Origin of the sequence: Streptomyces sp. NPDC014882, assembly GCF_043081325.1 — a bacterium.
GTDB lineage: Bacteria > Actinomycetota > Actinomycetes > Streptomycetales > Streptomycetaceae > Streptomyces.
In genome coordinates, this window is sequence record NZ_JBIBWL010000004.1 from 425,855 (window position 1) to 528,897 (window position 103,043).

Consider the following 103,043-nt stretch of genomic DNA (forward strand, 5'->3'; position numbering starts at 1 on the left):
CAAGGCGGAACAGGCCGCCGCCAAGGAAGAGGCGCAGAAGGAGAAGGCCGACGCCAAGGCCGAGCAGGCCGCCGCCAAGGAAGAGGCCGAGAAGGAGAAGGCCGAGGCCAAGCAGACGGCCGCCGAACAGCAGGCGTTCGCCCTCGCGCAGAACCAGAAGGCGCAGGACGAGGCGAAGAAGGAACGGGAACGGGCCGCGGCCCAGAACGAGGCCGACCGCGCCGAGGCCAAGGCCGAGCAGGAGGCCGCGAAGGCGGAGGCCGCCGCGGAGAAGGAAGCCGCGAAGCAGGAGCAGGCTCAGGAGAAGGCAGCCGCCAAGCAGGAGCAGGAGGCGGCGAAGCAGGAGCAGGCCCAGGAAAAGGCCGCGGCGAAGCAGGAGCAGGAGGCCGCGAAGGCGGAGGCCGCTGCCGAGAAGGAAGCCGCGAAGCAGGAGCAGGCCCAGGCGAAGGCCGCGGCGGAGCGCGAGCAGGAGGCGGCGAAGGCGGAGGCCGAGCAGGAGAAGGCCGCGGCGAAGCAGGAGCAGGAGACCGCGCAGGCCGAGGCGAAGCAGGAGCAGGAGGCCGCGAAGGCGGAGGCCGCTGCCGAGAAGGAAGCCGCCAAGCAGGAGCAGGCCCAGGCGAAGGCCGCGGCGGAGCGCGAGCAGGAGGCCGCGAAGGCGGAGGCCGCCGCGGAGAAGGAAGCCGCGAAGCAGGAGCAGGCCGACGCGCGGGCCGGGGCGGAGGCCCGGCAGGAGGAGGCCCGCCGCGAGGCCCTGCAGGAGAAGCAGCAGGCCAGGCTGGACGCCCAGAACGCCAAGGCGGACGCGCAGGCCGACTACGAGCAGCAGAAGGCCGAGGCCCGCGCCGAGCGCGAAGCCGCCCTCCAGAACGCCGACCGCCAGGAGGCGGCGGCGCGACAGGAGTACGAGCAGGAGAAGGCCGAGGCCCAGGAACAGCGGGACCAGGCGCGGCAGGACGCCGAGCAGGAACGGGCCCAGGCACGCCAGGAGTACGAGCGCGAGATCGCCGCCGGCACCGGTGAGGACGACGCCCGCGAGGAGTACGACCGGCGGATCGCGGAGATCGACGCCGCCGAACAGAAGGCCGTCGAACGGGCCGACGCCGCCGAGGCCGAAGCCAGGAAAGAGTACGACGAGGCGAAGGCCGACGCCCGGGCGGAACGGGACGAGGCGCGCACCGAGGCCGAGCAGGCGCGCAAGGACGCCAAGGCCGACTACGACCGCCGCATGGCCGAGATCCAGGCCGAGTACGACAGGATCGGCGCCGACGGCAAGGACATCGACGAGCAGATCCGGCAGCGTATCGCCGACCTCCCCGAGCCCCCCGACCTCTCCGCCTACAACGGGGGCGGCTCCACGGGCTCGGCGGGCTCCGCGTACTCCTCCGTGTTCAACGACAACCTCTACAACCAGGACGACCTCGCCTCGGCCCTCGGACGTCCGCAGGGCGGCGGCGCCCCGGCGGGCGTCTCCTCCGACGGCTCCGGCACGGGCGCGGGCTCGCCGGGGATGTATCCGCCGATGACGCGCGGCGCGGGCGGCGAGGCCGGCGGCAACTCCGGCGAGCGCACCAGGAACGTCATCGAACCCGCGGTCGGCCGCTCCGGCCGGACGGCCGCCGCCACGCGGACCGTCGACGACGAGGAGCACCGCGTCGTCCCCCGGTCCACGCAGACCAGCAGCAGCAGCCCCTTCATGCCGCCGATGGGACCCATGGGCGGGGCGGGGGAGGGCGGCAGGCCGCAGACGGAGAGCGGGGACCGGGAACGGACCACGTGGCTGGCCGAGGACGAGGACGTCTGGGGCACCGACGAGGGCGGCGCGCCGCAGGCCCTGGGACGTTGAGGGAAGGGAACCGGGATGAGTCAGCCGATGGAGGACCGCGTGGCCCAGGCGATGGCCCACCTCGAGGCGGCGGAGCAGGCCGCGGCCTCGGCACGCGCGGAGCTGGACGCGGCGTCCGTCACCGCGCGTTCGGCGGACCGGTCGGTCCGGGTGTCCGTCGGGGCGAAGGGGGAACTGACCAGCCTGGAGTTCCTCGACGGCAAGTACCGGACCATGGCCGCCGCCCAGCTCTCCGCGGCCGTGCTGGAGGCCGCGAACAAGGCGCGGGCCGAGATGGCCCGCCGGGTCGTCGCCACGCTCGACCCGCTCACCAGGATGACCGCGCGCGGCGCCGCCCCGCAACGGATGGGCGTCGACTGGGAGTCCCTCTTCGGATCGCTGCTCAGGGAGACCTCCGTGGCGGAGGGGTCCACGGCGATGAGCAGGCTCCGCGACGAGATCGTCGAGGACGACGAGGAACCCGCTGCCCCGCCCGGGGCGGCCCGCGGCACGGCCGGCGGACGACGGGAACGGAAGGAGGGCGCGTGATCATGGCCGGCAACTATTCCGCCGACATCCAGGCGATTCTGCAGGGTTCCCGGCACCTCGCCGACGCCGTGCGCTACGGCGACGAGATGCTGCCCCGGTTCGAGACCGGGAACGCCGCGTACACCGGCTGGTGGGGCGAGGAGGGCGGCGACGACGAGTTCGCCAACGCGGTCGGCGACCAGGTCCGCAAGGAACAGCAGCAGGTCGCGGACACGGTCCTGGCGATCACCAGCGGGTTCATGGCGCTGGTCGACGCGGTCGCCGCGGAGGCCGACCACGTGCAGCGGCCGCAGACCCAGGCCGTCGACGACATCGAGGCGCAGGGCTCGGAGAGCGAGAACAGGCGCTGAATGGCCATCATGTTCCCGCCCGGCCTGCGGGAGTTCATCGAGGTCTGGGTGGGCGCGAACGTCGCCACCGGCAACGAGGACCTGGGCTTCGACAGCCGTAACCCCTACAAGCGGCTGGCCGACGACGTCAGGGACCTGTCCGACGCGATGAAGGGGGCGATCTCCACCGCCGGGAACTCGCTCCCGCCGCGGATCGCCGGCGAGTTCGTCGCCGCGATGAAGCTCTTCGTCGACGACAACGGCCACAACCACCTGCAGAAGTTCTCCGACGAACTCCGGGACCTGGGCTCCCGGCAGGTGGACCGCTCCATCAAGCTGTCCGAGGCGAAGTACCAGATCCTCCTCGAGTTCATCCTGATGAACATCGAACTGGCCCTGATCGCCGCGCTGGCCGTCTTCACCGGCGGCACGTCGCTCACCGAGATCGCCATCCAGAAGGCGCGCACCGCGCTCACCATCCTGCTGCTCCTCCAGCGGCTGGGGCGCGCCGTGCCCACGCCGCTGTCGGTGCTGCTGGAGGCGATCCAGGAGGCGTTCGTCTCGTTCGCCTCACAGCTGATCTCCATGACCGCGCCGGACGACCCGGAGCGGCGGCGCGTCCGGTTCGACTGGAAGGACATCGGCCAGTCGGCGGTCGCCGGCGCGTTCGCGGGGCTCTTCGGGGGCATCTTCGGCCAGGTCGGCGGAAAGTTCATCAACAAGTACTTCAAGAACAACCACTTCTGGAAGGAAGCGTCCGAACTTCCCTTCACCTTCGTCAACGAGGGGCAGGCGGAGACCTTCGCGGAGGCCTTCACCGGCCTCGTCTTCCTGGGCACGTTCACCCTCAACCCCGGCACGTTCCTGAGCGCCGGCCTCAGCGGCCTCGTCTTCGAAGCGGCGTCGACCGGGGCGGAGTTCGGGGGGAAGTTCGCCTACGAGAAGTTCTTCCGGAACCTCGACTTCGGCCCCGACGGCGTCAACGACCTCCCGGGCGGCGGAAACCGGTACGGGAACGGCAACCGGTACGGGCACGGGAACGAGAGCACCGGCCGGTACGAGTACGAGGACCGGCACGACACCACGTACGACGGCGGAAACACCTACCGGGACATCCGCGACGACACGTACAACGCCCCGTACGTGGGCGGCAACACGTACCGCAACGCGTACGACGACACGTACGACGACACGTACGACGACTCCGCCTCCTCCGTCGGCGACACCGGCGACACCGCGTCGGTCTTCAGCGACACCAGCGACGTCTCGTCCGTCTCCTCGGTCCCCTCCGTCACCTCCAACTCCTCCGTATCGTCTGTCTCGTCCGTCTCGTCCCTCCCGGACTACGGCACGGTGTACGGCGCCGGCGCGTACGGGCTCCAGGGAGCGACGGGCGCGGACAAGCCGTCGTACTCCACCCCCTCCCCGAACGCACAGACGAACGCGTATACGAACGCGAACGCCTACCGGGGCTCCTTCCCGGACGACCCGGACGACCCGGACACCGATACCGTCTTCTCCGCCCTCACCCCGTCGGTGACCGCCGGCACCGGGACCGACCGGTCCGCCGACACGGGCAACGGCCTGCCGGTGGACAGGCCCGCCACCGTCGGCTCCGCCGTCCCGGGGCCGTCCCCGAGCCGGACGGGCGACGACTCCGTACCGGACGGGACCGGGCGGCAGCGGTCGGCGGACGACGACACGACCCGGTTCACCTCCGAGGGGCGGCAACAGCCGGACCCGCAGGCCCCCCTCGCCCCCCTCGCCCCACCCACCCCGTCGACCCCCGCTTCCCCGGGCCACGCCCCTCAGGCCCCCGCGTCCCCGGGCCACGCCTCGCCGAACGCCGCTCCGCAGCAACGGCCCCAGACCGCCCCCTCCGGTGACCCGGCGGTCGCCGTCGAGCCGTCGGACCCGGTCCCGGACCCGCTCGCCCCGGAAGAGAGCCGTACCCCCTCGCCCGGGGACTCCGAGCGGTCCGGTCCGTCCTCCGCGGTGCCGAAGGCCGAGACGGCCCGGCCCCCGTCGGACACCCCGTCGCCCTACCGGTCCGTGCGCACCGAGTCGGAGGAACTGCCGGCCGGCGCGGACAGTCCGGCGGATCCGGCCCCGGCCGTCTCCCGCGAGGTGCCGCACACCCGGCCCGGCGCCGTCGACGAGACGCCGCTCGGCTCGCGGGCGCCGGCCGAGATCCCGACCGGGAACCCCTCCGGACCCGGTTCCCCCGACTCGGTCGACATGATCATGGACTGGGAGGACGGCCGGGACGACTCCGGGTCCGAACCGGACCCCGTGCCGGACCTCGCACCGGACCCGGTCACCGAGGCGCTGTACGACCGGCTGCTGACGGACGTGTTCGGCCCCGCGATCGGGACGAACCCCCTCCACCCCGCCCTCCGCGACGCCCTGACGCACCTCGACCAGCTCCGGCAGGCCGATCCCGCCCTGCGGAACGCCCCGCTCGACCTGGACGACCTGACCCGCCGGGTGCTGCTCCTCGACCCCGCCCACCCGGTGACCGACGCGCAGCGCGGCGAGCTGTTCCGGGTGGCGCTGGACCCGGCGGTGGAGTCCGCGGGCAGCCTGGCCGCCCTGGCCGCCTTCCACCTGGAACTGCGCGGCGCACTGTCCGCCACCCATGCGCTGACCGCCGACGACGGCGGGGTCCTGGGCCGCAACTGGACGGACGCCGCGATCCCCGGCCTCGACCTCACCGAGGTGGGGAAGGCCGCCCGGCAGCCCGACGGCACCCTGGGCCGCGGCGACGTCCGGCCCGCACCCTGGCACCGGCCCGGGGAGCCGGGGCCGTACGTGGTGATGGCGGAGGGCGACCACGAGCGGATCGTCGTCCGCGGCTACGACGGCGCCCCGCGCCAGGTGCCCCTCGACGTGTTCGCCGAGCTGCTGGCCCGCGACCCCCGGCTCGCCGGGCTGCCCCCGGGCACCCCCGTGGTGCTGCTCGTCCCCGGCGCCGGTGCCCGCGGCCTGGACCTCCCGCGCCGGGCGGCGGACCGGGCCGGCAGGGACGTCTGGTCGGCCGACGGCACCGTGAAGGTGTCCCCGCAGCGGGACCCGTCGCAGCCCTACGTCGTCTCCCTGCTGTACGGGGAGGGGCTGCCGCGCGCCGACTGGATCCGCAGCACCCCCGGCCAGGTGCTCGACCCGGCGGAGTACGCGAACGCCCCGGCCTGGGAGCGCGAGGTGCGGTCGCACAGCGTCGTCACCGACGGGGGCGCCACCATCGGCAGGGGCGTCTTCGAGGACTCCGAGGCCCCGCGCCGGATCGCGGCGCTGCGGCTCGCGACGGAGTCGTCGGAGCTGTGGCACCACGACCCGGCCACCGGGGAGTCGGTCAAGGACGACGACCCCGTGCCGTTCGCCGGCAAGCCCGTGTACGTCTTCGGCGCCCACGCCCGGCCCGGCGCGACCCGGGTGCCGACCACGACGGACCCGAGGCACCACACCCGGCAGCGGGAGACCGGCGCCATGCTCAAGCGGCGCCCGAGCCTGGCGCGGCTCCCCGCGGACCACGCCGTGCTGATGGAGGCGTGCTCCAGCGCGAAGCCGCCGGGCGTGGTCCGCACCCGCCGGGGCATCGACGACACCTTCGTCCCCGACCCGCTGGCGGCCGTCAGCGAGAGCCAGCACGTCGCCAACGAGACCGGCCGCACCACGTACGGCGGCACCCACATGGTCAGCTTCGCGACGCTGCCGGACGGGACGTTCGTCCACCGCCTCTACACGGACTCCCGCGGGCGGCGCGGCCGGTGGGTGGAGCACCGGCCGGAACCCACCGGCGCCCTGCTCGACGACCGCGCCCGCGCGGCGGGCCTGCACACGGACCCCGAGCGGCCGGTCACGGACGCCACCCGCGAGCGGACGCTGCGGCTGGTCCGCGCGCTGCGGCTGGCCTTCGGCGCGGCGATCGAGGACGACGGCCGGTACGGCGATCTCCTCGCCGGCATCGGCGCACTGGAGACCCTGCGCGCGGCCGATCCGGTGCTGGGTGGCCTCGGCCCGTTCAGCATGGACCTGTTCGAGCGCGCGGCCCACGCCCGCCGGCCGGACGGCACCGGCCCCGACGCCTACCGGGACCTGCTCACCGACGCCGCCGACGCCGTACACCGCGGGCCGGGCACCGTGCTGTCCGACTTCGTCACCCTGCCCCACGTCACCGCCGCCGCGCGGCGGCTGGGCGCTCTCCCGGAGCAGGACCTCGACGCCGAGGCCGCCCGCGTCCTGCGGCTCGACGGCGGCCCGGCGGCCGTCGGGGGCCCCGAGCGGGCCCGGCTGTTCTGGGCGACGGTGAAGGCCCTGGAGTGGGAGAGCCGGACCCCCGACCCGGACACCCTCACCGGCCGGATCCTGCACCTGGAACAGCCGGATCCGTCCCGGCGCCCCGACCTGCTCGACCTGGTCGCCCGGGCGGCGGCCGTCGGCGTCGACGTGGACGACCCGACCGAACTGGGCGCCTTCCACCTGGAGACGCTCGGCGCCCTCTCGTCCGCGACCCAGCTGCGCGACGCGGGCGGCGCGCCGGTCGGCCGCCACTGGGCGCAGGCCCCGCCGCACGCGACCATGGCGACCGACCGCGTCGTCGTCGCCGCCCCGAAGCCGGGCGGTGGCTACCGGCCCGTGAGCCAGGAGCGACCGCCGTGGAGCGCGCCGGGCGGCCCCTCCGCCTACACGGTGTGGGCCGGGGGCGACCGGGACCACCTCCTCATGAACCTGCCCGGGGGCTTCCGCGCCCGGGTGCCGTACGAGGAGGTCGCCGAGCTGCTGGCGCGCGACCCGGTGCTGAACACCCGCCCCGCGGACGGCACGGACATCGTCCTGGCGGTCTCGAAGGCGGCCCCGTCCACCGGACCGGGCACCGCCCCGGACACCGACCCGCGCGCCGTCGTCAGCGCCGGGACCGGCCGCGCCGTATGGGCCTCGCGGGGCAACGTGGCCCTGGCCGCCACCGGGCCGTCCCGGCCGTACGTCCCCACCCTGCTCCCCACCGTGCCGGGCCGCCCGGCGGCCGCCGACTGGTCGGCCGTCCGGCCCGGCGACCCCACCGCGCCGGGCGCCCGTGTCCCGACCGGCGGCACCGGAGCGGACGACGTCACCTTCGCGGACCGCCACGGGAGCGACGCCCCGCCCGCCGCTCTCGCCGGCCTTCTCGATCCCGGACCGGTCGGGGGACTCGACACGCCGTTGCCGAGCCTGGACGGCCTGCCGGCCGGCTTCGACGCTCCGTTGCCGGACCACCGGGACGACGGCGCGGACGGGGACCGGGCGCAGGAGCCGGCCCCGGAGGAGGCCCGGTACCGTGAACTGCCGGCGGACGTCCACGGCCCCGGCATCCTGTCGGACCCCCGGTACCCCGCCCTCCGCGACGGCCTCGCGCGCCTGGACCGGCTCCGCCCGGTCGACCCCCTGTTCGGTCCCACCCCGCTCGACCTGGACCGGGTGGCCCGCACGGTACTGCTCCTGGACCACTCCGCTCCGGTGAGCGACGCGCAGCGCGGTGAGCTGCTCCGGGTGGCGACGGACCCGGCGGCGGAGTCGGCCGGCAGCCTCGCCGCCCTGACCGCGCTCCACCTCCGGCGCCAGGGCGTGCTGTCCCCCACCCACGCCATGACCACCGGCCTCGACGGGCGCCCCCGCGGCCGCGACTGGACCACCGCCCACGCCCCCGACCTGGATCTCACGAACACGGGAAGGACGGCACTCCGGTCCGACGGCACCCTGGAACGCGGCGAGGTGACCACCGCGCCCTGGCACCGCCCCGGCGAGCCGGAGCCGTACGTCGTGAGGGCGGACGGCGATCACGAGCACATCGTCGTCCGCGGCCACGACGGCGCCCCGCGCGAGGTGCCGCTCGACGTCTTCGCCGAGCTGCTGGCCCTCGACCCGGAGCTGGCCGGACTCCCCACGGACGTTCCCGTGGTGCTGCTCGTCCCCGGCGCCGGTGCCCGCGGTCTGGAGCTGCCGCGCCGGGCCGCGGACCGGGCCGGCAGGGACGTGTGGTCGGCCGACGGCGGCGTGGACGTGAACGCGCGGCAGGATCCCTCGCTCCCGCACGTCGTGTCCCTGCGCGGAGTCCGGGGCGGACCGCGGCCCCACTGGATCCGCAGCACTCCCGGCCAGGTGCCCGACCCCGCGCAGGCCGCGGACGCCCCGCTCTGGGAGCAGTGGACGCTGTCCCACACCATCGTCACGGACCGGGGACCGATCGGCAGGGGCGTCTTCCGGGACACCGAGCACGCACAGGTGCTCGAGGACGTCCGGCACGCGACGACGGCGACGGACCTCCACCACCACGACCGCGTCTCCGGGAAGTGGACCAAGGACGACCGGCCCGTACCCTTCGCCGGCAAACCCGTGTACGTCTTCGCCGCGCACGGCCTGCCGGGCGAGACCCGGGTGCCGACCCTGGCGAACCCGGACCACAGCACCCGGCAGGAGCGGACCGGCGGGATGCTCAAGCGGCGTCCGAGTCTGGCACGGCTCCCCGCGGACCACGCCGTCGTGATGGAGGCGTGCTTCAGCGCGGCACCGCCGGGCCTGATCCGCATGCGGCGGGGCGTGCACGACCTGTTCGCCCCCGACCCGCTGGGTGCCGTCAGCGAGAGCCAGCACGTCGCCAACGAGACCGGGCGCACCGTGTACGGCGGCACCCACGTGCTCGGCTTCGCCCGGCGGGACGGCAAGGTCGTCCACCAGATGGTCACGGACTCACGGGGGCGGCGCGGCCGGTGGGTGGAGCACCGGCCGGAACCCACGGGCGCCCTGCTCGACGACCGCGCCCGCGCGGCGGGCCTGCACACCGACCCGGTGGGGCCGGCTCCGGAGGCCGTCCGTGAGCGGACGCTGCGGCTGGTGCGCGCGCTGCGTCTGACGTTCGGAGCGGAGACCGAGGACGACAGCCGCTACGGCGAACTCCTGCGGGGCATCGGCGCCCTGGACGCCATGCGGCACGCCGACCCGGCGCTGCGCGACGTCGTGCCCTTCAGCCTGGACCTGTTCGAGCGCGCGGCCCGCGAGATCCGCGCGACGGAGCACGCCGACGTGGACGGCGAGCCGGGACCCGACGCCTACCGGGATCTGCTGGCCAGGGCCGCCGACGTCGTGACCCTGGATCCCGGTGCCGTGCTCACCGGCTTCGTGACCCTGCCGCACGTGACCAACGTGGCCGAAGGACTGGCCGGCCTTCCGGAGCAGGACGTGAACGACGAGGCCGCCCATGTCCTGGGGCTGGACCCGGACCGGGCGGTCATCGGGGAGCCCGAGCGGGCCCGGCTGTTCTGGGCGACGGTCAAGGCCCTGGAGTGGGAGAGCAGGACCCCCGACCCGGTCGCCCTCACCGGCAGGGTGCTGCACCTGGACCGGCCGGACCCGTCCCGGGTGCCCGAACTCCTCGACCTGGTGGCGCGGGCGGCGGCGGCCGGTGTGGACCTGGACGACCTGACCGAACTGGCCGCGTTCCACCTGGAGCTGCTGGGGGCCCTCTCCCCGGACACCCTGCTGTCCGACGACGAGGGGGCCCCGGCCGGACGCCGTTGGGTGCGGGGCTCGTCCGTCCCGAAGGTGGACGCCGACAGCGCCCTCGTCATGGCGGCGACACGGGACGGCGGCCACCGCCCCTTGTACCGGGCGAAGATGCCGTGGACCACCGGCACCACCGGGCCCACGCCGTACCTGGTGTGGGCCGAGACCGGGGCGACCCATCTGACCATGGACCTGCCCGGCGGATCGCGTGTCCGGGTGCCGTACGAGGAGGTCGCCGAGCTGCTGGCGCGGGATCCGGGACTGAACGCCCGCCCGCAGGACGCCGACATCGTCCTCGCCTCCTCGCCCACGACGCCCGTCGTCCAGCCGGCACCGGAGGCCAGGAGCGTCCTCGGCACCGGGACCGGGCGCGGCGTATGGACCTCACCGGGGGCGACGGGCCTGCTCGCACAGGACGACCCGGAGCGGCCGCACGTCCTCGCCCTGCTCCCCCTCGGGGACGGCGCGCGTCAACGGGACCGGGACTGGTCGGTCGTCCGGCCGGCCCCCCGGACCTCGACGAGCACACCGGGCACCACCCTCGCGGCCGGACCCGCGGACACGACCACGCCCGTTCCCGGCGTCACGCCGTCCACCGGCCCCGTCTCCACGACGGCGGCCGCCACGACCGTCACCACGACCACGGCACCGCCCCCACCCCCCCCGCCGTCTCCCGACGCCCCGCGCCTCGACCCCGCCATGGCGCCCCCGCCGAGGCGCCGCACCCCGGTCCGGTTCCCGGACGGCCGGCGGATGCCCGCGTACGTCGACGACCTCCCGTCGCTGCTGCCGTCCACCCTGACCGCCGCCGAGACCGAGCAACTCCTCGCCAGTCCGGGCACGTTCGGTCAGAGCACGGTCGTCCTGCGCGGCCTGGAAGAGACCCTGGACACCCTCGGCCGCGAACTGGAGCGCAGGCCGGACGCCCGGCCCGCGGACGGCGCGCGGCTGCTGGACGACGTCCGGCGGACGCTCCGGGACAAGCCGAAGACGCTGGCGGACGGCGAGGGACGCCCGTTCCCGTACGTCACCGCGGACGGGAAGAGACGCGTCCTGTGGGTCGGAGCACGTCACCACGGCAACTGGGCCCCGTTCGACGACGGGATCGGCGACTCGACGAAGATCGACAGCATGCACCGGGCGGCCGCGACCTTCGGGCTGACCAAGAACATGCAGGCCAACTCCCAGTACGGCCTCGGCGGGCCGATCGGCCCGGCGGGCACCGCGGCGTTCGGCGGCTTCGGCCGGCTCGCCCTGCGGTTCGGCTTCATCAACAAGGTCGGCTACACGCTGACCGACCAGCGCATGAACCAGATGGAGACCCGGACGCTGGACAAGTCGCGGGCGTTCCTGGACGACATCCACTACGAGTTCCGCGTCACCGACCCCGCCGGACGGGTCGTCACGGGCATCGACCCCGGGCCCGGCACCGCTCCCGGTCCCGGGACCGACCCGGCCGTGCCCGCCCGGTTCTCCTTCGGCGTCCGCAGGGGCCTCATGGTGCGCCTGCCCGACAGCGTGACGAAGATCCCCAAGCCGGGCCGGATCCCCCGGTCGATCACCCTGGACCGCGACTCCCAGTACCGCTTCGTCCGCATCGAGGGGTTCGGCCCCGTCGCGGCGATCCGCGACTGGGCGGCCCGGCAGATCGGAGTCCTCCCCGGCAGCTCCGCCTACACCGAGCTGGACGTCTTCTTCTCCGGCGACAGCTTCCAGCGGCACGGCGGCACGATGGCGCGCGGCCGCGTCACCACCCCGCCGCTGTTCGCCGACGACAAGAAGAAGTCACCGCTGGGCGTCTTCGTCGTGGAGGAGGTGATCCCGCGGACGGCGATCCTCGTCGGCGAGACCGACCAGGCCGAGATGCGGGACATCAACACCACGACCGTCCGCAGCGAACGGAGCCGGGCCGACGGCAGGAGCCTGCTGCTGCAGGCCGTCGCCGGACCCGCCTTCAACTTCTTCGACCCCGGCACGGCCCCCTTCGACCTGCGGCTCCAGTTCGGGCCGACCGCCCAGTACTCGTACGCCAGGACCTGGTCGGCCGGACTCGGCGGGGCCGGCACCCTCAAGTCGGCCGGACAGGTCAAGGGCCCGAAGACCGCGCTCTACCTGGTCGTGAAGTCGGTGCGGGTGCGGCGGGCCGGCGACAACGCGCCGCCGACGCGCTTCCTCACCTGGAGCCTGGACCGGATGACCAGCTCCGAGGCGCGGCGGCTCGCCGGATGGGACGACGGGACCGCACTCGCCCTGCGCAACGGCGCCGCCCCGCCGTTCGTGCCGCCCTACCTGACCGTGGACCGCCCGCGCACCCTGGGCATGCACCGGGTGAAGGAGTTCACCTTCGACGACGGCCTGCGCACCCGGGTCACCCCGGACGCGGCGGACGGCGTCGGCCGCACCCTGCTGGACGCGTTCGCCGACGGCGTGGTCGACGCCGTCTCGAACCTGAACCAGGACCTGGTGGTGCCCCTCGACCAGCTGCTGCCGCCGAACCCGCCGAAGGGCTGGCGCACCCGCTTCGACGACCTCCTCAGGCGCAAGCCCGACCAGGTGCTCCGGGCGGCCCGGAGCCTGCCCGTGCCGCCCCGGTGGACCGATCCCGTCAAGTACCGGATCGCGCTCCAGAACACCCTGCAGATCCTCGGTGTGCTGTCCCAGCAGAGCGTCACCGCGAACCTGGAGGCCCTCACCACGGTCGGCCTGCCGGTCAGGCTCAGGGACCCCGACTCCGTCGGGACGACCTACTACACCCTCCTCGTGCACGGGACGCTGACCGGGCGCCGCTACGAGGGCAAGGACGTCGACGAGGGAATGCGCTTCAGCGCCCAGGGCGTCGACCGGATCGACGGCCAGACGAGCGCGAAACGAGGCGTGGACCTGGGCTTCGAGGGCACGTTCTCGGGCCGCGACAACGACCGCGACGAGGCGGGCCTGACCCGGAACACGCTCGGGCTGACCCTGGGCGCACGCCAGGGCTGGCAGCGGGAGTCGGAGACCGGCTTCGGCTCGACGGTCACCAACGAGCCGATGTCGGTGACCAACAAGCCCACCCACCTGTACCGCTACGACCTCGCCCTCACCGCGAGCCTGAGCGGCCACTGGCGGCCCCGCGGCCTGATCCGCGGTCTCGGCCTCGGACTGCCGGGACTGCTGGTGCTGGACGAACCGGTCAACGTGCTCTTCGGCCGGACACCGCGGGGCCACCTGCGGGGCGGCGGCCCGATGACCGGACAGGTGCTCATCGGTGTCCCCGTACAGCACACGCCCGACGCGGACCCGCACGCGGACGGGGCGCTCAACCCGTACCTGTCCGACGAACCCGCACCCACGCCCATGACCACCGAGCGGGCCCTCGCCCTGGCGAAGGGCGACCTCGTCCTGCCCGCGGGCACCGACACGCGGCAGCCCGCCGGACGGCTCGCCGACCGCGGGACACCGCAGTTCAAGGAGTTCCGGCAGCACCCGTTCGTCATCGTGAACGTGGTGCTGTCACCCACGCTGACCGCGGAGGTGGACCGGGTCCTGCGGACGGCGTCGGGCAGCGCCTGGCAGCTGGTGAAGGAGGGCGCCCCCACCCGGGACGCCATCGTCCGCACCTTCACCCCCCAGTACCTGACGTCGAGCTTCGACCAGAGTTCGGGGCCGCTCGGCCTGGTGGGCAGCGGCCTGCTGGGCAAGGGGCCGTACGGCGAGCTGTGGGGGACCTTCCGGTACACCACGACGGTCGGGAACCTGCGCGCCCTCACCCCGCCGATGTCCATGGACACCGAGATGACGCTCGGCGGCGGCCGCCAGGCGGCCGGCAAGACCAGCACCGGCACCGCCTTCGTCTTCGGCGGCCAGCTGGTCTACTCCGTCGCCCGGAATCCGGGGCACGGACTCATGGGCGCGTACGGAGTCGTCGCCAACCCCGTCTCGAGGACCGGCACGCGGAGCCTCAGCGTCGTACGCACCGTCGTCGCGGACATGAACCGCAAGGGCTTCACCCACCAGGTGCTCGTGGCCGGCGACGTGCAGCACTGGTTCGCGCTGTTCTCCAGCCGGCTGGGCACCGGCCGCGTCGGAGCGGCCGCGGCGGGCAGCGCCCTCGTGCCGGGTTCCCTCGCCGGAGCCGCGGGGACCGCACTGACCAGCCCGGGCGGTCTGCTGGGGCATCTGCCGGAGAAGAGCGCCCACCGGATGGGGCTGATCGACGACGGGCTGGGCGACGTCCCCCGCTACACGAGCCAGGTCTGGACGCCGCAGCCCTGGATGCGCGGCGCCGCCTTCGGCACGTACGCGGTGAACGCGCTGGACCCCACGGACGTGCTGCTCGCGTTCGACAAGCGGATCGGGAGGCTGGGACTCGACGACGAGAGCCGCGAACGGATCCGGCAGCTGGTGACGGGCCGCGCCACCCGGGCGCTCAAGGGGGAGATGACGACCACCGGTCCGTCGACCCTGGTCAAGGCCGGCGGCTGGGGCTGGGACGGCATCCGGATCGGCAGCCGGCGGGTGCGGGCACGCGTCGAACTGATCCCCGGGACGCCCGTGTTCGACGGACTCGACCACAGCGCCGAACTGGAGGAGAACCGGCGGGCGATCGAGACCGCCCAGCAGAACTCCGAGTTCTCGGCCGGCGCGGACCTGGGCTTCCTGACCAGCCAGACGGTGTACACGGGCAGCCCCCAGGTCCCGGCCGCCGGACCCACGTACACCGAGGGCGGCTCCAACCGGAAGACGGTCGCGTCGAGCCACACGGTCACCACCGTCACCATCTACCGGGCCGCGTCCACCGAACCGCACGCGGAGGTCGTCACCCCGTACCGGATGCGCATCACCCTGGAGGCCGACGACACCCCCCACACCGGTGCGCCGGCCGACCCGGACCTGGAGGAGGCGGAGTCCACGGCCCTCGACCGCTTCCGGGGCCGGCTGAGGATCGTCGAGGAGGACGACGTCGGCGAGCTGCGCGAGCACGTGCCGCTCAGCCTGATGGAGCCGGCGCCGTCATCGACGGGGGCGGACGGGACCGGCACCTCCGGGGCCGGCCGGCGGCTGCCCGCGCCCGACCCGGCGGCCGACCCCGCCCTCGCCGGTCCGCCCCGCCCGGTGCCGCTCTCCGGGGTGGAGGAGAAGCTGACGGTCCGGGACGGGGACGGCGTCACGCGGTCGTTCACCTTCCCCGAGAACGGCATGCACCCGCGCGGGATCATCGGCATCGAGAACATCCGCACGGCCGGCGACCTCCTCCTCACGAAGGCGTACGACGTCGGCTTCTCCCTCCGGGCCCTGGAGGCCGAGGACGGTCCCGACGACGACGCCCTCACCGACCTCCTGCGCAGGACCAGGGAGACCGGGCTGACCCGCCTGGGCACCGGCTCGGCGCAGGCACTGGAGGACGGCACCAGTTCCACGGCGGTCACGGCGTTCTTCCCGCGCACCACCGAACCGGACGGCTACCAGGTGGCGGGGCTGACCGAGAAGTCCCTCGTGGGTACCGACACCGGACAGCTGTCACTGCGCTCGGCCCCGGACTTCAGCCGCGCGCTGCTGCTGACGGTCGCCGACGGCAAGAAACTGGAGGTGCTCAGACGGTACGGGGACAACGCCGGCACGTCGTCGTCCGTCGAGCACAGCCAGTCCTCGAGCCTCGGCGGCGCCTTCCTGTACGACTCTCCCAATAACGCGGGCCTCAACCAGATCGGCGCCTTCGGCCCCGGCCCCAACGACCTCGACGGCGACGTCATGCCGGTCGGGGACGACCACCTGACCTCCCGCAACCTCAAGCCCAAGACGGGCCGGTCCTTCCTGTTCGCCGTCCCGGCCACCTGGATCGGCGTCGGCGACGTGCACCGCGGCATCGTGGACTCCAGGCTCGCGAACCGGATCCGGGGCGGGACCCTCGCCAAGGCCCGGTCGGGTCCGCAGGCGATGGAGTCCGAGGCGTACGTCGTCACCTGGATCCGGGAGGACGTCGCCCGCGAGCTGCGGATCATCACCGACACGAACTTCCCCGAGCGCGTCTCGAAGGCGTGGGACGCGGTCGAGAGCGCGAGCAAGGCGTGGGTCGACGCGGACAAGGCCTACTGGAAGAAGCGGCGCGCCTCCGGCGGGCTGCGCGCGGACCTCGACGCCGCGCAGGCCTCCCTCGACAAGGCCGCCGGGACCGCCCGCGCGGCGGCACGCCCGGTCGACCTCGCCCGGACGGGCGTCGAGGACGCGGACAGGGCCCTGACGCGGGCCGAGGCCGACGCCCGCCGGGACCACGGCATCGCGGACGCGGACGTGGCCGCCGCGCAGGCCGAGGCCGACGCCCTCGCCGACGACGAGTACGCCCAGCCCGAGCACGACGGCTGGGCGGAGTTCCTGCGGGACGAGCAGGACGCCGCTCTGGCCCGCCTGGCCGACGCGGAAGAGGCCGCCGGGACCCTGCGGAAGGCGGCCGACCTGCGGCTGGAGACCGCGCGCACCGAGAAGGCGTTGGCCGACGGGCGACTCGACGCGGCCCTGCTGTCCGCGAGAGCGCCCGGCCGGGCCCTCGACGAGGCCACCGCCCGTCGGGACACGGCGCGCGACGCCCTCGACACCCGGCGCGCCGAGCTGGAGGCGCTCAGGGCCGCGGCGGAGAAGGCCGCGGCGGAGTACCACCGGGTGCGGGCCGGGACGGACCAGCTCACCCGCTGGCACCGGCTCGCGGCCACCGAGGAGGGCCGGAAGGAACTGGACGGTCTCGCCGAGCCGCCCGCGGTGACCTACCAGGCCCCGCCCAAGAAGCCCGTGGCCAAGCCCGCGGCCCCGCCCCGCTACACCAGGAGCGGTGAGGCACCGGACACCGTCCTCACCTCACCCACGGGCGAGACGTACACGCTCCACGACGTGCCGGAGGACGGCGACGCCTTCTTCCGCGCGCTCGCCGAGGGCCTCGAACGCGCCGCTCCGGGGCTGCCGGCCGCGCACGGCATCGACCTCACCGGCCCGCGGGCGATGTCCGAGATGCGCCGGAGGGTGGCCTCCTGGCTCACCGACCACGCCGACGAGGACCTGCTGGCCGTCGTCGCCCCCGACCACACCGACACCTTCAGCGCGGAGGAGATCGCCGCGGCGGGCCTGGACCTCGGAACGGACACCCCCGCACGCCGGGAGTTCGACGGCCTCGGCGGTCTGATCCCGCACGTCGCCGAGCTGTCCCCCGAGGTACGGGCCGAACTGGCGATCACCCAGCTCCTGCGCCGGGGCGACGCCCCGTCCGAGGCCGGCTGGAACCACGCCGCGTCCGACCTGCTCCCGCTGCTCGCCGCACGCACCTTCGGCGTGCGCGTCACGGTGGTCGGGAGCGACGGCGGCTTCCAGGACTTCGCTCCCGGGGACCCGACGGGCACCGGCAGCCTCCGGGAACTCGTCGGCCCGTCCCCCCACTCCGGCGCACACGTGGTCCTGAGCCTCGACGACCGCCACTACCGGCTGGCCCTCCCCACGACCGGTCCGCTGCCGAAGGACGGGGATCCCTCGTCGAAGGGCGCGGACTCCTCGTCGAAGGCCGCGGATCCGTTGCCGCCGGAGGAGGCGCTGGCCCCGGCGCCGAAGAGTGAGGGAGCCCTGGACGAGGGCACCGGTGCGCTGCCGAAGGACGGGGATCCCTCGTCGAAAGGTGCGGATCCCTCGTCGAAGGCCGCGGATCCGTTGCCGCCGGAGGAGCCGCTGCCCCCGGCGCCGAAGGCGAAGGCCGGGGAACCGGCGTCCCGGCCGTCGGACGTCCCGCCTCGGGGGGACGGGGAGAAGGGCTCCGGGACGGAGAGCGACAGCGGACGGGCGAGAGGCCGCCGGGTACCGGTGCCCGGCACGGGTGAGTGCCTCCTGTACTCCTTCATGGCCGGCGACCCCGTGCACATCCGCGGCCGTCTGGGCGGCCTCGCCGCCACCGACCGCGCCGCGTACGACCTGCTCGGGGACCCCGACGCCGTACGCGCCGAACTACGTCGGCAGGCCGGGTCCGGCACCACGGCCGGCCCCGCGCGCGCCGCGCTCCGCGCCATGCGCTCCTACGTGGAGGACTACGTGGGCCGCAGCGCGGGACGGCTGCATCCGCAGATCGTCGGCCAGTTCCGGCAGACGGTCGCCGACGAGTTCACCGCACGCGTCCGGGGAACGGACCGGGCCGGGATGCTCGCCCTCCTCGCCCGGCACGGCGTGCGGCACGTCCCCGTCCCCGAGGCCCTCGACCCCGCGGAACTGCTGAGGCGTTACGTCGACGCCCGCACCGCGTCGCGCCCCGCCGACCCGGGCGTCTCCCCCCGGGACGCCCGGGCCGTCGTGGCGGCGGAGGCCGAGGACCTGAGCCCGCGCCAGATGTTCGAGCACCTCGAGCGGCACGACCTGCTGCCGACGCCCGACGACCTCGACGACGAGGCACTGCGCCGGCTGCTCGCCACCGCCTACACGCAGAGCACCGCGCCGCTGGACGACGCGGAACTGTCCACGCTCCTGGACGCCGTCGTCCACTGGGAACGGCGTTGGGGGACGCCGGCGGGAGAGGTCTTCCTGCCCCTCCTCGCGCACGCGTTCGACCTGCGGGTCGACGTGGTGCGGTCGCTCCCGTCGGGCGCCCGGCGGGTCGGCGGCGCGGGACCCGACAACGCCACGCGGCAGACGGAGGTCTACTACAACGGCAGCGACCACTACGACGGCAGCGACGCCGGAGCCCGCGACCGGTTCGGCGACGCGGTCCTCCCGAAGCGGATCAAGGACGAGGAGCGCGACGAGGACGGCGACGTACGGCTCAACCCCCTGTGGGTGCCGTTGGACGAGGTCGATCCGGACCTGCTGATCACCGGCAACCGCGACGCGGTGTGGTTGTACACGGTCACCGATGACGGGCGGGTGGTCCTGGGCACGGAGGACCTGAGCGGGATCGTCACGCCGGAGCAGTTCGACGCGCTGCTGGCGGGGATGCGGGAGAAGGACCCCGACCTGACGGCGGAGTCGCTGCGCAAGACGCTGGACGGGCTGGGCCACACCGGCATCGCCGCCGGCTTCGCCGACGACGGCGGCCGTACGGCGGACCCCACGGCAGGTCCGACGGCAGGCCGGACGCTGCCGGGGCGCAGCCGGGTGTCCGGCGAGTTCCGCTGGAGCGCGAAGCTGCGTTCCTGGGTGGTGAACGACAAGTCGGGCCGCTACATGAGCGAGTCGGTCCGGCCGGGTCTGGACGCGGCGGAGGCCGCCGACTGGCTGACCAACGTGGCGGCCCTGTTCAGCGACCGGCTGGGTGTCGTCGTCCGGACCGACCAGGTGAAGACCGCCGCGTCCGTCCCCGCGCCCCCGCCCGCGCCGGAACCCGGCTCCGGGCCGTCGAGGACGCGGACGACGGCACTGGGACCCGACGAGCACGACCCGGCCCGTCCGGTACCCCGGCCGGAACCCGACGCCGAAGACGACCCGCTCGACGTGGAGGCAGACGCCGACGCCGACGCCGACGCCGACATCGACACCGACACCGATGCCGAGAGCGTGGCGGTGCCGGACGACGACGGGCCCGCCGGATCCGCCCCGGCGCTTTCCCCGTCCCCGTCCCCGTCCCCCTCCTCGTCCCCGGCCCCGTCCCGGGTCGCCTTCGAGCACCGCCACCGGGACGTCACCGACCCGGACCAGCGCCGTCGGCTCGCCGACCTGGCCGAGCGGATCGTGCTGTCCGGCCTGCGCGACCTCAGGGCCGGTCTCCGGCTTCCCGGGGTCATGGTCACCGGTTACAGCAACGGCCCGCGCTTCGCGCTGTCCGGTGGTGCCGTCGAGCACGCCGATACGGTCGGCCGGCAGCGGGCGGAGACCGTGCGGGACTTCCTCCTCGACGAGATCCGGCGTCAGCTGGAGCGCAACGAGCCGGCCGTGCGCGACATCGCGGAAGTGCGCGGCGGCACGGTCCGGGCCGAGGACTTCCCGGTCACCACGCGGAGCGGCGGCCGGGACATCGGCGCCGTCGGCCCGATCGACGGCGCCACCGGGCGTGCGGCACGGCGACAGGCGGTCATCACGATCGACCGTTCCCCCCTGTCGGAGGCAGCCGCCCGGCTGGCGGAACTGAGCCCGGAGGACTTCGGCCGGCCGGACTACTTCACCGGCCCGGACCGCCTCGCCAGGAACCTCCTGCACCTCGACGACAACCCCGGGGACGACCCCGACTCGGACGACGACTCCGACTCGGACAGCGACTCCGACTCCGGCAGCGATTCGGACACCCGCAGCGAGTCGGAATCCGGCTCGGACGGCGGGTCCGCGGCCTCCGCTCCCGCACCGGTGCGCTTCGACGTCGACGACCTCTCGCACCGCGTGCGCCGGCTGTACGAGCTGGCGGACGCGGCGATGGCGGCCGGCCGGGCGACCAGCCGGGCGTCGCTGACCGCCTACCACCTGGGCAGGCAGGGCCTGTTGTCCGACGCCACCCGCCTGACCGCGCCGGACGGCACCCCGCTGGGCCGGAACTGGACGGGCCGGCCCACCCGGGAGGTGGACGTCTCCTCGTACGACGTGGTGGACGGCGACGACCGCGCCCCCCGGCCGTCGCCGTGGGCGCGCCGGCCCGACGCCCCCCTCCCGTACGTGGTCGGAACGAAGGACGGCGACCACACCAAGGTCGGACTGACCCTGCCGGACCGCAGCAGAAGGTGGCGGCTCTCGCCGGAGGAGTTCGCCGAACTGCTGGCGCAGGACCAGGAACTGACGGGCCGTGAGGAAGCCGCCGAGGTGGTGCTCGTCTCGCCGAACGCCGGCGCCATGGGACTGGACCTGCCGCGCAGGGCCTCGGCCCGGACCGGCAGGACGCTGTGGGCGCACAGCGGCGAGGTCGCCCTGAAGCCGCACCCCGACACCGGCCGGCACCGCGTCGAGGTGACCGACGACCGGAACGTCGGCGACGAGTCGATGGGCGAGTCCGCGGGCGAGCTGATGGGCGAGCCGGTCGGCGAGTGGATCGCCAGCGGACCCGACGACCTGGGACCGGACGGGGAAGGGCCGGAACCCGGGGAAGGCGTCCTGCGCACGATCGACGGGAGGACCCTTCGGGACGCGGACGTCAAGTCGGTCACCCTCACCGACGAGGGCCGGCCCGTCGGCCGTGCGGTGGTCGACGGCGCCGACCTGCTCCGGCGTGAGCCGTGGCTCCAGGACCTGACCCGGTCGACGGAGTGGTCCGTTTACGACCCGGTCACCGGTGAGCCGATCGGGAACCCCCGGCCGGTGCCGTGGAAGGGCCGCGACCCCTACTTCTTCGTGGTCCACGGCCTGCCGGGGCAGACCCTCATGGTCGAGCGCATGTTCCAGAACAACGTCCCGGTCCGGGGTACGGAAACCGGCGGCTACCTCCGGCGGCGCCCCAGCGTGTCCCGGTTGGACCGTGACACCCCCCTCGTGTTCCTGTCCTGCTGGGGGAGCGGACCGGAGGGGCACACCGCCGCCGCCCTGAAGCGGAGCCGCCCCTTCGTCCCCGACCCGCTCGCCGTCACGTCGGCGGCCCAGGACGTCTCCAACTCGACACGGCGCGACGTCTACGCCCCGGACAGGGAGCACTGGAGCCGCTACGCGCACGGGAAGCTGTACGACCACGGCATCCCCACCACCCCGGCGAACGACCCGGTGGACATGGTGAGGCTGCGCCCCGAACCGACCCCGGACGCACTCGACGACCTCGCCGCGCGGGCCGGCCTGGAGACCTCCCCGGACCTCACCCCGGCCATGGCCCGGGACACGGCACTGCGACTGGTCCGCGCCCTCCGGACGACGTTCGGCGTCGACGTGGAGAAGGACAAGGACGACCCGGACGGCACCTACCACCGGCTGCTGCGCGGCATCGGCGCCCTGGAGGTCATGCGCCGCCGGGACGAGGACCTGCGGGAGCACGGGGAGCTGACGCTCGACCTGCTCGACCGGGTCACCCGCGCGCACCACGGCCTGACGACGGCCCCCGGCACCCGGCCCGCGCCGCCCGGCCCCGACGACGTACGGACGATGCTCGAAGCCGCGTCGGCGCGCCTGTCCGCCGACCCCCGGTCCACGCTGCCCGACTTCGTCCCCCTGTCCTCCGTCGACCGGGCCCGCGAACTGATCGGCCGGCACGGTACCGACCGGTGGGCCCGCCAGGTGCTGGGGCTGCACCCGTCGGAGCAGGTCACGGCCGCGCACCGGCAGAACGCGCTGTGGGCCACGGTCAAGGCCGTGGAGAGCGTGGAGAACCATCCCGACCCCGACGCCCTGACGGCGAAGGTGCTCCACCTGGACACCGGCGTGGATCCGCGGGACGAGGCCCTGCGGGCGGACCTCCTGCGGACGGCGGCCACGGCGGCGGCCCTCGGCCGCGACGCCCACGACCCCACCGTGCTCGCCGCGTACGACCTCGAACGCAACGGCGCGCTCGACGACCGCACCCTCATCACCTCCGTGAACGGCGCCGTCACCGGCCGCAGTTGGGCGGGGAGGACCGCTCCGAGCCGCATGTGGGCGGACCGCTACGTGATCTCGCCCGACGGCGGCCTGGCCGGCAGTCGCGGGGCACTGGCGCCCTGGCACCGCGAGGGTGCCGGGAAGAGCGCCCATCCCGGCGCATACGTACTGGACATGAACGGCACCACCCCGGGGCGGCTCGACATGCCCAGGCCGGACGGCACCACCCGTCCGGTGCCCTACGAGGAGATCGCCGAACTGCTCTCCCACGATCCCGTCCTGGCGCGGCTGGACCGGGACGTCACGGTCGTCCCCGTCGGGACGGGGGAGGGGGACGCCGGTCTGGCCGAGGCGATCGCCGCCCGGACGGGGGCCGCCCGGACCGTGTGGCTGCCGACGCGGCCGCTCCGGCTCCTCGACCGGCGGCCGGCGGTGAACGAGAGCCTTCTCGTACTGACCTCGCCGCAGGACGACACGGGAGCGCACTGGTCGCGGACGCGTCCGCCGGCGTTGCCGGACCCGGACTCCGGCCCCGCCCCCGACGTCATCGCGGCCGACGACGACACCGTGCCCGAGGCGCCACTGTCCGAGGCGCCGCCGTCCGAAGCACCGCCGTCCGAGGAGCCGCCCCAGGCGCCGCCGTCCGAGGACGCCCGGCGGTGGTGGGTCGCCGGGCAGGTGGGCGTGGAGGACCTGCCCGGGAGCCCGCCGGGGTTCACCGGCACGGAGATCGTCACCCTGGCCGAACTGAGGGACGCGGGCGTCGAGATCACTCCCGGAATGGACGTCGAGGCGCAACTCGGCGGCGGTGTGCGGGGCAGCGGACTGGCACCGCGCGACCAGGTGCGGCTGTTGCTGGCCCGTCCCGGCCCGTGGCCGGGCGCCCTGGACGCCGTCGCGGCCACCGTGTCGCGCCGGCTCTGGCGCTCGGCCCTCACGGACTTCGGGAGCACGGCCCCGGACCCCGACGCGGCCAGGGCTGCCCGCGCCGCCTGGGACACAGCCCTCGGACTGCTCCTGCCCGGCGAACGGGACTCCGCGCTCGCGGACTGGCGGTACGCCGGGGATGCCTTCCGCGACGCGGTGCGCCGGCTCGCCGTCCTCCTGGCCGCGGAAGGAACCGACCCCCGGACGGTCGCGCGCCTCGCCGCCCGGCTCCGGGAGGGGCTCGGACTGCCACCCCCCGGAACAAGCGGCCCGGGTGACCGGTGACCGGCGGGCGGAGCAGGTGGACGAGGAGAGAGCCGGATGCCGGTGAACGAGGCGAGCAAGGTGAGCGAGATGAGCAAGGCGACCGAGGCGACCGAGGCGACCGAGGCGACCGAGACGAACACGGCGAACACGGCGAGCACGGTGAATGAGCGGAGTGCGGCTTCGACGATGCCCACGCCCCCCGAGGACATCGTCGAGGCCGCACGGCTCGCGCCGGAGCACTGGATCAGCATGACCGATCCCGGCTGGGACGGCGAGGGCGTGCCGCCCGACCGGGTCGTGGTCGGCCGCTGGCGCACGGGAGCGACCGGCGAGATCGAGGAGTGGCAGGACAACGAGGCCTACCGGCCCTCCCCGGAAGCACTGGGCTGGCCCGAGGCCACGGACGCCGTCGACGACGCCCTCCGGCTCGCGGTCACCGGCTACGGACCGGCCGAGGACGCCCTGCGCGCCCTGGCCGCCGCCGAGGTGGCGGTGCTGACCCTGCCGGACGGGACACCGGTGACCGCCGCCGTGGCGGACGGCGGGCTCGTCGTCCCGGTCTTCACCGCCCCGCCCCACCTCGACGCCGTGGGCGGCTTCGCCTTCGAACACGTCGCCGTCGCCGACCTCCTGGACCGGCTGCCGCCCGGTCACGCGCTCTACGTCAACCCGGCCGGCCCGGCGGGCACCGTGCTGGAGTCCGACCGGATCCGGGCCCACGTCCCCGGCACCCGTCGATGACCCCGGCCGGTGCCCGGCACGGCAGGGCCGGGCACCGGAGCCGGACCGGTGCCGCTCCCGGCGGGGGGGGGGGCACGCCGGAGGACGTGCCCCCCGCGCTCCGGGGGTGCCGACCGCGTCCCGGTGCGGCCTGCGCCGCACGGTGGCGGTCGAGACGCGGCCCGCCGAAACCCGTGCCGGGATCCGACGGCACTCAGCGTTCGGCGACCGCCGGCTCGAGCAGGGACAGGGTCCGGTTGTCGGCGTCCACGTCCGCGCGGACGCCGAGGGGCAGCGGCAGGTTCGGCGAGGTGTGGCCGAAGTCGACCCCGGCGAGGACGGGGATGTCGCGCCGCGCCAGGACGTCGAGCACGACATCGCGCAGACCGACCTGGTCTCCGCCGTCCTCGTAGGGCGTGACCTCGCTCGGGATGCCGATCACCATGCCCGCGATCCGGTCCAGCACACCGGACAGCCGCAGGGCGTGCAGGTCGCACCAGATCCGCGTGACCGGCCGCTGCAGCTCTTCCCAGAACAGGACGGCGCCGTCGAACCGTTCGGCGGCCAGTGCGAACGGTGTCGCCTGCAACTGGACCAGGCGGTTCAGCAAGCCGCCGACCAGTGGTCCCTGCGCGCGGCCCGGCTGCCAGGTCTCCCACGCCCCCCCTGGCGGCAGCGCGCCCGGCGCCTCGGCCTTGGTGAGCACACGGGCGTAGAGGTCGACGAGCTCGGACCGGCGGGCCTCGTCGCCCAACGTGTACCAGTCGCTGCCGAAACCGTGGGTGGCGATGTCGGCGTGGAAGCCGACGAGGCCGGTTCTGGAGTACAGCGCCATGTGCAGCAGCGAGATGTCGCTGTAGCCGAGGATCGGCTTCGGGTCGGCCCGGACCGCGTCCAGATCGATCAGGTCGAGATAACCGATGGTCGCCTGGCCACCGGTGTGCGCGACGACGGCCCGCACCTCCGGATCCCGGAGCAGCGCGTTGAGCTCGGCGGCCTGCTCCGCCGGAGCGCCCGCCGCCCACCAGCGGCTCCGCGCGGAGTCGACCATCGGGCTGACCCGCACGCGGAAACCCATCCGTTCGAGTACCGCCACACCGCGGGCGAGCAGCGGTTCCTCGCCCGGCTCGAGCCGGCCCGAGGGCGCGGTGACGACCACGAGATCGCCGGAACGAAGCGCACGGGGACGACGGATCACAGACATGGGTCTCCTTGCTGATCGACAACCGCGGACAACCACGCGGGCACCACGGGTATTCCGCCTCCTCGACGCGATCGAGCCGGGCCCCGGAATCCCGGCAGGAGGCCGACGGCCCCCGACCACTTCCCCGTCGGGACGACGGTGACCCGGGGACGGCTGGTGCCGAGGAACGTTCGCCGGTACTCCCCGGTACTCCCCGGTACTTCCGAGGGCGCCCTCGACGCTGCCCGCCGCCCCGGCCCGCCGCCCCGACCTGCCGCCCCGGACCACCGACGGACCGACACGGAGCCGGGCCTCGAAGCCGACCCCGGACGATTTCCGGGGCCGACCGCCAGGGGCTGCCCGGCGGATCGTGCCGGGGCCGTGGCCGGGGGTGGAGTTTGCCCCTACTTCCCCAGGAAATAAGCCAGTTGGGCATCGGGTCGGGAGCCGCTGGAACACGTCGGCGGGCCGGGCCGCCGCCCCGCGGGCGACCGGACCCCGGAAGGGCCGCGCCCCGGATCGCCCAGGGAAGGGAGGCGCGCCGTGCCGCAGCCCGACGACGAGTGTCCGGCCGTCCTCGGGGGACGCCTTCCGCCCGACGGTCCGCGGCCCGTACGGCCTCGCCGGCGCCGCCGTACCGGGGCCCGGTGCACGCTGGCCGCCGGGGTCGCCGCCCTGGTCACCGGCGTCGCCCTGGCCGAGGGGCCGCTCATCGCCGCGGGACTGGTCCTGGCCGGCCTCGGCGCGCGACCGCCGGACGGGCAGGCCGGGCCGGACGGGGGCCCGGGCCGGCCGTGCGGCTGAGGGATGTGGACCGCCGGCGGTCGGGTGCGCACGGGTGGGTTCCGGTGCGCAGGAGTACGGGTGCCGGCTGTGGTCCGTCCGGTGGTCCGGGAGGGGAACGGGAGTTTCCGCGCCGAGCCCGTGCCCTGTGCGGGTGGCGCCGTCGGGTGCGGTGAGGGGCTGGACGGCGGACGTGGAGACGGGACCGCCGGTGACGGCGGACGCGGCTGCGAGGGGCCCGGGGCCCGCTGGGGACCACGGGCGCAGGCCGCCGGTAGGGTCGGTCGGCATGACCGTCGTCCGTTCCGTCGCCCTGTTCGTCGTCGCCGCCCTCTTCGAGATCGGCGGCGCCTGGCTGGTGTGGCAGGGCGTCCGCGAGCACCGGGGGTGGATCTGGGCCGGTGCCGGTGTCGTCGCGCTGGGGCTGTACGGGGTGGTGGCCACCTTCCAGTCCGACGACGACTTCGGGCGCGTTCTCGCCGCGTACGGCGGGATCTTCGTGGCCGGGTCGATCGTGTGGGGCATGGTCGCCGACGGCTACCGCCCCGACCGCTGGGACGTCGTCGGCGCCCTGGTGTGCCTCGCGGGCATGGCCGTGATCATGTACGCGCCCCGCAGCCGCTGACCTGCTCCTCCTCACCGCTCTCGCCGGCTGTCCCGTCGCCTCGCCGCTCTCGCCGGCTCTCCGTCGTCCCGCCGCTCCCGTCGGCTCCCCCTCAGTCCACCGGCCAGGTGTGCGCGGGGGCGTTGAGATGCATGTAGTCGATGTACTGCCGCGTCATGCGCCGCAGCGCCTCGTCGCGGCCCACACCGGGGGAGGCGGCCAGGTGGTGGAACATCTCCTTCTGCCAGACCGCGCCGTTGCGGGCCGTGACGCACCGCTGCTCGATGACGCCGAGCAGGGGCTCCCGCCAGGCCGCGTCCATCCCGGACAGCTCCAGGCCCCGGTGCGCCAGCGGCAGCAGCCGCCGCAGGACCAGCTCGGGCACCGGCGCCTCGCCCATCCCCGGCCAGTACAGGGACGCCTCGATGCCGTGCCGGGCCGCCAGGTGCAGGTTCTCCTCGGCGGCCGCGAAGGACATCCGGGACCACACCGGCCGTTCCTCCTCCACCAGGGCGCGGGTCAGGCCGTAGTAGAAGGCGCCGTTGGCCAGGGTGTCGGCGACGGTCGGACCGGCGGGCAGCACCCGGTTCTCCACCCTGACGTGCGGGATGCCGTCGGCGACCGCGTAGACCGGGCGGTTCCAGCGGTAGATGGTGCCGTTGTGCAGGGTCAGCTCGCCCAGCTCGGGGACGTCACCACGCTCCAGCGTCTCCGTCGGGTCCTGCTCGTCGCACAGCGGCAGGAGCGCGGGGAAGTAGCGCAGGTTCTCCTCGAACAGGTCGAAGACGCTGGTGATCCACCGCTCCCCGAACCACACCCGGGGCCGCACCCCCTGCACCTTGATCTCCTGCGGGCGGGTGTCGGTGGCCTGCTCGAACAGGGGGATCCGGGTCTCGTGCCACAGTTCCCTGCCGAACAGGAACGGCGCGTTGGCGGCCAGCCCGATCTGCACCCCGGCGACGGCCTGCGCGGCGTTCCAGTAGGCGGGGAACTCCTCCGGGGGGACCTGGAGGTGGAACTGGGTGCTGGTGCACGCGGCCTCCGGGGTGATCGTGTCCGCGTACGTGCGCAGCCGGTCGACGCCGTCCACCTCGATGCGCAGGTCCTCGCCCCGGGCCGCGAACACCTGGTCGTTGAGCAGCCGGTAGCGGGGGTTCTCCGACAGGGCGGCCTCGCCGATGTGCTCCTGGCGCAGCGTCGGCAGGATGCCGACCGTGATCAGCTGCGCGCCGACCGACCTGGCCCGCTCGTCGGCGTGGTTCAGCGCGGCACGGATCTCCGACTCCCACGCGTCGGGGCCGCCCTCCGTCAGACGGCGCGGCGGCACGTTGATCTCGAGGTTGAAGCGGCCCAGCTCGGTGGCCCAGGCCGGGTCCGCGATCGCCTCCAGCACGTCGCTGTTGCGCATCGCCGGCTCTGCCGCGTCGTCGACGAGGTTCAGCTCGATCTCCAGCCCCACCCGGGGCCGCTCGGACGCGAACCGGTCCTCGCGCAGCATCTGGGCGAACGCGTCGAGGCACTCCTGCATCTTGATCCGGTACCGGCGCCGGTCCTCGCGCGTGAAGACCACCGCCGGGACGTCCCGTCCCATGAGGCCTCCCGGGGTCCGGCTCCGTCTCGGACAGCTCTCCCGTCCAGCGTCGCACCACCGGGCGCCCCCGACCACGTGAGCCGGGCGCCCCCGGCCACGTGAGCCCGGACCGGCCACGTGAGCCCGGACCGGCCGCGGCGCCGGCACCGGACCGCTCCCGGACGGCAGGCTCGCGCCCCCGTCCGGGTGCCCCGCCGCCGGTCCCGCGGCGCATCACGGCTTGCGGGCGAGGCCTCCGTGCTCGGCGATGACCTCGGGCGCGGTCGCGGAGGGGTCCGGACGCCACAGGGGCACGGAGACCACGCCGGGCTCGACCAGCTCCAGCCCGTCGAAGAACGAGGTGATCTCCTCGACGGTCCGCAGGTTGTACGGGACGGCGCCGCTGGTGTTGTAGGAGTCCTGGGCCGCTTCGAAGACGGGGTCGATGCCACGGGAGCCGTCGTTGATCGAGAGGTAGCTGCCCGACGGCAGGGCCCCCATGAGCCGGGTCACCAGCTCGCGCCCCCGGTCGTAGTCGGCCACGTGACCGAGGATGTTGCTCAGGATGAGGGCGGTGGGCCGGCCGAGGTCCAGCGTCTCGGCGGCCGCCGCCAGGATGCGGTCCGGGTCGAGGACGTCGGCGTCGATGTAGGCGGTCGCGCCCTCGCGGGTGGAGTAGAGCAGGGCGCGGGCGTGCGCGAGGACCATCGGGTCGTTGTCGACGTAGACGATCCGGGACTCGGGGGCGATGCCCTGGGCGACCTCGTGGGTGTTCTCGGCGGTCGGCAGGCCGGTGCCGATGTCCAGGAACTGCCGGATGCCCGCCTCGGACACCAGGTAGGTGATGTTGCGGCGCAGGAAGGCCCGGCTGCTGCGGGCGATGGTGACGATGCCGGGGAAGACGGCGGTGTAGGCGTCGCCGGCCTCCTCGTCGACGGGGTAGTTGTCCTTCCCGCCGAGCCAGTAGTTCCAGATCCGGGCCGAGTGCGGGACCGAGGTGTCGATCTTCTGGTGCACCGACGATCCGGGCGTCGTCGCTGAGTCGCTCATGGGTGGCGTCCGTCTTTCAGCCGAGGCGTGCAGGTTCCACCGCACAACGTACGTCCCAACAGCCACGGTGTGCACACCAGTTCACCTCTTCGAACGAACCTGCCCCACGGTGGCCCGGCCCGCGTGCGGCGCGCCCGCCCCGAGTACCCCACCCGCCCCGCCCGGCGTGACCCGACCGCCCCACCCGGGCGCCGTCCCGCCCCGGCTCGTCCCGCCCCGGCCCCGTCCCGCCCTTGCCCGTCGAGCCGGTCCCATCGAGCCGTTCCCGTCGGGTCGTTCCCATCAGGTCGGTCCCATCAGGTCGGTCGTCCCGGACCCTTGACTCGCGACCCGGCAGTGGCGATCCTCGTCGCAACTATTGCGCGGTCATGACAATTCCGTGGGGTCGTGGGCGTCCCCGGATCCCCGGCGTCCCCGGCCCGTCACCGCGCGCTCCCGCCGACCGAGGGACGTGGGCAGTGACCCGTACCGGCCGCCCGTACCGCAGACACCGGCAGCTCACCGTCGTGTCGCTGCTCCTGCTCGTGCTCTCCCTGACCTTCGGCCCGACGCCGAGTTCGGCGGCCGGCGCCGACTGGTGGGACCCGACCGCCCGGCCCGCCCCCGACTCCGGGATCGGCGTCACCGGCGAACCGTTCACCGGCACGAACGCCCGGGGGGAGGTGCGCGGCTTCGTCGACGCGCACGACCACCTGTTCGCCAACGAGGCCTTCGGCGGCCGCCTCATCTGCGGCAAGGTCTTCTCCGAGGCGGGCGTCGCCGACGCGCTCAAGGACTGCCCCGAGCACTACCCCGACGGCTCCCTCGCGGTCTTCGACTACATCACCAGGGGCGGCGACGGCAGGCACGACCCGGTCGGCTGGCCCACCTTCGAGGACTGGCCCGCCCACGACTCGCTGACCCACCAGCAGAACTACTACGCCTGGGTGGAGCGCGCCTGGCGCGGCGGCCAGCGGGTGCTCGTCAACGACCTCGTCACCAACGGCGTGATCTGCTCGGTGTACTTCTTCAAGGACCGCGGCTGCGACGAGATGACGTCGATCCGCCTCCAGGCGAAACTCACGTACGACCTCCAGGCCTACGTCGACGGGATGTACGGCGGCACCGGCAAGGGCTGGTTCCGGATCGTCACCGACAGCGCCCAGGCCCGCCGGGTGGTCGAGCAGGGCAAGCTCGCGGTGATCCTCGGCGTCGAGACCTCGGAGCCCTTCGGCTGCAAGCAGGTCCTCGACGTCGCGCAGTGCGACCGGGAGGACATCGACAAGGGCCTGGACGAGCTGTACGCGCTCGGCGTGCGCAGCATGTTCCTGTGCCACAAGTTCGACAACGCGCTGTGCGGCGTCCGCTTCGACGAGGGCGGCCTCGGAACGGCCGTCAACGTCGGGCAGTTCCTGTCCACGGGCACCTTCTGGAAGACGGAGAGGTGCACCGGCCCGCAGCACGACAACCCCATCGGCACCGCGGCCTCCGGGGCGGAGGAGGACCTGCCGGCCGGCGTCGAGGTCCCCGCCTACGACGAGGACGCCCGGTGCAACGTCCGCGGGCTCACCGCCCTCGGCGAGTACGCCGTGCGCGGCATGATGCAACGCAGGATGATGCTCGAGATCGACCACATGAGCGTCAAGGCCACCGGCCGCGTCCTCGACATCCTCGAGTCCGCCTCCTACCCCGGCGTGCTCTCCTCGCACAGCTGGATGGACCTCGGCTGGACCGAGCGGGTCTACGGCCTCGGCGGCTTCGTCGCCCAGTACATGCACGGCTCCGAGGAGTTCAGCGCGGAGGCGGGGCGCACGGACGCCCTGCGCGACAAGTACGGCGTCGGCTACGGCTACGGCACCGACATGAACGGCGTCGGCGGCTGGCCTGCCCCGCGCGGCGCGGACGCCGCCGACCCGGTGACGTACCCCTTCCGCAGCGTCGACGGCGGGTCCGTCATCGACCGGCAGACCACCGGCGACCGCACCTGGGACCTCAACACCGACGGAGCCGCCCACTACGGCATGGTCCCCGACTGGATCGAGGACGTCCGCCTGGTCGGCGGCCAGGACGTGGTCGACGACCTGTTCCGCGGGGCGGAGTCCTACCTCGACACCTGGGGCGGCACCGAGACGCACCGGGCGGGCGTGAACCTCGCCGAGGGCGCTGCGGCGAAGGCCAGTTCGCAGGAGTGGAACCTCCTCACCGATTACGGGGCGGGCCGCGCGGTGGACGGCGACCCCGGTACCCGCTGGGCCAGTGACCGCAGCGACGGCCAGTGGCTGCGGATCGACCTCGGCGCCACGCACCCGGTCGGACGCGTCACCCTCGACTGGGAACGCGCGTACGGGAAGTCGTACCGGATCGATCTCTCCACCGACGGCCGGGACTGGCGGACGGTCTGGTCCACGGCCTCCGGTGACGGCGGCCTGGACACCGCCCGCTTCACCGCCACCCCCGCCCGCCACGTCCGCGTGCAGGGCCTGGCGCGCGGCACGCAGTGGGGGTACTCGCTGTACGAGGTCGGCGTGCACAGCGGCTGAGCACGCACCCCGCCCCGGTCCGCCCGCCCGCCTGCCTGCCCGGGGGCGGGCGGACCGCCACGAGCACGAAGGACACGCGCAGGGCACGGATGCCGTCGGCCGAACGCCGCCGGCAGCCCACCGGGGCGGCGATCCGGGTGACGGCCCGCGACGGCGTCGCCGCCGCGACGACCCGGTCCATCGCCGCCGAGGCGGGCGTGTCCCTGAGCGTCTTCCCCTACTGCCTCGACTCCAAGCAGGCCCTCGTCGAGTCCGTCATCACGACGATCACCGACCACTACGCCGGGGTCGTCCGGGAGGCGATCCGGCCGCGGGCCACCCTGGAGGAGACCGTCCGGGCATCTCGCACGACGCCAGTACGAGCTGTACGCCGACACCTACGCCGAACTCGTCGAGGAGCTGCGCGCGAGCACGGACCTCGAACTGCACGTGCCCGTAGCCGTCCTGGCCCGCTACCTGGCCGCCATGACCGACGGGCTCACCCTCAACTACCTGGTCCTCGGCGACGAAACCGCCTGGGCCGGTGTCCTCGACACCGTCACCGTCCACGTCGCCGACCTGGTGCGGCCCCCGTGACGGGCCGTCGTCCGGCCGAGGGGCGGGCCGTCGTCCGACCGGGAACGGGGCCGGGGCGGCGCGTCTCCCCGCCCCTCCCGCGGGCCCGCGCCGGCCACCGGACGGCAGCCGCCGTGCCGGGGGAGGGATCCCGCGCACCGACGGCCGTCGTGCTCAGCGGCGCAGCAGGTAGTGGCTGAGCAGGGAACGGGCCCGGTCCGGGCTGACGCCCAGCGCCGTGCCGACCGACTCCCAGGACAGCTCGTCGTCGCGCACCGCCCGGGCCGCCTCCTGCCCGATGTCGGGCAGCAGCCGCTCCAGCGTGGTCACGGCCTTGAGGGCGGCCACCGGCGCCCGCTCGGTCAGAGTGGTCAGCTGCTCCTCCAGCTGGTGGATCAGGTGCGTGAGCTGTTCGGGGAGCGGCACGGTCCGGCGCTCGACGGCGCGGATGTGCACCCGCCAGTCACTGCGCGCGGCGGAGACGTCCAGGTCGTGGAGCCGGCCGCCGGCCGTCCACCCCCCGTCGATCGGATGGGTCTCGCCGCGCCAGCCGCACGCGCAGGCCGCGCGGAAGCCGGCCGCTCTCGGGCGGCGGAGCCTGCCGTCGTACGCCCACCACTCGCTGGTCTCCAGCACGCTGTCGGCGCAGCTGCCGAAGTCCAGGTACACCGGCTTGGGCTCGCTGCCGTCGGCCAGGACCGCGCCCGCGATGCCCTCGTGGGACTCCCCGAACTCCTCCGTCGTCCAACCCACCGCTTCCTCCCCCTCGTCCGTCGCCCGTCCCGAGCGGGGCGCCACCGCACGGCGAGGACCGCCCCGGGGACGAACATGCCCCGGGCAGGCCACCGGTGAACCGTCCACCCCAGGCGTTCACCGGCTGGTCGGCACCCCGTGGGGCACGCCCCGCGGGCGACGGGACGTCGAGGGGGGCGACCACCGGGCGACGCGCCACCCGCTTCCGCGATCACCGGCGCCGCCATCGAGACGATCCGGCCTCCCGGCCGTATCCGGGGGCACGAGGGGCCGTGCACCCCCGGCCCCGCCGTCGAGCTAACCGAGCCAGTCGATCCAAGGGAACCCGCCTCATGAACGCAACCGCCGCCATCGGTGTCACCGGTCTCGGTGTGATGGGCCGCAACCTCGCCCGGAACTTCGCCCGCAACGGGTACACCGTCGCCGTCCACAACCGCACCGCCGGCCGCACCCGCGCGCTCGTCGAGGAGTTCGGCCACGAGGGCGCGTTCGTCGCGGCGGAGACGGCCCGGGAGTTCGTCGCCGCCCTCGAACGCCCCCGCCGGCTGATGATCATGGTGCAGGCGGGAGCCGTCACGGACGCCGTCATCGACGAGTTCGCCCCGCTCCTGGAGCCCGGCGACATGATCGTCGACGGGGGCAACGCCCACTTCGCCGACACCCGCCGCCGCGAGGAGGCGCTGCGCGCGCGTGGCCTCCACTTCGTCGGCGCCGGCGTCTCCGGCGGCGAGGAGGGCGCCCTGGAGGGGCCGTCGATCATGGTCGGCGGCTCGGCCGAGGCGTACGACGTGCTCGGGCCGATGTTCGAGGCGGTCAGCGCGCGGGTCGGCGGCGAGCCCTGCGCCGCGCACGTCGGCACCGACGGCGCCGGGCACTTCGTCAAGATGGTCCACAACGGCATCGAGTACGCCGACATGCAGCTCATCGCGGAGGCCTACGACCTGCTGCGCCAGGTCGCCGGATACACCCCGGCCGAGATCGCGGACGTCTTCCGCACCTGGAACCGGGGGCGGCTCGGCTCCTACCTCGTCGAGATCACCGCGGAGGTCCTCGCCCACACCGACGGGGCCACCGGGGCGCCGTTCGTGGACGTCGTGACCGACGCGGCCGGGCAGAAGGGCACCGGCCGCTGGACCGTGCAGACCGCCCTCGACCTCGGCTCGCCGGTCACCGCCATCGCCCAGGCCACCTTCGCCCGTGCCGCCTCCGGCCAGACGGCCCTGCGCGCCGCGTACGCCGGGCTGCCCGGCGGCACCACCCCCGCGATGAGCCGCACGGAGGCCGCGCGCTTCACCTCACAGGTGGAGCACGCCCTGTACGCCTCGAAGGTCATCGCCTACGACCAGGGCTGGAAGATGATCCAGGACGCGGCGGGCGAGTACGGCTGGAAGATCGACCTGGGCGCGGTCGCCCGGATCTGGCGCGGCGGCTGCATCATCCGCGCCTCGTTCCTGGACCGGATCCGCGCCGCCTGTGCCGCCGACCCCGAACTGGTCAGCCTGCTGGGGGAGATGGAGTTCGCGATGGAGATCACCGACGCCCAGGTGCCCTGGCGCGAGACGGTGGCCTCCGCGGCCCGCCGGGGCGTCCCGGTGCCCGCGTTCTCCGCGGCCCTCGCGCACTACGACACCCTGCGCGCCGGCCGGCTCCCCGCGGCCCTGCTCCAGGGCCAGCGCGACTACTTCGGCGCGCACACCTACGGCCGCACCGACCGGCCCGGCGCCTTCCACACGCGGTGGGCCGAGCCCGGCCGCCCGGAGACGGTCTCGGGCTGAGGCGCACCCCGCGTCCGGCCCGGGGGAACCGGGCCGGACGCGGCGGTCGGGCGGGCCGGGCCGGACGCGGCGGTCAGGCGCGCGGCGCCGGGAACGTCGGGTACTCGACGCCCGACACGTGCTGGACGACGCGGACGACCTGGCAGGAGTAGCCGAACTCGTTGTCGTACCAGAGGTAGAGGATCGCGTTGTCGCCCTCCACCTTCAGGGCGCCGGCGTCGACGATCGAGGCGTGGCGCGAGCCGATGAAGTCGCTGGAGACCGCGTCGGGGGCGCTGATGAAGTCGATCTGGCGCTTCAGCGGCGAGGTCAGCGAGACGTCCCGCAGGTAGTCGAGGACCTCCTCGCGGCCGGCCTCGCGGGCCAGCTGGAGGTTGAGGATCGCGATCGACACGTCCGGCACCGGCACGCGGATCGAGCTGCCGGTGATCCGCGCGTCGAGGTCGGGCAGCGCCTTGGCGACGGCGGAGGCGGCGCCCGTCTCGGTGATGACCATGTTGAGCGGCGCGGAGCGGCCCCGGCGGTCGGACTTGTGGTAGTTGTCCAGCAGGTTCTGGTCGTTGGTGAACGAGTGGACGGTCTCCACGTGGCCGCGCAGCACGCCGTACTCGTCCGCCATCGCCTTCAGCGGCGGGACGATCGCGTTGGTGGTGCAGGACGCGCAGGACAGGATCCGCTCGTCCGGCTTGATCGTGTCGTGGTTGACGCCGTGCACGATGTTGGGGACGTCGCCCTTGCCGGGCGCGGTCAGCACGACCTTGTCGATGCCGGGGCGCAGGTGCTTCGACAGCCCCTCGCGGTCACGCCACTTGCCGGTGTTGTCGATGAGGATGGCGTCGGTGATGCCGTACGCCGTGTAGTCGACCTGGCTCGGGTCGTCGGCGTAGATCACCTTGATCTCGTTGCCGTTGGCGACGATGGTGCTGTTGTCCTCGTCGACGGTGATCGTGCCCTGGAACTGGCCGTGCACGGAGTCACGGCGCAGCAGCGACGCCCGCTTGACGAGGTCCTGCTCGCCGCCCCCGCGCACCACGACGGCGCGCAGCCGCAGGCCGTTGCCGGACCCGGACTTCTCGATGAGCAGGCGGGCGACGAGGCGGCCGATGCGGCCGAAGCCGTACAGCACGACGTCGCGCGGCTCCCGGCGCTCGATCTTGTGGGCGCCGGTGGCGCCGGCCACGGCCTCGGCGGTGAACTCCGGCACCGACAGGCCGTGGTCGTCCGTCCGGTAGTGCTCGGCGAGCAGGCCGATGTCGATCTGGGACGGGCCGAGGTCGAGCGCGGTGAGGGCCTGCAGGAACGGCAGGGTCTCGGTGACCGAGAGCTCCTCGCCGGCGATCTGCCGGGCGAAGCGGTGGGTCTTGAGGATGCTCACCACCGACTTGTTCACCAGGGAGCGGCTGTGCAGCAGGACGGTGACGTCCCGCTCCCGGTGGAGTTTCCCGATCATCGGGATCATCGACTCCGCGATCTCCTCGCGGTGCTTCCAGTTGGTGAACGAGTCGTCGTTGACAGTCACAGGATTCTCTTTCGAGCTAGGTGGCGCTCATATGCTAACCACCCCCTCCTTCGATCATTCAAGCGGCCCCCCGCTCAGGTGGGCGCGGGCCCGGAACGCGAGGACGCGGCCCTTCGTCGCGGTGGCTCCCGGCCGTGTCGCCGGCGCGCGGCCGGCGCGGGATGCCGGGGGCGCACGGCGCGCCGAGCGGCCCCGCGGCGGCACCGGTCCACGCCGCGGGGCCGCATCCGTCGACGGACTCCTGCGGTCCCCGTGTGCCGCCGTGCGCCACGAACGCGGTGCTCGGTACGGCGGTGCCGAGCGCGCCGCCGACCTCGCGGACCGTGGTGTCGCTCAGGCGCCGGTGCGTTCCTGCTCGGCGAGGCGGCGGCGGGCCTCCGCCCAGTCGACGGGCAGTCCGGCGGCCGGGACCCGCCAGAACGTGAACGCCGAGGCCTTCGTCGTGGCGCGCAGCCCGGTCATGGCCGACCGGTGCGGTTCGGTCCGCGCGTACCGGTACAGGGCCTCCTCGCTCTCCCAGGCCGACAGGGTCCAGAAGGTGCGCTTGAAGGGCTGGGCGACGAGCGAGGCGCCGTACGCGCCCGGCGCGCGGGTGACCTGCCGCCACGCGCCGAGGGATTTCAGGAAGAAGCGCGGGACGTCCTTGAGGGAGCGGACCTCGAAGCGGGAGGCCATGACGACGGCCTCGGCGCCGGGGGCGGGCTCGTCGAGCGTGGTCCAGGGCAGGGTGGGCATGGCTGTGCCCTTCCGTGAGACGGGCGGGACGGGAAAACGGGCGGCGCGGGAAGAGGCATCCGTGGCGGAACAATTGGATACCTTCACTATCCATGTTAGACAGTGGAGGTATCCAATTTCCAGAGCGGAGCCGTCCCGATGCGCATGTCCGAGCTGAGCCGCCGCAGCGGCGTCCCCGTCGCGACGATCAAGTACTACCTCCGCGAGGGGCTCCTCCCGCCCGGCCGGCAGACCTCCGCGACCCAGGCGGAGTACGACGACCAGCACCTGCGCCGCCTGCGCCTGATCCGCGCGCTGACCGGTGTGCGGGGACTGTCCGTCGCCACCACCCGCGAGGTGCTGGACGCGCTGGCGGCGCACCCCGGCGACCCCCACGTCCTGCTCGGCCTCGCCCTGGGCTCCGTGTCGCTGTCCGGCGATTCCCCCGCACCGGACCCGGCGGCCGGCGAGGTCGAGGCGCTCGTCGAGGAGCTGGGCTGGCGCGTGCACGAGAGGGCGCCCGCCCGCGCCACCCTCGCCGGGGCCCTGACCTCGCTGCACTCGCTCGGCGTCCCCGTGGAACGCCACACCCTGCTGGCCTACGCCCGGCTCGCCGAACGCGTCGCCGCCGTCGACCTCGACCAGCTCGACGGCCTCACCGACCCGCTGGAGAGCGCCGAGCGGGCCCTGCTGCTGACCGTCCTGCTGGAACCCGCCCTGATGGCGCTGCGCCGGATGGCCCAGGAGAACGAGTCGGCCCGGCGCCACACGCCGTAGCCGCCCCCGGAGACGGCGCCCGCGGCGGCGGGCGGGACGAGCCGGACGAGCCGGACGGCCGGAGCCCGATTGCCCGCCGGTGGACTGGGTACGCGTGGCCGGACCCGCCAACCACCGCTACCCGGGGAGCTGCCATGGAGACACCCGCCCACGACACCGCCGCCGCGCGGGCGCTGGACGCGCTGGCCAGGGACACCGGCGACACGAACGCACTGGACACCCTCGCGCACTGCGAGGTGCTGGTGCCGGTGCCCGAGGACGCCACCGACGAGGACGTGACCAACCCCAGCATGCTGGCCCTGCCCGTCCTGGAGCAGCCGGGCACGTCGCCCGTCGTCCCGGTCTTCACCTCCGAACCGGAGATGGCCGACCTGCTCCCGGGGGTGGACCGCTACCGCCTGGTGCCCCTCGGCGCACTGGCCCACCAGTGGCCGGAGGGCGAACTGTCCCTCTCCATCGACGCCGCGGGCGACCACCCGCTGACCCTCACCTCGGAAGGGGTGCGCACCCTGCTGGCCCGCTGAGACCGCCCGTCACCACGAGCCCGGCCCCGTGGGCGCCGCGGCCCCGCCGTGCCGGGCCGGTCGTGCCGGCCCTGCCGTGCCGGGCTCAGCCGGCCAGCATGCGGGTCAGCACCTCGCGCTGGAGCGGCAGCACCTCGCCGTGCAGGGCCCGGCCCTTCGGGGTGAGGGCGACCCACACCCCGCGCCGGTCCTCCGCGCAGACGGACCGCTCCACCAGGCCGTCCTTCTCCAGCCGCCCTATGAGGCGGGAGAGGGCGCTCTGGCTCAGGTGGACGCGTCCGACGAGGTTCTGCACCCGGCACTGGTCGCCCGGCCGGGGCGCCTCGGCGGCCAGGATGTCGAGCACCTCGAAGTCGCTCGCCCCGAGACCGTGCGGATGCAGCGCGCGGTCGATCTCGCACGTCGTGCGCGCGTGCACCGACAGGATGTCCCGCCACCGGTCCTCGAGGTCCGTTCCGGCCGTCTTCGCTGCCATACCTGCACGGTAACACCGGGAACCCGGTTTGTTTACTGTGCAACTAATGCGGGCGCAAGGGCCCTCGGCGACGCGGCGGCAGGGGGACCGGGCGACCGGGGTCCGGGGGAGGGGCCACCGTGCAGCCGGCCGCCCGGCACGGCCGATCAGCGGCCGTCGTCCGGGTGGTGGACGCTGAGGTCCCCGTAGGCCGACAGGACGCCGGCCAGGTCACCGGGTTCGTGCCGCAGGGTGGCGTCCAGGAAGGCGAGAGTGGCCGCGGCGACGACGTGCGGGCTCTCGGTGCGGCCCAGGGAGCCGACCAGCGAGGGCACGGGCGGCAGGTAGAGGGGGCCGTCCATGAAGGTGAGGTGCGCGGCGCCGGGGACGGTGAGCCGGTAGCTCGTCGCGGTGCTGAGCTCGAGGGCCTCGGTGAGGCGGGGCAGGTAACGCGGGTCGGTTCCCGAGGTGATGGCCTGGGTGAGCGCGAGCGCCGGCTGGCGGAGGGCGGGGGAGACGGGGCCGTGGGGGTAGCCGTCCAGATCGACGACGGCGTCGAACCGGCGGTCCCGCCGGGCTGCCAGCAGAGCGGCGGCACCCCCCATGGAGTGGCCGGTGACCGCGACCCGGCCGGTGTCCAGGCGTCCGGTCAGCGGGCCGGTGATCTCCCCTCCGCCCAGACGGTCCAGCTGGGTGAGGACGAAGCCGAGGTCGGCGGCCCGCACGGCCGTCCAGCCGGCCGCCAGCCTCTCGTCCTCCTCCCGGTCCCCGGTGGAGACGGTCTCGGAGCGGATCGTCCGGCCGTCGGCGAGGACGACGGCCGCGGAGTCGTACGGGTGGTCGAGGGCGGCGACCACGTAGCCGTGGCTGGCCAGTTCCTCCGCCCAGGCCGTGTTCTGGGTACGCACCCCGCCCGACCCGGGGGAGAACAGCACGACCGGGAACCGTCCGCCCGCGTCGGCCACCGGGGCGTCGAAGACCGCACGGGTGCGGGCCCGCGGCACGCCGTCGACCAGGAAGCCGGGCAGGCCGACCTGGCGGGCGAGGGCATCGGAAACGGTGCGCGCCTCGTGCTCCGTGCGCCCGAGGTACGGGGCGCGAGGCGCGCCCGCGGGGCTCTTCCGCGCGGGATACCAGAGCTGGACCACGACCGTGCGCCGGTCGTGCGGGTCGGCGGTGAAGCTCTCGGGGCGGCGCGGATCGGTCCACTGCACCACGCGGGTGCCGACCGCGAAACGGCCCGACGGCTCGGGGAACACGGGCACGGGAAAGGCCCAGGCGGCCACCGGGCCCGTGGCGATCAGGCCGACGCAGGCCACCGACCCCGGCACCGCCAGCCACCGTCGGGCCCGCCACGCCGGCCGGCCGGTGCGGCGTCGCAGCAGGGGCGAGAGGGCGAACGGCGCCGCGACGGCGGCGCCCGCCAGGACGGGCAGCATCTGCCAGCGGATCCCCACCGCGCCCAGCACGATCGCGGACGGCACGAGAACCGCCCCCGCCGCGATCGTGACGCGCGGGCGGGCGGCGGGGGGAAGCCAGCGCGCCACCACCAGCGCGACGGCGCCCAGCAGGGCGAGGAATTCCGGAGGGGACAGGTACAGCCCCGCGATGATCTCGGTCACCCGGCCATCCTCGGGGCGGGGCACGCCGTGCCACATCGGCCCCGGGTCGCCCCCGCATGCGACCGCGGTCGCATTCCGGGGCACCTCCCCCGTACGACCGGAGTCGCATCCGGGCGCCTCACCCGTGCGACCGGAGCCGGGCACGCCGGGTCGACGGCCGCGCCGCGGCCGCGGAAGGCGGCGGGGCTCCTCCCGCGGTCGTACCCCGGGGCGGTGCCGTCCTCGGCCCCGGGCGTCACCGGCGCCGCACGACCCTCCGCCGCGGCTGTCACGAGGAGCGCGGTGCCGCGGCGGAGGCCGGATCCGCGGCGGCGGAACCTCCGCGGTGATCACCGCGACCCGCGGCCGGGCCCCCGGTCGCCGCGGGTCGCGGTGTACGCGTGCACCGCGGCAGCGCAGCGCAGCGCAGGGAGGGCGGGTGGGCGCCGTGCGGGGAGGGCGGGTGTGTGGGGGGCCGTGACGACCGAACCGGTGACCGAACTCGGCGGCGGGGAGGTGCGCTTCCGTCGCCGCGCGCCCGGGCGGTCCCCCTTCCCGGCCCGCCGTCATCCGGCCCCACATCCGGCCCCACATCCGGCCCCGCATCCGGCCCCGGCCGCCCTCAGGTCGACTCGCGGGTGACCAGTTCCGTCGGGAGGATGACCGCGGCCGGGTCCTCGCCGCCGATCTGCGCGAGGAGGACGCGGACCATCTCGCTGCTGATCCGGTCCCAGGGCTGGCGGATCGTGGTGAGCGCGGGGGTGGAGGAGGTGGCCGCGGGGGAGTCGTCGAAGCCGCCGACCGCGACGTCCTCCGGCACCCTGCGGCCCGCCCGCCGCAGCGCGGCCAGCACCCCCTGTGCCATCAGGTCGGACGCGACGAACACCGCGTCCAGGTCGGGGGCCTGCGCCAGTAGCCGCTCGGCTCCCGCGTCACCGCTGGCCCGGCTGTAGTCCCCGGACACGACCAGCCGCTCGTCGAACCCGATGCCCGCCTCGGCGAGCACCTCCTTGTAGCCGGCGAGCCGCTCCACACCGCCGGGGGTGTCCAGCGGGCCCGTGACCACCCCGATCCGGCGCCGGCCCCGGTCGAGCAGGTGGCGCACCATGTCCCGGGCGCCGTCGCGGTCGTCGGCGGCCACGTAGCTGACCTTCGACCCGATCCCGATCGGCTTGCCGCAGGCGACGAGCGGCACGCCCGCCTCGCGCAGTTCGGTGGCGACCGGGTCCCCGGAGTGGCTGGACACCAGCAGCACCCCGTCGACGTGCCCGGCGGTGATGTACCGGGTGATGCGCCGCCGCTCGTCCTCGGTCCCGGCCAGCATCAGCAGCAGGGGGACGTCGTGCGCGGCCAGTGCCTGGGTGCAACCCCGCAGCAGCACGTTGAAGTTGGGGTCCTCGAAGAACCGCTCCTGGGGCTCCGTCAGCAGGAAGCCGACGGAGTCGGAGCGGCCCGTGATCAGGGAGCGGGCGTGCCGGTTCACGACGTAACCCGTCCTGCGGATGGCGGCGTCGACCGCCTGCTGGGCGGCCGGACTGACGTAGTGGCCGCCGTTGAGCACGCGCGAGACGGTCCCTCGTGAGACCCCCGCCTCGCGCGCCACGTCATGGATGGTCGGCGGCCTGCGCCTGCCCCCGGTGTTGCTCATGGTCATGACTTTACGGCCCCGGACAGCAGGTCCAGACTCCAGAACCGCTGGACGACCAGGAACAGCGCCACCAGGGGGAGCACCGCGAGGAACGCGCCGGTGATCACCAGGGTGTACAGGGCCGGTGCGTTGGCGCCCTGTTCCAGCAGCGTGAACAGGCCGAGCGTGATCGGGAACTTCTCGTCGTCGCTGAGCATGATGTACGGCAGCAGGAAGTTGTTCCACACGGCGACGAACTGGAAGAGGAACACCGTCACCATGCCGGGGACCATCATCGGCAGGGCGATCCGGGTGAAGATCCGCCACTCGCTCGCCCCGTCCATCCGGCCGGCCTCCACCACGTCGGCCGGCACGGCCGCGGCCGCGTAGATGCGCGAGAGGTAGACGCCGTAGGGGGAGAGGATCTGCGGCAGCAGCACGGACCAGTAGGAGTCCGTGAGATCGGCCTGGGCCATCAGCAGGTACTGCGGCACGGCCAGGATGACCGGCGGCATCAGCACGCCCGCCAGCAGGACGTTGAACATCGTCTCGCGGCCGCGGAAGCGGTACGTCGCCAGCGCGTAGCCGCTGAACGCGGACACGCACGTCGACAGCAGGGCGCCGAGACCGGCGTAGAGGGCGGAGTTGCCCATCCACTTCCAGTAGACGCCGTCGCGGTAGGCGTTCAGGTCCGCGATGTTGTCGGTGAGGCCGCTGCCCGGCAGGAACGTGAAGGTGGAGAAGAGCTCGCTGCCCGACTTGGTGGACGCGATCACCACCCACGCCACCGGCAGCAGGCAGTACAGCGCGCCGAGCAGCAGCGTGATCGTGGGGACCAGGGCGACGCGGCGGCGCAGCGGCGGGCGGCCGCGGTCGGCGCCCGCGGTGCCGGCCGCGGTGCCGGCCGCGGACGGGGCCTTGTGGACGGCGGGAGAACTCACTGGGCTGCCCCCTGCTTGTTGCGACGGTTCGCGGCCCGCAGGAAGCCGAAGGACAGCAGCAGCGTGGCGATGGCGATGATCACGGCCTGGGCGGCCGCCGCGTGGATGTCACCGGTGCCGAACGCGTCCCGGTAGACCTTCATCAGCGGACTCCACGTCGTGGAGACGGAGTTGGTGAGCGGTTTGAGGGTCGTCGGCTCGTTGAACACCTGGAGGGTCGCGATGATCGAGAAGAAGAAGGTCAGCACCAGCGAGGGCGCCACCATCGGGATCTTGATCCGGAGCGCGATCTGCAGCGGGGTGGCGCCGTCCAGCCTGGCCGCCTCGTACACCTCGGCAGGGATGGCCCGGAGCGAGGTGTAGATGACGATCATGTTGAAGCCGGTGCCGCCCCACACCGCGATGTTGGACAGGGCGAGGTACAGCGGGCCGCCGTCCAGCAGGTCCGGCTGCGGCAGGCCCAGCCGGTCCAGCACGAAGTAGAACGGGCTGACGTCCGGCAGGTACAGGAAGCCCCACAGCAGCGCCGCCACGACGCCGGGGACGGCGTACGGCAGGAAGATCGCGAGGCGGGTGAACGGGGCCAGCCGCACCTTGTCGGAGTCGAGCATCAGCGCGAAGACCAGGGCGAGTCCCAGCATCACCGGGACGACGACGCACCCGTAGCCGAGGACGCGCAGGGTGCCGTCCAGCAGCTCGCTGTCGGTGAAGGCGTCGGCGTAGTTCTCCAGGCCGGCCCAGACCTCCTTGCGGGCGCCGGAGCCCAGGCCGAGGCCGGACACCCTCACCTTGCGGAAGCTGAGCCAGACCGCGTACCCGATGGGCAGCGCGAAGAAGAGGGCGAACAGGACGGTGGCGGGGAGGAGGAAGGCGTACGGGGCCCCCTTGACCCCGTACGGCTTCCGGCGTGCGCTCGTCACTCGGAGACCTCGAAGCCCTGCTTCTTCATGTCGGCGACGGTGTCCGCCTGCATCTTCTCCAGGGCGGCGGAGAAGTCCGACCTGTTCTTCGCGGCGGCGCCGAAGGCGTCCTTGAAGGTGGTGTAGGCGACGTTCACGTTCGGGCCCCAGGCGGAGGGCGCCGTGGTCTTCGCGATCTTCGCGGCGGTGGTGTAGAAGTCCGCCTGGTTCGAGAAGTACTCCGGCGGGTTGATGAAGGCGCCGCTGAGCTGGGCGGAGGTGGAGGCCGGGTAGATGCCGCTCTCCTTGGCCAGCGCGTTGAGCGCGTCGCCGTCGGTGTTCAGCCAGGCGGCGAACTTCGCGGCGGCCTCCTTGTCCTTCGAGTCCGTGGTGACGGCGGTGGACGAACCGCCCCAGCTGCCGGTGACGTCGTCGGTCTGCGACCACTGGGGGAGCGGGGCCATGGCCCACTTGCCCTTGGTGTCCGGGGCGGCGGTGGTCAGGGTGCCCGGTGCCCACACGGCGCTGACCCAGGCGATCTGCTTGCCGGTGTTGAGCGCCTTGTTCCAGGCCGGGGTGTACATCGGCTGGTTGTCGACGGCGCCCTCCGCGACGAGGCCGCCCCAGAAGTCGGCGACCTTCCTGGTGGCCGCGTCGTCGATGCCGACCTGCCACTTGTCGCCGGCGGTGGTCCACCACTGGGCGCCGGCCTGCTGGGCGAGGCCCGCGAAGAGTCCGGAGTCGTTGGCCGAGAAGGTGGTCAGGTCCGTGCCGGGGGACTTCTTCTTCAGCGCGCGGGCGGTCTCGGCGAACTGCTCCCAGGTGGTGGGGACGGTCAGGCCGTACTTCTCGAACAGGTCCTCGCGGTAGTAGAACATCATCGGGCCGATGTCCTGCGGCACCGCGTAGACCGCGTCCGTGCCCAGCGTCGTCTGCTGCCAGACGCCGTCGGCGAACTTGCTCTTCGCGTCGCCGACGTCCTTCGCTATGTCCGCCAGCGCGTCGTTGCTGACCAGCGTCGGCAGCGCCTGGTACTCGGCCTGGACCAGGTCGGGGGCCTTGCCCGCCTTGTGCGCGGTGAGGATCTTGGTGACCAGCGTGTCGCCGGACGCCTGCTTCTTCACCGTGACGGTGATCTGCTCCTTCTTGCCCGGTCCCTTGTTCCACAGGTCCACGACCTTGTCCATGCCGGGCGTCCACGTCCAGTACGTGAGCGAGACCGGACCCGACCGGGCCTCGTCGTCGGACGAGCCGCAGGCGGCGAGTGCGGTGGCGCCGAGCGCGACGGCGACGGCGGACGCTGCGACCCTGAAGAGCCGCCGGCGCTGGGTGTTGGGCATGGGTTTCTCCCCTGACCGGGGTTCCCACCTGCTGCGGGAACCTGCCATGCGTCACATGGACCGGTGTCCTCGCCCGACGCGAGGCCCCGCCATGCTTCTGTGAGCGTTCACAGTAGAGAAACATCCCGGACACTTGTCAATGGTTGTTGCTGTGCGGTTATGTTGGGCTCGCACCGCCGAAAACGTGTGTGCACGTTCCCAAATGGTCGATCAATCGGGAGAAATCCATGCCGGAGACCACCCCCAAGGGCCTCACCCGGCTCGCCTTCGGTGGGGACTACAACCCCGAGCAGTGGCCGGAAAGCGTCTGGCAGGAGGACGTCCGGCTCATGCGCGAGGCCGGCGTCACCATGGTGAGTGTCGGGATCTTCTCCTGGGCGCTCCTGGAACCCGCGCCGGGGGAGTACGACTTCGGCTGGCTCGACCGGATCATCGGCCTGCTGCACGAGAACGGCATCCGCGTCGACCTCGGCACGCCCACCGTGGCCCCGCCCGTCTGGTTCTACCGCGCGCACCCCGACGCCCTGCCCGTCACCGCCGACGGCGTCCGCCACGAGTTCGGCTCACGCGGGGCGATCTGCCACAGCAACGCCGACTACCGCGCGGCCGCGGCGAACATCGCCACCCGGCTCGCCGAGCGCTACGGCGACCACCCGGCGCTCGCGATGTGGCACGTCCACAACGAGTACGGCGTCCCCGTCTCCGCCTGCTACTGCGAGTCCTGCGCCGCCCACTTCCGCCGCTGGCTGGAGACGACGTACGGCAGCGTCGACGCGGTCAACGAGGCCTGGGGCACCGCCTTCTGGGGCCAGCGCTACGCGGCCCTCGACGACATCAACCCGCCGCGCACCACCCCGACCGTCGGCAACCCCGGCCAGGCGCTCGACTACCGGCGCTTCGCCGACGCCACCCTGCGCGAGAACTTCCGCATGGAGCGCGACATCCTGCACCGCCTCGCGCCCGGCGTCCCCGTCACGACCAACTTCATGACCGCCCTCAGCCAGTGCGACTCGATCGACTACTGGGCCTGGGGCCGCGAGGTCGACATCGTCACCAACGACCACTACCTGATCACCGACGGCCGCCGCACCCACGTCAACCTGGCGATGGCCGCCGACCTCACCCGCTCCGTCGCCGGCGGCGCCCCCTGGATCCTCCTGGAGCACTCCACCTCGGGCGTCAACTGGCAGCCCCGCAACCCGGCCAAGGCCCCCGGCCAGATGGCCCGCAACTCCCTCGGTCACGTGGCCCGCGGCTCCGAGGGCGCCATGTTCTTCCAGTGGCGGCAGTCCCGGCGCGGCGCCGAGAAGTTCCACTCCGCGATGGTCCCGCACGGCGGTACCGACACCCGCGTGTGGCGCGAGGTCGTCGAACTCGGCGCGGCCGTCGAGTCGTTGGGCGCCGTCCGCGGCACCCGCACCGAGGCCGACGTCGCCGTCCTGTGGGACTGGCACTCCTGGTGGGCGCAGAACCTCGACTGGCGCCCCAGCGAGGACCACGACGCGCGCGAGCGCGCCGACGCCTTCTACGAGGCCCTCTACGACCGCCACCTCACCGTCGACTTCGCCCACCCCGAGGCCGACCTCGCGAAGTACCCGCTGGTCGTGGTGCCCGCCCTGTACCTGATGACGGAAGCGGCCGGGAACAACCTCCGGGAGTACGTCGAAGGCGGCGGCACGCTCGTCGTGTCGTACTTCTCCGGCATCGTCGACCAGCACGACGCCGTGCACGAGGGCCCCTACCCGGGCGCCCTGCGCGACGTCCTCGGCCTCACCGTCGAGGAGTTCTCCCCCCTGCTGCGGGGCGGGCGCGTCCGGATCACCGGCCCGGACGGGGCGGAGCTGAGCGGCGACGTGTGGACCGAGTTCGTCGAGCCGCGGGGCGCCGAGACCGTCTGGACCTACGCCGACGGCCTCACCGCCGGCCGCCCGGCCGTCACCCGGCACCGCCTCGGCGAGGGCACCGCCTGGTACGTCTCCACCCGGCTCGGCGCCGAGGGCCTGGACGCCCTGCTGGGCCGGGCCGCCGAGGACGCCCGGATCGCCCCGCGCGCCGGCCTGCCCCGCGACGTCGAGGTCGTGCGCCGCTCCGGCGAGAGCGGCAGCTACCTCTTCGCGATCAACCACACCGCCACCGACGCCAAGGTGCCGCTGGAGGCCTCCGGCACCGAGCTGCTCACGGGCGAACGCGCCGCCGGCCGCCTCGCGGTACCGGCGGGAGCCGTACGGGTCGTACGACTCGACGGCTGAGCCGACTCCCCCTCCGCCCGTGGAGCCGCGAGCCGCGGGCGGAGGGGGTCCCTCATTTCGAGGGAGACCCATCCCCATCACGTCGAAGGGACGACGGACGACGATGTTCCATCCCAGACGCACGCTCAGAGCCCTGCTGCTCCCGCTCACCGCGGGGCTCGCCCTCACCGCCCTGCCGGCGCAGACCGCGCAGGCGGCCGCCACGCTCACCAACGCCGGCTTCGAGGCCGACGGCGCCGGAGCGGCCGTCCCCGCCGGCTGGTCCGAGTACGGCGACACCGGCGCCTCGTTCACCGAGTCCGGCGGACACGGCGGCGGCCACCGCCTCAGCCACTGGTCGTCCGCCGCCTACAAGGTGGAGACCTACCAGTACCTGTCGGGGCTGACCGACGGCGCCTACAGACTCACCGCCTGGGTGCGCTCCGGCGGCGGCCAGAAGTCGGCCTACCTGGCCCTGAGGAACTGCGGCGGCGCCGAGCAGCGCACCGACCTGCCGGTCTCGGCGAGCGGATGGATCCGCATCGTCGTCCCGGTCAGGGTGACGGGCAACCGGTGCACGGTCAGCGTCAACAGCGACGCGAACGCCGGCAACTGGATCAACGTCGACGACCTGACCTTCACGTCCGGCACGGGCGGACTGGCGATCAAGGGCGCCGACATATCCTCCCTCGCCAAGAGCGAGGCCAAGGGCGGTGTGTACCGGACCGCGTCGGGCACGGCCGCCGACCCGGTCGCCGTCCTGAAGAACGCCGGCATGAACTACGCGCGCCTGAAGGTGTGGGTGAACCCCGCCGACGGCTACAACGACAAGGCGCGCGTGCTCGCCACGGCCAAGCGGGTCAAGGCCGCCGGCCAGAAGCTCCTGGTCGACTTCCACTACTCCGACATATGGGCCGACCCGGGCGCCCAGACCAAGCCCACTGCCTGGGCGGGGCATGCGTACAGCCGGCTCAGGACGGACGTGTACCAGCACACGTACGACGTCCTCGACGCGCTGAAGGCCCAGGGCACCACCGCCGACATGGTCCAGGTGGGCAACGAGATCAACGGCGGCATGCTGTGGAGCGAGGGCTCCACCGACAACTGGGGCCAGCTCGCCGGACTGCTCAACTCCGGCTACGCCGCCGTCAAGGCGGTCGACCCGTCCACCCCGGTCGCCCTGCACCTCGCCAAGGGCGGCGACCTGGCCGGCACCCGCTGGTGGTTCGACAGCGCGGTCGCCAACGGCGTGAGGTTCGACGCCATCGGCCTGTCCTACTACGGCTACTGGCACGGCACCCTGACCGACTTCCAGACCACGCTGGACGACGCGGCCTCCCGTTACGGCAAGCCGGTCTTCGTCGCCGAGACGGCCTACCCGTTCCGCCTCGACAGCGACGACGCGCACGAGAACATCATCGACCTGCCGGGCGAACTCGTCTCCGGCTACCCGGCGACCGCGGCCGGACAGCTGGCCTGGATGAACTCCGTGGCGAACATCGTGGAGGCGGTCCCGAACGGCCGCGGCCTCGGCGTCTTCTACTGGGAGGCGACCTGGACCGCCGTCGACGGCAACGGCTGGGACCCGGCCGACGCCGCGTCCGGCAACGGCTGGGAGAACCAGGCCCTGTTCGGCTACGACGACCGGGCGCTGTCGTCGACGGCGTGGTTCGGCCACCGCTGACCCGCGACCACCCGGCCCCGTGACGCCGGGGCCCGGCCGCGACCCGGCGGCCGGGTCCCGGCTGCCGGGACCCGCGGCCGGCCGGAGGCCACCGGCGCCGATCGGTTCGGCGTTACCCTGTCGACCAGCCGTGATCACCCCGCGAGCCGGGGCGACCGGGGAGCGAGGCAGGAGACGCACGACATGACGGCCCCCGAGACCGAGAGCCTCCGCGGCGGCGCCCCGCGCAGGCCGGCCGCCGCGGGGCAGCTGCCGGCGGTCGCCGTGGTCGCGGCCGGCGGGGGGCTGGGTGCCACCGCCCGCTACGCGGCCTCGCTGTGGTGGCCCTCGACGGCCGACGGGTTCCCGTGGACCACCTTCTGGGTCAACGTCGTCGGCTGCGCCGTGATCGGCGTGTTCCTGGTGCTGATCACCGAGGCGCTGACCGTGCACCGGCTGGTGCGCCCCTTCTTCGGCACCGGCGTGCTCGGCGGTTTCACCACCTTCTCCACCTACGCCGTCGACCTCCAGCGCCTCTTCGACACGGGGCACCCCCGTACGGCGCTGGCCTACCTGGCGGCGACCCCCCTCGCGGCGCTCACGGCGGTGTGGCTCGCGGCCGCCGCGACGCGCCGCACCCTGATCCGGAGGCAGCGATGACGAGGCTCACCGGCAGCGCCCTGCGCGTGACCGTCTTCGTCGGCGAGAACGACACCTGGCACCACAGGCCCCTCTACACCGAGATCGTGCACCGGGCCCACGCGGCGGGGCTGGCGGGCGCCAGCGTCTTCCGCGGCATCGAGGGCTTCGGCGCCTCCTCGCTGATCCACACCTCGCGCCTGCTCTCCCTCAGCGAGGACCTCCCGGTCGCCGTCGTCGTCGTCGACACGGAGGAGCGCGTGCGGGCCTTCCTGCCGCAGCTCGACGAGCTGGTCACCGAGGGGCTCGTCATCCTCGACCCGTGCGAGGTCATCCGCTACGTCGGCCGCGGCCCGAACCGGGGCGAACCGGACGGCAAAGGTAAGAGGTCGTCGTGAACTGGCTGCTGGTCGCCGCCGGGGGCATGGCCGGCGCGCCCCTGCGGTACCTGACCGACCGCGCGGTGCAGGCCCGGCACGACTCGGTGTTCCCCTGGGGCACCCTCGTCGTCAACGTCGTCGGCTGCGCCGTCCTCGGCCTGGTGACCGGTGCCGCCGTCACCGACTCCCACCTGCGCCTTCTCCTGGGCACCGGCTTCTGCGGGGCCCTGACGACCTACTCCACCTTCTCCTACGAGACGCTGCGGCTGAGCGAGACCGGAGCGGCACTGCACGCCGCCGCGAACGTCGTCGCGAGCGTGGCGGCGGGCGCCGGGGCCGCCTTCACGGGGGTGTGGATCGCGCAGACGGTGTGGTCGTGACGGCGGACGGCGCGGTCACCACCGGGGAACACACCCGCGGCTGGTAGGACTGTGCACCGCACCGTCGCCCCACCCGCAGAACAGGATCCCATGAGCGCCATCTCCGTCGGCCAGGCCGTCGTCCTCGGAGCCGTCGAGGGAGTGACCGAGTTCCTCCCCGTCTCCTCCACCGGACATCTGAAGATCACCGAGGGCCTGATGGGCATCCCGGTCGACGACGACGCGGTCGTCGGGTTCTCCGCCGTCATCCAGGTCGGCGCGATCGCCGCGGTCCTCGTGTACTTCCGCAAGGACATCGCGCGGATCGTCTCCGCCTGGTTCCGCGGTCTCGCCGACAAGGGCGAACGGCACCACCACGACTACAGGTTCGCCTGGTGGGTGATCTGGGCGACGATCCCGATCGTCGTCGTCGGCCTGGCCGCGAAACCGCTCATCGAGGGCCCCCTGGCCTCGCTCTGGGTGGTCGCGGGCTCGCTCCTCGCCGGCAGCGCCGTGATGTGGGCGGCCGACCGGGCGGGCCGGCACAAGCGGGGCGAGGACGACATCTCCTTCAAGGACGCCATGCTGGTGGGGAGCTCCCAGATCCTGGCCCTGCTCTTCCCCGGCTTCTCCCGCTCCGGCGCCACCATGTCGACCGCGCTGATGCTCGACCTCGACCGGGTCGCCGCCACCCGGCTGTCCTTCTTCCTCGGCATCCCGGCCCTCACCGGCGCCGGCCTGTACGAGCTGAAGGACGCCCTGGGCACCGGAGCGGGCGCGGCGCCGCTGGCCGTCGGCACGGCCGTGTCCTTCGCGGTCGCCTACGCCTCCATCGCCTGGCTGCTGAGGTTCGTCGCCAAGCACTCCTTCAACGCGTTCGTGGTCTACCGGATCGTCGTGGGCGTGCTGCTGTTCGCGCTGCTGGCCACGGGAGTCCTCGACAGCTGACCCGGCCTCGACGGCAGACCCGGGCGGAGGCGGGAGATCCGACGGCACGCCGGCCGCTCGCCGGGTTTTCCCCCGCCCGCCTTGACAGCGGCCTCCGGGCACCCGGAGTATCACTCCCGTGAACCTGTCAGACAGCCAGACAGGTGGTCCGGCACCCCGTCGCGTCAGCGCGATGGAAGCGGTGCTCACCCACCTCCGCGGCGCCATCGAGCGCGGCCACTACGCCATCGGGGACAAGCTCCCCTCCGAGGCGGAACTGTGCCGCACCCTCGAGGTCTCCCGGCCCGTCCTGCGCGAGGCCCTGCGCGCCCTGCAGACCATGGGCCTGACGGTCTCCCGGACCGGCAAGGGCACCTTCGTCGTCGCCCACACCGTCGAGGACCCCACCTTCGGCGACTACGCGGCCAGCGACCTGCTCGAGGTGCGCCGCCACATCGAGATCCCGGTCGCCGGGTACGCGGCCGTCCGCCGCACCCCGGAGAACCTGGACCACCTGGCCCACCTCCTGGACCGGATGGAGCGGGAGACCGACACCACCGCCTGGGTCGCGATGGACACGCTCTTCCACCTCGCCGTCGCCGAGGCCGCGCAGAACCCGGTCTTCCGCCGGGTCATCGAGGAGATCCGCGACGCCCTGGCGCGCCAGTCGGCCTTCCTCAACGAGCTGGGCGGGCGCCGCGAGCAGTCCAACCGCGAACACCGGGCCATCGTCGAGGCGCTGACCGACGGTTCCGAGTCCGACGCGCTGGCGGCCATGAGCCACCACCTCGACCGCGTCGAGACGACCCTCACCGACATCGTGCGCCCCCCGCGCGCCGACCCCTCCCCGGAAGACGGACCCGGACGCCGGGCGAACGGCGCCCCGAGGACGTGACGATCGCCGCCACGCTCCCCGCCGGCCCGCACGCCACCCGCGTCCGCCGCGCACGCACCCCCTCCCGGACCGACGCGTGACCCCGCCGTCGGCCCCCGCCCACCCACCAGTGACCAGGCAGTGATGTACAGCAGCCCTCCCGCCGACGCGCCCGCCCTCCGCGAACCCCGCCACGTCCCCGTCGCCCGCCTCGTCCGCGGCGAGGTGACCGAGGGCGTCCACCACGGCTCCGTCGTCGTCCTCGGCACGGACGGCGAGGTCGCCTTCCAGCTCGGCGACACCGAGGTCGCCTTCTACCCGCGCTCCGCGCTCAAGCCCGTCCAGGCCGTCGCCATGGTGCGCGCCGGGCTCCCGCTCGAGGGCGAGCTGCTCGCGCTCGCCGCCGCCAGCCACTCCGGCGAGGAACGCCACCTCGCCGGCACCCGGCGCATCCTCGAACGGGCCGGCGTCACCGAGGACGACCTGCGCAACGTCACGGACCTGCCGTACGACCCGGCCGTCCGCGACACCTGGACACGCCAGGGCCGCCCGGCCTCGCGCCTCGCCCAGAACTGCTCCGGCAAGCACGCGGCCATGCTGTACACCTGCGGGCTCAACGGCTGGCCCCTCGACGGCTACCTCGACCCCGGGCACCCGCTCCAGCGGGCCGTCGCCGAGACCGTCGAGGACCTCACCGGCCGGCGCGTCGCCCGGGTGACCGTCGACGGGTGCGGCGCGCCGCTCTTCGCCGTCTCCCTGAACGGCCTGGCGCGCGCCCTCGCCCGCATCACCACCGCCGCGCCCGGCACGCCCGAGGCGCGGGTGGCGGACGCGATGCGCGCGCACCCCGAGATGGTCTCCGGCTCCGGCCGGGACGTAGCCGCCCTGATGCGGGCCGTCCCCGGCCTGCTCGCCAAGGACGGCTTCGAGGGCGTCGAGGTCGCCGCGCTCCCCGACGGCCGGGCCGTCGCCGTGAAGATCTCCGACGGCGCGAACCGGGCCCGCGTCCCGGTCACCGCGGCCGCCCTCGCGCGGGCGGGCGTCGACCCCGCGCTGCTCACGCCCTTCGCCGGCGAGCCGCTCCTCGGCGGCGGCCGGCCCGTCGGCAGCGTCCGCGCGGTTCACGCCCTCGACCCGGTCACCCAGCCGGCCCGCGCGTGAGGCCCGGCGGCGCCCGAGCCGCCGGCCCGGACGGGGGAGGGGCCGCCGGCCCGGCGGGCGTCTCCGGTTCCGTCCGCGGTGGTCCCCGCCGCCTGTCTCCGACGGCCGTCTCCGGTCCCGTCCCCGGCGGTCCCCCTCGGCCCGTCCCCGGCGGTCGCCTCCGGTCCCGTCCCCGGCGGTCGTCTCCGGTCCCTTCCCCGGCGGTCCTCGCCGTCGTGACTCCGGAGCCCGCCGCCCCGGACCCCCGCTCCGCCCGGCCGGGGCACGCGCCCCGGCCCGGGGCCGCAGCCCCGAGCACCCACTCTCCCTCCCTCCCCGGAAAGAGGCCGCACCCTCATGACCGTCGCCGTCAGCCGCCGCGAACACGATCTGCTCGGGGACCGGGACGTCCCCGCCGACGCGTACTGGGGCATCCACACCCTGCGCGCCACCGAGAACTTCCCCATCACCGGCACCGCGATCTCCGCCCACCCGCACCTGATCGACGCCCTCGCCGCCGTCAAGGAGGCCGCCGCCCTCGCCAACGAGGAACTGGGCCTGCTGGCACCGGAGAAGGCCGCCGCGATCGTCGCCGCCTGCCGCGAGATCCGCGCCGGCGAGCTGCACGACCAGTTCGTGGTGGACGTCGTGCAGGGCGGCGCGGGCACCTCGACCAACATGAACGCCAACGAGGTCGTCGCCAACCGGGCCCTGGAGCTGCTGGGCCACGCGAAGGGCGAGTACCGGCACCTGCACCCCAACGAGGACGTCAACCTCGGGCAGTCGACCAACGACGTCTACCCGACCGCCGTCAAGGTCGCGACCGTCTTCGCGGTGCGCGGGCTGCTCAAGGCCATGGCCGTCCTCCAGGACGCCTTCGCCCGCAAGGCCGTCGAGTTCCGCGACGTCCTGAAGATGGGCCGCACCCAGCTCCAGGACGCCGTCCCGATGACCCTCGGGCAGGAGTTCTCCACCTTCGCCGTCATGCTCGACGAGGACCGGGGCCGCCTCGCCGAGGCCGCCGAGCTGATCCACGAGATCAACCTCGGCGCCACCGCCATCGGCACCGGGCTCAACGCGCCGGCCGGCTACGCCGAGTCGGCCCGCCGCCACCTCGCCCGGATCACCGGCCTGCCGCTCGTCACCGCCGCCAACCTCGTCGAGGCGACCCAGGACTGCGGTGCGTTCGTCCAGGTGTCCGGCGTGCTCAAGCGGATCGCGGTCAAGCTCTCCAAGAGCTGCAACGACCTGCGCCTGCTGTCCTCCGGGCCGCGCGCCGGGCTCGGCGAGATCAACCTGCCGCCCGTGCAGGCCGGTTCGTCCATCATGCCCGGCAAGGTCAACCCGGTGATCCCGGAGGTCGTCAACCAGGTCGCCTTCGAGGTGATCGGCAACGACGTCACCATCACCATGGCCGCCGAGGCCGGACAGCTCCAGCTCAACGCCTTCGAGCCGATCATCCTGCACTCCCTGTCCGAGTCGGTCACCCACCTGCGCACGGCCTGCCTGACCCTGGCCGAGCGCTGCGTGTCCGGCATCACCGCCAACACCGAGGTGCTGCGCGCGAGCGTCGAGAACTCCATCGGCCTGGTCACCGCCCTCAACCCGCACATCGGGTACACGGCGGCCACCGACATCGCCAAGGAGGCCCTCGTCACCGGCCGCGGCGTCGCCGAACTCGTCCTGGAGAAGGGCCTGCTCCCCGCCGAGCGGCTCGCCGCCCTGCTGCGCCCGGAGACACTCGCCGGCCGCGGCGCGACGCGGACGCCCTGAGGAACGCCGTCCCGCGTGCGGCCGGGGCCGGTGCTCCGCACCCGGCCGACACGCGGGCCGCCGTCACACCCAGGGATGAAGCGCGCCCGACGCGGCGCGACCCCGTGAGCGCCGCGCCCCGGCGCGCACACCCGCCGGGGCGCCCGCGGACGCCACCGCCGATCGGCGCAGCCCCTCTCGCCGTTCTCCGAACAGTGTTACTGACGCTCATATGCTGAATTCGCGGCCTTTCGAAAAAGGCCGTCTCCTGCCCTGCTGAACGTCTGTCACCCCATCACGCGCCGGGCGGAGCGATGGAATCCCTCGGTGAATCCAGGAGAATGCATGCGTGTGGTCGTGACAGGTGGCGGCGGTTTCCTCGGGTCGCATCTGTGCGAGGCGCTTCTGCGACGCGGCGACGAGATCGTCTGCCTCGACGACTTCTCGACCGGTGACCCCGCCAACATCGCCCCCTTCCTCGGAAACCCCGCCTTCGAACTCGTCCGCGGCGACGTCAGCAGGTCGGCCGACGTACCGGGCGCCGTCGACGCGGTGGCCCATCTGGCCAGCCCCGCCTCGCCCCCCGACTACCTCGCCCGTCCGCTGGAGACGCTCGCCGTGGGCAGCCGCGGAACGGAGAACGCCCTGCGCCTGGCGGCGCGCCACGACGCCCGCTTCGTCCTCGCCTCCACGAGCGAGGTGTACGGCGACCCCGAGGTGCACCCCCAGGACGAGACGTACTGGGGCAACGTGAATCCCGTCGGGCCCCGCAGCGTCTACGACGAGGCGAAGAGGTTCTCGGAGGCGCTGACCCAGGCCTACCGGACGAACCGCGGAACCAACACGGGAATCATGCGGATCTTCAACACGTACGGTCCGCGCATGCGTCCGCACGACGGGCGCGTCGTTTCCAGTTTCGTCGTCCAGGCGCTCGCCGGAGAACCGTTGACCGTCTACGGGGACGGAAAGCAGACCCGGAGTTTCTGCTACGTCGACGATCTGGTGCGCGGAATCATCGCCATGCTCGACCACGACGAACCCGGTCCGGTGAATCTGGGGAATCCTGTCGAACTGACGGTCCTGCAACTCGCGGAGACCGTCCTGCGCCTGACGGGGTCCCGGGCCGACGTCCAGTTCCATCCGCTGCCCGTGGACGACCCCACCCGCCGCCGGCCGGTCATCGCCCGGGCGGTACAGCGGCTGGGCTGGATCCCGGAGATCGACATCGAGGACGGTCTGCGCCGGACGGTGCGGTGGTTCGCCTCCCGGCCCGACGACATCGCCGCCGCGCTCTCGGCGATCCGCGGCGGGCAGCAGGACGGCGTCGTCCCCGAGCGGTCGTGCCCGGTCGGCGCGACCGGCACGGCGTCGTGACCCAGACCGATCACGGCCGCCCGGCCGCCGTCGTCCTGGACGGTGCCCGGCACCTGCCGGGCACCCGCGAAGGGTCCCTGCGGAACCGTCTGTACACCCTCTCGGCCGGGAACGTCGTCGACACGCCGGCCGACGGGCCCGTCTTCGGCAAGCCGGCCCGATCGCTCGAACCGGCGCCCGGCACCTGGAAGCCCCGGCTGGGGCGCCTCGACCGGATGAAGGTGTCGCTGCTCGCGGTGTGCTGGTGGACGGCCCTGGTCTGCTTCTGGGAGTGGTGGCTGCGTCCGGAGCACCGGATCGGCTGGGCGGGGTTCGCGGTGAACAGCGCGCTCCTGCTGTACCTGTCCGTCCTGCCGCTGTACTTCGTCGTCGTCATGGTGCGGATGCGCACCTTCGACCCGGCCGTCGGGGTGCCCGGGCTGCGCACCGCGTTCGTGGTCACCAGGGCGCCGTCGGAGCCGTGGAAGGTCGCCCGCACCACCCTGGACGCGATGCTGCGTCAGGACTTCCCGCACCCCTACGACGTGTGGCTGTGCGACGAGGACCCGACCCGGGAGATCCTGGCCTGGTGCGAGGCCCACGGCGTGCGCGTGTCCTGCCGGCGCGGCGTCCCCGCGTACCACCGCGACGTCTGGCCCCGCCGCACCCGGTGCAAGGAGGGCAACCTCGCGCACTTCTACGACCACTGGGGCTACGCCGACTACGACGTGGTCGCCCAGCTCGACGTCGACCACGTGCCCCACCCCCGCTACCTGACGGAGATGGTCCGGCCCTTCGCCGACCCCGCCGTCGGCTACGTGGCCGCACCCAGCGTCTGCGACGCCAACGCGCGCACCTCGTGGTCGGCCCGCGGGCGGCTGCACCGCGAGGCCACGTTCCACGGACCGATGCAACTGGGCCACTCCGACGGTCTGGCACCGCTGTGCATCGGCTCCCACTACGCCGTGCGCACCCGCGCCCTGCGGGACATCGGCGGGATCGGGCCCGAGCTGGCCGAGGACTTCTCGACGACGTTCCTGCTGAACTCGGCCGGCTGGCACGGGGCCTTCGCCATCGACGCGGAGGCGCACGGCGACGGGCCCCTCACCTTCGCCGCCATGGTGACCCAGGAGTTCCAGTGGTCGCGGAGCCTGGTGGTGATGCTGCTCGGCATGCTCCCCAAGCACCTGCGGCGCATGCCCGGCCGGCTCCGGATCCGGTTCGCCTTCGCCCTCTCGTACTATCCGCTGCTCGCCCTGACCACCACGGCCGGCCTGCTGCTCCCCCCGATCGCCGCCGTGACGGGCCGTCCGTGGATCAACGTCGACTACGGCGCCTTCCTGCTGCACTTCTGGGCCATGTCGTTCTTCCTGCTCCTGCTCACCGGGCTGCTGCGGCGGCGCGGCCTGCTGCGGCCCGTCGACGCGCCGCTGCTGAGCTGGGAGGGCTGGCTGTTCGGGCTGACCCGCTGGCCGTACGTGGCCTGGGGAGTGGCCGCCGCCCTGGTGCAGCGCGTGCGGCCCAGGAAGGTCGTCTTCAAGGTCACGCCCAAGACCCGCGACGGCATGGAACCGCTGCCCCTGCGGGTGATGCTGCCCTACCTCCTGATCACCGTCGTCCTGTCCGGCGCGGCCGTGGTCGGACAGCTCACCGGCCCCGCGGTCGGCTACGTGTTCCTGTGCCTGCTCGGCTCCGTGTCGTACGGCCTGGTGACCCTCGCCGTCGGCGTGCTGCACATCCGGGAGAGCGCGAGGTCGGCCGGCGTCGGTGTGCACCGGGCGCTGCGGACCGCCGCCCTGCCGCTGACCGCGGGCCTCGTGGCCCTGGTGCCGCTGGCCTGGGCGCTGCTGCTGTTCCCCACCTACCTGCACGGCTTCCTCGCGAACTGACACCGCGGCCTGCCGTCCCCGAGAAAGGACGAGTCACCCGATGCCCCGAACGATCCTGGTGACCGGCGGCGCCGGCTTCATCGGCAGCCACACCTGCGTCGAACTGCTCGCCCACGGCCACGACGTCGTCGTCGTGGACAACCACGTCAACAGCTCCCCGCACGTCCTGGACCGCATCGTCAAGACGGCCGGACGCCCGCTCGCCGGCGTCCACCGGGTCGACGTGCGCGACCGGGAGGCCCTCGGCCGGGTGTTCGCCGCCCACCAGGTCGACGCGGTCATCCACTTCGCCGCCCACAAGGCCGTGGGAGAGTCGGTGGCCCGGCCGGTCGAGTACTACGACACCAACGTCGGCGGCACCTGCGCCCTGCTGTCCGTCATGCGGGAGCACGGCGTCCACCGGCTGGTCTTCTCCTCCTCCTGCTCCGTCTACGGCGACGCGCGGACCATGCCCCTCACCGAACTGAGCCCGGTGGCGCCCACCAACCCCTACGCGCGCACCAAGCTGACGTGCGAGCGGATCCTGGAGGACGTCTGCGCCCACGAGCCGCGGCTGAAGGTGCTGGCCCTGCGCTACTTCAACCCGGTCGGGGCCCACCCCGGCGGCCTGCTCGGCGAGGACCCGCAGGGCGTCCCCGACAACGTCATGCCGTACGTCGCGCAGGTCGCCGTGGGCCGGCGGGAGCGGCTGGACGTCTTCGGGGACGACTACCCCACGCCCGACGGCACCGGGGTCCGCGACTACATCCACGTCATGGACGTCGCGGAGGGACACCGGATCGCCGTCGAGCACCTGGACGACCGCACCGGCATGCGGGTGTTCAACCTCGGCACCGGCACCGGCACCTCCGTGCTCCAACTGGTCGCCGCCTTCCGCGAGGCGAGCGGCCGGCCCGTCCCCTGCCGGATCGTCGGCCGCCGACCGGGCGACGTCGCCGAACTCGTCGCCGACGCGAGCGCGGTGGCCGCGGCCTGGGGCTGGACCACCACCCGTGACCTCGCCGCCATGTGCCGTGACGCCTGGCGGTTCCAGGAACTCAACCCCCACGGCTACACCCACTGAGACCGCCGCCGTCGGCGGTTCCAAGACAGGAGAGCGTCCATGCGGTTGACCGTCATCGGCACGGGATATCTCGGCGCCGTGCACGCCGCGTGCATGGCGGACGTCGGACACGACGTCCTGGGTGTCGACACCGACACCGAGAAGATCGAAGCGCTCGCGGCAGGCCGGGCCCCCTTCTTCGAACCCGGCCTGCCCGAGATCCTCACCCGGAACATCCGGGCCGGACGGCTGCGCTTCACCACTTCCCTCCAGGAGGCGGCCGACTTCGCCGACCTGCACTTCGTCTGTGTCGGCACGCCGCAGCGCCCCGACTCCCTCGCCGCCGACCTGCGCCATGTCGAGGCGGTCGTCGACGGTCTGGCGCCGCTGCTCACGCGGAACGGCCTCATCGTCGGCAAGTCGACCGTGCCGGTGGGCACCACCCGGGCGCTGAGCCGCCGGGTGACGGCACGGCTGCGCCCCGGCGTCGACGCCGAGGTCGCCTGGAACCCGGAGTTCCTGCGCGAGGGCTTCGCCGTCCAGGACACGCTGCGCCCGGACCGGCTGGTCGTCGGCGCCACCTCGCCCCACGCCGACCGGCTGCTGCGCGACGTCTACGCGTCGATGCTGCGCGCCGGTGTGCCCTACGTCAGCACCGACCCCGCCACGGCGGAGCTGGTGAAGGTCGCCGCCAACTCCTTCCTGGCGACGAAGATCTCGTTCATCAACGCCATGGCGGAGGTCTGCGACGCCGCCGGCGCCGACGTGGTCACCCTGGCCGACGCCCTCGGCCACGACGCGCGCATCGGCCGCCGGTTCCTCTCCGCCGGCCTCGGGTTCGGCGGCGGCTGCCTGCCCAAGGACATCCGCGCCTTCCTCGCCCGGGCCGAGGAACTGGAGGTGGGGGAGGCGGTGTCCTTCCTCCACCAGATCGACCGGATCAACCACCGGCAGCGCCGGCGGACCGTCGCCCTCGCCCGCCAGCTCCTGGGCGGCGGGTTCGCCGGCCGCCGGGTCGCGGTGCTCGGCGCCACCTTCAAGCCCGACAGCGACGACGTGCGCGACTCGCCGGCGCTGGCCGTCACCGCGGAACTCGTCGCGGAGGGCGCCGACGTCCTCGTCCACGACCCGCAGGGCCTCGACAACGCGCGGGCCGCGCTGCCCGGACCGGCCTACCGCGCGGACGTCGTGGAGACGTGCCGGGACGCCGACGTCGTGCTGCACCTGACCGAGTGGCGCCAGTACCGCGCCCTCGACCCGGTGCGGCTGTCGCGGGTGGTGCGGGCGCCGCGCCTGCTCGACGCCCGCAACGCCCTGGACCCGGCGGCCTGGCGGGCGGCCGGCTGGCAGGTGCGTGCCCTGGGACGCCCCGCCCCCGTGCCGACGCCCGGCACGGGCGACGGACTGCGGGTGACGATCCCTCAGGCCGTCGGACCGAACTGCACGGCCCCCACGCCGGGCGACCCGCTCAGCGGCGTCCCGAAGTAGTCCGCCGCACCCCGGTCGACGCCCAGGGACCTCAGATCCACGGCGGCACCGGTCAGCGTGGCGGCGCACCGGACGATCAGTGCGCCCCGCGTGGGACCGGTGCCGCCGAGGTCCGGGCCGGCCGTGGCCGGCGGGACCGGGACGAGGCAGGGGTCGGCGTCGGTGCCGGTGCCCCGCGGGCCCAGCGTCTCCTGCCCCGTCTCCTGGCGCCAGAGCGCCAGGTTCGTGTAGGCGCGGGCGCCCCACTGCAGGCTCCACCCGGCGGAGCTGTGGTAGACGTTGCCCTGGAGCAGGACGGACGACGAGGTGAAGGCCCCCTGGGACGCCACCACGGGAGAGCCGCCCGTCACGAACACGTTGTTGCGCACGGTGACGGCGCGCAGGCTGGGCTGGATCCGCAGCGCGGGCGCGCGGACGGCGCCGTTGGCGGTGATCAGCACCGTGTTCTGGTAGATCGCGAGGTCGGTGACGTGCGAGCCGAACGCGACGATGCCGCCGTAGTCCTGGAGTTTGCGGCTGTCGTCGTGGCTGATGTTGTACCGGATCGTGTTGCCCGTGTGCGCCGAGTTCGGGACGGCCGAGTACGCGAGGAAGCCCGCGCCGTCGTTTCCGTAGGCCAGGTTGTACTGCACCAGCGAGTGGGAGACGTTGTTGTCCAGGCCGAACCCGCCGCCGTCCACCTGGGAACCGGTGTGGTTGCCGTAGGAGACGTTCCTCTGGAGCGTCATGCGCGTCGAGTCGTACGTCCAGATGCCCTCGGGGCCCTCGACCGCGTTCGGCGCGGACAGCGCGCCGTTGTCGTGGGAGACGGAGCGTTCCACCACACCGCGCCGGACGCTGCCCAGGATGATGCCGCTGCCGGTGTTGCGGCCGGTCGCCCGCGGGTCCCCGACGTTGTCGTACGCCCGCACCCTCCGCACGGTCAGGTCCTCGTGCGCGTAGGCGGGCGCTTCGACGGCGAAGGCGGGGCCGTCCGCGACCAGGCCCGCGTCCTGGTTGGTGTGCAGCGCGCAGTCGCTGATCACCACGTCCCGGAAGCCGGACGCCCCGGGGCCGCCGTGCAGCCGGAGGCCGTTGCGGAAGCCCTTCGCCTCGACACCCGACACCCGCAGGTACGGCAGCTTCCGGTCGCCGGGCAGGTCGTTGACGAAGGCGATGCCGTCCTGTGACCGGTAGGCCGCGGTGTCGCCGACGACCGTCAGGTCGCGGATGACGATGCCGCTCGTGTTGTGCACCTCGATGGCGCGCGTGCCCTTCGCCAGGATCATCGCGCGGCCCGTCCCGTAGGACTCGATCACGACGGGCCTGCGGGGGTCCCCGGCGTCCCCCTGCCCGATGCTCAGCGTGCCCGGGAACCGGGCGCCCGCCTTCAGCCGCAGCCGGTCGCCCGGCTTGAACCGCTGGGCATCGGCGTGCCGCAGGGTGCGCCAGGCGGTCTCCGGGGTCCGGCCGTCGTCGCCGTCGTCGCCCCGCGGACTGACGTAGAACGTCCGTCCGCCCTGCGGGTTCTCCCGGACGGGGACGTGCGGGGCGGGCAGGCTGCACCCGGCCAGCAGCACCGCCGCGGCGCACACGCCCACCGCGGCGCCTCTCCGCGGCAGACCGGCCACCGTCCGGATCCGGTCCCTGTCGTCTCGTCGCACCGGTCCGGTGGCCGCGGTGCGTTCGTTCCGCTGACGCAACGTCGCTCCTGTCTGCTGGATGGCCGAACGGTCCCCGGCCCACGGGGACCGTGGACCCTCACCCTGACGCGCGGGCCCGCGACGGCCCGGCCAGCGCGCGGAGGCCGGGGCAAGACATGCCTGATTGGACGGCACCGCGGGGGCGGCCGGGCGCCCCGGACCGTTTCACGACGCTGACGGGCCTGTCGGTGTCCCGAGCGGCCGTGCTCACCGGACCCGGCGCTCACCGCCGTCCCCGCCGGCCGGTCGTCGTTCCGCGCGGCGGCGGACCGCGAACCGCAGCGCCAGGGCGACGGCGGCGCCGCCCAGCGCGGCGGCGCCCGCGACGACCGCCGCCTCCGGCCGGCCGGGCCCGTCGCCGGCCACGGGGGCCGCGGGGACCGCGCCGGTGGCGGGAGCGGTGGGGGCCTCGGGGGCGGCGAGAGCGCTGGGGGACCTGGTGACCACGGGGGTCGCCCGCGGTCCCGACCTCGACCCCGGCCCCGGTCCCGGCCGCGCGCGCAGGCCGTCCAGCGAGCCCACCGGGTCGACCCGCCCGGCGGCCCCGAAGCCCCAGTCGAGCAGCTCGCGCGCCTCCTCGTAGACGGCGAGGCCGCCGCCGGAGCGGGGGTTGAGCACGGTCACGACGAGGGTCCGGCCGCCCCGCCGGGCCGCGGCCACCAGGGTGTTGCCCGCGTTGCTGGTGTAGCCGTTCTTGATGCCGATCAGCCCGGGGTACGGCTCGACGCCGTCCGCTCCGCTGAGCAGCCGGTTGGTGTTGACGATGCCGTACGACTCCCCGTCGCGCCCCGGGAACCGGGCCTCGACGGTGGCGCAGTACCGGGCGAAGTCCGGGTCGCGCAGCCCCGCCCGCCCGAACACCGCGAGGTCGTAGGCGGAGGACACCTGGCCGGGGGCGTCGTACCCGTCCGGGGACAGCACGTGCGTGTCCAGGGCGCCGAGCGAGCGGGCTTTGGCCTGCATCCGGGCGGCCGTGGTGCGCCAGCCGCCGTTGAGTGCGGCCAGCACGTGCACGGCGTCGTTGCCGGAGCTGAGGAACACCCCTCGCCACAGGTCGGAGACCTGGTACGACTGCCCTTCGGCGACTCCCACCAGGCTGCTGCCGGCTCCGATCCCGGCCAGCTCGGCCTCCGTGACCCGGTGCCGGACGCCGCCGGGCAGGACCGGCAGCACCGTGAGGGCGAACAGGGTCTTCAGCGTGCTCGCGGGGGGCAGCCTGCGATGCGCGTTCGACGCGGCGAGCACGTCGCCGGTGCCGGCGTCGGCCACCAGCCACGACAGTGCGGAGACGTCCGGGACGCCGGGTGCTCCCGGGCGTGGCCGGACCTGCGTACCGGGGCGGTACAGCAGGGCGGGCCGCGGCGCCGTCGCGCGCGCTCCGCCCGCCGGGCCGGGGTCCGTGCCGGCGGGAGCGGCGGCCGCCGCGGGTCCGAGGACCAGGACGCCCGTCACGCAGAGCGCGCAGGCCGAGGCAGCGACCCGAGAGGAGAATCCGATTGTCATATGAGCAACGTAGGAATGAACTGGGGTTTCCCCGTGCTGCCCGTGCCGCGCATCGCGGCGCGTGCACCCGGATGCCGCACGCGACGGCACCACGGCCCGCCGAGCGACTCGGCTCCGTGCCGTCCGTGCGGTGCCGCCCGCGCGGTGCCGTCCGCACCGTGTGCCCGCACCGTGCCGTCGTGGTCACGCGGGCCGGTCCTCGTACCGTTCCCCGTGCCGGGGCACCTTCCGCCGGTGACCCCGCGCGAGGTGATCATGCGGCCGGGAGGGCCGGCCGGACGCGGCGGTCGGGCGTCGCGTCGTCCGGGGTGGTGCGCATCCGCTCCAGGAGGGCGACCAGGTTCGCCCGGCCGTCCCGGGCCGGTTGCCCCGGGGCGCTCCCCCTGGTCCGGACCGTGATGTCATCGAACGGCATCAGATGTCCCCGGACCATAACGATCCCTGACAACAAGGGACTTGGCCCCCTGCGCTGCACTATCTTCGCGTCATGTCCACGCCGCCCACGCCTCCGCAGGAGCCCGAGCAGCCGTCCGGGGCGCCGACTCCTCCGAGCGCGTATCCGTATCCGAACCCCCAGTCGCCGGCCCCGGGAGCGGCGGGGAGTTTCCCGCCGCCGGCCACGCCCGTGCCGGGTCCGCAGAACTTCCACGCCACTCCGACCCTGGTCGGCGGACCGGGCGGGCCCGGTCACCCCGGCCCGCCCGGGGGGCCGGGACAGCCCGCGGCCGGGTATCCGTACGGCGGGCAGGGCCCGTATCCGACCGTTCCCCCGCCGCCGCCGTCCGGCGGCGGGGCGGGACGGGCCGTGCTGTGGGTGGCCGTGGGCGCGGTCGTCGCCTCGGCGGCCTGGGCGGCGGGCGTCTTCCTGACCGGCGGCGAGGACGCCGGCGCGGACCTGCGCGGCTACACGGCGCCGGTGAACCTCTGCTCCAGCACGGACTACTCCTCCTTCGAGGGGGAGTACCCGGAGGACGACGGCTCACCGACGCACAACTCCCTCAAGGACGAGGCGCTCGACGAGAGTTACTGCAGCATCAACCTGAAGAAGACCGGGTCGAGCTACGCAGACGCCTACCTCTCCACCCAGGTGGACCTGCACAAGGAGTCCGACCCGGGGCCGGAGTTCACGGCCATGTGGAAGAACTACCAGGAGAGGTACCCCGGTTACGACGTGGAGACCGTCGAGGACCTCGGGGAGGAGGCCTACCTGGTCAGCGAGGACACCACCAGCGGCTCCACCAGCGGTTCCCTCTACGCCACGCTCGCCGTCCGGGACGGCTGGACGACGTACACGATGAGCTACAGCACCTACCTGTCCTCCTACGACGAGGACAAGGACCCGCCGTCGCTCGAGCAGGTGACGGACTGGCTGAAGGCGGACTCGAAGACCACGCTGGACCAGCTCAAGGACTGACGCGCGACGCGTGGCGGCCGGCACACGGGGTTCGCCCCGCGTGCCGGCCGCCGGTGTGTTCAGCGGGAGCGCGCGCCGGCCTCCTCCACGATCTGCTCGAACCGCGCCCCCATCGCCTCGGCCAGCGCCTGCGCGCCCGACAGGGGCCGCACCATCACCGTCAGCCGGTCGATGAGCCCGTCCTCGTCCACGTGGATGAAGTCGCAGCCGCTCAGCTCCCGCCCGCCGACGCGCGCGGTGAACACCAGCGCGTGGTCGCGGCCGTCCTCCCCGGCGAGTTCCCCCTCGTACCGGAAGTCCTCGAAGACCTGCGCCACCGCGCGCAGGATCGCCGCGGTGATCGCCTTGCCGGGGTAGGGCTTGAACACGACCGGGCTGGTGAAGACCACGTCCTCGGCGAGCAGGGCCTCCACCGCGTCGAGGTCGCCGGCCTCGACCGCCTCTCGGAACGCGCGCATCCGATCACCTCATACTAAAATAGTTGTCTAGGTGCGGATGAGAATAGTCACCTGCTGTTACCGTGTCCACATGTCGCTCAAGTACGCCGTCCTGGCGGCCCTCCTGGAGGGCGAGGCCTCGGGCTACGAACTGTCCAAGGTCTTCGACGTCTCCCTCGCGAACTTCTGGCCCGCCACCCCGCAGCAGCTCTACCGCGAGCTGGAGCGCCTCGCGCAGGACGGCCTGATCGCGGCACGCCTCGTGCGGCAGGAGCGCCGGCCCGACAAACGGATGTTCACCCTCACCGAGGCCGGCCGCGAGGACCTGCGCGCCTTCGCCGCCGCACCACCGCGCCGGCCCACCGCCGTCCGGGACGAACTCCTCATCAAGATCCAGGCGATGGACGGCGTCGGCGTCGACCCCGCGACGACCCGCGCGCAGATCGAGGAGCGGATGAGCTGGGCGCGCGCCAAGCTCGACCGCTACCTGCGGGTGCGCGAACGGCTCCTCGCCGGGCGCACCGAGGAGGAGTTCCTCGGCGGGGCCGACCGGACCGGCCCCTACCTGACGCTGATGGCCGGCATCGCCTTCGAGGAGGAGAACCTGCGCTGGTGCGAGCGGGTTCTGGCGCACCTCCGGCGCCGTACCGCCGTAGGCTGACGCGGGTGTTCAGCCCCGAAGGTCCCACGCTGCGCGAACTCGCCGTCCAGGCGCTGTCGTCCGTCGAGCACGGCTACGACCTCCTCGCGCCGAAGTTCGACCGCACGCCGTTCCGCACCCCCGCCCCGGTCCTCGACGCGGTCACGTCGGCCCTGCGCCGCACCGGCCCCTACGACGACGGCCTCGACCTGTGCTGCGGCACCGGCGCCGGCGTCGACGCGCTGGCCGCGCTCTGCCGGAGCAGCGTCACCGGGGTCGACTTCAGCGCCGGGATGCTCGACGTCGCCCGCGGGCGCGCCCGGCCGCCGCGGCCGCGGGTGTCCTGGGTGCGGGCGGACGCGCGCGCCCTGCCGTTCACGGACGCCTTCGACCTCGTCGTCAGCTTCGGCGCGTTCGGGCACTTCCTGCCCGGGGAGCTGCCCGGCCTGTTCGCCCAGGTGCACGGGGCGCTGCGGCCGGGCGGCCGCTTCGCGTTCCCGGTGCTCGCGCCGCCCCGGCCGTCCACTCCCGCCTTCTGGACCCTCCTCGGCTTCGACGCGGTGATGCGGGTCCGCAACGCCGTGTGGCGCCCCCCGTTCGTGATGTACTACCGGGCCTTCCGGCTGGGCGAGGTCCGCCGGGAGCTGGAGCGCGCCGGGTTCCGGGTGGAGCTGCGCGCCCTGCCCGAGCTCGGGACGCGGGACGACGGGAGCCCGCGGGCCCGGATGGTCGAGGCGCGCCGGACGCGTTGAGGCGGGCCGGACGCACGCGTTGGGGCGGGTGGGGCTTCGTGGTGTGCCGGACGTGGCGGGGCGGGCGGGCCGAACGGCCGGGACCGGACCGCCCGCCGTCCCCTCACAGCGCGCTGTACACGGCCTCCACCAGCGCCGTCTTGCGCGGATCGTCCACGATGTGGGGCCCCATGCGGTTCATCACGTAACCCAGGGACAGTCCGGCCTCCGGATCGGCGAGACCGCACGAGCCGCCGAAACCGTCGTGTCCGAAGGCCCGCGGGTTGGGCCCGTAGGAGCCGTGCGGGCCGCTCAGCCACGGGCCGAGCCCGATCTCCGTGTCCTGGCCGAGGCCGGCGCCCAGCACCAGGTCCCGGCAGCCGCCCTGGCCCTCACGCACCCGTTCGGCCGCCTCGGGGGACAGCACGCGCCGACCGCCCGGGGAGTCGCCCGCCAGGAGGCCGTACAGGGCGGCGACCGCCCGCGCGGTGCCGTGGCCGTTCGCGGCCGGGATCTCCGCGGCCCGCCAGGCGGGGGTGTTCGCCTCCGCGGCGCCCGCCGGGGGGTTGGTCAGCGCGGCCACGGCCACGGGCGCCAACCGGCTCAGGAGGGCGGCCTGTTCGCTGCCCGACGCGGCGGGCGGATGTGCCAGTTCCGCCACCCGCCCGGCCTCCTCCTCCGGCAGTCCGATGGTGAAGTCGATCCCCAGCGGTCCCGTCACCTCGCGCTCCAGGAAGGCGCCCGGCAGCAGCCCCGAGACGCGTCGCACGACCTCACCGACCAGGAAGCCGTAGGTGAGGGGGTGGTAGCCGGACCGGCTGCCCGGTTCCCACCAGGGCTCCGTCGCCGCGAGGCGGGCGGTGGTCAGCTCCCAGTCGTAGAGCTGCTCCAGCGTGTGCGGCTCGCGCAGTCCCGCCAGCCCCGCGCGGTGCGACAGCAGGTGCCGGACGAGGACGCCCTCCTTGCCCGCCGCGGCGAACTCCGGCCAGTACGCGGCGACCGGGGCGTCGAGGTCGAGCAGGCCCCGGTCGGCCAGGAGGTGCGCGCACAGCGCGGTCGGTCCCTTCGACGTCGACCACACGTTGACCAGCGTGTCCCGCTCCCACGCGCGCGTGCGCGCCCGGTCGGCCCAGCCGCCCCACAGGTCGGCCACGGTCTCGCCGCCGACCACGACGGTCACGGCGGCACCCAGTTCACCCCGCTCCCGGAAGTTCTCCTCGAACGCGGTGCGCACCGCCGCGAAACGCTCGTCGCAGTGGCCGTGCACCTCGGGCACCTGCTCGCTCATGGACCCTCCGTGATCCGCCCTCGTCCCCGGACCGCGGCTCCGCGGCCCGGAACCCCCTGAACATACCGACTGGTCGGACGGGAGGGAAGGGTGCGGCCGGAGCGGAGGCCGGGGTCAGGGGGAGGGCGGCGACCGGAGGGAGGGCGGCGGTCAGGACCTCACGCGTACGACCGCAGCCAGCGCACCTTGGCGGCCTCGTGGTACGGCCCCCCGCCCTCGTGGTCGTTGAAGTCGTACACCTCGATCGCCCGGTCCTCGTGCGCCCACGCGTTGAAGGCCGCGAACACCGTCGACGGCGGGCACGTCTGGTCCTCCAGGGCCACCGAGAACAGGGCCGGCGCCGAGCCGCGGGAGGCGAAGTGCACGCCGTCGAAGTAGGACAGGGTGCGCAGCGCGTCCTGCGTGCGGCCGCGGTGCGTCTTGAGGAACAGGCCGATCTCCCGGTACGGGTGACGGTCCGTCAGCGTCGCCGCGCGCGGGAAGTCGCACAGGAACGGCACGTCCGGCGCGACCGCCACCAGGTCCGGCACCAGACCGCCCACGGCGATCGTGATGCCGCCGCCCTGGCTCGCGCCGAGCGCCACGGTCCGCGTCGCGTCCGTCAGCGGGTGCGAACGGGCCGCCTCGACGGCACGCACCGCGTCGGTGAACACCCGGCGGTAGTAGTAGTTCTCGGGCGCGTCGATGCCCCGGGTCATGAAACCGGGGAACGCGGGCCCGGCACCCACCGGATCGGCCGTACCGCCACCGCCGCCCCAGGCGCTGCCCTGGCCGCGGGTGTCCATGATGAAGTGCGCGCGTCCCGTCGACGCCCACAGCAGGTGCTCGTGGGGCAGGCCGCGGCCCCCGCCGTAGCCGACGAACTCCACGACCAGCGGCACCGGTTCCGCCGTCGCCGCGGGCAGGGTCAGCCAGCCCTTGACCGGATGGCCGCCGTACCCGGCGAACGTCACGTCGAACACCCGCACCGTCGCCAGTCCCGTGTCGACCGGCTCGAAGCGGGCGTCCAGGTCGTGCTCTCGGGCTTCCTGGAGGGTCTTGGACCAGAACGCGTCGAAATCCTCCGGCTCGGCGGATCCGCTGCGGTACTCGTGGAGTTCCTCCAGGGACAGGTCGAACAGGGCCATGAGCAACCGCCTTGTGATGAGTGGCCGTACGGATGATCACACCGTACGTGGGCGGTGGTAGCGCTTACCAGACCCCGGGACCAGGCCCGATGCCGCGTCCGGGCGGCCGCCTCAGGCGCTGCGCCGGCTCCACTCGGGCCCGGTGCGCGCCCACTCCCGGTCCCACTCCGCCAGCCGGTGCCGCAGTGCCACCCGCCGCAGGACCGCGTGCCCGAGGAGCACCGCGGCGGCCGAGCCGCCCGCCGTGGCGACGCCCAGCGTCAGCGTGTGCTGCCACACCGCCGTGCCGTCGGGCGGCGGCGGGACGCTCCGGCCCCGGGCGTCGAACCACACGTCGACCCGGTCTCCCCGCCGGGTCCCGGCCGGCACGAGCGCGGTGGCCGTCCGCGGGCCCGCGCCGGGTTCCGCCCAGCGCACGGCGATCCGCAGGCGGTGCTCCCCGACGCCCTCCGCCGTCGGCAGGGCGTCCGGCGACCGGCCCACGACCTCGGCCCGCACCCGGTGCCGTTCGGCCCGCAGTTCGGCCGCCACGGCCCGCGCGTCCTCGTGGGCCCACCGGCCGGTGAGCGCCCCGGCGAGGGGCGCGCCGATCAGGACGAGTACCGCGACCACCAGCACCGTCCACGCCTCCACGACGTCCGACCGGCGCCGCAGGGGGTTGTGCCGCCGGTAGCGGCCGCGCAGCCCGCTTCGCATGTCGACCTCCTCGCCGTCATGCGGACGAGTGCCCACGACGAGTGCTCACGACGAGTGGACACCCTTACAGGAGGAATCGTTCCACCTTCGCGGTGGGCCTGCGACGCCGAAGCCCCGGGCGGCGACACCGGCCCGGGAGGCCGGTGCGGGCCCGGGAGCGGTGCGGGCCGGTGCCGCCCCGCCCCCCTCCGTCGCGGAGCGGGGGCGCCGGGGGCGTCAGCCGAACCGCTCGATCCGGATCCGGTCCACCGGCTGTCCCGCCGCCACCAGCAGCCGCGCGGCGTGCTCGGCGAACCCGTTGGACCCGCACACGTACGCCTCCCAGCCGCCCTCCGGCCGCTGTGCGAGCAGCGGCGCCAGACGGTCGGCCGTGAGCCGGCCCACGGGTGTGCCCGCCGGCGCGCTCCGCGTGAACACCGGCGTCGTCTCCGCGCCGTACTCGCGCGCGTAGATCAGTTCCTCCGGGCTGCGCGCGGACACCAGCAGCCGCAGCGGCACCGCCAGCCGGCGGGCCCGGTGGTGGCGCACCATCGACATCAGCGGCACGACCCCGGAGCCGGCGCCGACCAGCAGCGCGGGCCGGTCGCCGGGCCAGGCGAAGAAGCCGCTCAGCGGCCCGCGGACCTCGATCTCGTCGCCGGGCGCCGCCACGGTGTGGAACCAGCCGGACACCTCGCCGCCGTCGACGTGGTCCAGGGTCAGCTCGATGTGTCCGGCGTCGTCGGGCGCCGAGGCGATCGAGTAGTGCCGCTGGGCGAGATAGCCGTCCCCGGCCCGGAGCCGCAGCATCAGGTGCTGCCCCGGCAGGTGCCCCTCCCAGTCGGGCACCGCCAGGCGGAAGGTGGACGCGTACGGCGTCTCGCGGCGGATCTCCGTGATCGTGGCCGTCTGCCACACCGACGCCGCCCGCTCGCTGACGGCGATGCGGTCGGGCACCGCGAACCGGGTCGGCGGAGTGAAGGTCTCAGTCACCGGAGTACCTCTGCTCCTCCCAGGGGTTGCCCCGCGCGTGATAGCCGTTCCGCTCCCAGAAGCCCGGTTCGTCGTGGTCGAGGAGCCGCAGGCCGGCGATCCACTTGGCGCTCTTCCAGAAGTACAGGTGCGGCACCAGCAGCCGCGCCGGGCCGCCGTGCTCGGGGGAGAGCGGCCGCCCGCCGTACTCGAAGGCGATCCACGCCCGGCCGCCGGTGAGATCGGCGAGGGGCAGGTTCGCTGTGTACCCGGTGTGCGAGTACGCGACCGCGTGGGTCGCGGACGCCCGCGGCCGGACCGCGTCCAGGAAGGCGTCCAGGGACACGCCCCCGAACCGCACCCCGAACTTCGACCAGCCGGTGACGCAGTGGATGTCGCCGTCGTAGGCGGAGGCGGGCAGCGCGTGCGCCTGCGCCCAGTCCCAGGTGCGGGGCGTCTCCACCAGCCCGTCGACGCGCAGGCTCCAGTCGGCGGGCGCGATGTCGGGCGTGACCTCGGCGGACAGTACGGGCCACTCGTCGCGCGCGTCGTACTGGCCCGGGGGCAGGCCCGGGTTGTCGACGCGTGGGCGTCCGGTGAAGCCTCGGGTGACGTTCATGGGGTTCCAGCGTGAGGACGGCGGTTGCTTACGCATTCAACCGTAAGGGCAAGTCAGCCGTGCTCCGGACCCGTCCGGACGTCGATCGTCAACGGCGTGTGAACACCGCGGCCCCCGGGGAACAGCCGCCCCGCGGCTTCCCCCGCACGAGTCGTTCCGTGTCGGAGCCGGCGGTCCGGCGGCAGCGAAGGAGAGGGGGAGCAAGGCCGAAGGCGTACGTCTTCACCCGGTACGGCGGCCCGGGGACCCGGGCGCTTCTCGAAGCGGACCGGCCCGGCCCGGGCCCCGGCCGGGAGCCCGCCGCGGCCCCGGCGACCCGCCGGGCCCCGCACGAGACCGGGGACGCACCCGCCCACGCCCTCGTGCCCGCCCGCGGCGCGGCCGTGACCGGTGAGGCCGTGACCGGCGCGGGGTCAGTCCCCGTCCGGGGCCCCGCTGCCGCCCTCGGACCGGCCCCACGCGTTGTACCGCACCAGGTACTCCGCGAACCGCTCCAGGTCGTCCTGCGGCCACCCCGCGAGCCGTTCGCGGAAGGCCGCGCGGCGGCTCTCGGTGACCTGGGCGAGGATGGCGCGGCCCGCGTCGGTCAGGTGCAGGACGTGCACGCGATGGTCCTCGGGGTCCCGGAGCCGTTCGATCAGCCCGGCCCGCTCCAGGGCGGAGACCTGGCGGCTGACGGTGGACTTGTCCAGGGCGTAGTGCGCGGCCAGGTCGGTGGCCCGGCGGCCGCCGCTGTCCTCCAGGTGGCCGAGCAGCGTGTACGACACCAGGGACAGCTCGGGATGCAGCCGGCCGGCCGAGGCGCGGGCCCGCCGGGCGAAGACCGTCATCTCGCGCTGGATGGTCTCCACCGCCTCGTGTGCGTCCACCTGCTCCCCCTCGCCGTTCCCACGATCATCCCGGGCCACCTCGTTGTACCGTACAACTTGACGCGGGGAGGCGCAGGCGCGGGCGCGGGACGGCCGGGGCTCCCGCGCGGCGGTCCGGCCGGCGGACGGTCCGGACCACGGGCGGTGGGGACCACGGGCAGTCCGGACCGGGAGGCTGTGGGGACCACGGGGGATTCGGACCGCGGGCAGGCCGGGCCGGGCGGCCGTCGGCCCGCGGACGGCCCCGGCCACGAGCGGCCGTGGAGGCGGGGCCCGTCACCGCGGCGGGGGTGACACCCGCCGGTGGTTCGGGGCGTACGGCGTCACCGTGCCCGTGCGCGCGCCACGAGCAGGGCCACGTCGTCGTGGTTGTCGGGGTGGTGCAGGGCCCGCAGCAGCAGGTCGCACAGCTCCTCCAACGGGCGGGCAGGGTCGTCGAGGAGCGTCAGCAGCAGGTCCAGCCGCTCGTCGAGGGAGTGCGAGCGCGTCTCCACCAGCCCGTCGGTGTACAGCACGAGCTGGTCGCCGGGGCCGAGACCGACGTCGGTCGAGGAGAAGGCCACCCCGCCCACCCCGAGCGGTGCCCCGGTGGGCAGGTCGAGCAGCTCCGGCGGGTGTCCGGCCCGTACGCGGGCGGGCGGCAGGTGCCCGGCGTTGGCGATCCGGCACCGTCCGGGACACGGGTCGTGGACGACGTACAGGCACGTCGCTATGAAGTGGTCCAGCCCCGAGGTGATCCGGTCGAGGTGCTCGAGCAGCACCGCCGGATCGAGGTCGAGCGCGGCGAGCGTGGCCGTGGCGGTGCGCAGCCGGCCCATCGTGGCGGCGGCGTCGATGCCGCTGCCCATGACGTCGCCGACGACCAGGGCGGTCTTGTCGTCCGCCAGCGGGATGACGTCGAACCAGTCGCCGCCCACCTCGGTGGTCGCGCCGGCCGGCTGGTAGCGCGAGGCCACCTCCAGGCCGCCGGTCACCGGCGGGTGGCTCGGCAGGAGGCTGCGCTGGAGGGTGAGCGCGGTGCCGCGGGCGTTCTGGTACCAGCGGGCGTTGTCGATCTGCACGGCCGCGCGGGCGGCCAGTTCCCGGGCGAGCAGCACGTCGTCGCGGCCGAACGGCAGCGGGTTGCCGGTCCGTTTCAGGTCGAGGGCGCCCAGCACCTCGCCGCGCGCGATGAGCGGCACCGCCAGGTAGGAGTGGACGCCCGCCTGTGCGAGGAGTCCGGCGGCCTCCGGGGAGCGGGCGATGCGCGCCAGGTCCTCGTCCCCGACCCGCGCCACGATGACCGGCCGGCCGGTGCGCACGCACTCGGTGACCAGCCGCTCGGGTGAGTAGCGGGCGGTCCGGCCGGGCGGGTCGGCCGCGCTCAGGGCGTCCGGCGCGTCGGCGGCGCGGACGGCCAGGGCGCGGATCACGGCGGGCTCCGAAGGCCCCAGGCTGGTGCGCCGGCCCGCCACGACCGCGTCGAGCAGGTCCACGGCGGCGACGTCGGCCAGCTCCGGCACGGCCACGTCGGCCAGCTCGTCGGCGGTGCGTTCCAGGTCCAGGGTGGTGCCGATGCGGGCCGAGGCGTCGGCGATCAGGGCGAGGCGGCGGCGCGCGGCCTCGGCCTCGACGCCGGCGCGGTGGCGGTCGGTGACGTCGACGACGGAGAGGGCGACACCCAGAACGGTGTCGCGGGCGTCCTCCAGCCGGTACAGCGACACGGACAGGGTGCGGTCCTGGCCCTGGTCCTGGCCCGGGTCCCGATTCGCGTCCAGGGCCAGGTCCGCGGGGGTACGTCCGGTCGTCGGCCGGTCGATGACCGGCACCCCCGTCCGCAGCACCTCGCGCGCCGCCTCCTCCAGGGCGTCGGCGTCCAGCAGCGGGAGCACGTCGCGGATCGTCCGGCCGAGGTGCTCCCCGGCGGGGATGCCGTCGACGCGCTCCAGCGCCGGGTTGACCGACACGTACCGCAGCCCGGTGTCGAGCACGGCGAGGCCGATGGGGGACTGGGCGACCATGCGCGCCGACAGGGCCACGTCCCGCTCCAGGCGGCGCACCGTGGAATGGTCGGCGGCCAGACCGAGGGCGTAGACGTCACCGCGGTCGTCGACGAGCCGCATGTTGCGGAACTCCACGAGGCGCGTGCTGCCGTCCTTGCGCCGGACGGGGAAGGCGCCCTCCCAGCTGCGGCCGGTCGCCATGACGTCGGAGAACAGCTTCACGACCAGTTCGACGTGCTCCTCGTGGACCATCACGTGGGCCGCGTAGCGTCCCAGCGCCTCCGCGGCCGAGTAGCCGAACAGCTCCTCGGCCTGCGGGCTCCACAGCACGATGCGGCCCTCGGCGTCCAGCACGACCGAGGCCACGTTGAGCACGTCCAGCAGGCCGCTGGGCCCCGTCGGGCCACCGGCCCCGGCCGTGGTCGATCCGGCTGCACTCATGTCACGCACCGCCTCCGTACGTCGACGCGGCACGCCGTCCCCCGTGCCGACTCCCCGGTTCCACCGCGCTGAACCGTTTTCTCCCACACATGGGGCACCGTTCCCATGCTCCTCCGGTACGGCGGCGCGCGCTGTTCTCCCCATGGTCCGCGCCAATCCATTCGATTGGTCTGTACATGACTATCGAAGGTGGCCACACTGTCCGCCGAGCGCGCATCCCACCCCCCGTCGGAGGAGACCCATGCCCCTGCGCCCCGCCCGCGGACGCCGGCACACCCCGCGCACCGCCCTGATCTCCCTGATCGCCTTGGCCACGGCCGCCGCCGCGGCCCTCGCCGCCGCCCCGCCCGCCGTGGCCGCCGACACCTGGACCGAGGCCGGCTCCGACCGCGCCGACCCGCTGACCGAGAGCCAGGGCCTGGCGTCGGTCGAGGTCCCCGCGAACAGCGCCAACCGCTACACCGGCATCGGGACCGTCCCGTTCGGGGTGAGCGCCCGCGGGTGGAACCACGTCGGCGACCCCGACACCTCCTACGACGGCCACTACATCGAGCCCTACCAGCGGGACTCCGGCACCTCGAAGATGTACCGCGTGCAGGCGCCGGGCGGCGCCTGGTCGGAGTACGTCCACGCGCTCGGCCCCGGCGAGGCCCTGAACAACTCCTGGGTGGCCGTCGCGCCGGGCGGCCGGTGGATGCTCACGGGGGAGTGGGGCACCATGACCCGGCTGATCGTCCTGCCGACCCCCGGCGTCAACCCGGGCACCTCGCCCTCGGCGAACCTGCCGCAGGTCTCCACGGTCCGCCTCGACCACGCGGTGCGCGACGTCCAGGGCTGCGACTTCACCGACCCGACCACCCTGCTGTGCTCCTCCGACGACCCGGCGGGCACCCTGTTCGGCATGACCAAGCCGCTGCTCCGGATCGACCTGTCGGCCGAGCCGGGCGACTCCGCGGACGTGAACGGCCACGTCACCGCCGTGCGCCAACTGCCGCTGCGCAGTTCCTGCCAGGGCTCCTTCGAGGCCGAGGGGATCGACTACGACCGGCGCACCGGCACCCTGCGGGTGATCGTCGTCTCGCCCGGCTTCTGCGTGCTGACGGACAGCAAGACCTACCGCTTCACGCGGTGACACCCCGCCCCGCGCGCGGGGCGCCGTCGGACCCCGGGGCGGGGCGCCGTCCGGCTTCCGGACGTGGCGTCGCCGGGCCCCCGGGCGGGGCGTCCAGGTGGTGCCCGTCCGGGGGAGTGGTGCTTTTCTTGGGATGTGGCGCGGTGGGCGGGGAACCCGCGACATCGCGCCACCGCCACGAGAGGAGCGATCACGATGGACCGCGAGCGATCCCATCCGGAGTCCGTCAGTCTCGAGATCAGCGACTGCAGCAAGGAGGACGCGCGGATCGTGTTCGACACGCTGTGCGCCTGCTTCGAGTCCGACCGCTGTGCCGAGGACGTGCCCGAACAGATCGACGAGAACCGTCCGATGGTGTGGCTCGGCACCTTCGAGGTCGGCGAGGTGCAGGACTGCGCCCGCCCGGCCCGCCTGTCGTCGTCGGTCACGGCCGACGTCCAGGGCGGCTACTGGGCGATCGAGCGGTTCCGTACGGCACTGGACTCCATGTTCCGGGTCAAGGACCTGTCCTCCGCCTCCGGCGACCAGGAGACCGAACTGCACCTGCTGCTCGAGAGCCGGTGACGGGACGCCGGTGACGGGCGAGACCGGTGACAGCACGCCGGTGACGGGCGAGACCCCGTCACCGGCGCCGCCGTCCACATCGGCACCGGCATCGGTACCGGCACCGGCATCAGTACCGGCACCGGCGACGCGGGAAGCGGATGACGTGAGAAAGGCGACTCCCGGGCCATTGTGCAACTAGTTGCACAATCCGTGCGCGGTCCTCTACAACTACAGGGGCACGACACCGCGCACGGAGGGCCCCGATGAGCCGATACCCGCACCTGCTGAGCCCGCTCGACCTGGGCTTCACCACCCTGCCCAACCGCGTCCTCATGGGCTCGATGCACGTGGGCCTGGAAGAGGCCGAGCACGGCTTCGCGCGCATGGCGGAGTTCTACGCCGCCCGCGCGCGCGGCGGGGTGGGCCTGATCGTCACCGGCGGCATCGCCCCCAACGACGAGGGGCGCCCCTACGAGGGCGGCGCCAAGCTCACCACCGACGCGGAGGCCGAGCAGCACCGGACGATCACCGAGGCCGTGCACCGCGAAGGCGGTCGCATCGCCCTGCAGATCCTGCACTTCGGCCGCTACGCCTACCACGAGGACCTGGTCGCGCCGAGCGCGCTGCAGGCGCCGATCAGCCCGCACGTCCCCCGTGAACTGACGGACGCCGAGATCGAGCGGACCATCGACGACTACGCCCGCACCGCCCGCCTCGCCCGGCAGGCCGGCTACGACGGCGTCGAGATCATGGGCTCCGAGGGCTACCTCGTCAACGAGTTCATCGCCCTGCAGACCAACCACCGCACCGACCGCTGGGGCGGTTCCTACGAGAACCGGACGCGCTTCCCCCTGGAGATCGTGCGACGCGTGCGCGAGGCGGTCGGCGAGGACTTCATCGTCATCTACCGGCTCTCGATGCTCGACCTGGTCCCCGGCGGCTCCACGCTGGACGAGGTCGTCACCCTCGCCAAGGCCGTCGAGGCGGCCGGGGCCACCCTCATCAACACCGGCATCGGCTGGCACGAGGCCCGCATCCCCACCATCGCCACCTCCGTGCCCCGCGGCGCCTACACCTGGGTGACCAAGAGGCTCATGGGCGAGGTCTCGGTCCCGCTCGTCACCACCAACCGCATCAACACCCCCGAGGTCGCCGAGCGGTTGCTCGCCGACGGCTGCGCGGACATGGTGTCGATGGCCCGCCCGATGCTCGCCGACCCCGACTTCGTCAGCAAGGCCGCGGCGGGCACCCCCGAGGCCATCAACACCTGCATCGGCTGCAACCAGGCCTGCCTCGACCACACCTTCAGCGGCCGGATCACCTCCTGCCTGGTCAATCCGCGCGCCTGCCACGAGACCGAGCTGGTGCTCAGCCCCACCCGGCGCCGCAAGAGCGTGGCGGTCGTCGGCGCCGGCCCCGCCGGACTCGCCTGCGCGGTCTCGGCGGCCGAACGCGGCCACGCCGTCACGCTGTTCGAGGCGGCGGCCGAGATCGGCGGCCAGCTCAACGTGGCCCGCAAGGTCCCCGGTAAGCAGGAGTTCGACGAGACGCTGCGCTACTTCCGCCACCAGCTCGACGCCCACGGCGTCGACGTGCGCCTCGGCACCTTCGTGAACGCGGGCGACCTGGCGGACTACGACGAGGTCGTGGTCGCCACCGGCGTCAGCCCGCGCACCCCCGACATCCCCGGCGTCGACCACCCGAGCGTGGTCGGCTACCTCGACGTCCTGCGCGACGGCGCCCCCGTCGGCGGCCGCGTCGCGATCCTCGGCGCGGGCGGCATCGGCTTCGACGTCGCCGAGTTCCTCACCGACGGCGGCGACAGGGCGAGCGAGGACCCGGAGACGTACTTCCGGCAGTGGGGCGTCGACACGGGGTACCGGGCGCCCGGCGGCCTCGCCGCCCCCGAGCGGAGCGCCCCGCCGCGCACCGTCCACCTGCTGCAGCGCAAGCCCGGCAAGGTCGGCGCGGGCCTGGGCAAGACCACCGGCTGGATCCACCGCACCGAACTCAAGCACCGCGGCGTGCGCATGGTCCCCGGCGTGCGCTACGACCGCATCGACGACGCCGGTCTGCACATCACCGTCGGCGAGCTGAGCACCGTCCTGGAGGTCGACACCATCGTGCTGTGCACGGGCCAGGACCCGCGCCGCGACCTGTACGAGGAGCTGGTCGCCGCCGGGGCGAGCGCGCACCTCATCGGCGGCGCCGACGTGGCCGCCGAGCTGGACGCCAAGCGCGCCGTCAAGCAGGGCACGGAGCTGGCGGCGGCCCTGTAACCCCTGCCGCCGCCTTCCCGCCCGCCCCGCGACGCCGCCACCCGCTCGCCGGAGGGGGAACCCGCCCGCCGCACCGGGCCCCGACCCGAGTACGTCCCGTACGAGGGTCGGGGCCCGGCACCCCGCCGGCCCTCGGCCCGGAACCCCCGGAACCCCCGGAGCACGCACCTGACGCCGCGGGGCCCGCCCTCCGGGCGGACGACGGGAAGGCGACGGCAGGAGCGGGAGGCGACCCCGCCCGTCCCTAGGATGAGCCCATGTCACTCCCGCACGCGATCCTCACCGCTCTGCTCGAGAAGCCGTCGTCGGGGCTCGACCTGACCCGCCGGTTCGACAAGTCGATCGGCTACTTCTGGTCGGCGACGCACCAGCAGATCTACCGCGAGCTGGGACGACTGGAGGCCGACGGCCTCATCCGCGCGCTGCCCACCGAGCAGCCGGCCCGCGGCCAACGCAGGAGCTACGAGGTCCTGCCCGCGGGCCACGCCGAACTCCAGCGGTGGACGGCCGCGGCGCAGGACCCCAAGCCGCACCGCGACGCGCTGCTGCTGCGTTTGCGGGCCGCCGCCGTCGTCGGCACCGCGGGCCTCGAGGCCGACCTGCGTCGCCATCTGGACCTGCACCGGCGGCAGTTGGCCGAGTACGAGGAGATCGAGGAGCGGGACTTCCCGCCCGGTGACGACAGCGCGCAGGTCAGGCTCCAGCACTTGGTGCTGCGCGCCGGCATCGAGCTGGAGACCTTCTGGACCCGGTGGCTGACCGAGGCGCTGGAAGGCCTGCCCGGCCCCGCCGAACAGGCACCGTAGGTCAGGCGTCAGGCGTCAGGCGCCCTGCGTCTGAGACCTGGCGCCTGGCGCCGGGGACCGCTCCGGGTGCGGCGCCGGGAGCCGGTCAGAGCCGGTCAGAGCCGGTGCGGCTTCGTGCGGCGGCGCAGGAACCAGGCCGTCGCGATCACGCCCGTGCCGACCAGGACGCCGCCCGCCACGAGCGTGACGGTGCCGTAGTCGCGGGTGGCGCCGCCCATGCCGCCCAGCACGCCGCGGGGGGTCGGCGAGGCCGTCGTGGAGATCGTCGGCGTGGTGGCGGGGGACACGATCACGGACTGGGTGCCGGCGGTGCTGCCGCTGGAGCACATCACGACGACCGTGTGCGTGCCCTGGGAGACGTTGGACCAGGCCGCGGACTGGCTGACGCTGGTGCCCGACAGGGCCACCTGGCGGCCCTGGGCGAAGCTCGCCTGGTCGCTGTCGAGCAGCGCCGCCGTGCCCCAGCTGCCGTTGATCTGGGCACACGCGCTGGTCACCACGGACACCGTGGAGCCGGACGTGCTGACGGAGATGCCCGAGGTCCGCGCGGCGGCGGGCTGGGCGGTCACGGCGAGGGGCAGCGCGGCGGCGGCCGCCATGGTCAGTCCGCAGCGGGCGAGAAGAGGGGAAGTGCGCATCGGATGTCCTCCGGCGGCACGGTTGGCGACCTTGCGCCGCCGAGGGTCGGGTACGCCCGTGCTGCCTTCAGGGGCAGCCAACGTCCGCCCGCCCCGGCCCGCACTCCGGCTGCCGCCGGGCAGGTGACGGATTCCGCCGGACGGCGCAGAACGACCCCCCGCCCGCTTGCGCTCCCGCGGCCGGACCGCCGCGGTCAGCGTGCGACCGAGCTCCCCGAGCCCCCCGTGGTCACCGTTCGCTCCGCGGAGAACGCCCCCCACGTGCCGTCCGGCAGCCGTGCCCGCAGCCGCACCCGGTGCCCGGCACCGGCCTCGCGCCCCACGTAGAAGCTGTGGGAGGCCCGGCCCCGCGGCGGTGTCCCGCCCCAGACCAGTGAGGTGGCCGGCTGCCCGTCGAGCTGGATCTGGTACTCCGTGACCGTCCCGTCGACCCGCGGCGGCACCCAGGACAGGTCGATGGAGTACCCCCCGCCGGCACGGCGGGTCGTCGCCCGGAAGTCCGTCGGCGCGGTGTCTTCTCCCCCGTGCCGTTCGTCCCCCTCGCCGCCCGGCGCGGTGCTCAGGCGCACGGTCGCGCCGGCGGGGGAGAGGTTGCCGGCCGCGTCCCGCGCCCGGACGGTGAAGGAGTACCGGGTGCCCGGCCGGAGTCCCGTCACCACGGTCGCCGTCTGGTTCCCGCCGACACTGTGGATCTTCGTCCCGCCCTGGAGGACGTCGTACGACACCACCCCGCGGTCGTCCGTGGCCGCCGTCCAGGACAACCGCACGGCCCGGCTGCCCGCCGCCCGGCCCGTGGCACTGCCCGGCCGGGTCGGCGCCGAACGGTCCGCCGCGGCCGCCGCCGGAGTCGTCGCCCGGGCCTCGCGGCTGTGCGGCCCGAGCCGGCCCCCGGCGTCGCGGGCCCGGACGGTGAAGACATAGGCGGTGGACGGCGTGAGGCGGGTGACGTCGAGCATCCGCCGGGAACCGGGCACGTCCGCGACCTTCGAGGTGCCCCGGTACACCTCGTAACCGCTCACCGCCGGGAGCGCGTTCCACATCACGTGCACGCTGGTCGCGCTGCCCGCCTCGGCGGTGACCCCCGTCGGCGCACCCGGCACCCGCCCCTCGTCACCGCCGCCCGGCGCGGCGCAGCCGCAGCACAGGGCGAGGATCCCTCCGCACAGCACGACGCGTCGCACGGTCTCGCCTCCCGGCCCGGCATGGCGGCAATGGTCCGGACCAATATGACGCGTCGGCGTGAACGCATCAAGAGGGGATGCGGTACGGGGTTGGCGGGCGGTCCGGGGAGTTACGTATGCTGATCCTCCTCGCGGCTGAACCCTGCCTGCACGCAAGGCAGTTCATGCCGGTGGCGCGGGCCGCTGTCGTCGTTGACCCCGCGCCGGCGGGGTTGCCGGGCGGCCGGTGCCGGGAGGCGCCGGCCGCCGTCCCCTGCCGTGCCGTGCCGTCGGAAGGTCGACGGCCCGCGCATGCCGTCGGAACGCCGGCGCCACCGCTCCGTACGGCCCCGGGGTGCTGGACCTCGGACGCGACTGGCCTCGGAGGGGGCCGGCTGTCCGTCCCCGTCCCCGACGGGAGGGCTCTCGGCCTGCGTGTCCGGTCGCTGACGCCGGCCACGGTCGGCCTCGCCCGCCGGCCCCGGTCCCACCGCCCGCCGCCGGCCCGCGCGCGGTCCGGCTCCAGACGCACCACGAGGCCGGGCCGGCGTTCGCCGACCGGTCCGGGCTGCGGCCCGACGACCTGCGGTGCACGATCCGGGCGGCGCTGTTCCACGCGGTCCTGCGCGCGGCCGTGGAACAGCACGCCTGGCGCGGCGCCGGCCCGCGCGCGGACAAGGCAGTGGCGGAAGCCGAACGGGCGGCGGCCGTCCGGCCGGCCTCCACCGTCGCCGAGGAGGGGCTGAGCTGAGGCGACGGCGACGGCGACGGCGAAGGCGAGGACGGGGTGGGCGACGGCACGTGCGCGGGCCGACGGGCCGACGCGGGACTCGCGCGGTCGCGCCGCCCCGGGCGTCCGTCGTCAGACCTTGCGGTAGGTGTACGCCTCCGAGGCGGCCGCCTCGACCGCGTCCAGGCCGGCTCCCGTGGAGGCCGTGACGACGGCGGCCACCGCGCCCTCCACGAACGGCGCGTCCACCAGACGCGTGCCGTCGGGGAGTTCGTCCCCCTCGGCGAGCAGCGTCTTCACGGTCAGCACGGCACTCCCGAGGTCGGCGAGGACGGCGACCCCGGCACCCCGGTCGACCGAGGCGGCGGCGGCGGCGATCAGCTCCGCGCTCGTCCCCAGCCCACCCGCCTCCGTGCCGCCCGCCGGGGCGACGGGCACGGCGGCGCCGCCGCCCGCGAGTCCCCTGGCCAGCTCGGCGACCGAGGCCGCCACCTGCGCGCTGTGCGAGACGAGCACGATGCCCACCAGCTTGTCGTCGCTCATGGCCGCACTCACTCCCCGTTCGCTTCCGCGAGACCCGCGACCAGCAGCGCCGACGAGGTGGCGCCCGGGTCCTGGTGTCCGATGCTGCGCTCGCCCAGGTAACTCGCCCGGCCCTTGCGGGCCTGGAGCGGAACGGTGGCCAGGGCACCCTGTTCGGCCGCGGCCCGTGCCGCCCCGAAGCCGTCGCCCAGGGCGTCCACGGCGGGCACCAGCGCGTCGATCATCGTCGCGTCGCCCGGCACCGCCCCGCCCAGCCGCATGACCCCGTCGACCCCGGCGCGGAAGGCCTGCGCGAACTCCTCCTCGCTCACCTCGGCCGCCTCCCCGAGCGCCTTGCCGGTGCCGCGCAGCAGCGTGCCGTACAGCGGACCGGACGCCCCGCCGACCGTCGAGATGAGCCGGCGCCCGGCCAGGACGAGGACGGCCCCGGGGGTGGCGGGCGGCTCCTTCTCCAGGGCGGCGACGACGGCGGTGAACCCCCGCTGGAGGTTGCTGCCGTGGTCGGCGTCGCCGATCGGCGAGTCGAGAGCGGTGAGCCGGTCCGCCTCACGGTCGACGGACGCGGCGGTCGTCGTCATCCAGCGGCGGAAGAAGTCGACGTCGAGCACGGGATCTCCTTGCGTGGTCGGTACGGTGATCGCTTGCGTCCGCCTGATCACATGCCCCAGCGCAGTCCCGGCGTCCGTACGGGTGCGTCCCACAGCCGCAGCAGTTCCTCGTCGACCTGGCACAGGGTCACCGACACGCCGGCCATGTCGAGGGACGTCACGTAGTTGCCGACGAGCGTACGGGCGACGGCGACCCCGCGCTCGCCGAGCACCCGCTGGACCTCGGCGTTGAAGCCGTACAGCTCCAGCAGGGGCGTCGCCCCCATGCCGTTGACCAGGACCAGGACCGGGTTGCGCGGCGGCATGTCCTCCAGCAGCGCGTGCACCGCGACGTCGGCGATCTCGCCGGACGTCATCATGGCCCGCCGCTCCCGGCCGGGTTCGCCGTGGATGCCGATGCCCAGCTCCAGCTCACCCTCGGGCAGGTCGAAGGTCGGGCTGCCCTTGGCCGGCGTCGTGACGGCGCTGAGCGCGACGCCGAAACTGCGCGCGTTCTCGTTGACCTGCCGGGCGACCGCCTCGACCCGCTCCAGCGGCCGGCCCTCGTCGGCGGCCGCGCCCGCGATCTTCTCCACGAACAGGGTCGCCCCGGTGCCGCGCCGCCCCGCCGTGTAGAGGCTGTCGGTCACCGCGACGTCATCGTTGACCAGCACCTTCGCCACCTGGATGCCCTCGTCCTCGGCGAGTTCGGCGGCCATGTCGAAGTTCAGCACGTCACCCGTGTAGTTCTTCACGACGAACAGCACGCCCGCCCCGCTGTCCACGGCCGCGGCGGCCCGCACCATCTGGTCGGGCACGGGAGAGGTGAACACCTCACCGGGACAGGCCGCCGACAGCATCCCCGGCCCGACGAACCCCCCGTGCAGCGGCTCGTGCCCGGATCCGCCCCCGGACACCAGCCCCACCTTCCCCGCCACCGGCGCGTCCCGCCGCACGATCACCCGGTTCTCCACGTCCACGGTCAGTTCCGGATGCGCGGCGGCCATCCCCCGCAGCGCGTCGGCGACCACGGTCTCCGGGACGTTGATCAGCATCTTCATGAGGGTCTCCTGATGAGCTCAGCGGGTGATCTTCGGCCTGTGTTTTCGCTGTTCAGAGGGGGTGTGAGTGCTTCTTGACCTTGGTGGTCCGTAGCGGTCGGGAACGGGTTGCGGCGGTACTGGTGCTGACTCGACACTGACTTCAGTGACGCTACGTCAGATCCTGCGACGGGTCGACGGCATGCCGACCGGAGCCCTACAGAGGCAGTATCGACCTTGCGGCGGTGAAGGTCACGTGGGCGCCAGTCGGGGCAGGCCGGAGAGCGCGACCGGCTCTGGACAGCAGCATCAGAAGACCCATGGCTTCGGCATCGGCCCGGGACGGAGGCGTCCGGGTGGTCTCCACGAACGCCTCCACGACCACCATGTCCGCGATCATGGCCGGAACCGCTCCGGCGGCCACCGCTGCCACCGGACCCGCCCGGCCGCACGACTGCCGCGCCATCCGGCTCGTCTGCCGGGCAAGCCGTACTGCGCGGCGCCGACAGAGCTCCGGCAGTCCGGAGATCTGCTGGTGGGAGGTTTGCTGCCGACCTCCCGGAACCGGACGGACCGGCCGCCGCGCATGCGGGAGGACGACGATCCGGCCGTCGCCGAACGGTACATCCGTCACCGTCCGGTGCTCATACCTGTGCGTTCTCGCCGCCGACGTCCGCACACCGGACACGGGCCGCTCCGTCCCGAGTACGGGCCACGACCGCCACCACGGCACCGCCGCCGTCACAAGGTGGACGGCATCCGCCGCGAGGACATGATCACGGGTGCTGCGCGACGTCACCGTCGACTGCGGGGCGGGCCCGTTCACCTGGCAGACCCACGACCGGTTGCGTCACGTGTCGCTCGGCTCGGGAAGCGGGGAAGTGGGGAGCGGGGAGCGGGGAGCGGGCCTTCGGCCGTCGGCGAATTGCGCACGATGCTCACCGACTGCCCTGCCGTGGGGACACCGTCCTCCTCGGCGATGGTGGCGGTTGCCGACCTGTACGACGGTTTTCGGCTGTGTGCGCAGGTTCCGGTACCAGTCCGAGTCGGGGCCGAAGCCGGAGGTCGCGGTCCAGCCGGGAACAGGGCTTCCTGTGCCACGACTTCGAGGGCGACGTGGTGGTCGAGTCCGGTCCTGCGGCCGACGTGGTGCAGGAGGAGGAACCGTTTGCCGAGGAGTGATCCGAGTCCGGCGCGGAAGAGGAGGAGGGGCGCGCGTGCGGCCGGGCGTCGCCGGCCGGTGGGAAGCCGGGGCCGGGTGCGGTGGCTCTCTCTGCGGGGCATCGTCGCCTTTCAGGAGCGTCGTCGGAGAAGCGGGTGCTCGGCCTCGATCGAGTAAAGGGCCAGTCCGGGTGCTGCTTCGCCAAGGCGACCATTGCATAGTCTAAATATGGAGGGCCGCCCGAGGACGGAGAGGTCGCTCTCCGGCACTGTGCGACCGCTTCGGGAGGACGTCATGACCACGAGCCGGCAGGCGCCCGGAGCCCGGCTCCTGTCCTGGATGCCCGTGACCGCAATGGGCGTGGTGGCTGTGGCGGACGTGGTGGCCGGTCCCGGCGTGGGGTTCCTGCCGCTGGTCTCGCTCGGGCCCGCCTTCGCCGGACTGGTCGGAGGGTGGCGGCGGACCGCGCTGATCGGAGCACTGGCCCTGGTGCTGTGCCTGGCTCTCGGGTGGTACGACGGCCTCTTCGAAGGGCGCCGCGGGGTCACCGCTCTCGCCTCGGTGGCCGGTGTCACGGGCGCGGGCGTCGTGGCCGCCGTGATGCGCTCGCGCCGGGAAGCCGAACTGGCCAGTGTGCGCTCGATCGCCGAGGTCGCCCAGCGGGTGCTGCTCCGCCCGGTGCCGCGGACGGCCGGACCGCTGCAGGCGGCGGTGTCGTACACCTCCGCCGTCGCGGAGGCGCGCATCGGAGGGGACCTGTACGAGGTGGTCCCCTCCCCGTACGGCGTCCGGGTCCTCGTCGGCGACGTCCAGGGCAAGGGGCTGGCCGCGGTGGAGACGGCCGCCGTGGTGCTCGGCGCCTTCCGTGAGGCGGCCCACGACGAGAGCGACCTGCTGGGGGTCGGAGAGCGGCTGGAGCGCAGCGTGGCCCGTGAACTGGAGGGGGAGAAGTTCGTCACCGCCGTGCTGGCCGAGATCGGCCCCACCGGCGGAGCGGTGTTCCTGAACTACGGTCATCCACCGCCCATGGTCGTACGCCGGGACGGCACGGTCGACTTTCCGCGGCCGCCCTCCTACGCGCCGCCGCTCGGTCTGGGGGTCCAGGGGGCCGAGGGGCCCGAGCCCTACCGGGTGGACTTCGCATCAGGCGAGCAACTCCTGCTCTACACCGACGGCGTCAGCGAGGCCCGTGACGGGCAGGGGGTCTTCTATCCGCTCGCCGACCGTGCGTACCTGCTCGAGGATCCTGACGCGCAGTCGGCCCTCGAAGCCCTGCGGGAGGACCTGATGCGGCACGCGGCGGGCCCACCGCACGACGACGCGGCCATGCTCCTGCTGCGCTTCCACGGTCATGAGAAGGGAAAATCCGTTCCCCGTGCGTGAGGGGGCGGGGTGTGCGGCGCGATACAAAGGACGTATGCCGCAGCACGAGAGCCCTGTGGGGGCCATGGACGACGTCGACGAGGTGACCCGGGCGGTGCTGACCGCGTCCCGGTTGCTGGTGGCGGTCTCCGCCCGCTCGATCGCCGCGGTCGAGGAGCGGGTGACGCTCGCGCAGTTCCGGATGCTCGTCGTGCTCTCCAGCCGCGGGGCGACCAAACTGGTCGCTCTCGCCGACCTGCTGCAGGTGGCGCCCTCGACGGCCATGCGCATGGTGGACCGGCTCATCACCGCCGGGCTCGCCGACCGGCGGACCAACCCGGCCAACCGTCGCGAGACCCTGTTGCAGCTCACCGAGGAAGGGCGGCGCACGGTCGAGGAGGTCACCGCCCGGCGGCGCCAGGAGATCGCCGCGATCGTCGCACGGCTCAGGCCGACGCAGAGGCTGGCCCTGATCGAGGCCCTCGACGCCTTCAACGAGGCGGGAGGAGAGCCGCCCGCTCCCGCAGCGGACGATCCGGCGCCCCATCCGCTCGGCTGGGGCGCGGACATGGCGGCGTCCGACGGGATGTGAGCCCTCGGCCCTCCTCGCCGCGCGCTGTTCCCACGGAACGCCTGAGGTCCTTCCGGACTCCGCCACGGTCCGCCTCGGAGGGGGACCGGCCTGGTCCTGCGCACGGAGCGGAAGGGGGAGCGGTGCGTCACGCCCGGAGGCCGACGGCCTTCATGCGGTTGATATAGATCTTTGCTCTGTGCAAAGATGACGTTGTGGAGGCCTTCGTGCCTCCTGGAGCGCCGGGAAGCCTGGTCGGCAACTGTTGCCGAGCCGTCCCGGAAAGCCGATGTCACCACCTCAGAACACGCCGCAGGACGACGAGAGAGCCGGTTCCGCGCCCATGGGCGGACACGAGCCGGCTCGGCCCCAGCGAGAACCCCGGGAAGCGGCCCTGCCGCCGAGACTGTCGGTACTCCGCGAACCCGGAGGCGGGCTCCCGCCACGGCTGAAGCTCCACCTCGCGGGAGAGCTCGACGCCGACACCGCGCCCGGCCTCCGTGAGGAGCTGGCCGCACTAGCCGCCCGCTCCGCCGGCGGCGTTCTGGTGCTGGACCTGTCGGGCATCACGTTCTGCGACTCCGCGGGGCTCTACACCCTGCTGGGCATCAGCCGGACGCTGCCCCTGGCCGACATCGACGTGCTGTTCACCGGAGCCGGCGCGCAGCTCCGCGCCGCCGCGGCCCGAGCCGGTCTGACCACTCACCTCGCTCTGGGAGAAAGTCCCTGATCGCGGCTCCGGTGGACCTCGCCGACCGGTCCGGCGGACCGCACCCGGCCCCGCGGCTCGAACGGTCCGCCCCACCACGCCTGCACAGCGGTCCGGCACCGGGACCGCGTCGTGGTGCGGCGGCCCGCGGCCATCGCCGCGACCGTCATGACCGCCCACCCCGAGGCGGTGAGGACCGGTTCCCGTAGTGGGCCGCCTGAAGGCGGGACGGTGCCTGCTCGATCTGCGGGCGGTGCCGGCGGAGGACGACGAGTTGCCGGCCGAGGCCGTGCGAGCGGTCGAGGACGCGGGGAGGCGACCGATGCGGGTGCCGGCCACCGCCGGGCATGCCGACCACGGCAAGTCCACGCTGGTACGGGTGCCGACGGGCGAGGACACGTGCGCCCGGCTGTTCACCGTCTCCGGGACCCGAGCCGCCGAAGGCGCCGAGTACTCCGGCGGGGCGCGGACGAACCCCTCCGCCAGGTCGGCGTTCGGCGGGTAGGTGGCGCCGTCGCATGCGGGTGACACCCGGCGCACCGCCGGGAGCGGCTTACTCCTTGCGGTGCCGCGCCACCGGCTCTCCAGCGTGGTGCGTCGCCGTCGACCACCGCGGCGGTGATGCTGTGGCAGATGCCGGACGAGGACGACCACATGGGTGATGGCTCCTCGATGGGCGAAGCAGCACCCGCTCGGACGGCGACCTCCCTATGCGTACGCCTCGATCCGTCGCTCCTCCCAGGGGTACCTGCGATGCCTCGATCCGCGGAAGGGAAAGGAGCGGCGGGACATGCCACGGACGGAGAGGCGAGGACGGACGCGTACAGCGACGGTGGTGCGGGGCACGCTGCTCCTCCTGCCCCGCGTGGTGAACGGCGGGGCGCGGTGAGTGGTTTCACGGCCGCGCTCTCCCTGCTGGGTGTCGCCGCGCTCGCCGTCGCCGGTGTGTACGGGGCCGCGTGGGCCCTGCGGATCTCACGAGTCCCTTCGCCCGCCATGCCGTTCGGATCGGGGCTGGAGCCCGTCGAGCACGCGGTCAGCCGTTTCCACGTGCGCTGGTGCACGGTGACCATGCTCTTCCTCGCCTTCGACATGGAGATGGTCTTCATGTACCCGTGGACGCTGGTGGTCTCCGTGATGGGTGCCGGTGCGGTGATCGAGATGTTCGTCTTCCTCGCCGTCCTGCTGGCCGGCGTCGTCCACGCGTGGCGGGAGGGGGCGCTGCGATGGACCTGACAGCCGTCCTGCTGCGGGCGGCCGCGGCCCGGCCACGCGTGCTGCTGGTGACCACTCCGGGCGGTACCGCGGCGCGGCTGGCCGCCGAGCGCGAGTTGCGCATGCGGGACTGGCCGCCGGCTTCGACCCCTGCGGGGGCCGACCTGATGGTCGTCGCGGGCCCTGACTGCCCGCTGCTGCGGCCGGCGCTGGAGCGGCTGTGGCAGGACATGCCGGGGCCGCGTGCACGCGTGCGGGCGACCGGGGCCGACGACGTGCCGTCGGTACTCGACGCCGCCTGCGTCCGGCTGGGTTCCCCCGGCCGTCAGCGCGCAGAAGCCCGTCCTGCCGCTCATGAACACCTGCATGGCGAACTCGGGCAGCACAGCGGCAGAGGAGCGGGGGGCGGGGAGGACGTCGAGGCCGGCCACGGAGGAGATGACGACGAACCCGGGGACGGCGGGCACGGCGGGCACGGCGGGCACGGCGCGCACGACGAGGGCGGCTCGCGGGACGAGGGCGGCTCGCGGGACGACGGTCCGGGAGGGGCGCGGGAGGAGGGCACCGACGCCCATCGTCACCAAGGCCGCGACGGCGACCGCGCCGGCCGCGCCGGTCACGAAGTCCCCGACGACGAGCCGGAGCACGGCGGTGAACGCCGGACCGGCGAAGAGAGCCACGACGACCACACAGGCCACGAGGGCGGCCACGGTCACGGCGACGGGGACATGGAGATGCCGGGCGGCCTGCCGATGGCCGAGAGCGGTGAGGACCGCGACGGGTTGACGCTGGACCGGCTGCACGTGGCGCTGGGGCCGTTCCTGGCCGACTGGCCCGCGGGACTGACCGTCCGTGCGGTGCTGCAGGGCGACGTCGTCCAGGAGGCCGGCCTCGACGAGCCGGCCGCCGACAGGCCGGCTGATCCCTTCTGGGCCCGGCCGTGGCTGCGGGCCGCGGCGGGCGAGCCGGTGACCAGGGGTGAGGCCGCCCGGCGACGGGCGGCGGCGCATCTGGACAGCCTGGGCCGCCTGCTGTCGGTGGCGGGCTGGCCCGCCGAGGCGGTGACCGCCCGGCGCCTGCGGGACGACCTGCTGGCGGAGGCGCCCGCCCGGGTGCTCCTGCCACGAGTGGAGCGCCACGCCCGGCGGGTCGGACGGTCGCGGACCCTGTACTGGCTGACGCGCGGCGTCGGCCCGCTGAGCGCGGCCGACGCCCGGGCCGCGGGCGTGAGCGGACCGGCCGCCCGGGCGGACGGGGACGTGCCGGCCCGTTACCGGCAGTGGCTCACCGACGTGGTGCACGACGTGCGGCAGTTGGACGACACGGCTCCGCTCGATCCTGCGAGGCAGGAGAGCCCGCGCGGCCGGTGGGACGCGGAGCGCCCGCCGTCGGCCGCCCTGACGGGAGTGCTGCCCGGCCTGCTGGTGGGCGCGGAGCTGGGTGCCGCCCGTCTCGTCGTCGCCAGTCTCGATCCGGATCCGGACGAACTGGCCGTCCGTCCGGCGGAGGTGGCCCGTGGTTGAGGCGGGCGCGTGGTGGACGGTGCCGGCCGCCCCGGCGATGCTGCTCGGGTTCGCGGTGCTGGCGGTGACCGCCGACGCGGCGCTGGATGCCCGGGACGCCGGTCGCCCGGTCACTTTCTCCGCGGCGGTACGGCCGTTTCTCGCCGTGCCGCGTGCGCTGCTGTCGCCACCACGGCGGCTGCCCGCGCCGGACCGGTTGCTCTGGCGGGCGGGCGTGGTCACGGTGCCGGTGGCCGCGGTGCTGTCCACGCTGGTCGTCCCGTTCGGCGACCACGTCGTCGCCGACCTGTCGGTCGGGGTGGTGTGGTTCAACGCCATGGAGGTGCTGACCTGGGCCGGGCTGTGGCTGGCCGGCTGGGGACCCGACGCCGCCTTCTCCCTGGTGGGGGGCTACCGCTTCCTCGCCCAGGGACTGGCGTACGAGCTGCCGCTGATGTTCGCGCTGATCTCGACCGCCACCGGCGCGCGGTCGCTGCGGGTCGCGGACATCGCCGGCGCCCAGCACGGCCTGTGGTACGCGGTGTGGATGCCGTTCGCCTTCGTCGTCTACCTGGCCGGGGTGCTGGCCTTCAGCTTCCTGGGCCCCTTCGCCTACCCGGCCGGCCGGGACGTGGCCGACGGGGTGCTGGGGGAGACGTCCGGGGCGGACCGGCTGCTGCTCCAGGCCGGGCGGTGGCTGTGGCTGGCGTCCGGGGCCGCGATGGCGGTGCCGCTGTTCCTGGGCGGCGGCGCCGGGCCGGGGCTGCCGGCCTGGGCCTGGTCGCTGGTCAAGACGCTGCTGGTGCTGGGGCTGCTCGTGTACGTGCTGCGGCGCCTGCCGGTGATCCGCGCCGACCGGTACCTGGAACTGGCCTGGGTGGTGCTCATCCCGCTGGCCGTCCTCCAGGCCCTGGTACCGGCACTGGTCGACCTCTAGGAAAGGAGAACGCCATGGGGACGATGGGCACGATGGGCACGGTGCTGCTCGCGGTGCTGGGACCCCTCGCCCTGGTCCTCGGCGTCCTGGTGTTCGCGCTGGACTCGATGGCCCGGGTCACCTTCGCGCTGCTGGGCTCCCTGGTCTGCGTCGGGGGCGTGGTGACCGTGCTGGGCCTGCCGTACCTGGGCGTGGTCATCGTGCTGATGATGGTCATGGAGATGGTGATCATGGCCGTGTTCATGATCGCCTACATGATGAACCCGGCCGGGCTGATGCCGATGTCCATGGTGCACAACAAGCGCGGCGCGCTGGTCATCAGCGGCACCGTCTTCGCCGCCCTGGCCGCCGGGGTCTTCCTGGTGCCCTGGCCCGAGCGGACGGGTGCCCGGCCGCAGGACACCACCTTCCAGGTCGGCATGGCCCTGATGAAGGAACAGATGCTGACCATGATCACGCTCGGGTTCGTCCTGCTGGCCACCATGGTCGGCGCCACCGTGCTCGCCACCCGGAGAGGCCGGTACGACCGCTTCGGCGACGATCTGGATCAGCGCCCGGCGAAGGACCCGGCCGGCGGGGGAGTCGGCCGATGACGTTCGAACTTCTCCTGGTCCTCGCGGCGGGACTGTTCTGCACCGGCCTGTTCGGCGCGCTCTCCCAGCAGTCCATCGTCATGATCATGATGGGTATCGAGCTGATGATCGGCGGCATCATCGTCGCCGCCGCCGGCTTCTGGCGCTTCCTCGCACCGGCCTCGGCGAGCGGCCAGGTGGTGATCGTGGCAGCCGTCGTGGCGATGGCCGTGGAGATGGCCATGGGCTTCGCCGTCACGACCGCCATCTACCGCGCCCGCGAGGTCGACATGACCGACATGGCCGAGGACCTGAAGGGATGAACGGCCTGGTCTGGTTGCTGATCGCCCTTCCTCTGGGCGGGGGAGCGGTGCTCGCCCTGACGGGCCCCCGCCACGACCGCGTGGTTCCCGCCCTCGGCGTGGCGGTGGCCGTGGCGACGCTGGGCGTGGCCGTCGCCGCCGCGGTGACCCGGCCGGCGGCGAGCGCGCCGCTGTTCGACGGGATGCGGGCGGGGCTCGCGGTGGACGGCCTCTCCGCGGTGATGGTGGTCACCGTCACCGGCGTCACCGCGGCCGTCCTCGTCTTCGCCGCGGGCGAGTTCGCCGCCGACGAGAACCGGGGGCGTTTCTTCGGGCTGATGCTGGTCTTCGCCGGCGCGATGCTGGTCACCGTCACGGCGACCACGCTGCCGTTGCTGCTGATGGCCTGGGAGGTGATGGGCGCCACCAGCTGGGCGCTGATCGGCTACCGGTGGCGGCAACCCGAACGCGCGGCGGCCGCCGATGTCGCGTTCCTCACCACCCGCACGGCCGACCTCGGCCTCTACCTGGCCGCCGGTGCCGCCCTGGCCGCCGGGATCGGCTCACTGAGCCTGGACGACCTGGCGCACGCGGATTCGCCGTGGCTGCACCTGATCACCGCGGGCGTCGTCGTGGCCGCCCTGGGCAAGTCCGCGCAACTGCCGTTCTCCTTCTGGCTCTCGCGGGCCATGCAGGGCCCGAGCCCGGTCTCGGCGCTGCTGCACTCGGCGACGATGGTCGCCGCCGGCGCCTACCTGCTGCTGCGCCTGCACCCGCTGTCGGCCGCCACGGGCTGGGCCGGTCCCCTGGTCGCCTGGACCGGCGCCCTCACCGCCCTGGTCCTGGGCGTGGTCGCCGTGGCGCAGACCGATCTGAAGCAACTGCTCGCCGCGTCCACGTCCGCCCAGCTCGGCTTCATGGTGCTGGCCGCCGGCAGTGGCGGAGTCGCCGCCGGCACCACCCAGCTCGTCGCGCACGCCGCCACCAAGTCGGGCCTGTTCCTCGCCGCCGGCGCCTGGCTGACGGCCCTGGGCACCGAACGGCTGTCCGCCCTGCGCGGCGCGGCCCGCTCCTACCGGCTGGTGGGTGCGGCCTTCACCGTCGGCGCCCTCACCCTGGCCGGTCTGCCGCCGCTGTCGCTGTGGGCGGCCAAGGACGAGGTCCTCGCCGCCGCCCGGGCGGAGGGAGCCGTGCTCTACGCGGTCGGACTGGCCGCGGCGGCCGTGGCGGCCGTCTACAGCGTGAAGGCCCTCTGGTACGTCACCCGTCCCCTCCCCGAGAACCCGACGGCCGGATACGACACCGAACGGCACGGCACCCGGCGCACCGCACCCACGACGCCGCTTCCCCTCCTCGTGCTCACCCTCGCCGCGGCCGTCCTGGGCGTGCTGGCCCTGCCCGGCCCCGCAGCCTGGCTGAAGCGTCTGGTCGGTGCCGCGGGGGAGCCGTCCCCCGAACCGTGGGAACTGGGCCTGTCCGCCGCCGTCACGGTCGCCGCCGCGGTCCTGGCGTGGTGGCGGGCGTCCCGCCCGGCGCCCGTGCCGGGCTCCGTCGCACGCTGGGCGCACGGCTGGCTGTATCTGGAGCGGGCCGCGCGGGCCGTCGTGGTCCGTCCCGTGCTGGGCCTGGCGCGGGGGCTGGCCGCCTTCGACGACCGCGTCGTCGACGGCGCGGTGCGGCAGACGGCGCGCGGCGGCCGCGCGGCGGCCCGGCTCGCCCGCCGTCTGGACGACGACGTCGTCGACGGCGCCGTGCGCCGGACCGCCGGCGGAGGTCTCGCCGCCGCCCGGTTCGCCGGCCGTCTGGACGACGACGGCATCGACTCCGCGGTGCGCGCGATCGCCTCGGGCGCCCGGAGCCTGGGCCGATGGGCGCGCCGCCCGCAGACCGGACTGCTCCACCAGTACTACGCCCAGGCCGCCGTCGGCTTCGCCGTGCTGGCCCTGATCATCCTGTTGGTGAGGTAACCCCTGTGCTGAGTGTCGTCACCTTCCTGCCGCTGCTGGTGTGCGCGGCGCTGATGCTTCTGCCGCGCGTCCTCCCCGACCGGGTGTACGTCTGGACCTGGATCGCCACCGCCGCCGCGGACCTCGCCCTGGTCGTCGCGCTGTGGGCGGGCTTCGACACCGGCGGCGGAATGCAGTACGAGCAGCGAGCACGCTGGATCCCCAGTGCCGGAGTCGGCTACCACGTGGGTGTCGACGGCCTGTCGCTGCCGCTGGTCGCCCTGACCGGTCTGCTGTTCCTCGCCGTCGCCGTGTACTCGCTGCGCGAGTCGAGGCGGGTGCGTTCCTACGTCTGCCTGTTCCTGTTCCTGCAGACCGTCTGCACCGGCCTGTTCGTCGCCCTCGACCTGATCCTGTTCTTCGTCTTCTTCGACCTGTCGATCGTCGGCATGTTCTTCGTCATCGCCGGGTGGGGCCACGGTGAACGCGCCCGGGCGGCGGCGCTGAAGTTCTTCCTCTACACGTTCGTCGGCTCCCTCGCCCTGCTGCTCGGTTTCATCGGCCTCTACCTGGCGGCCGACCCGCACACCTTCGACATCACCGACCTCACCCGCACCAACCCCCTCGCCGGGAACGGCCTGTACGCCGGCCTGGTGCTCCTGGCGATCGGCGTCGGCCTCGCGGTCAAGACGCCGGCCGTGCCGTTCCACACCTGGCTGCCGCCCGCCCACACCGAGGCCCCGGCCGTCGGCTCGGCGATCCTGGCCGGGGTCCTGCTGAAAATGGGAACCTACGGGTTCGTCCGCATCGCCATGCCCCTGCTGCCCGGCAGCTGGCGCCACTACGCCCTGGTCGTCGTGGTCGTGGGCGTCGTGTCGGTGGTGTACGGCGCCCTGGTCGCCCTGGCGCAGACCGACTTCAAACGCATGATCGCCTACACCTCCGTGAACCACATGGGCTACATCGTCCTCGCCGTCGGCGCCGCCGGAACCCTGGCCGGCACCGACGACCGCGCCCGCTCCCTCGCCGTGACCGGCGCGGTCACCCAGATGGTCAGTCACGGCCTCATCACCGGAGCGCTGTTCCTGCTCACCGGTGTGCTGTACGACCGCGGCGGGACCAACGCGATGGACGCCTACTCCGGTCTGGCCGCGCACACCCCCCGCTTCGCGGCGGTCACCGCCGTCGCGGCGTTCGCGAGCCTCGGCATCCCAGGCTTCTCCGGTTTCATCGCCGAGTTCCAGATCTTCACCGGCTCCCTCGCCTCCCGGACGACCGCCACGGCCGTCGCCGTGACCGGCATCCTCATCACCGCGGCCCTGTTCCTGACCGCGCTGCGACGCATGTTCCTCGGCGTTCCGCGTCTGCCGCCCTCCGTTCCCACCGGTGGTGTGGCGGACCTGCGCCGCCACGAGGCACTGCCCACCGTCACCCTGCTCGCCCTCGCGCTGGTGATCGGCGTCGTACCGCGCTGGCTCCTGGACGTCATCGAACCGGCCGGCCGCACCCTGACCGGACTGGTGGCGCGGTGAACGAGAACCTCACCGTCCTCGTCCCCGAGATCGCCCTGCTCGGCGCCGCCGTCATCGGCCTGCTCACCGGCTCCTGGCTGCCCCGCCGCCGCCAGTGGGCCGTCGCCGTCCTGGCGGCCGCCGCGTGCGTGGCGGGCCTGGCGGCCACCGCGTTCACCATGGCCACCGACCGCGAGCAGACCGTCTTCTCCCACGCCTTCGCCGTCGACACCGCGACCGACGTCGGCCGCCTCGTCGTCCTCGCCGCCCTGCTGCTCGTCATCGGCATGTCCGTCGAGCCCGTACGGGGTCACAGACGCGAGACCGAGTACTGGGTGCTCCTGCTGATGACCGGCGCCGGCACCCTCGCCCTGATCGGCGCGAACGACCTGCTGATGCTGTTCGCCGCCTACCTGCTCGCGAGCGTTCCCGCCTACACGCTGGCCGGCTTCGCCAAGGACGCGCCGGGCACGGAAGCCGCCCTCAAGTACTACCTGATGGGCGCCCTGCTCGGCACCACCATGCTCGCCGGCACGGCCGTCCTCTTCGCCGCCGGCCACGCCACCCTCTACCGCGAACTGCCCGCCGCCCTGCCCGCCGCCCCCTACGGCCTCGTCGCCGTCGGACTCGTCGGTGTGCTCGCCGGCCTGCTCTTCAAGGCGGGTGCGGTGCCCGCCCACTTCTGGGTGCCCGACGTCACCGACGGCGCCCTCGCACCGGTCGCCGCCTACGTCACCACCCTCCCGAAGATCGGCGGCCTGATCGCCGGCTACCGCCTGCTCCACCAGGCACTGTCCGGCAGCGACGTCAACCGGCCGCTGCTGCTGGCGATCCTCGCCGCCGCCACCATGACCCTGGGAAACCTCGCGGCCTTCTTCCAGACCTCCGTCAAACGCCTGCTCGCCTACTCCGCCATCAGCCAGGTCGGCTACCTCCTCATGGCCCTCGCCGTCGCCACCCGCACCGACCTGGCCCAGAAGAGCCTGCTGTTCTACCTGGCCGCCTACGCCGTCACCAACCTCGGCGCCTTCGCCGTCGTCACCGAACTGCCCCGCGCGCGCACCCTCGACGACTACCGCGGCCTCGCCCGGCGCCGCCCCGGCCTCGTCGCCGTCCTCGTCGTCTGCCTCCTCGGCCTGGTCGGCACCCCGCCCACCGGCGTCTTCCTCGGCAAACTGGAGATCTTCAGCGCGACCGTCGACGGCGGCTACACCTGGCTGGCAGCTCTCGCCGTCGCCAACACGGTCGCCTCCCTCTTCTACTACCTGCGCTGGCTCGCCCCGCTGTTCACCTCCACCGACCGCGCACCCGTCACCACCCACACCGTCCTGGGCCGCTGGGCCGCCGCCACCGCCTACACGGCAGCGACCCTCTCCCTGCTTCTGGGCGTTGCCGGGGAGGCCGTCCTCGGGCTCGCAGACGGACCGCTGCTGCCGTGACCGACCGCGCTTCCTCCGTAGCCCCTGCCGCCGGTTCCCCGCCACGCACAGGAGGGACGCGCGGGCGAGCGACCCGCCCCTGACGAGACGGCGGTCTCTCCTGCCCCCCCCGTGAACACCGCTCCGCGCCCCCGTCGCACGGGGAGGAACGCCGCCGAACTCCTGTGGCCCACCCCCGCCGCCGTGCTTCCGGCCTCGCCTTCGGCCACGGCCTGCACCGCGTCGTCCGCGCCGGACGGCACGGCGAGTACCGCGACCCTCTCGGCGTCCGCCGAGACGCGCCGCCCGGCACGTTCCTGGCCCGCCGTCATGCCGGATGTCATCGGCGCCGACCCGGCCGTGCTTACGAGCAGACGGGCTCCGGACCCGGCATGCCCCTCGGGACGCGAGTGGACGGGGTCACCCGGTGGGCGATCCGGCGGCGTGGAGGACGCGGCCGACCCCGCGCCCGCCGGGACGCTCCTCGAGCGTCTACGATCGCAACCCTCGTCGGGGCCGTTGAGAGGAGAGGAACGGCATGAGGGTGGACGACGACCCGGTACTGGACGATCCGGTGGGCCGGTCGCTGGCGGGTGGGCACGCGCGCTTCGCCCGTCGGCTCGGTCGGGCCGTCGCCTACGTGCCGGACGTCGCGAGCTTCTGCGCGGTGCCGGCCGGCCCGGACCCGGCACGGTGGGCCGAACTGGCCCGGCTGCTCGGTTCCGGGGAGCTCGCCGACCTGTTCAGCTCCCCGGTCGCACCGCCGGCGGACTGGGAACCGGTCTTCAGCCTCGAAGGGCGCCAGCTGATCCGGCCCGGCAACGGTCCGATCGACCATCCCCCTGCCGGGAGGGATGCCGAGCTGGTCGAACTGGGTGCGGACAGCATGCCCGAGATGCTCGACCTCGTCGCACGCACCCGGCCGGGCCCGTTCCGGCCGCGTACCCACGAACTCGGCACCTACCTCGGCCTGCGCGTCGACGGCACGTTGGTGGCGATGGCGGGGGAGCGGCTGCGGCCTCCCGGCTGGACCGAGATCAGCGCGGTCTGCACCGCTCCCGAGGCTCGGGGACGAGGGCACGCCGCCCGACTGGTCGGTGTGCTCGCCGAGCGGATCGCGGCCCGTGGCGATCGTCCCTTCCTGCACGTCGCCGAGGCGAATGCCAGTGCGATCACGCTGTATGAGCGCCTCGGCTTCAAGACCCGCAGGCAGGTGACGTTCCGGGGGTTCCGCGTGCCGTGACGGCCCCGCACGGACGGTGGCGACGAGTCCTCATGGTCCCCGTCACCCCCGGACCGGGCGGGACCGGGTGGCGCGACGCATCCGGGCGGGTGGCGGTGCCTCGAGATCGCGCCGCACATCGACCCGCCGATCACCGCGCTGCGGCGGCAATGGGGAAGAAGTACGAGTCGCCGGTCCCGGACACCGTCGTCGGCGTTCCCGGTGACGAGCTCCTCGCCCCGGGCGAGGACGATCCCTCGTCCCATGGTGGCGCCTGCCGCCTGAAGAGCCGGACGGCGGGCGCTCGAGCCGGCCGAGCCACTCGATGGCGCGGTCCTTTCCGGGACCGGCGGCACCGCGCCCGTCGGAAGGGGACGAACCGGCTGCCGAAGAGGGCGCGCGGCACCCCAGCACCGTTCGAGCACGCAGGAGTTGTCCGTGCGGGTGCGGGTGCGGGTGCGGGTGCGGGTGCGGGTGCGGGTGCGGGTGCGGGTGCGGGTGAGGCCGTAGCGTGGGTGCATGCCCGAAGACACGCACATCCTCCACCTCACCGAGCGCTCCCTGTGGGACGCGGCCCGTGAGCACGGCGCGTACCGGATGTCGACGCGCGGCCGCACCCTCGAGCAGGAGGGCTTCGTCCACTGCTCGACACGCGCTCAACTCCCTGCCGTGGCGGCCTTCCTGTACGGCTCCTACGAGGGCCCCGACGACCTGGTGGTGCTCGTCGTGGACCCCGCGCGATTGGAGGTGCCGGTGAGGTACGAGGCGCCGGAGCCCGGGGCTGAGGAGTTCCCGCACGTGTACGGCCCGATTCCGGTGGACGCGGTGGTCGAGGTGGAGCCGTGGCGGTGACGGGACGTCCCGGGCGAGGAGAACCGGGGGAGAAGCGTCCGGTGGGAAACCGCCGGCGCGACACCGCGCGGAACGCGATGATCGACGACCGGTGTCCAGCACTCGGCGAGAGGGAACCCGCATGGTCGACCGGGTGAAAGTGCTGCGCATGGATGGGGAACGCCTCGAAGAACTCCTCGCGGTGGCCGTCGAGGACGCGGCGCCCGAAGAGGTGATGCCTCCCGTGGCCGGCCCACCGGGATGGACGACGGAACGGCAGGAAGCCTTCCGGGACTGGCACCGGGCCCGACGCTCCGGACTTGCCGGTCCGCTCCGCGAGTCCACCTTCGCGATCACCCACGACGGGAGGATCGTGGGGTCGGCCCGTCTGGCTCTCCGCGCCGGCCACGACGTCCTCGAAACCGGCATGTGGCTCGGTCGTTCGCACCGGGGACGCGGAATCGGCACCGCCGCTCTCCGCCTCCTCCTCGACGAAGCCGCGCGAGCCGGTGCACGGGCCGTGGTCGCGGACACCGAAGCCCACAACACGGCGGCACTCGGCGCCTTGCGCCGCAACGGAGCAACGCTCGTCACGAGCCGGGAGACCGCCGGCATCCACGCCGAGCTGGCGCCGAAGAAGATGCCGCCCCCTTCACCCCCCACCACGAACCCGTGAGGTTTCGGCAGCGCCGCGCCGAGGTTCGGCAGAGCATGTGCGCTCTGCCGGAAAACTCGTCCGAGGCGATGGCGACGCCGTTCCTCTCCTCGCGTCCGGCCGGCACCGGGAAGAGGAACCCGGCGTCGTGGCGGTCGAGTTCCGGGCAACCGGGCTCATCGACGCGGAGCGGGCCGACGCGGTCGCAGCGGGCGGTGGTCTTGTTCCGCTGCTTCCCGCCGGCGGTCTCCGCCGGCCCGCGTCACCGACGTCACGTCCCGCGCCGGCCGGGCCGTCACCACACCTTCGCTCCGAGCGGACGACGGGCCGTTCATGCCGCGCTCCGCTCGTTGTAGTGACGGACGATCTCCTCGAACGCGTCCCGGCCGGCGTCGTCGAGACGGTAGGTGTCGCGTCGGGGCAGGGGCGGGCGGGTGCAGTCCGGCCCGTGGACCCGGCCGTCGGAGTGCTTCCAGAACCGGCAGCACGGTGTGAGCGGCTGGACCTGCTCGCCGGGCTCCAGCCGTGCCGCGCGCCGCGCCTCGGCCCGGGCGCGCTGGTGCGCGCACCGGCACACGGCGTCGGCGGCGAGCAGGCTGGGCGCGGCCCAGGCGACGAGGACGCCGAGCAGCCACTCGTGGTGGACGAGGAGCCAGGCCGCGGCGGCCAGTTCTGCGAGGGCGAGGGCGCGGCAGGTGCGGGCGATGGCGAGGCGGCGGGTCACTGACGGCTCCCGGTGGATGGGCTGTTCCTGGTGCAGTTGCGGATGCCCCGTCCGGCCCGCGTCAGCCCGTCGGCCGGCGGAGACGCCGGCCACGGTCGAAGGAGGTGGAGGTGGAGGTGGAGGTGGTCGAAGGAGCCCGCGGCTCCGCCCTCCGCCCGACCGGTGCCGGTCCGCACCGGCCGGGCGTCCTCCAGGTGACCGGCCTCGACCAGGTCCTCGCGTCGCGTCCCGGCCCCGAAGCGGCCACCTCGTTCCCGTGGCGCTGACCGGACACGGCCGTACCGGACGCTGTCGGGTCACCTGCCGGTGCGTCCCGGCCCGCCGGCGTCGATGAGTTTCCGGTGGTCGTGCGGTCCACCCTCCGACGAAGGGAGCGCACCATGCGCGAGATCATCGTTTGCACGTTCCTGACCCTGGACGGCGTCATGCAGGCGCCGGGCGGTCCGGACGAGGACGCCGAGAGCGGCTTCGAGCACGGCGGCTGGCAGAAGCCGGTGGCCGACGACGAGGTCGGCGCGGCCATCGCCGGATGGTACGAGCACTGCGACGCGATGCTGCTCGGCCGCAAGACGTACGAGATCTTCGCGTCGTACTGGCCGACCGCCGATCCCGGGAACCCTTTCACCCACCGGATGAACAGCATGCACAAGTACGTGGCGTCCCGGACCCTGACCTCCGTCGAGTGGCAGAACTCCACGCTGCTGGAGGGCGACGTCGGCGACGCCGTACGCAAGCTGAAGGCCTCCGACGGCGGCGACGTCATCGTCGTCGGCAGCGGCGACCTCGCCCAGACCCTCATGCGGCACCACCTCGTCGACGAGTACCGGCTGACCGTCCATCCGGTGATCATCGGTACCGGCAAGCGGCTGTTCGCCGACGGGGCGGTCCCCACCGCGCTGGAGCCGGTCAGCGTCTCGGCGACGAAGGGCGGCACCGTCCTCGGCGTCTACCGGCCGAACGGCGAGCCCGCCTACGACAGCTACTAGGGCGTGTTTCGAAAGTAGCGTCGTCTGCCCGAAGGGCAGGCCCGGCGGCGTCTGGTGCGTGCGATCGCAAGGCGGAGGGTCGCCCCGATAC

General features: G+C 73.9%; 77 protein-coding genes and 1 pseudogene (1 of these 78 cut by a window edge). 49 read left to right on the forward strand and 29 right to left on the reverse strand.

Features of this window, described 5'->3' with window-relative positions; all coding sequences use genetic code 11:
• The 5 genes in view from ACF09K_RS13170 to ACF09K_RS13190 are tightly spaced (at most 36 nt apart) and all read left to right on the forward strand, a layout consistent with a single transcriptional unit that may run on beyond the window.
• Positions 1-1,843, forward strand: the 3' portion of a protein-coding gene (locus tag ACF09K_RS13170) for an AAWKG family protein (RefSeq protein WP_392243049.1). It extends 1,697 nt beyond the left edge of the window; the window shows 1,843 of its 3,540 coding nt (coding positions 1,698-3,540); the start codon falls outside the window, past its left edge; it ends in the stop codon at positions 1,841-1,843.
• Between the two features lie 15 nt (positions 1,844-1,858).
• Complete coding sequence (locus tag ACF09K_RS13175; RefSeq protein ID WP_392243051.1) at positions 1,859-2,371, forward strand: YbaB/EbfC family nucleoid-associated protein; 513 nt, start codon at positions 1,859-1,861, stop codon at positions 2,369-2,371.
• A gap of 2 nt (positions 2,372-2,373) precedes the next feature.
• A complete protein-coding gene (locus ACF09K_RS13180; RefSeq protein ID WP_392243053.1) occupies positions 2,374-2,721 on the forward strand; it encodes a hypothetical protein in 348 nt (115 codons plus the stop codon).
• Complete coding sequence (locus ACF09K_RS13185; RefSeq protein ID WP_392243055.1) at positions 2,722-23,862, forward strand: lonely Cys domain-containing protein; 21,141 nt, start codon at positions 2,722-2,724, stop codon at positions 23,860-23,862.
• A gap of 36 nt (positions 23,863-23,898) precedes the next feature.
• Positions 23,899-24,585 (forward strand): type VII secretion system-associated protein, encoded by a 687-nt coding sequence (locus ACF09K_RS13190; protein ID WP_392243056.1) that lies wholly within the window; start codon positions 23,899-23,901, stop codon positions 24,583-24,585.
• 193 nt (positions 24,586-24,778) lie between these two features.
• Here ACF09K_RS13190 and ACF09K_RS13195 read toward each other — a convergent pair whose 3' ends face one another.
• Positions 24,779-25,768, reverse strand: a complete 990-nt coding sequence (locus tag ACF09K_RS13195; RefSeq protein WP_392243058.1) for an LD-carboxypeptidase — start codon at positions 25,766-25,768, stop codon at positions 24,779-24,781.
• A 522-nt stretch (positions 25,769-26,290) separates the two neighbouring features.
• Here ACF09K_RS13195 and ACF09K_RS13200 point away from each other — a divergent pair.
• Together ACF09K_RS13200 and ACF09K_RS13205 are read left to right on the forward strand one after the other, a co-directional pair.
• Entirely contained in the window at positions 26,291-26,551 is a 261-nt protein-coding gene (locus ACF09K_RS13200) for a hypothetical protein (RefSeq protein WP_392243059.1), read from the forward strand.
• Positions 26,552-26,819: 268 nt separating this feature from the next.
• A complete protein-coding gene (locus ACF09K_RS13205; protein ID WP_392243060.1) occupies positions 26,820-27,155 on the forward strand; it encodes a YnfA family protein in 336 nt (111 codons plus the stop codon).
• A gap of 91 nt (positions 27,156-27,246) precedes the next feature.
• On the opposite strand, the gene ACF09K_RS13210 is transcribed toward ACF09K_RS13205, so the two are convergent.
• Complete coding sequence (locus ACF09K_RS13210) at positions 27,247-28,725, reverse strand: glutamate--cysteine ligase (protein ID WP_392243061.1); 1,479 nt, start codon at positions 28,723-28,725, stop codon at positions 27,247-27,249.
• 213 nt (positions 28,726-28,938) lie between these two features.
• Positions 28,939-29,754 carry an SAM-dependent methyltransferase gene (locus ACF09K_RS13215; protein WP_392243063.1) on the reverse strand — a complete coding sequence of 272 codons (816 nt, stop codon included), beginning with the start codon at positions 29,752-29,754 and terminating at the stop codon, positions 28,939-28,941.
• Positions 29,755-30,212: 458 nt separating this feature from the next.
• On the opposite strand from ACF09K_RS13215, the gene ACF09K_RS13220 reads away from it, so the two are divergent.
• Complete coding sequence (locus ACF09K_RS13220) at positions 30,213-32,273, forward strand: discoidin domain-containing protein (protein WP_392243064.1); 2,061 nt, start codon at positions 30,213-30,215, stop codon at positions 32,271-32,273.
• Between the two features lie 89 nt (positions 32,274-32,362).
• A pseudogene (locus tag ACF09K_RS13225) lies at positions 32,363-32,849 on the forward strand (TetR/AcrR family transcriptional regulator).
• Between the two features lie 153 nt (positions 32,850-33,002).
• Here the strand turns inward: ACF09K_RS13225 and ACF09K_RS13230 are convergent.
• Complete coding sequence (locus ACF09K_RS13230) at positions 33,003-33,581, reverse strand: hypothetical protein (protein WP_392243066.1); 579 nt, start codon at positions 33,579-33,581, stop codon at positions 33,003-33,005.
• A 332-nt stretch (positions 33,582-33,913) separates the two neighbouring features.
• Between ACF09K_RS13230 and gndA the strand changes: the two genes are divergently transcribed.
• Positions 33,914-35,356 (forward strand): NADP-dependent phosphogluconate dehydrogenase, encoded by a 1,443-nt coding sequence (gene gndA / locus ACF09K_RS13235; RefSeq protein ID WP_392243068.1) that lies wholly within the window; start codon positions 33,914-33,916, stop codon positions 35,354-35,356.
• Positions 35,357-35,429: 73 nt separating this feature from the next.
• Here the strand turns inward: gndA and ACF09K_RS13240 are convergent, their stop codons facing one another.
• Together ACF09K_RS13240 and ACF09K_RS13245 are read right to left on the reverse strand one after the other, a co-directional pair.
• Positions 35,430-36,875, reverse strand: coding sequence for a glyceraldehyde-3-phosphate dehydrogenase (locus tag ACF09K_RS13240; protein ID WP_392243069.1), 1,446 nt, complete (start codon positions 36,873-36,875; stop codon positions 35,430-35,432).
• 333 nt (positions 36,876-37,208) lie between these two features.
• Positions 37,209-37,610 carry a DUF3291 domain-containing protein gene (locus tag ACF09K_RS13245; protein ID WP_392243071.1) on the reverse strand — a complete coding sequence of 134 codons (402 nt, stop codon included), beginning with the start codon at positions 37,608-37,610 and terminating at the stop codon, positions 37,209-37,211.
• A gap of 138 nt (positions 37,611-37,748) precedes the next feature.
• Between ACF09K_RS13245 and ACF09K_RS13250 the strand changes: the two genes are divergently transcribed.
• Complete coding sequence (locus ACF09K_RS13250; RefSeq protein WP_392243072.1) at positions 37,749-38,366, forward strand: MerR family transcriptional regulator; 618 nt, start codon at positions 37,749-37,751, stop codon at positions 38,364-38,366.
• A gap of 134 nt (positions 38,367-38,500) precedes the next feature.
• On the forward strand, positions 38,501-38,890 hold the full coding sequence (locus ACF09K_RS13255) for an SseB family protein (RefSeq protein WP_392243074.1): 390 nt from the start codon (positions 38,501-38,503) through the stop codon (positions 38,888-38,890).
• 85 nt (positions 38,891-38,975) lie between these two features.
• Here ACF09K_RS13255 and ACF09K_RS13260 read toward each other — a convergent pair whose 3' ends face one another.
• The 6 genes from ACF09K_RS13260 to ACF09K_RS13285 form a co-directional block, all read right to left on the reverse strand.
• On the reverse strand, positions 38,976-39,365 hold the full coding sequence (locus ACF09K_RS13260) for a MarR family winged helix-turn-helix transcriptional regulator (RefSeq protein WP_392243075.1): 390 nt from the start codon (positions 39,363-39,365) through the stop codon (positions 38,976-38,978).
• 146 nt (positions 39,366-39,511) lie between these two features.
• Complete coding sequence (locus ACF09K_RS13265) at positions 39,512-41,002, reverse strand: alpha/beta hydrolase family protein (RefSeq protein WP_392243077.1); 1,491 nt, start codon at positions 41,000-41,002, stop codon at positions 39,512-39,514.
• Positions 41,003-41,567: 565 nt separating this feature from the next.
• The gene (locus ACF09K_RS13270; RefSeq protein ID WP_392243079.1) at positions 41,568-42,599 is read right to left on the reverse strand and encodes a LacI family DNA-binding transcriptional regulator; all 1,032 of its coding nucleotides are present in this window, start codon (positions 42,597-42,599) and stop codon (positions 41,568-41,570) included.
• Positions 42,596-43,513, reverse strand: coding sequence for a carbohydrate ABC transporter permease (locus ACF09K_RS13275; protein ID WP_392243081.1), 918 nt, complete (start codon positions 43,511-43,513; stop codon positions 42,596-42,598). The genes ACF09K_RS13270 and ACF09K_RS13275 overlap by 4 nt, the downstream gene beginning before the upstream one ends.
• On the reverse strand, positions 43,510-44,433 hold the full coding sequence (locus ACF09K_RS13280; protein ID WP_392243083.1) for a carbohydrate ABC transporter permease: 924 nt from the start codon (positions 44,431-44,433) through the stop codon (positions 43,510-43,512). Before ACF09K_RS13280 ends, ACF09K_RS13275 begins: the two co-directional genes overlap by 4 nt.
• Positions 44,430-45,752 carry an extracellular solute-binding protein gene (locus ACF09K_RS13285; protein WP_392243085.1) on the reverse strand — a complete coding sequence of 441 codons (1,323 nt, stop codon included), beginning with the start codon at positions 45,750-45,752 and terminating at the stop codon, positions 44,430-44,432. Before ACF09K_RS13285 ends, ACF09K_RS13280 begins: the two co-directional genes overlap by 4 nt.
• 227 nt (positions 45,753-45,979) lie before the next feature.
• Between ACF09K_RS13285 and ACF09K_RS13290 the strand changes: the two genes are divergently transcribed.
• The 13 genes from ACF09K_RS13290 to ACF09K_RS13350 all read left to right on the forward strand — a co-directional run bounded on the left by ACF09K_RS13290 (position 45,980) and on the right by ACF09K_RS13350 (position 61,486).
• Positions 45,980-48,001, forward strand: coding sequence for a beta-galactosidase (locus ACF09K_RS13290; protein ID WP_392243087.1), 2,022 nt, complete (start codon positions 45,980-45,982; stop codon positions 47,999-48,001).
• Positions 48,002-48,104: 103 nt separating this feature from the next.
• A complete protein-coding gene (locus ACF09K_RS13295; protein ID WP_392243089.1) occupies positions 48,105-49,664 on the forward strand; it encodes an arabinogalactan endo-beta-1,4-galactanase in 1,560 nt (519 codons plus the stop codon).
• Positions 49,665-49,847: 183 nt separating this feature from the next.
• On the forward strand, positions 49,848-50,303 hold the full coding sequence (crcB, locus tag ACF09K_RS13300) for a fluoride efflux transporter CrcB (RefSeq protein WP_392243091.1): 456 nt from the start codon (positions 49,848-49,850) through the stop codon (positions 50,301-50,303).
• Complete coding sequence (locus ACF09K_RS13305; protein ID WP_392243093.1) at positions 50,300-50,680, forward strand: DUF190 domain-containing protein; 381 nt, start codon at positions 50,300-50,302, stop codon at positions 50,678-50,680. Before crcB (ACF09K_RS13300) ends, ACF09K_RS13305 begins: the two co-directional genes overlap by 4 nt.
• Positions 50,677-51,042, forward strand: coding sequence for a fluoride efflux transporter CrcB (gene crcB, locus ACF09K_RS13310; RefSeq protein WP_392243094.1), 366 nt, complete (start codon positions 50,677-50,679; stop codon positions 51,040-51,042). Before ACF09K_RS13305 ends, crcB (ACF09K_RS13310) begins: the two co-directional genes overlap by 4 nt.
• Positions 51,043-51,132: 90 nt before the next feature.
• Positions 51,133-51,969: an undecaprenyl-diphosphate phosphatase gene (locus ACF09K_RS13315; RefSeq protein WP_392243095.1), complete on the forward strand. Its 837-nt coding sequence runs from the start codon at positions 51,133-51,135 to the stop codon at positions 51,967-51,969.
• A 118-nt stretch (positions 51,970-52,087) separates the two neighbouring features.
• Positions 52,088-52,843: a FadR/GntR family transcriptional regulator gene (locus ACF09K_RS13320; protein ID WP_392243097.1), complete on the forward strand. Its 756-nt coding sequence runs from the start codon at positions 52,088-52,090 to the stop codon at positions 52,841-52,843.
• Positions 52,844-52,966: 123 nt separating this feature from the next.
• Positions 52,967-53,983 (forward strand): asparaginase, encoded by a 1,017-nt coding sequence (locus ACF09K_RS13325; RefSeq protein ID WP_392243098.1) that lies wholly within the window; start codon positions 52,967-52,969, stop codon positions 53,981-53,983.
• Between the two features lie 336 nt (positions 53,984-54,319).
• Entirely contained in the window at positions 54,320-55,735 is a 1,416-nt protein-coding gene (aspA, locus tag ACF09K_RS13330; RefSeq protein ID WP_392243100.1) for an aspartate ammonia-lyase, read from the forward strand.
• Between the two features lie 324 nt (positions 55,736-56,059).
• Positions 56,060-57,088, forward strand: a complete 1,029-nt coding sequence (locus ACF09K_RS13335) for a UDP-glucuronic acid decarboxylase family protein (RefSeq protein WP_392243101.1) — start codon at positions 56,060-56,062, stop codon at positions 57,086-57,088.
• Positions 57,085-58,956, forward strand: coding sequence for a glycosyltransferase (locus ACF09K_RS13340; protein WP_392243103.1), 1,872 nt, complete (start codon positions 57,085-57,087; stop codon positions 58,954-58,956). Before ACF09K_RS13335 ends, ACF09K_RS13340 begins: the two co-directional genes overlap by 4 nt.
• A gap of 40 nt (positions 58,957-58,996) precedes the next feature.
• Positions 58,997-60,019 carry a UDP-glucose 4-epimerase GalE gene (gene galE, locus ACF09K_RS13345; RefSeq protein WP_392243104.1) on the forward strand — a complete coding sequence of 341 codons (1,023 nt, stop codon included), beginning with the start codon at positions 58,997-58,999 and terminating at the stop codon, positions 60,017-60,019.
• A gap of 39 nt (positions 60,020-60,058) precedes the next feature.
• Positions 60,059-61,486 (forward strand): UDP-glucose dehydrogenase family protein, encoded by a 1,428-nt coding sequence (locus ACF09K_RS13350; protein WP_392243106.1) that lies wholly within the window; start codon positions 60,059-60,061, stop codon positions 61,484-61,486.
• On the opposite strand, the gene ACF09K_RS13355 is transcribed toward ACF09K_RS13350, so the two are convergent.
• From ACF09K_RS13355 to ACF09K_RS13365, 3 genes are all read right to left on the reverse strand, one after another.
• Entirely contained in the window at positions 61,420-63,168 is a 1,749-nt protein-coding gene (locus ACF09K_RS13355) for a right-handed parallel beta-helix repeat-containing protein (RefSeq protein WP_392243108.1), read from the reverse strand. The two genes, ACF09K_RS13350 and ACF09K_RS13355, sit on opposite strands and share 67 nt — an antisense overlap.
• Positions 63,169-63,375: 207 nt before the next feature.
• Positions 63,376-64,671: a D-alanyl-D-alanine carboxypeptidase family protein gene (locus ACF09K_RS13360; RefSeq protein WP_392243110.1), complete on the reverse strand. Its 1,296-nt coding sequence runs from the start codon at positions 64,669-64,671 to the stop codon at positions 63,376-63,378.
• A 253-nt stretch (positions 64,672-64,924) separates the two neighbouring features.
• Positions 64,925-65,086 (reverse strand): hypothetical protein, encoded by a 162-nt coding sequence (locus ACF09K_RS13365; RefSeq protein ID WP_392243112.1) that lies wholly within the window; start codon positions 65,084-65,086, stop codon positions 64,925-64,927.
• Between the two features lie 72 nt (positions 65,087-65,158).
• On the opposite strand from ACF09K_RS13365, the gene ACF09K_RS13370 reads away from it, so the two are divergent.
• Complete coding sequence (locus tag ACF09K_RS13370; protein WP_392243114.1) at positions 65,159-66,085, forward strand: hypothetical protein; 927 nt, start codon at positions 65,159-65,161, stop codon at positions 66,083-66,085.
• 59 nt (positions 66,086-66,144) lie between these two features.
• Here ACF09K_RS13370 and ACF09K_RS13375 read toward each other — a convergent pair whose 3' ends face one another.
• Positions 66,145-66,543 (reverse strand): nuclear transport factor 2 family protein, encoded by a 399-nt coding sequence (locus ACF09K_RS13375; protein WP_392243116.1) that lies wholly within the window; start codon positions 66,541-66,543, stop codon positions 66,145-66,147.
• Positions 66,544-66,613: 70 nt separating this feature from the next.
• Between ACF09K_RS13375 and ACF09K_RS13380 the strand changes: the two genes are divergently transcribed.
• A complete protein-coding gene (locus ACF09K_RS13380) occupies positions 66,614-67,183 on the forward strand; it encodes a PadR family transcriptional regulator (RefSeq protein ID WP_392243118.1) in 570 nt (189 codons plus the stop codon).
• A gap of 5 nt (positions 67,184-67,188) precedes the next feature.
• Positions 67,189-67,914: a class I SAM-dependent methyltransferase gene (locus tag ACF09K_RS13385; RefSeq protein ID WP_392243119.1), complete on the forward strand. Its 726-nt coding sequence runs from the start codon at positions 67,189-67,191 to the stop codon at positions 67,912-67,914.
• A gap of 103 nt (positions 67,915-68,017) precedes the next feature.
• On the opposite strand, the gene ACF09K_RS13390 is transcribed toward ACF09K_RS13385, so the two are convergent.
• The 7 genes from ACF09K_RS13390 to ACF09K_RS13420 all read right to left on the reverse strand — a co-directional run bounded on the left by ACF09K_RS13390 (position 68,018) and on the right by ACF09K_RS13420 (position 75,866).
• Complete coding sequence (locus ACF09K_RS13390) at positions 68,018-69,181, reverse strand: serine hydrolase domain-containing protein (protein ID WP_392243121.1); 1,164 nt, start codon at positions 69,179-69,181, stop codon at positions 68,018-68,020.
• Between the two features lie 158 nt (positions 69,182-69,339).
• On the reverse strand, positions 69,340-70,308 hold the full coding sequence (locus tag ACF09K_RS13395; protein ID WP_392243122.1) for an acetylxylan esterase: 969 nt from the start codon (positions 70,306-70,308) through the stop codon (positions 69,340-69,342).
• A 111-nt stretch (positions 70,309-70,419) separates the two neighbouring features.
• The gene (locus ACF09K_RS13400) at positions 70,420-71,004 is read right to left on the reverse strand and encodes a hypothetical protein (RefSeq protein WP_392243124.1); all 585 of its coding nucleotides are present in this window, start codon (positions 71,002-71,004) and stop codon (positions 70,420-70,422) included.
• A gap of 216 nt (positions 71,005-71,220) precedes the next feature.
• Positions 71,221-71,976, reverse strand: a complete 756-nt coding sequence (locus tag ACF09K_RS13405) for a ferredoxin reductase (RefSeq protein ID WP_392243125.1) — start codon at positions 71,974-71,976, stop codon at positions 71,221-71,223.
• Positions 71,969-72,574 (reverse strand): sulfite oxidase-like oxidoreductase, encoded by a 606-nt coding sequence (locus ACF09K_RS13410; RefSeq protein WP_392243127.1) that lies wholly within the window; start codon positions 72,572-72,574, stop codon positions 71,969-71,971. Before ACF09K_RS13410 ends, ACF09K_RS13405 begins: the two co-directional genes overlap by 8 nt.
• A 413-nt stretch (positions 72,575-72,987) precedes the next feature.
• A complete protein-coding gene (locus ACF09K_RS13415) occupies positions 72,988-73,404 on the reverse strand; it encodes a MarR family winged helix-turn-helix transcriptional regulator (RefSeq protein ID WP_392243210.1) in 417 nt (138 codons plus the stop codon).
• A gap of 362 nt (positions 73,405-73,766) precedes the next feature.
• Complete coding sequence (locus tag ACF09K_RS13420) at positions 73,767-75,866, reverse strand: SpoIIE family protein phosphatase (RefSeq protein ID WP_392243129.1); 2,100 nt, start codon at positions 75,864-75,866, stop codon at positions 73,767-73,769.
• A gap of 241 nt (positions 75,867-76,107) precedes the next feature.
• Here ACF09K_RS13420 and ACF09K_RS13425 point away from each other — a divergent pair, with 241 nt between their 5' ends.
• From ACF09K_RS13425 to ACF09K_RS13440, 4 genes are all read left to right on the forward strand, one after another.
• On the forward strand, positions 76,108-76,998 hold the full coding sequence (locus tag ACF09K_RS13425) for a hypothetical protein (protein ID WP_392243131.1): 891 nt from the start codon (positions 76,108-76,110) through the stop codon (positions 76,996-76,998).
• Between the two features lie 195 nt (positions 76,999-77,193).
• Positions 77,194-77,562, forward strand: a complete 369-nt coding sequence (locus ACF09K_RS13430) for a hypothetical protein (RefSeq protein ID WP_392243132.1) — start codon at positions 77,194-77,196, stop codon at positions 77,560-77,562.
• Positions 77,563-77,807: 245 nt separating this feature from the next.
• A complete protein-coding gene (locus ACF09K_RS13435; RefSeq protein ID WP_392243134.1) occupies positions 77,808-79,823 on the forward strand; it encodes an FAD-dependent oxidoreductase in 2,016 nt (671 codons plus the stop codon).
• A gap of 257 nt (positions 79,824-80,080) precedes the next feature.
• Positions 80,081-80,629, forward strand: coding sequence for a PadR family transcriptional regulator (locus ACF09K_RS13440; protein WP_392243135.1), 549 nt, complete (start codon positions 80,081-80,083; stop codon positions 80,627-80,629).
• A gap of 95 nt (positions 80,630-80,724) precedes the next feature.
• On the opposite strand, the gene ACF09K_RS13445 is transcribed toward ACF09K_RS13440, so the two are convergent.
• The 5 genes from ACF09K_RS13445 to dhaK all read right to left on the reverse strand — a co-directional run bounded on the left by ACF09K_RS13445 (position 80,725) and on the right by dhaK (position 85,348).
• A complete protein-coding gene (locus tag ACF09K_RS13445) occupies positions 80,725-81,267 on the reverse strand; it encodes a hypothetical protein (RefSeq protein WP_392243136.1) in 543 nt (180 codons plus the stop codon).
• Positions 81,268-81,461: 194 nt separating this feature from the next.
• Positions 81,462-82,448 (reverse strand): fibronectin type III domain-containing protein, encoded by a 987-nt coding sequence (locus tag ACF09K_RS13450; protein WP_392243138.1) that lies wholly within the window; start codon positions 82,446-82,448, stop codon positions 81,462-81,464.
• A gap of 841 nt (positions 82,449-83,289) precedes the next feature.
• The gene (locus tag ACF09K_RS13455; protein ID WP_392243139.1) at positions 83,290-83,700 is read right to left on the reverse strand and encodes a PTS-dependent dihydroxyacetone kinase phosphotransferase subunit DhaM; all 411 of its coding nucleotides are present in this window, start codon (positions 83,698-83,700) and stop codon (positions 83,290-83,292) included.
• Positions 83,701-83,708: 8 nt separating this feature from the next.
• Positions 83,709-84,308 (reverse strand): dihydroxyacetone kinase subunit DhaL, encoded by a 600-nt coding sequence (dhaL, locus tag ACF09K_RS13460; RefSeq protein WP_392243140.1) that lies wholly within the window; start codon positions 84,306-84,308, stop codon positions 83,709-83,711.
• Positions 84,309-84,355: 47 nt separating this feature from the next.
• On the reverse strand, positions 84,356-85,348 hold the full coding sequence (gene dhaK / locus ACF09K_RS13465; protein ID WP_392243142.1) for a dihydroxyacetone kinase subunit DhaK: 993 nt from the start codon (positions 85,346-85,348) through the stop codon (positions 84,356-84,358).
• A 1,435-nt stretch (positions 85,349-86,783) separates the two neighbouring features.
• On the opposite strand from dhaK, the gene ACF09K_RS13470 reads away from it, so the two are divergent.
• The 15 genes from ACF09K_RS13470 (at position 86,784) to ACF09K_RS13540 (ending at position 101,263) form a co-directional block, all read left to right on the forward strand.
• Entirely contained in the window at positions 86,784-87,872 is a 1,089-nt protein-coding gene (locus tag ACF09K_RS13470; protein WP_392243143.1) for a PP2C family protein-serine/threonine phosphatase, read from the forward strand.
• A gap of 34 nt (positions 87,873-87,906) precedes the next feature.
• Positions 87,907-88,443: a MarR family winged helix-turn-helix transcriptional regulator gene (locus ACF09K_RS13475; protein ID WP_392243145.1), complete on the forward strand. Its 537-nt coding sequence runs from the start codon at positions 87,907-87,909 to the stop codon at positions 88,441-88,443.
• Between the two features lie 268 nt (positions 88,444-88,711).
• Positions 88,712-89,152: an STAS domain-containing protein gene (locus ACF09K_RS13480; RefSeq protein ID WP_392243146.1), complete on the forward strand. Its 441-nt coding sequence runs from the start codon at positions 88,712-88,714 to the stop codon at positions 89,150-89,152.
• Between the two features lie 187 nt (positions 89,153-89,339).
• Positions 89,340-89,636 carry a hypothetical protein gene (locus tag ACF09K_RS13485; RefSeq protein ID WP_392243148.1) on the forward strand — a complete coding sequence of 99 codons (297 nt, stop codon included), beginning with the start codon at positions 89,340-89,342 and terminating at the stop codon, positions 89,634-89,636.
• 380 nt (positions 89,637-90,016) lie between these two features.
• Complete coding sequence (locus ACF09K_RS13490) at positions 90,017-90,367, forward strand: NADH-quinone oxidoreductase subunit A (RefSeq protein ID WP_392243150.1); 351 nt, start codon at positions 90,017-90,019, stop codon at positions 90,365-90,367.
• Complete coding sequence (locus ACF09K_RS13495) at positions 90,358-91,869, forward strand: hypothetical protein (protein ID WP_392243151.1); 1,512 nt, start codon at positions 90,358-90,360, stop codon at positions 91,867-91,869. The genes ACF09K_RS13490 and ACF09K_RS13495 overlap by 10 nt, the downstream gene beginning before the upstream one ends.
• Positions 91,862-92,785 (forward strand): NADH-quinone oxidoreductase subunit H, encoded by a 924-nt coding sequence (locus ACF09K_RS13500; protein WP_392243152.1) that lies wholly within the window; start codon positions 91,862-91,864, stop codon positions 92,783-92,785. The genes ACF09K_RS13495 and ACF09K_RS13500 overlap by 8 nt, the downstream gene beginning before the upstream one ends.
• A 23-nt stretch (positions 92,786-92,808) precedes the next feature.
• Positions 92,809-93,378, forward strand: coding sequence for an NADH-quinone oxidoreductase subunit J (locus ACF09K_RS13505; protein ID WP_392243212.1), 570 nt, complete (start codon positions 92,809-92,811; stop codon positions 93,376-93,378).
• On the forward strand, positions 93,375-93,680 hold the full coding sequence (locus ACF09K_RS13510) for an NADH-quinone oxidoreductase subunit NuoK (RefSeq protein WP_392243154.1): 306 nt from the start codon (positions 93,375-93,377) through the stop codon (positions 93,678-93,680). The genes ACF09K_RS13505 and ACF09K_RS13510 overlap by 4 nt, the downstream gene beginning before the upstream one ends.
• Positions 93,677-95,626, forward strand: a complete 1,950-nt coding sequence (locus ACF09K_RS13515; RefSeq protein ID WP_392243156.1) for an NADH-quinone oxidoreductase subunit L — start codon at positions 93,677-93,679, stop codon at positions 95,624-95,626. Before ACF09K_RS13510 ends, ACF09K_RS13515 begins: the two co-directional genes overlap by 4 nt.
• 5 nt (positions 95,627-95,631) lie before the next feature.
• A complete protein-coding gene (locus ACF09K_RS13520) occupies positions 95,632-97,137 on the forward strand; it encodes a NuoM family protein (protein ID WP_392243157.1) in 1,506 nt (501 codons plus the stop codon).
• A complete protein-coding gene (locus tag ACF09K_RS13525) occupies positions 97,134-98,555 on the forward strand; it encodes an NADH-quinone oxidoreductase subunit N (RefSeq protein ID WP_392243158.1) in 1,422 nt (473 codons plus the stop codon). The genes ACF09K_RS13520 and ACF09K_RS13525 overlap by 4 nt, the downstream gene beginning before the upstream one ends.
• A 517-nt stretch (positions 98,556-99,072) precedes the next feature.
• Positions 99,073-99,777 carry a GNAT family N-acetyltransferase gene (locus ACF09K_RS13530; RefSeq protein WP_392243160.1) on the forward strand — a complete coding sequence of 235 codons (705 nt, stop codon included), beginning with the start codon at positions 99,073-99,075 and terminating at the stop codon, positions 99,775-99,777.
• Between the two features lie 498 nt (positions 99,778-100,275).
• Positions 100,276-100,608 (forward strand): DUF952 domain-containing protein, encoded by a 333-nt coding sequence (locus tag ACF09K_RS13535; RefSeq protein WP_392243162.1) that lies wholly within the window; start codon positions 100,276-100,278, stop codon positions 100,606-100,608.
• Positions 100,609-100,729: 121 nt separating this feature from the next.
• On the forward strand, positions 100,730-101,263 hold the full coding sequence (locus ACF09K_RS13540) for a GNAT family N-acetyltransferase (RefSeq protein WP_392243163.1): 534 nt from the start codon (positions 100,730-100,732) through the stop codon (positions 101,261-101,263).
• Positions 101,264-101,573: 310 nt separating this feature from the next.
• On the opposite strand, the gene ACF09K_RS13545 is transcribed toward ACF09K_RS13540, so the two are convergent.
• Positions 101,574-101,966: a hypothetical protein gene (locus ACF09K_RS13545; protein ID WP_392243165.1), complete on the reverse strand. Its 393-nt coding sequence runs from the start codon at positions 101,964-101,966 to the stop codon at positions 101,574-101,576.
• Between the two features lie 110 nt (positions 101,967-102,076).
• Here ACF09K_RS13545 and ACF09K_RS13550 point away from each other — a divergent pair, with 110 nt between their 5' ends.
• Both ACF09K_RS13550 and ACF09K_RS13555 read left to right on the forward strand, forming a co-directional pair.
• On the forward strand, positions 102,077-102,232 hold the full coding sequence (locus ACF09K_RS13550) for a hypothetical protein (RefSeq protein ID WP_392243166.1): 156 nt from the start codon (positions 102,077-102,079) through the stop codon (positions 102,230-102,232).
• Positions 102,233-102,346: 114 nt separating this feature from the next.
• The gene (locus tag ACF09K_RS13555) at positions 102,347-102,952 is read left to right on the forward strand and encodes a dihydrofolate reductase family protein (RefSeq protein ID WP_392243168.1); all 606 of its coding nucleotides are present in this window, start codon (positions 102,347-102,349) and stop codon (positions 102,950-102,952) included.
• The last annotated feature ends 91 nt before the right edge of the window (positions 102,953-103,043 follow it).

Bases quoted from the DNA above. Each gene is read 5' to 3' on its own strand.
- ACF09K_RS13175 (WP_392243051.1), top strand. From the start codon at position 1,859: ATGAGTCAGCCGATGGAGGACCGCGTGGCCCAGGCGATGGCCCACCTC.
- ACF09K_RS13180 (WP_392243053.1), top strand. From the start codon at position 2,374: ATGGCCGGCAACTATTCCGCCGACATCCAGGCGATTCTGCAGGGTTCC.
- ACF09K_RS13185 (WP_392243055.1), top strand. From the start codon at position 2,722: ATGGCCATCATGTTCCCGCCCGGCCTGCGGGAGTTCATCGAGGTCTGG.
- ACF09K_RS13190 (WP_392243056.1), top strand. From the start codon at position 23,899: ATGCCGGTGAACGAGGCGAGCAAGGTGAGCGAGATGAGCAAGGCGACC.
- ACF09K_RS13195 (WP_392243058.1), bottom strand. From the start codon at position 25,768: ATGTCTGTGATCCGTCGTCCCCGTGCGCTTCGTTCCGGCGATCTCGTG.
- ACF09K_RS13205 (WP_392243060.1), top strand. From the start codon at position 26,820: ATGACCGTCGTCCGTTCCGTCGCCCTGTTCGTCGTCGCCGCCCTCTTC.
- ACF09K_RS13210 (WP_392243061.1), bottom strand. From the start codon at position 28,725: ATGGGACGGGACGTCCCGGCGGTGGTCTTCACGCGCGAGGACCGGCGC.
- ACF09K_RS13215 (WP_392243063.1), bottom strand. From the start codon at position 29,754: ATGAGCGACTCAGCGACGACGCCCGGATCGTCGGTGCACCAGAAGATC.
- gndA (WP_392243068.1), top strand. From the start codon at position 33,914: ATGAACGCAACCGCCGCCATCGGTGTCACCGGTCTCGGTGTGATGGGC.
- ACF09K_RS13245 (WP_392243071.1), bottom strand. From the start codon at position 37,610: ATGCCCACCCTGCCCTGGACCACGCTCGACGAGCCCGCCCCCGGCGCC.
- ACF09K_RS13250 (WP_392243072.1), top strand. From the start codon at position 37,749: ATGCGCATGTCCGAGCTGAGCCGCCGCAGCGGCGTCCCCGTCGCGACG.
- ACF09K_RS13255 (WP_392243074.1), top strand. From the start codon at position 38,501: ATGGAGACACCCGCCCACGACACCGCCGCCGCGCGGGCGCTGGACGCG.
- ACF09K_RS13260 (WP_392243075.1), bottom strand. From the start codon at position 39,365: ATGGCAGCGAAGACGGCCGGAACGGACCTCGAGGACCGGTGGCGGGAC.
- ACF09K_RS13265 (WP_392243077.1), bottom strand. From the start codon at position 41,002: ATGTGGCACGGCGTGCCCCGCCCCGAGGATGGCCGGGTGACCGAGATC.
- ACF09K_RS13270 (WP_392243079.1), bottom strand. From the start codon at position 42,599: ATGACCATGAGCAACACCGGGGGCAGGCGCAGGCCGCCGACCATCCAT.
- ACF09K_RS13285 (WP_392243085.1), bottom strand. From the start codon at position 45,752: ATGCCCAACACCCAGCGCCGGCGGCTCTTCAGGGTCGCAGCGTCCGCC.
- ACF09K_RS13290 (WP_392243087.1), top strand. From the start codon at position 45,980: ATGCCGGAGACCACCCCCAAGGGCCTCACCCGGCTCGCCTTCGGTGGG.
- ACF09K_RS13295 (WP_392243089.1), top strand. From the start codon at position 48,105: ATGTTCCATCCCAGACGCACGCTCAGAGCCCTGCTGCTCCCGCTCACC.
- crcB (WP_392243091.1), top strand. From the start codon at position 49,848: ATGACGGCCCCCGAGACCGAGAGCCTCCGCGGCGGCGCCCCGCGCAGG.
- ACF09K_RS13305 (WP_392243093.1), top strand. From the start codon at position 50,300: ATGACGAGGCTCACCGGCAGCGCCCTGCGCGTGACCGTCTTCGTCGGC.
- ACF09K_RS13315 (WP_392243095.1), top strand. From the start codon at position 51,133: ATGAGCGCCATCTCCGTCGGCCAGGCCGTCGTCCTCGGAGCCGTCGAG.
- ACF09K_RS13325 (WP_392243098.1), top strand. From the start codon at position 52,967: ATGTACAGCAGCCCTCCCGCCGACGCGCCCGCCCTCCGCGAACCCCGC.
- aspA (WP_392243100.1), top strand. From the start codon at position 54,320: ATGACCGTCGCCGTCAGCCGCCGCGAACACGATCTGCTCGGGGACCGG.
- ACF09K_RS13335 (WP_392243101.1), top strand. From the start codon at position 56,060: ATGCGTGTGGTCGTGACAGGTGGCGGCGGTTTCCTCGGGTCGCATCTG.
- galE (WP_392243104.1), top strand. From the start codon at position 58,997: ATGCCCCGAACGATCCTGGTGACCGGCGGCGCCGGCTTCATCGGCAGC.
- ACF09K_RS13350 (WP_392243106.1), top strand. From the start codon at position 60,059: ATGCGGTTGACCGTCATCGGCACGGGATATCTCGGCGCCGTGCACGCC.
- ACF09K_RS13360 (WP_392243110.1), bottom strand. From the start codon at position 64,671: ATGACAATCGGATTCTCCTCTCGGGTCGCTGCCTCGGCCTGCGCGCTC.
- ACF09K_RS13365 (WP_392243112.1), bottom strand. From the start codon at position 65,086: ATGCCGTTCGATGACATCACGGTCCGGACCAGGGGGAGCGCCCCGGGG.
- ACF09K_RS13370 (WP_392243114.1), top strand. From the start codon at position 65,159: ATGTCCACGCCGCCCACGCCTCCGCAGGAGCCCGAGCAGCCGTCCGGG.
- ACF09K_RS13375 (WP_392243116.1), bottom strand. From the start codon at position 66,543: ATGCGCGCGTTCCGAGAGGCGGTCGAGGCCGGCGACCTCGACGCGGTG.
- ACF09K_RS13380 (WP_392243118.1), top strand. From the start codon at position 66,614: ATGTCGCTCAAGTACGCCGTCCTGGCGGCCCTCCTGGAGGGCGAGGCC.
- ACF09K_RS13390 (WP_392243121.1), bottom strand. From the start codon at position 69,181: ATGAGCGAGCAGGTGCCCGAGGTGCACGGCCACTGCGACGAGCGTTTC.
- ACF09K_RS13395 (WP_392243122.1), bottom strand. From the start codon at position 70,308: ATGGCCCTGTTCGACCTGTCCCTGGAGGAACTCCACGAGTACCGCAGC.
- ACF09K_RS13400 (WP_392243124.1), bottom strand. From the start codon at position 71,004: ATGCGAAGCGGGCTGCGCGGCCGCTACCGGCGGCACAACCCCCTGCGG.
- ACF09K_RS13410 (WP_392243127.1), bottom strand. From the start codon at position 72,574: ATGAACGTCACCCGAGGCTTCACCGGACGCCCACGCGTCGACAACCCG.
- ACF09K_RS13415 (WP_392243210.1), bottom strand. From the start codon at position 73,404: ATGACGGTCTTCGCCCGGCGGGCCCGCGCCTCGGCCGGCCGGCTGCAT.
- ACF09K_RS13420 (WP_392243129.1), bottom strand. From the start codon at position 75,866: ATGAGTGCAGCCGGATCGACCACGGCCGGGGCCGGTGGCCCGACGGGG.
- ACF09K_RS13425 (WP_392243131.1), top strand. From the start codon at position 76,108: ATGCCCCTGCGCCCCGCCCGCGGACGCCGGCACACCCCGCGCACCGCC.
- ACF09K_RS13430 (WP_392243132.1), top strand. From the start codon at position 77,194: ATGGACCGCGAGCGATCCCATCCGGAGTCCGTCAGTCTCGAGATCAGC.
- ACF09K_RS13435 (WP_392243134.1), top strand. From the start codon at position 77,808: ATGAGCCGATACCCGCACCTGCTGAGCCCGCTCGACCTGGGCTTCACC.
- ACF09K_RS13440 (WP_392243135.1), top strand. From the start codon at position 80,081: ATGTCACTCCCGCACGCGATCCTCACCGCTCTGCTCGAGAAGCCGTCG.
- ACF09K_RS13445 (WP_392243136.1), bottom strand. From the start codon at position 81,267: ATGCGCACTTCCCCTCTTCTCGCCCGCTGCGGACTGACCATGGCGGCC.
- ACF09K_RS13455 (WP_392243139.1), bottom strand. From the start codon at position 83,700: ATGAGCGACGACAAGCTGGTGGGCATCGTGCTCGTCTCGCACAGCGCG.
- dhaK (WP_392243142.1), bottom strand. From the start codon at position 85,348: ATGAAGATGCTGATCAACGTCCCGGAGACCGTGGTCGCCGACGCGCTG.
- ACF09K_RS13470 (WP_392243143.1), top strand. From the start codon at position 86,784: ATGACCACGAGCCGGCAGGCGCCCGGAGCCCGGCTCCTGTCCTGGATG.
- ACF09K_RS13475 (WP_392243145.1), top strand. From the start codon at position 87,907: ATGCCGCAGCACGAGAGCCCTGTGGGGGCCATGGACGACGTCGACGAG.
- ACF09K_RS13480 (WP_392243146.1), top strand. From the start codon at position 88,712: ATGTCACCACCTCAGAACACGCCGCAGGACGACGAGAGAGCCGGTTCC.
- ACF09K_RS13495 (WP_392243151.1), top strand. From the start codon at position 90,358: ATGGACCTGACAGCCGTCCTGCTGCGGGCGGCCGCGGCCCGGCCACGC.
- ACF09K_RS13505 (WP_392243212.1), top strand. From the start codon at position 92,809: ATGGGCACGATGGGCACGGTGCTGCTCGCGGTGCTGGGACCCCTCGCC.
- ACF09K_RS13510 (WP_392243154.1), top strand. From the start codon at position 93,375: ATGACGTTCGAACTTCTCCTGGTCCTCGCGGCGGGACTGTTCTGCACC.
- ACF09K_RS13515 (WP_392243156.1), top strand. From the start codon at position 93,677: ATGAACGGCCTGGTCTGGTTGCTGATCGCCCTTCCTCTGGGCGGGGGA.
- ACF09K_RS13530 (WP_392243160.1), top strand. From the start codon at position 99,073: ATGAGGGTGGACGACGACCCGGTACTGGACGATCCGGTGGGCCGGTCG.
- ACF09K_RS13535 (WP_392243162.1), top strand. From the start codon at position 100,276: ATGCCCGAAGACACGCACATCCTCCACCTCACCGAGCGCTCCCTGTGG.
- ACF09K_RS13540 (WP_392243163.1), top strand. From the start codon at position 100,730: ATGGTCGACCGGGTGAAAGTGCTGCGCATGGATGGGGAACGCCTCGAA.
- ACF09K_RS13555 (WP_392243168.1), top strand. From the start codon at position 102,347: ATGCGCGAGATCATCGTTTGCACGTTCCTGACCCTGGACGGCGTCATG.